The 113,048-nt window shown below is 61.2% G+C and carries 105 protein-coding genes, 2 tRNA genes and 3 pseudogenes (2 of these 110 cut by a window edge); 51 read left to right on the top strand and 59 right to left on the bottom strand.

The features are described 5' to 3' along the window. The 10 genes from radA to RYZ20_RS02855 form a co-directional block, all read right to left on the bottom strand. Nucleotides 1-1,159, bottom strand: the 5' portion of a protein-coding gene (gene radA, locus RYZ20_RS02900; RefSeq protein WP_317670364.1) for a DNA repair protein RadA. The gene continues 209 nt to the left of window position 1, outside the view; only the first 1,159 of its 1,368 coding nucleotides appear in the window; it begins with the start codon at nucleotides 1,157-1,159; its stop codon lies beyond the left edge, outside the window. A gap of 48 nt (nucleotides 1,160-1,207) precedes the next feature. Then, the gene (locus RYZ20_RS02895; RefSeq protein WP_317670363.1) at nucleotides 1,208-1,633 is read right to left on the bottom strand and encodes a paraquat-inducible protein A; all 426 of its coding nucleotides are present in this window, start codon (nucleotides 1,631-1,633) and stop codon (nucleotides 1,208-1,210) included. Nucleotides 1,634-1,660: 27 nt separating this feature from the next. Then, entirely contained in the window at nucleotides 1,661-2,407 is a 747-nt protein-coding gene (locus RYZ20_RS02890; RefSeq protein WP_317670362.1) for an ABC transporter ATP-binding protein, read from the bottom strand. After that, nucleotides 2,404-3,183 (bottom strand): MlaE family ABC transporter permease, encoded by a 780-nt coding sequence (locus RYZ20_RS02885; RefSeq protein WP_411572321.1) that lies wholly within the window; start codon nucleotides 3,181-3,183, stop codon nucleotides 2,404-2,406. Before RYZ20_RS02885 ends, RYZ20_RS02890 begins: the two co-directional genes overlap by 4 nt. 2 nt (nucleotides 3,184-3,185) lie before the next feature. Then, nucleotides 3,186-4,235 carry an alanine racemase gene (gene alr / locus RYZ20_RS02880; RefSeq protein WP_317670360.1) on the bottom strand — a complete coding sequence of 350 codons (1,050 nt, stop codon included), beginning with the start codon at nucleotides 4,233-4,235 and terminating at the stop codon, nucleotides 3,186-3,188. A 67-nt stretch (nucleotides 4,236-4,302) separates the two neighbouring features. After that, nucleotides 4,303-5,277 carry a 4-hydroxythreonine-4-phosphate dehydrogenase PdxA gene (pdxA, locus tag RYZ20_RS02875; RefSeq protein ID WP_317670359.1) on the bottom strand — a complete coding sequence of 325 codons (975 nt, stop codon included), beginning with the start codon at nucleotides 5,275-5,277 and terminating at the stop codon, nucleotides 4,303-4,305. Further along, the gene (locus RYZ20_RS02870; RefSeq protein ID WP_317670358.1) at nucleotides 5,274-6,497 is read right to left on the bottom strand and encodes a peptidylprolyl isomerase; all 1,224 of its coding nucleotides are present in this window, start codon (nucleotides 6,495-6,497) and stop codon (nucleotides 5,274-5,276) included. The genes pdxA and RYZ20_RS02870 overlap by 4 nt, the downstream gene beginning before the upstream one ends. Before the next feature lie 23 nt (nucleotides 6,498-6,520). Further along, nucleotides 6,521-8,704, bottom strand: coding sequence for an LPS-assembly protein LptD (locus RYZ20_RS02865; RefSeq protein WP_317670357.1), 2,184 nt, complete (start codon nucleotides 8,702-8,704; stop codon nucleotides 6,521-6,523). Then, a complete protein-coding gene (gene lptG, locus RYZ20_RS02860; RefSeq protein WP_317670356.1) occupies nucleotides 8,704-9,819 on the bottom strand; it encodes an LPS export ABC transporter permease LptG in 1,116 nt (371 codons plus the stop codon). The genes RYZ20_RS02865 and lptG overlap by 1 nt, the downstream gene beginning before the upstream one ends. After that, entirely contained in the window at nucleotides 9,816-10,931 is a 1,116-nt protein-coding gene (locus RYZ20_RS02855) for an LptF/LptG family permease (RefSeq protein ID WP_317670355.1), read from the bottom strand. The genes lptG and RYZ20_RS02855 overlap by 4 nt, the downstream gene beginning before the upstream one ends. Before the next feature lie 215 nt (nucleotides 10,932-11,146). Here RYZ20_RS02855 and RYZ20_RS02850 point away from each other — a divergent pair, with 215 nt between their 5' ends. The 3 genes from RYZ20_RS02850 to tgt are packed head-to-tail and all read left to right on the top strand — an operon-like array spanning nucleotide 11,147 to nucleotide 14,260. Further along, nucleotides 11,147-12,613, top strand: coding sequence for a leucyl aminopeptidase (locus tag RYZ20_RS02850; RefSeq protein ID WP_317670354.1), 1,467 nt, complete (start codon nucleotides 11,147-11,149; stop codon nucleotides 12,611-12,613). Nucleotides 12,614-12,617: 4 nt separating this feature from the next. After that, a complete protein-coding gene (locus RYZ20_RS02845; protein ID WP_317670353.1) occupies nucleotides 12,618-13,079 on the top strand; it encodes a DNA polymerase III subunit chi in 462 nt (153 codons plus the stop codon). A gap of 50 nt (nucleotides 13,080-13,129) precedes the next feature. After that, the gene (gene tgt / locus RYZ20_RS02840; protein ID WP_317670352.1) at nucleotides 13,130-14,260 is read left to right on the top strand and encodes a tRNA guanosine(34) transglycosylase Tgt; all 1,131 of its coding nucleotides are present in this window, start codon (nucleotides 13,130-13,132) and stop codon (nucleotides 14,258-14,260) included. A 3-nt stretch (nucleotides 14,261-14,263) separates the two neighbouring features. Here the strand turns inward: tgt and RYZ20_RS02835 are convergent, their stop codons facing one another. From RYZ20_RS02835 to RYZ20_RS02800, 8 genes are all read right to left on the bottom strand, one after another. Beyond that, entirely contained in the window at nucleotides 14,264-15,151 is an 888-nt protein-coding gene (locus RYZ20_RS02835) for a hypothetical protein (RefSeq protein WP_317670351.1), read from the bottom strand. 115 nt (nucleotides 15,152-15,266) lie between these two features. Then, nucleotides 15,267-17,087, bottom strand: a complete 1,821-nt coding sequence (typA, locus tag RYZ20_RS02830; RefSeq protein ID WP_317670350.1) for a translational GTPase TypA — start codon at nucleotides 17,085-17,087, stop codon at nucleotides 15,267-15,269. Between the two features lie 60 nt (nucleotides 17,088-17,147). Further along, nucleotides 17,148-17,483 (bottom strand): DMT family transporter, encoded by a 336-nt coding sequence (locus RYZ20_RS02825; RefSeq protein ID WP_317670349.1) that lies wholly within the window; start codon nucleotides 17,481-17,483, stop codon nucleotides 17,148-17,150. Between the two features lie 7 nt (nucleotides 17,484-17,490). After that, nucleotides 17,491-18,105: a YitT family protein gene (locus RYZ20_RS02820; protein ID WP_317670348.1), complete on the bottom strand. Its 615-nt coding sequence runs from the start codon at nucleotides 18,103-18,105 to the stop codon at nucleotides 17,491-17,493. Between the two features lie 104 nt (nucleotides 18,106-18,209). Then, on the bottom strand, nucleotides 18,210-19,418 hold the full coding sequence (locus RYZ20_RS02815) for an NADP-dependent isocitrate dehydrogenase (RefSeq protein WP_317670347.1): 1,209 nt from the start codon (nucleotides 19,416-19,418) through the stop codon (nucleotides 18,210-18,212). 101 nt (nucleotides 19,419-19,519) lie between these two features. Beyond that, on the bottom strand, nucleotides 19,520-20,119 hold the full coding sequence (locus RYZ20_RS02810; protein WP_317670346.1) for an HD domain-containing protein: 600 nt from the start codon (nucleotides 20,117-20,119) through the stop codon (nucleotides 19,520-19,522). Next, on the bottom strand, nucleotides 20,116-20,343 hold the full coding sequence (locus RYZ20_RS02805; protein WP_317670345.1) for a hypothetical protein: 228 nt from the start codon (nucleotides 20,341-20,343) through the stop codon (nucleotides 20,116-20,118). The genes RYZ20_RS02810 and RYZ20_RS02805 overlap by 4 nt, the downstream gene beginning before the upstream one ends. 21 nt (nucleotides 20,344-20,364) lie before the next feature. Continuing rightward, nucleotides 20,365-21,042 carry an alpha/beta hydrolase gene (locus tag RYZ20_RS02800; protein WP_317670344.1) on the bottom strand — a complete coding sequence of 226 codons (678 nt, stop codon included), beginning with the start codon at nucleotides 21,040-21,042 and terminating at the stop codon, nucleotides 20,365-20,367. A gap of 195 nt (nucleotides 21,043-21,237) precedes the next feature. Here RYZ20_RS02800 and iscR point away from each other — a divergent pair, with 195 nt between their 5' ends. The 11 genes from iscR to RYZ20_RS02745 all read left to right on the top strand — a co-directional run bounded on the left by iscR (nucleotide 21,238) and on the right by RYZ20_RS02745 (nucleotide 30,241). Further along, nucleotides 21,238-21,696, top strand: coding sequence for a Fe-S cluster assembly transcriptional regulator IscR (gene iscR, locus RYZ20_RS02795; protein WP_317670343.1), 459 nt, complete (start codon nucleotides 21,238-21,240; stop codon nucleotides 21,694-21,696). A gap of 31 nt (nucleotides 21,697-21,727) precedes the next feature. Beyond that, complete coding sequence (locus tag RYZ20_RS02790; protein ID WP_317671322.1) at nucleotides 21,728-22,804, top strand: cysteine desulfurase family protein; 1,077 nt, start codon at nucleotides 21,728-21,730, stop codon at nucleotides 22,802-22,804. A gap of 49 nt (nucleotides 22,805-22,853) precedes the next feature. Next, nucleotides 22,854-24,368: a Fe-S cluster assembly protein SufB gene (gene sufB, locus RYZ20_RS02785; RefSeq protein ID WP_317670342.1), complete on the top strand. Its 1,515-nt coding sequence runs from the start codon at nucleotides 22,854-22,856 to the stop codon at nucleotides 24,366-24,368. Between the two features lie 66 nt (nucleotides 24,369-24,434). Beyond that, nucleotides 24,435-25,025: a hypothetical protein gene (locus RYZ20_RS02780; RefSeq protein ID WP_317670341.1), complete on the top strand. Its 591-nt coding sequence runs from the start codon at nucleotides 24,435-24,437 to the stop codon at nucleotides 25,023-25,025. 28 nt (nucleotides 25,026-25,053) lie between these two features. Next, nucleotides 25,054-25,692, top strand: a complete 639-nt coding sequence (locus tag RYZ20_RS02775; RefSeq protein ID WP_317671320.1) for an O-methyltransferase — start codon at nucleotides 25,054-25,056, stop codon at nucleotides 25,690-25,692. 29 nt (nucleotides 25,693-25,721) lie between these two features. Next, nucleotides 25,722-26,492, top strand: a complete 771-nt coding sequence (gene sufC, locus RYZ20_RS02770) for a Fe-S cluster assembly ATPase SufC (RefSeq protein ID WP_317670340.1) — start codon at nucleotides 25,722-25,724, stop codon at nucleotides 26,490-26,492. Continuing rightward, the gene (locus tag RYZ20_RS02765; protein WP_411572309.1) at nucleotides 26,489-27,775 is read left to right on the top strand and encodes a SufB/SufD family protein; all 1,287 of its coding nucleotides are present in this window, start codon (nucleotides 26,489-26,491) and stop codon (nucleotides 27,773-27,775) included. Before sufC ends, RYZ20_RS02765 begins: the two co-directional genes overlap by 4 nt. 7 nt (nucleotides 27,776-27,782) lie before the next feature. Next, nucleotides 27,783-28,277 carry a YIP1 family protein gene (locus RYZ20_RS02760; protein WP_317670338.1) on the top strand — a complete coding sequence of 165 codons (495 nt, stop codon included), beginning with the start codon at nucleotides 27,783-27,785 and terminating at the stop codon, nucleotides 28,275-28,277. Then, a complete protein-coding gene (locus RYZ20_RS02755; protein ID WP_317670337.1) occupies nucleotides 28,277-28,882 on the top strand; it encodes a Yip1 family protein in 606 nt (201 codons plus the stop codon). The genes RYZ20_RS02760 and RYZ20_RS02755 overlap by 1 nt, the downstream gene beginning before the upstream one ends. Nucleotides 28,883-28,895: 13 nt before the next feature. Beyond that, nucleotides 28,896-30,116 (top strand): cysteine desulfurase, encoded by a 1,221-nt coding sequence (locus RYZ20_RS02750; protein WP_317670336.1) that lies wholly within the window; start codon nucleotides 28,896-28,898, stop codon nucleotides 30,114-30,116. Nucleotides 30,117-30,164: 48 nt separating this feature from the next. Beyond that, nucleotides 30,165-30,241: transfer RNA gene (locus tag RYZ20_RS02745), tRNA-Arg, on the top strand. A 399-nt stretch (nucleotides 30,242-30,640) separates the two neighbouring features. Here RYZ20_RS02745 and RYZ20_RS02740 read toward each other — a convergent pair. After that, entirely contained in the window at nucleotides 30,641-33,910 is a 3,270-nt protein-coding gene (locus RYZ20_RS02740; protein ID WP_317670335.1) for a beta strand repeat-containing protein, read from the bottom strand. A 637-nt stretch (nucleotides 33,911-34,547) separates the two neighbouring features. On the opposite strand from RYZ20_RS02740, the gene RYZ20_RS02735 reads away from it, so the two are divergent. Continuing rightward, complete coding sequence (locus RYZ20_RS02735) at nucleotides 34,548-35,402, top strand: helix-turn-helix transcriptional regulator (RefSeq protein WP_317670334.1); 855 nt, start codon at nucleotides 34,548-34,550, stop codon at nucleotides 35,400-35,402. Nucleotides 35,403-35,441: 39 nt separating this feature from the next. Here the strand turns inward: RYZ20_RS02735 and RYZ20_RS02730 are convergent, their stop codons facing one another. From RYZ20_RS02730 to RYZ20_RS02695, 8 genes are all read right to left on the bottom strand, one after another. Then, entirely contained in the window at nucleotides 35,442-35,612 is a 171-nt protein-coding gene (locus RYZ20_RS02730) for a hypothetical protein (protein ID WP_317670333.1), read from the bottom strand. A gap of 277 nt (nucleotides 35,613-35,889) precedes the next feature. Next, nucleotides 35,890-35,979 (bottom strand) — tRNA-Ser (locus tag RYZ20_RS02725). A 172-nt stretch (nucleotides 35,980-36,151) separates the two neighbouring features. Next, nucleotides 36,152-36,769 (bottom strand): TetR/AcrR family transcriptional regulator, encoded by a 618-nt coding sequence (locus RYZ20_RS02720; protein WP_317670332.1) that lies wholly within the window; start codon nucleotides 36,767-36,769, stop codon nucleotides 36,152-36,154. Continuing rightward, complete coding sequence (gene ppk2, locus RYZ20_RS02715) at nucleotides 36,762-37,643, bottom strand: polyphosphate kinase 2 (protein ID WP_317670331.1); 882 nt, start codon at nucleotides 37,641-37,643, stop codon at nucleotides 36,762-36,764. The genes RYZ20_RS02720 and ppk2 overlap by 8 nt, the downstream gene beginning before the upstream one ends. Before the next feature lie 76 nt (nucleotides 37,644-37,719). Next, a complete protein-coding gene (locus RYZ20_RS02710) occupies nucleotides 37,720-38,640 on the bottom strand; it encodes a homoserine O-succinyltransferase (protein WP_317670330.1) in 921 nt (306 codons plus the stop codon). Between the two features lie 39 nt (nucleotides 38,641-38,679). Further along, the gene (locus RYZ20_RS02705; protein ID WP_317670329.1) at nucleotides 38,680-39,534 is read right to left on the bottom strand and encodes an ATPase; all 855 of its coding nucleotides are present in this window, start codon (nucleotides 39,532-39,534) and stop codon (nucleotides 38,680-38,682) included. Nucleotides 39,535-39,600: 66 nt separating this feature from the next. Further along, a complete protein-coding gene (locus RYZ20_RS02700; RefSeq protein ID WP_317670328.1) occupies nucleotides 39,601-40,506 on the bottom strand; it encodes a DMT family transporter in 906 nt (301 codons plus the stop codon). A 117-nt stretch (nucleotides 40,507-40,623) separates the two neighbouring features. Further along, nucleotides 40,624-41,730, bottom strand: a complete 1,107-nt coding sequence (locus RYZ20_RS02695) for a hypothetical protein (RefSeq protein ID WP_317670327.1) — start codon at nucleotides 41,728-41,730, stop codon at nucleotides 40,624-40,626. Nucleotides 41,731-42,126: 396 nt separating this feature from the next. Between RYZ20_RS02695 and RYZ20_RS02690 the strand changes: the two genes are divergently transcribed. The 5 genes from RYZ20_RS02690 to RYZ20_RS02670 all read left to right on the top strand — a co-directional run bounded on the left by RYZ20_RS02690 (nucleotide 42,127) and on the right by RYZ20_RS02670 (nucleotide 49,280). Continuing rightward, nucleotides 42,127-43,026 carry a GNAT family N-acetyltransferase gene (locus RYZ20_RS02690; protein WP_317670326.1) on the top strand — a complete coding sequence of 300 codons (900 nt, stop codon included), beginning with the start codon at nucleotides 42,127-42,129 and terminating at the stop codon, nucleotides 43,024-43,026. Between the two features lie 74 nt (nucleotides 43,027-43,100). Next, the gene (locus RYZ20_RS02685; protein WP_317670325.1) at nucleotides 43,101-44,066 is read left to right on the top strand and encodes a TDT family transporter; all 966 of its coding nucleotides are present in this window, start codon (nucleotides 43,101-43,103) and stop codon (nucleotides 44,064-44,066) included. Between the two features lie 69 nt (nucleotides 44,067-44,135). Further along, nucleotides 44,136-45,587: an IMP dehydrogenase gene (gene guaB / locus RYZ20_RS02680; RefSeq protein ID WP_317670324.1), complete on the top strand. Its 1,452-nt coding sequence runs from the start codon at nucleotides 44,136-44,138 to the stop codon at nucleotides 45,585-45,587. A 99-nt stretch (nucleotides 45,588-45,686) separates the two neighbouring features. Continuing rightward, on the top strand, nucleotides 45,687-46,853 hold the full coding sequence (locus RYZ20_RS02675) for an RsmB/NOP family class I SAM-dependent RNA methyltransferase (protein ID WP_317670323.1): 1,167 nt from the start codon (nucleotides 45,687-45,689) through the stop codon (nucleotides 46,851-46,853). Nucleotides 46,854-47,096: 243 nt separating this feature from the next. Beyond that, nucleotides 47,097-49,280, top strand: a complete 2,184-nt coding sequence (locus tag RYZ20_RS02670; RefSeq protein ID WP_411572320.1) for an ATP-binding protein — start codon at nucleotides 47,097-47,099, stop codon at nucleotides 49,278-49,280. Here RYZ20_RS02670 and RYZ20_RS02665 read toward each other — a convergent pair. Then, complete coding sequence (locus RYZ20_RS02665) at nucleotides 49,268-49,885, bottom strand: hypothetical protein (protein WP_317670321.1); 618 nt, start codon at nucleotides 49,883-49,885, stop codon at nucleotides 49,268-49,270. The genes RYZ20_RS02670 and RYZ20_RS02665 overlap by 13 nt on opposite strands. A gap of 202 nt (nucleotides 49,886-50,087) precedes the next feature. On the opposite strand from RYZ20_RS02665, the gene recA reads away from it, so the two are divergent. The 9 genes from recA to RYZ20_RS02620 all read left to right on the top strand — a co-directional run bounded on the left by recA (nucleotide 50,088) and on the right by RYZ20_RS02620 (nucleotide 63,016). Continuing rightward, complete coding sequence (gene recA, locus RYZ20_RS02660) at nucleotides 50,088-51,155, top strand: recombinase RecA (RefSeq protein WP_317670320.1); 1,068 nt, start codon at nucleotides 50,088-50,090, stop codon at nucleotides 51,153-51,155. 160 nt (nucleotides 51,156-51,315) lie between these two features. Then, a complete protein-coding gene (gene alaS / locus RYZ20_RS02655; protein WP_317670319.1) occupies nucleotides 51,316-53,970 on the top strand; it encodes an alanine--tRNA ligase in 2,655 nt (884 codons plus the stop codon). Beyond that, complete coding sequence (locus RYZ20_RS02650; RefSeq protein WP_317670318.1) at nucleotides 53,970-54,260, top strand: DUF1330 domain-containing protein; 291 nt, start codon at nucleotides 53,970-53,972, stop codon at nucleotides 54,258-54,260. Before alaS ends, RYZ20_RS02650 begins: the two co-directional genes overlap by 1 nt. Before the next feature lie 182 nt (nucleotides 54,261-54,442). Next, complete coding sequence (cysS, locus tag RYZ20_RS02645) at nucleotides 54,443-55,840, top strand: cysteine--tRNA ligase (RefSeq protein ID WP_317670317.1); 1,398 nt, start codon at nucleotides 54,443-54,445, stop codon at nucleotides 55,838-55,840. Nucleotides 55,841-55,867: 27 nt separating this feature from the next. Beyond that, complete coding sequence (gene cimA / locus RYZ20_RS02640; RefSeq protein WP_317670316.1) at nucleotides 55,868-57,490, top strand: citramalate synthase; 1,623 nt, start codon at nucleotides 55,868-55,870, stop codon at nucleotides 57,488-57,490. Further along, nucleotides 57,487-58,236, top strand: a complete 750-nt coding sequence (locus RYZ20_RS02635) for a squalene/phytoene synthase family protein (RefSeq protein ID WP_317670315.1) — start codon at nucleotides 57,487-57,489, stop codon at nucleotides 58,234-58,236. Before cimA ends, RYZ20_RS02635 begins: the two co-directional genes overlap by 4 nt. Nucleotides 58,237-58,342: 106 nt before the next feature. Further along, nucleotides 58,343-61,417, top strand: coding sequence for a methyl-accepting chemotaxis protein (locus RYZ20_RS02630; RefSeq protein WP_317670314.1), 3,075 nt, complete (start codon nucleotides 58,343-58,345; stop codon nucleotides 61,415-61,417). A gap of 19 nt (nucleotides 61,418-61,436) precedes the next feature. After that, entirely contained in the window at nucleotides 61,437-62,489 is a 1,053-nt protein-coding gene (cheB, locus tag RYZ20_RS02625) for a chemotaxis-specific protein-glutamate methyltransferase CheB (protein WP_317670313.1), read from the top strand. Then, nucleotides 62,489-63,016 (top strand): chemotaxis protein CheD, encoded by a 528-nt coding sequence (locus RYZ20_RS02620; protein ID WP_317670312.1) that lies wholly within the window; start codon nucleotides 62,489-62,491, stop codon nucleotides 63,014-63,016. Before cheB ends, RYZ20_RS02620 begins: the two co-directional genes overlap by 1 nt. A 132-nt stretch (nucleotides 63,017-63,148) precedes the next feature. Here RYZ20_RS02620 and RYZ20_RS02615 read toward each other — a convergent pair. After that, nucleotides 63,149-63,424 (bottom strand): annotated as a pseudogene (locus tag RYZ20_RS02615) (transposase domain-containing protein); the annotation flags it as partial. Then, the gene (locus tag RYZ20_RS02610; protein ID WP_317670311.1) at nucleotides 63,406-63,570 is read right to left on the bottom strand and encodes an IS66 family transposase; all 165 of its coding nucleotides are present in this window, start codon (nucleotides 63,568-63,570) and stop codon (nucleotides 63,406-63,408) included. The gene RYZ20_RS02610 and the pseudogene RYZ20_RS02615, both read right to left, overlap by 19 nt. A gap of 44 nt (nucleotides 63,571-63,614) precedes the next feature. On the opposite strand from RYZ20_RS02610, the pseudogene RYZ20_RS02605 reads away from it, so the two are divergent. Together RYZ20_RS02605 and RYZ20_RS15845 are read left to right on the top strand one after the other, a co-directional pair. Further along, a pseudogene (locus RYZ20_RS02605) lies at nucleotides 63,615-63,860 on the top strand (IS66 family transposase); the annotation flags it as partial. A gap of 23 nt (nucleotides 63,861-63,883) precedes the next feature. Continuing rightward, a pseudogene (locus tag RYZ20_RS15845) lies at nucleotides 63,884-64,000 on the top strand (transposase domain-containing protein); the annotation flags it as partial. A 153-nt stretch (nucleotides 64,001-64,153) separates the two neighbouring features. On the opposite strand, the gene RYZ20_RS02600 reads toward RYZ20_RS15845, so the two are convergent. The 10 genes from RYZ20_RS02600 to RYZ20_RS02555 all read right to left on the bottom strand — a co-directional run bounded on the left by RYZ20_RS02600 (nucleotide 64,154) and on the right by RYZ20_RS02555 (nucleotide 72,511). Then, nucleotides 64,154-64,543 carry a hypothetical protein gene (locus RYZ20_RS02600; RefSeq protein ID WP_317670310.1) on the bottom strand — a complete coding sequence of 130 codons (390 nt, stop codon included), beginning with the start codon at nucleotides 64,541-64,543 and terminating at the stop codon, nucleotides 64,154-64,156. Beyond that, nucleotides 64,540-64,926: a response regulator gene (locus tag RYZ20_RS02595; protein ID WP_317670309.1), complete on the bottom strand. Its 387-nt coding sequence runs from the start codon at nucleotides 64,924-64,926 to the stop codon at nucleotides 64,540-64,542. The genes RYZ20_RS02600 and RYZ20_RS02595 overlap by 4 nt, the downstream gene beginning before the upstream one ends. Beyond that, nucleotides 64,917-65,795 carry a CheR family methyltransferase gene (locus RYZ20_RS02590; RefSeq protein WP_317670308.1) on the bottom strand — a complete coding sequence of 293 codons (879 nt, stop codon included), beginning with the start codon at nucleotides 65,793-65,795 and terminating at the stop codon, nucleotides 64,917-64,919. Before RYZ20_RS02590 ends, RYZ20_RS02595 begins: the two co-directional genes overlap by 10 nt. Continuing rightward, nucleotides 65,792-66,259, bottom strand: coding sequence for a chemotaxis protein CheW (locus RYZ20_RS02585; RefSeq protein ID WP_317670307.1), 468 nt, complete (start codon nucleotides 66,257-66,259; stop codon nucleotides 65,792-65,794). Before RYZ20_RS02585 ends, RYZ20_RS02590 begins: the two co-directional genes overlap by 4 nt. Nucleotides 66,260-66,263: 4 nt before the next feature. Then, entirely contained in the window at nucleotides 66,264-68,429 is a 2,166-nt protein-coding gene (locus RYZ20_RS02580) for a chemotaxis protein CheA (protein WP_317670306.1), read from the bottom strand. Between the two features lie 11 nt (nucleotides 68,430-68,440). Beyond that, on the bottom strand, nucleotides 68,441-68,806 hold the full coding sequence (locus RYZ20_RS02575) for a response regulator (RefSeq protein ID WP_317670305.1): 366 nt from the start codon (nucleotides 68,804-68,806) through the stop codon (nucleotides 68,441-68,443). Continuing rightward, a complete protein-coding gene (locus tag RYZ20_RS02570) occupies nucleotides 68,803-69,078 on the bottom strand; it encodes an STAS domain-containing protein (RefSeq protein ID WP_317670304.1) in 276 nt (91 codons plus the stop codon). The genes RYZ20_RS02575 and RYZ20_RS02570 overlap by 4 nt, the downstream gene beginning before the upstream one ends. Before the next feature lie 118 nt (nucleotides 69,079-69,196). Continuing rightward, nucleotides 69,197-70,162 (bottom strand): glucokinase, encoded by a 966-nt coding sequence (locus RYZ20_RS02565; RefSeq protein WP_317670303.1) that lies wholly within the window; start codon nucleotides 70,160-70,162, stop codon nucleotides 69,197-69,199. A gap of 8 nt (nucleotides 70,163-70,170) precedes the next feature. After that, the gene (locus RYZ20_RS02560) at nucleotides 70,171-71,478 is read right to left on the bottom strand and encodes a GH1 family beta-glucosidase (protein ID WP_317670302.1); all 1,308 of its coding nucleotides are present in this window, start codon (nucleotides 71,476-71,478) and stop codon (nucleotides 70,171-70,173) included. Between the two features lie 4 nt (nucleotides 71,479-71,482). Then, nucleotides 71,483-72,511, bottom strand: a complete 1,029-nt coding sequence (locus RYZ20_RS02555) for a substrate-binding domain-containing protein (protein WP_317670301.1) — start codon at nucleotides 72,509-72,511, stop codon at nucleotides 71,483-71,485. Nucleotides 72,512-72,781: 270 nt separating this feature from the next. Between RYZ20_RS02555 and RYZ20_RS02550 the strand changes: the two genes are divergently transcribed. From RYZ20_RS02550 to RYZ20_RS02525, 6 genes are all read left to right on the top strand, one after another. Further along, nucleotides 72,782-74,134 carry an ABC transporter substrate-binding protein gene (locus RYZ20_RS02550; protein ID WP_317670300.1) on the top strand — a complete coding sequence of 451 codons (1,353 nt, stop codon included), beginning with the start codon at nucleotides 72,782-72,784 and terminating at the stop codon, nucleotides 74,132-74,134. 64 nt (nucleotides 74,135-74,198) lie between these two features. Next, the gene (locus RYZ20_RS02545) at nucleotides 74,199-75,194 is read left to right on the top strand and encodes a carbohydrate ABC transporter permease (RefSeq protein ID WP_317670299.1); all 996 of its coding nucleotides are present in this window, start codon (nucleotides 74,199-74,201) and stop codon (nucleotides 75,192-75,194) included. Between the two features lie 7 nt (nucleotides 75,195-75,201). Then, the gene (locus RYZ20_RS02540) at nucleotides 75,202-76,335 is read left to right on the top strand and encodes a carbohydrate ABC transporter permease (protein ID WP_317670298.1); all 1,134 of its coding nucleotides are present in this window, start codon (nucleotides 75,202-75,204) and stop codon (nucleotides 76,333-76,335) included. Continuing rightward, complete coding sequence (locus RYZ20_RS02535; RefSeq protein ID WP_317670297.1) at nucleotides 76,335-77,969, top strand: alpha-amylase family glycosyl hydrolase; 1,635 nt, start codon at nucleotides 76,335-76,337, stop codon at nucleotides 77,967-77,969. Before RYZ20_RS02540 ends, RYZ20_RS02535 begins: the two co-directional genes overlap by 1 nt. After that, nucleotides 77,962-79,047 carry an ABC transporter ATP-binding protein gene (locus RYZ20_RS02530; protein ID WP_317670296.1) on the top strand — a complete coding sequence of 362 codons (1,086 nt, stop codon included), beginning with the start codon at nucleotides 77,962-77,964 and terminating at the stop codon, nucleotides 79,045-79,047. The genes RYZ20_RS02535 and RYZ20_RS02530 overlap by 8 nt, the downstream gene beginning before the upstream one ends. 74 nt (nucleotides 79,048-79,121) lie before the next feature. Next, on the top strand, nucleotides 79,122-80,666 hold the full coding sequence (locus tag RYZ20_RS02525; protein WP_317670295.1) for a trimethylamine methyltransferase family protein: 1,545 nt from the start codon (nucleotides 79,122-79,124) through the stop codon (nucleotides 80,664-80,666). A 58-nt stretch (nucleotides 80,667-80,724) separates the two neighbouring features. Here RYZ20_RS02525 and RYZ20_RS02520 read toward each other — a convergent pair whose 3' ends face one another. Genes RYZ20_RS02520 through RYZ20_RS02505 form a run of 4 tightly spaced genes read right to left on the bottom strand, consistent with a single transcriptional unit; the run spans nucleotide 80,725 to nucleotide 84,745 of the window. After that, nucleotides 80,725-82,044 (bottom strand): HlyC/CorC family transporter, encoded by a 1,320-nt coding sequence (locus tag RYZ20_RS02520; protein ID WP_317671318.1) that lies wholly within the window; start codon nucleotides 82,042-82,044, stop codon nucleotides 80,725-80,727. A gap of 31 nt (nucleotides 82,045-82,075) precedes the next feature. Continuing rightward, complete coding sequence (locus tag RYZ20_RS02515) at nucleotides 82,076-83,017, bottom strand: site-specific tyrosine recombinase XerD (RefSeq protein WP_317670294.1); 942 nt, start codon at nucleotides 83,015-83,017, stop codon at nucleotides 82,076-82,078. Beyond that, the gene (locus RYZ20_RS02510) at nucleotides 83,014-84,606 is read right to left on the bottom strand and encodes a hypothetical protein (RefSeq protein WP_317670293.1); all 1,593 of its coding nucleotides are present in this window, start codon (nucleotides 84,604-84,606) and stop codon (nucleotides 83,014-83,016) included. Before RYZ20_RS02510 ends, RYZ20_RS02515 begins: the two co-directional genes overlap by 4 nt. After that, entirely contained in the window at nucleotides 84,599-84,745 is a 147-nt protein-coding gene (locus tag RYZ20_RS02505; RefSeq protein ID WP_317670292.1) for a hypothetical protein, read from the bottom strand. Before RYZ20_RS02505 ends, RYZ20_RS02510 begins: the two co-directional genes overlap by 8 nt. A gap of 246 nt (nucleotides 84,746-84,991) precedes the next feature. On the opposite strand from RYZ20_RS02505, the gene RYZ20_RS02500 reads away from it, so the two are divergent. Continuing rightward, a complete protein-coding gene (locus tag RYZ20_RS02500) occupies nucleotides 84,992-85,501 on the top strand; it encodes a shikimate kinase (protein WP_411572319.1) in 510 nt (169 codons plus the stop codon). Continuing rightward, nucleotides 85,501-86,610: a 3-dehydroquinate synthase gene (aroB, locus tag RYZ20_RS02495; protein WP_411572308.1), complete on the top strand. Its 1,110-nt coding sequence runs from the start codon at nucleotides 85,501-85,503 to the stop codon at nucleotides 86,608-86,610. Before RYZ20_RS02500 ends, aroB begins: the two co-directional genes overlap by 1 nt. A gap of 2 nt (nucleotides 86,611-86,612) precedes the next feature. Here aroB and RYZ20_RS02490 read toward each other — a convergent pair whose 3' ends face one another. From RYZ20_RS02490 to RYZ20_RS02455, 8 genes are all read right to left on the bottom strand, one after another. Then, nucleotides 86,613-87,374: a GNAT family N-acetyltransferase gene (locus RYZ20_RS02490; RefSeq protein ID WP_317670290.1), complete on the bottom strand. Its 762-nt coding sequence runs from the start codon at nucleotides 87,372-87,374 to the stop codon at nucleotides 86,613-86,615. 199 nt (nucleotides 87,375-87,573) lie between these two features. Continuing rightward, nucleotides 87,574-89,139, bottom strand: coding sequence for a glutamine-hydrolyzing GMP synthase (gene guaA, locus RYZ20_RS02485; RefSeq protein ID WP_317670289.1), 1,566 nt, complete (start codon nucleotides 89,137-89,139; stop codon nucleotides 87,574-87,576). A gap of 96 nt (nucleotides 89,140-89,235) precedes the next feature. Beyond that, the gene (locus tag RYZ20_RS02480) at nucleotides 89,236-90,567 is read right to left on the bottom strand and encodes a branched-chain amino acid ABC transporter permease (protein WP_411572307.1); all 1,332 of its coding nucleotides are present in this window, start codon (nucleotides 90,565-90,567) and stop codon (nucleotides 89,236-89,238) included. Beyond that, nucleotides 90,564-91,568 carry a branched-chain amino acid ABC transporter permease gene (locus RYZ20_RS02475; protein WP_317670288.1) on the bottom strand — a complete coding sequence of 335 codons (1,005 nt, stop codon included), beginning with the start codon at nucleotides 91,566-91,568 and terminating at the stop codon, nucleotides 90,564-90,566. Before RYZ20_RS02475 ends, RYZ20_RS02480 begins: the two co-directional genes overlap by 4 nt. Nucleotides 91,569-91,571: 3 nt before the next feature. Further along, on the bottom strand, nucleotides 91,572-92,276 hold the full coding sequence (locus tag RYZ20_RS02470) for an ABC transporter ATP-binding protein (RefSeq protein ID WP_317670287.1): 705 nt from the start codon (nucleotides 92,274-92,276) through the stop codon (nucleotides 91,572-91,574). Then, entirely contained in the window at nucleotides 92,273-93,133 is an 861-nt protein-coding gene (locus RYZ20_RS02465; protein ID WP_317670286.1) for an ABC transporter ATP-binding protein, read from the bottom strand. Before RYZ20_RS02465 ends, RYZ20_RS02470 begins: the two co-directional genes overlap by 4 nt. Nucleotides 93,134-93,247: 114 nt before the next feature. Then, the gene (locus tag RYZ20_RS02460; RefSeq protein WP_317670285.1) at nucleotides 93,248-94,426 is read right to left on the bottom strand and encodes an ABC transporter substrate-binding protein; all 1,179 of its coding nucleotides are present in this window, start codon (nucleotides 94,424-94,426) and stop codon (nucleotides 93,248-93,250) included. Between the two features lie 168 nt (nucleotides 94,427-94,594). After that, entirely contained in the window at nucleotides 94,595-95,731 is a 1,137-nt protein-coding gene (locus RYZ20_RS02455) for a GlxA family transcriptional regulator (protein ID WP_317670284.1), read from the bottom strand. Nucleotides 95,732-95,902: 171 nt separating this feature from the next. Between RYZ20_RS02455 and RYZ20_RS02450 the strand changes: the two genes are divergently transcribed. Next, the gene (locus RYZ20_RS02450) at nucleotides 95,903-97,273 is read left to right on the top strand and encodes a class II 3-deoxy-7-phosphoheptulonate synthase (RefSeq protein WP_317670283.1); all 1,371 of its coding nucleotides are present in this window, start codon (nucleotides 95,903-95,905) and stop codon (nucleotides 97,271-97,273) included. Between the two features lie 91 nt (nucleotides 97,274-97,364). Here the strand turns inward: RYZ20_RS02450 and RYZ20_RS02445 are convergent, their stop codons facing one another. Then, on the bottom strand, nucleotides 97,365-98,102 hold the full coding sequence (locus tag RYZ20_RS02445) for a PAS domain-containing protein (protein ID WP_317670282.1): 738 nt from the start codon (nucleotides 98,100-98,102) through the stop codon (nucleotides 97,365-97,367). 163 nt (nucleotides 98,103-98,265) lie between these two features. Here RYZ20_RS02445 and RYZ20_RS02440 point away from each other — a divergent pair, with 163 nt between their 5' ends. The 4 genes from RYZ20_RS02440 to RYZ20_RS02425 are packed head-to-tail and all read left to right on the top strand — an operon-like array spanning nucleotide 98,266 to nucleotide 100,518. Beyond that, complete coding sequence (locus tag RYZ20_RS02440) at nucleotides 98,266-99,180, top strand: YicC/YloC family endoribonuclease (RefSeq protein WP_317670281.1); 915 nt, start codon at nucleotides 98,266-98,268, stop codon at nucleotides 99,178-99,180. 12 nt (nucleotides 99,181-99,192) lie between these two features. After that, entirely contained in the window at nucleotides 99,193-99,828 is a 636-nt protein-coding gene (gene gmk, locus RYZ20_RS02435) for a guanylate kinase (RefSeq protein WP_317671312.1), read from the top strand. Next, nucleotides 99,825-100,346 carry a gamma carbonic anhydrase family protein gene (locus RYZ20_RS02430; protein ID WP_317670280.1) on the top strand — a complete coding sequence of 174 codons (522 nt, stop codon included), beginning with the start codon at nucleotides 99,825-99,827 and terminating at the stop codon, nucleotides 100,344-100,346. The genes gmk and RYZ20_RS02430 overlap by 4 nt, the downstream gene beginning before the upstream one ends. A gap of 1 nt (nucleotide 100,347) precedes the next feature. Next, on the top strand, nucleotides 100,348-100,518 hold the full coding sequence (locus RYZ20_RS02425; RefSeq protein ID WP_317670279.1) for a hypothetical protein: 171 nt from the start codon (nucleotides 100,348-100,350) through the stop codon (nucleotides 100,516-100,518). 4 nt (nucleotides 100,519-100,522) lie between these two features. Here the strand turns inward: RYZ20_RS02425 and RYZ20_RS02420 are convergent, their stop codons facing one another. Then, on the bottom strand, nucleotides 100,523-100,816 hold the full coding sequence (locus tag RYZ20_RS02420; protein WP_317670278.1) for a hypothetical protein: 294 nt from the start codon (nucleotides 100,814-100,816) through the stop codon (nucleotides 100,523-100,525). Between the two features lie 319 nt (nucleotides 100,817-101,135). On the opposite strand from RYZ20_RS02420, the gene RYZ20_RS02415 reads away from it, so the two are divergent. The 4 genes from RYZ20_RS02415 to RYZ20_RS02400 all read left to right on the top strand — a co-directional run bounded on the left by RYZ20_RS02415 (nucleotide 101,136) and on the right by RYZ20_RS02400 (nucleotide 106,872). Further along, nucleotides 101,136-102,188, top strand: a complete 1,053-nt coding sequence (locus tag RYZ20_RS02415; protein ID WP_317670277.1) for a sensor histidine kinase — start codon at nucleotides 101,136-101,138, stop codon at nucleotides 102,186-102,188. 93 nt (nucleotides 102,189-102,281) lie between these two features. Continuing rightward, nucleotides 102,282-103,907: an alpha-D-glucose phosphate-specific phosphoglucomutase gene (locus RYZ20_RS02410; protein ID WP_317670276.1), complete on the top strand. Its 1,626-nt coding sequence runs from the start codon at nucleotides 102,282-102,284 to the stop codon at nucleotides 103,905-103,907. A 47-nt stretch (nucleotides 103,908-103,954) separates the two neighbouring features. Beyond that, nucleotides 103,955-106,012: a 4Fe-4S binding protein gene (locus RYZ20_RS02405; protein ID WP_317670275.1), complete on the top strand. Its 2,058-nt coding sequence runs from the start codon at nucleotides 103,955-103,957 to the stop codon at nucleotides 106,010-106,012. Further along, a complete protein-coding gene (locus tag RYZ20_RS02400) occupies nucleotides 106,009-106,872 on the top strand; it encodes an FAD:protein FMN transferase (protein WP_317670274.1) in 864 nt (287 codons plus the stop codon). The genes RYZ20_RS02405 and RYZ20_RS02400 overlap by 4 nt, the downstream gene beginning before the upstream one ends. Here the strand turns inward: RYZ20_RS02400 and RYZ20_RS02395 are convergent. Further along, the gene (locus RYZ20_RS02395) at nucleotides 106,869-107,795 is read right to left on the bottom strand and encodes a substrate-binding periplasmic protein (protein WP_317670273.1); all 927 of its coding nucleotides are present in this window, start codon (nucleotides 107,793-107,795) and stop codon (nucleotides 106,869-106,871) included. The genes RYZ20_RS02400 and RYZ20_RS02395 overlap by 4 nt on opposite strands. 4 nt (nucleotides 107,796-107,799) lie before the next feature. Further along, the gene (gene pedF / locus RYZ20_RS02390) at nucleotides 107,800-108,489 is read right to left on the bottom strand and encodes a cytochrome c-550 PedF (protein ID WP_317670272.1); all 690 of its coding nucleotides are present in this window, start codon (nucleotides 108,487-108,489) and stop codon (nucleotides 107,800-107,802) included. 194 nt (nucleotides 108,490-108,683) lie between these two features. Here pedF and RYZ20_RS02385 point away from each other — a divergent pair, with 194 nt between their 5' ends. Genes RYZ20_RS02385 through RYZ20_RS02375 form a run of 3 tightly spaced genes read left to right on the top strand, consistent with a single transcriptional unit; the run spans nucleotide 108,684 to nucleotide 111,110 of the window. After that, a complete protein-coding gene (locus tag RYZ20_RS02385) occupies nucleotides 108,684-109,652 on the top strand; it encodes an ABC transporter substrate-binding protein (protein ID WP_317670271.1) in 969 nt (322 codons plus the stop codon). Between the two features lies 1 nt (nucleotide 109,653). Continuing rightward, entirely contained in the window at nucleotides 109,654-110,493 is an 840-nt protein-coding gene (locus tag RYZ20_RS02380) for an ABC transporter permease (protein ID WP_317670270.1), read from the top strand. Then, on the top strand, nucleotides 110,490-111,110 hold the full coding sequence (locus RYZ20_RS02375; protein WP_317670269.1) for an ATP-binding cassette domain-containing protein: 621 nt from the start codon (nucleotides 110,490-110,492) through the stop codon (nucleotides 111,108-111,110). Before RYZ20_RS02380 ends, RYZ20_RS02375 begins: the two co-directional genes overlap by 4 nt. Here the strand turns inward: RYZ20_RS02375 and RYZ20_RS02370 are convergent. The 3 genes in view from RYZ20_RS02370 to RYZ20_RS02360 are tightly spaced (at most 8 nt apart) and all read right to left on the bottom strand, a layout consistent with a single transcriptional unit that may run on beyond the window. Next, complete coding sequence (locus RYZ20_RS02370; protein ID WP_317670268.1) at nucleotides 111,071-111,871, bottom strand: ABC transporter permease; 801 nt, start codon at nucleotides 111,869-111,871, stop codon at nucleotides 111,071-111,073. The two genes, RYZ20_RS02375 and RYZ20_RS02370, sit on opposite strands and share 40 nt — an antisense overlap. Continuing rightward, nucleotides 111,859-112,587: an ABC transporter ATP-binding protein gene (locus tag RYZ20_RS02365; protein ID WP_317670267.1), complete on the bottom strand. Its 729-nt coding sequence runs from the start codon at nucleotides 112,585-112,587 to the stop codon at nucleotides 111,859-111,861. Before RYZ20_RS02365 ends, RYZ20_RS02370 begins: the two co-directional genes overlap by 13 nt. Before the next feature lie 8 nt (nucleotides 112,588-112,595). After that, a protein-coding gene (locus RYZ20_RS02360) for a YVTN family beta-propeller repeat protein (protein ID WP_317670266.1) crosses the window boundary here: on the bottom strand, nucleotides 112,596-113,048 show its 3' portion. 507 nt of this gene lie beyond the right edge of the window; the window shows 453 of its 960 coding nt (coding positions 508-960); the start codon falls outside the window, past its right edge — the gene reads right to left on this strand; its stop codon occupies nucleotides 112,596-112,598.

Raw genomic sequence — 113,048 nt, 5'->3', positions numbered from 1 at the left:
CGGGCAAAGCTACATCTTCGCGGGCGCTTAGAAGCGCTGCGGCTACCGCAAGGTCAACCGCCGGTTCTTGCACCTTCATCCCGCCCGCGACGTTCAAAAACACATCAAGCCCCGCGAACGGAATGCCGCAGCGGCTTTCGAGCACCGCCAGAATGGTCGAGACGCGGCCCGCATCCAGCCCGACAACGGTGCGGCGGGGCGAGGCAAGCGAGGAGGGGGCGACCAGCGCCTGAACCTCGGTCAGAACAGGGCGCGTGCCCTCGATCCCGGCAAACACCGCCGATCCCGGCGCGGCCTGACCGCGCTCGGACAGGAACAGCGCCGAGGGGTTGGCGACTTCGGCCAGCCCTTCGCCCGTCATCTCGAACACGCCGATTTCGCCCGCCGGACCAAAGCGGTTTTTCACGGCGCGCAGGATGCGGAACTGGTGGCCGCGCTCGCCTTCGAAATAAAGCACGGTATCGACCATGTGTTCGACCACGCGGGGACCGGCGATCTGCCCCTCTTTCGTGACGTGGCCCACAATCACCACCGCCGAGCCACGCGCCTTGGCGAATGTCACCAGCTCGTGCGCCGCCGCGCGCACCTGCGAGACCGACCCCGGCGCGCTTTCGACATTGTCGGCCCACATCGTCTGGATCGAGTCGATCACAACCAGATCGGGGCGTTCGGCATCCAGCGTGGTCAGAATGTCGCGCAGGTTGGTTTCGGTCGCAAGGCTGACGGGGGCATCGGCCAGATCCAGCCGATGCGCGCGCATCCGCACCTGAGCGGACGCCTCTTCGCCCGAGATATACATCGTCTTGAGACCCGCGCGCGCGAACCGTGCCGTCGCCTGCAACAGAAGCGTGGACTTCCCGATCCCCGGATCGCCGCCCACAAGGATTGCGGACGCAGGGACCAGACCACCGCCCAGAACACGGTCGAATTCTACCATGCCCGAACAGGTGCGGGGCGGCGGCTCTTCGCGCGACGCAAGGGTGCTCAGCGGAATGACGCGCCCCTTATGCGCGCCAAGCGACTTGCCCGCCGGACCTTTCGACAAGGGCGCCTCTTCGATGATGGTGTTCCATTCGCCGCAGGCATCGCACTTGCCGCCCCACTTTTTATGAGAGGCGCCGCAGGAGTAGCAGGTGAATGCAAAAGGGGTCTTGGCCATGCCGGTATAATGCAGAACTTTTCATGAACATCAAGCGTAAATACGCGTTTAGCGCCGCTTTGACGCAAGCGAAATCAGCAAGGACGCAATCACGCAGCCGGTGAACAGATACAGCCCCCAGCCGGTCTCGACCCGCCCGATGCCGGTGCCCTTTGCCAGCACGATATAGACTGCGATCAGGAAAATATCGGCCATCGCCAGCTTGCCCAGAAAACTCAGCGCCGGCAACAGGCGCGGCGAGGCAAGGCGGAACTGCACCAGCGCAAGCCCGATGGTCTTCAGATAGGGCGCGAAGAGGGCAAAGAAGGTGACGATCAGCGCAAGAAACACATCTTTTGCCCACAGCGCCTGAAGCCCCGAAAGCACGGTGATCTCGTCCAGATCGAAGAACGGCAAAAGCCCCGCACGCAACAGGGGCGCGACCCAGGCCACGGGAAACAGCACCAGTAAAGCAAGGTTGAGATATTTCAGCATCGGCTCCTTTGTCACTTGCCCGCGAGATTACCGCAGCGCCTCAATCGGTCCTTCGGCGCGTCCGTGGATGAACTGTTGCACATAAGGGTCTGGCGTTGTGTCCAATTCCCCGATCTTCCCCGTCCAGCGCACCTTGCCCCCGTGGATCATCGCAACGCGGTCGGCAATGGCGCGGACCGAGGTCATATCGTGGGTAATGGCGATCGCGGTCGCCCCCATCTCGGTCACAATCTCACGGATCAGATCGTTGATGACACCCGCCATGATCGGATCAAGCCCCGTGGTGGGTTCGTCGAAAAAGATGATCTCGGGCTCGGCGGCGATAGCGCGGGCAAGGCCCACGCGCTTTTGCATCCCGCCCGACAATTCCGCCGGAAACAGGTCGGCCACATCGGGCGACAGCCCCACACGGCGCAGCTTTTCAATCGCGATGGCGCGGGCCTCGTCTTTCGGGCGCTTCAATGCCCCGCGCATCAGGCGAAAGGCGACGTTTTGCCAGATGGTGAGCGAGTCGAACAGCGCGCCGCCCTGAAACAGCATCCCGAAGCGCGCCAGAAACGCGTCGCGGTCGCCTTGGGTCACATCGGCACCATCCAGCGTGATCGTCCCGCCGTCGTGATGCACCAGCCCGAGGATGCACTTTAAAAGAACGGATTTCCCTGTGCCCGAGCCGCCGATCACCACCATGCTTTGCCCGCGCGGGATCGTCAGATCAACGCCGCGCAAAACGTGGTTCGAGCCGAAGGATTTGGTGACGCCCTGGAGTTCGATCATGCCGAGAAGAACACCTCCGTCAGCAGGTAGTTCGCGGCCAGAATCGCGACCGAGGCCGCGACCACGGCTGATTTCGTGGCAGCCCCCACGCCTTGCGCGCCACGCCCCGAGTTCATGCCGAAATAGCACCCCATGATCGCGACGATAAAGCCAAAGGCCGCACCCTTCACAAGGCCCGATCCCACGTCCCAAGGCTCAAGGAAATCCCATGTGTTTTTCAGATAGGTGGCCGAGTTGAAGCCAAGCCGCCCCGTGCCGACCAGCCAGCCGCCCATGATGCCGATTATGTCGCCAATGCCAACCAGTATCGGCACCGACAGCGTCGCCGCCAGCATCCGCGGAACAGTGAGGTATTTCATCGGGTTGGTGGACAGGGTCACAAGCGCGTCGATCTGCTCGGTCACTTTCATCGTGCCGATTTCGGCAGCGATGGACGAGGCCACGCGCGCCGCCACCATCAACCCTCCAAGCACGGGGCCAAGTTCGCGCACCATGCCGATGGCGGTGATCGAGGGCACCACGGCCTCGGCCGAAAACCGCGCGCCGCCAGCGTAGATTTGCAAGGCCAACGCGGCCCCCGTGAAGAGCGAGGTCAGCCCGACAACCGGCAGCGACAGCCAGCCGATTTGCAGGCACGCAATCCAGAATTCACGCAGGTAGAACGGCGGGCGGATCAGGTGCGATACGGCCTCACCCGCGAAAATCGCCACGCGCCCGATCGAGGCGAGGCTTGCAATCACCGTGCGCCCGAGGGCGGCCAGCGGTGTGGTGAGCACACTCACCTGTCGCCCCCGCTATAAACGCGCTGATAACGGTTCCCGAGGCTGGTCAGGATCTCGTAGCCGATGGTGCCCGCTACATCCGCCAGATCGTCCACGCCCTGATCGGGGCAAAGAATATCCAGCGTCTTCGGGATCTCGTGCAGATGGGTCACGTCGACGGTAATCAGGTCCATCGAGACGCGGCCGACCACAGGGCAGGGCGTGCCATCGGCCCAAAGCGTCGCCTTGCCGGACAGTGCGCGGTGCAACCCGTCCGCATAGCCCGCGGCAACGGTGGCAACGAGCGAGTCGATCTCGGCCTCCCACGAGTTGCCATAGCCCACGGTTTCGCCAGCCGCGACCTCGCGCGTCTGGATGACCGGCAGCGAGAGGCGCGCGACCGGTTGGGCCTCTTCAAACGGCAGGCCGCCATACAGGCCGATACCGGGGCGCGTGATGTCGAAATGATACTCGGGGCCAAGCAGAATACCGCCCGTCGCCGAGAGCGAGCGCGGCACAGGCAGCCCGTCGGTCATATAGTGGAACTGCGCAAGCTGCTGCGCGTTCATCGGATGATCGGGTTCGTCGGCGCAGGCAAGGTGGCTCATGATCAGGCGCGGACCGGCGGGCAGGACGATCGGGGCCACGGCCTCCCATTCGCCCGCTTCCATGCCAAGCCGGTTCATGCCGGTATCAAGCTGCACACCAAAGGGCGCGGCGGGCAGAGCCTCGAAATGGCGCGTCACCTGATCTATCGAGTTCAGCATCGGGATCAGCCCCAGATCGCCGATAATATCGGTGTCGCCCGCCATATGGCCGGAAAAGACGTGGATTTCCGCGGCATCGCCAAGCTCTTGCCGCAGGATCGCGCCTTCCGAGGCGACCGCGACAAAGAATTTACGCACCCCGTTGCGGTATAGCGCGCGCGCCACCCGTCCGGCGCCAAGCCCGTAGGAATCGGCTTTGACCACCGCGCCCGTGGTGGTCGCGGCAGAGGATTTTGCATCAAGTGCGCGCCAGTTGGCGAGCACGGCGTCAAGGTCGATACGGAGTGTTGCGTTTGCCATGCGCGAGTTCTTTCAGTGCAGGCGCGGCAAGGTCAAGAAGAAACCGCCGCAGGTGTTTGGTAAGGCGCTAACCGCCCGTGCGCGCGGCGCCCATGCGGGCAGCCATAGTGAGGGCGGCGATCAGGCTGGCGGGTGAGGCGCGCCCTGTGCCAGCAATGTCAAAGGCGGTGCCGTGATCGGGCGAGGTGCGCACGAACGGCAGCCCGAGCGTCACGTTCACCCCGTCATCAAAGGCGAGCGTCTTGATCGGGATCAGCGCTTGGTCGTGATAGGCGCAGATCGCCGCATCATAGCGGCTCCGCGCAGCGGCGTGGAACATGGTATCGGCGGGATGAGGGCCGGAAACCGCATAGCCTTCGGTCTGCAAGTCTTTGACAAGGTTGTTGATCCAGCGGGTTTCCTCGTGTCCCATCGCGCCACCTTCGCCCGCGTGCGGGTTCAGGCCGGCAATCACCAGACGCGGGTTTTCCAGCCCGAAATCGCGGCGCAGACCTTCGGCGGTGATCTCGACGGTTTCGCGCAAAAGCGCGGGTGTGAAGGCGGCGGGCACCTCTGAGAGCGCGATGTGGATGGTGGCAGGCACGACGCGAAGCTGGTCACACGCCAGCATCATCACCACGCGCGCGCCACCCGCGAGATGCGCCAGATATTCGGTATGCCCCGGAAAGGCGAAATTCGCGCCATCCTTCAGCACCTTTTTATTGATCGGCGCGGTGCAGATGGCCGAAGCCTCGCCGCGCATCACAAGGTCAACCCCGCGCGCGATCACGTCGATCACCGCATGGGCATTGGCAGGCGTCGGTTGGCCGGGAATGGCCGCCTCGGGGAAGGGGTGGGGCAGAACCGGCATCGCACGGCCCGCGATCTGCATCGCCTCGGCAGGCGAGGCGACCTCGCGGTAGGTCGTGCCTTTGGGCAGATGCGCGGGGTCGCCGATCCAGACGAAGGGCAGCGACGTGCCCAGATGCTCCCAGGCTTTGGCGGCGATTTCGGGGCCGATGCCCGAAGGGTCGCCGCAGCTCAGAACGACAGGGCGGGTCATTGGCGCGTGATGACCGCCGCTTCGAACTGGTCGGTGTAGAAGCGGTCCGCAAAGCCCGTCAGGCGCTGGTTGAGCAGCCGCTCGCGCACCGCGTCACGGCTGGGAGCTTCGGCCCCTTCGCCAAGGATCGTCTGGCGGTTGCACAGCATCACCAAAGTCTCGGTGCCCGCGCGGTTCATCAGGCGGGACTCGTTCACATCCATCGAGGCCAGTTGCACGGCAATATCTTGCGCGATCTCGGATTGCGGAGCCGAGATCATCTCAAGCTGCTCGGCCGGATAGTCCTTGGCAACGCCATACAGATCCTTGCAGCGGTCGGCGCGATCGGCGATCCGAACGGCCTCTTTCGCCACCGTTTCAGATCCCGCTGGACCCAAAACAAGCGCTGCATAATCAAGCATTTGCGGCGCGTCTTTCACCTTGGCGCCGTCATTGATGTCGCGCAGCATGAACACCGCCACCGCATTCGGAAGCGGCATCGGCTGGGTCGCCTGATTGGGGGCGAGCGACAGGATCGCCGGACGCAGCGCGGGCGGGAGATTTTCAAGCGGCATCCAGTCCAGACGCCCGCCACGGCCCTTCGACTGGCTGGCCGAGACATCGCGCGCCATCGCGGCGAAAGCGCCCGGATCGGTCATCGCCGAGGCGCGCCGCGCCAGCGCCATCGCATCGGCCTCTTGTCCGACGGGGGCGGGAATGATGATCTCGGACAGCAGAACCTGCGTGCCTTTGCCAAGCTCGGATTCAGGCATCATCGCGCGGTCGACATCGGCCTCGGAGATATTGATCTGGCCGCGGAATTTCTCGCGCACGACAGCGCGCCACAAAAGCCCCGCCGAGACGAAATCGCGGAAGGTCTGCGGTTCGATCCCCTCTTGCGCGAGCGCCTTGAGCAAATCCTCGGTCTTCATATTGGCGCGCGCGGCAAATTCGCCCATGCCTTCGTTGATCGCATCCGTGTTAAGCGAAATCCCCATCCGCTTGGCAATATCAAGGCGCAGACGATCCTCGATCAGCCCGTTTTCCGCCACCTCGCGCAAATCGCCCGGTGCGCGCAGAACCCGCATCAGTTCCATCCGCTGTGAAATCTCGAAGCCGGTAATCCCCTGACCGTTCACCGTAATCTGCGGCGCGAACTGTGAGCTTTGGGCCAGGGCCGGTTGGCCGGTGCCAAGCGTGAGGGCCAGAAGGCTCGCAAGAAGAGAGGGAAATCGCATCATTGTCGTCGTCCGTTTGTCTTGGCCTAGCGCAGGCAGGTGCGGCGTTTGGGGTTGCGCGCGGTATCCGATCCGGCCCCGAACCCCGCAAGGGCTACAGAGATACCGAAGCCGGTTTCCGCCTCCACACTAGAGGAGGAAGTGAAGCGGCGCGAGAGGGAAAGATCGACCGTCACACATTCGTTGGCATATTGCAGGCCAAGCGCAGCTTTGCGCGCGCTTTCGGCCTGCAGATCGTAATGCGTCTCGAAGGTGCCGGACCAGCCTTCGGCGAAATTCACCGCGCCGTCAAAAAGAAGCGTCGAGAAATCGGTGTTGCGCCCTTGTAGCGGATCTGCCTCAAGCCAGAGGTAGCGCGCGTTCAGCTCGTATTTGGTGTTGGCATAGGCCAGATGCAGTTCGTCGCTGGAAATCGAGAACCCGTCGTCGATCAGCGCGCGATTGGCCAGCGAGTAGCCGTTGCCGAAGCTAAGCTGCGCCGACAACAGCCAGTCCGAGCGCATCCCTTGCAGCGACGAGGCCGAAGTGAACTGGCCAAGGTCTTTTTGCCGGAACACCCGCCCGAGTGTTGCTGTGGCCGACCAGCCGTTCGCGTCGATGCGGGTCCAGCTTACGCCCAGATTGGCGCGCAGCCCGCGTTCGCGCGCGTCCAGCCCCGGAAAACGGGTCAGCGAGAACAGGTTGCCTTCGTCGAATTCGGTCAGCAGGCTGTCTTCGTTGGGGGCGGTAGTGAAGTTGTCGGGCGTCCAGACGAGCTGTGCCACGGGTTCGAGCACATAGGACGCGGTAGGCGTGGCTGCGACCCACGGCCAGCGGAACTCGGCCGCCGCATGGGGCAGGGCGCGCAGGATCGTCGGGTCATAGGCCGGATCGGAAGAAACCGAAATCGCGTCGACCCCCACACCCAGATCGGTGCGCGCCAGAATGCCGGGGCCAAACTGCCAGTTGCGCCGCCAGCTTGCGTCCATCGAGGCGCGCATACGGTCGCGGCCGTCGGGCACCAGATCGTCGTCAGCCCCGTCAGCCCAGCTTGTCGAGGCGCGCCGCGCACCCGCGATGGTCCAGTCCAGCGTGATCTCGCCGCCGATCGAGGCGGGGCGGTAGATCTGCACCCATTCGCCCGTGACGGCCTGCATCGGTTGGCTGGAGTTGCTCTCGCCTTCTCGGATCGAGTGGGTATTGCCGATGCGCGCGTGGATCATCTGGTCGCGGCGGATGCGCTCGATCTCGACGCCGGACCAGAGCCGGTCGTCATCGGTAATGCCGTAATCCAGCAGATAGCTGTCATCCGAGACCAGCCGCAAATCGGCGGTCAGTTTGAAATCGGCAGGCAGATCGGCGCTCAGATCGCCAAACAGATAGCCGCGTGTCGCGCCCGGACGGATCGAGTCATCCGACAGCGCGCCGGTCAGCTCGTAGCTGCCCCAGTTCAGCGCACGGCGATAGCGCGCCTCAAGCGTCGTCGTGCGCCCGCTGGAAAGATAGGGCGCGAGCGTCAGATCGGAGGAGGGGTCGATCGCAAAGAAATACGGGATCTTGACGCCCGTCCCGAGGTTCGAGGTCGAGCGGAACTCGGGCTGCAGGAAGCCCGACATGCGTTCGACCGTCGGGTCGGGCATCCGCAGGCGCGGCAGATACAAAAGCGGCACGCCCATCGCGCGGAACTGGGCACTCTCAAAGATGATCTGCTTGGTCTCGGTGTTATGCGTCACCTTGCGTGAGCGGATTTCCCACAAGGGATGCGGCTCGCCGACGCAGACCTCGCACGACGACGCCGTAACATTGCTCAGCTCGAGGATTTTGCCTTCGCGCCGTTCGATCCGGGCCGCAGCAAGCTGCAATTCGCGCGACAGAACCGCCCGCGCGCCGGTCAGGATGCCGTTTTGCAGGTCTTGCGACAGCTCGGCCTGATCGGCCACAAGAACGGTGCCATCTGTTGCCGGATCAACAAGCCTGAGCGGGCCTTCGATGGTCAGTTTTTCGGTCTTCGGGTCAAAGCTCACGCGCGAGGCGCTCAGGCGCTGATCCTGATAGATCACCTCGACATTGCCCTCGGCCACAAGCGTATCCGCGCCCGTCAGGATCACGCGATCCGCCAGAAGCGAGGCCGGCGCGGTGTCTTGCGCCCGAAGTGCGGGGATCCCGACCATCAGTCCGAACGCCAGCGCCGAAACCGAAAGGAGGAGGCGGGAATTGAAACGGGGCGCCATCAGCCTTCCTCCAGATGCAACACAAGCGCGAGCGGCAGGATCAGCGCGATCACCGGCGGCGCGAAGGCCGCCAGCATCACCGGCACCTGACCGCTTTCTCCAAGCACCTGCGCCACATTGCGCAGGAAAAACAACCCCAGCCCCGCACCAAAGGCCAGAAGAACCATCACCTCGGTCCGGCCCTGGCGCGCGTGGCGCATGGTGAACGCGGCCGCGATCAGCACCATCGCCGCCAGAAATGCCGGAAGCGCCAGCTCGGACAGCATCCAGACCTGATGGCGCCGCGTCGAAAATCCGGCCTCTTCCAGCGAGGCGATGAAGGCGGGCAACTGCCACAGCGGCACATCCGAGGGCTTGCCGAAGCTTTCTCGGATACGCGCGGCGGTCAGATCGGTCGGCAGGTCGAGCGTGTCATAGCGCTTGGCCGCAGTCTCGGGATTGGAGACACCGTCCAGCGGCCATTGCTTTACGCCCGTCAACTGCCACGCGCCGGGCACCAGAAGTGCCTCATCGGCGATCAGGCGCTGCACCGGGCCTTTGTCGGGCGTGGAAATCTGGAAGCTCACATCAAAAAGCTGCGTCGCCTCGCCATTGGCTTGCCGCGCATGGATCACGGCCTGTGCCAGAGGATAGTCGGGCAGGCGTGCGCTTTGCCGCATCCAGACGCCCGATTTGTTGATCGAGATCGACCCGTCGGAAGCATCGGCGCGCAGCGCGGCACGCAATTGCTCGTAACGGTTTTGGGTCGCCGCCACGATCGGGTTGCCCGCCGCGATGGCAAAGAGGCCAATCAGGAAGGCTACCAGCACCGGTGACACCAGCATCCGCAGCGCCGAGCGTCCCGATGCCCGCACGATCACCAGTTCCGACCGCCGCGACAGGCCCACAAACAGAACCACCGCCGAGAGCACCATGATCAGCGGCATGATTTCATACAGCGTCTTGGGCAGCTTCAGCAGTGAAATGACCGAAAGCATCGCGGCATTTGCCTCGCTTTGCACGAAACGCCGCGATTCCTCGGCCAGATTGACCAGAAACAGGATCGTCGTGAAGGCGAAGGTCACGATCAGATAGGCCTTCAGGAACATCCGCGCGATATAAAGCGAAAGGGTCATCCGGCGGCCCCTTCGCTGATCGGTTTTGCACGCGGACGGCGGCGCGGCGCAGAGGCCATCCAGAGCGCCCCCAACCCGACGGCCGTCAGCGCAAGGGGGGGCAGATAGTGCAGCCCCCAAAGCCCGAGGTTGCCCTGAACCACACGGCCAAACGCGTTTTGCGCCACGTTCAATAGCACCATGATAAAGGTCGCCAGCACGATCTGGCGCCACAGGCCAAAGCGCGTGAACCCGCCCAGCATCATGATGCCAACCCCCATCAGGATCGCCGCAGGTGCCAGCAGGGTTGCCGCGATCCTCTCATGGATGCGCGGCACGATCAGCGGCAGTCGCTCGGGCGGGAGTTTCTGGCTTGCGGTTTCCAGATCAAGCAGTTCCAGCGTCGTCAGATCATCGGGTTTCAGCTTGCGGTAGGCATTGGGCGCGATGCGGCTGGCCAGATCGAAGGTGAAGGTCGAGAACCGCACCACCGAAAGCCGCTGATCCGAATGGCGCAGCATCTCGGACATGCCGTTCATCAAGATCAGTTTCGGTCCGGTGTCCGAGCCGACAACAAAGGCGCGCTCGGCGGTATAGGTGACGGAATTTGCTGTCGAACGTGTATCCGAGATGAACACGTCCTCCAGCTCGCCCCGGTCCGAAATCGCGCGGATATACATCGTCAGCCCTTCGACCGGCGTCTGCAAGGCGCCCTCGACGAGAAACTGCGCCGCCAGATCGTTGGCGACCTCGGTCTCGCGGTCGGCAAGGCGCGCGCGTGAGACCGGCACCAGATGATGCACCAGCGCCGTCATCATCAGCGCGACGATCAGCCCCAGAAACATCGCCGGAACCGCAAGACGGCTGGGCGAAATGCCAAGCGCGCGCATCACCACGAATTCCGAATCCTGATTAAGGCGGTTGATCGTGGCAATCGTCGCGGCAAAAGCTGCCGCCGGAAGCACAAGCCGGATCACATTCGGCAGGGACAGCGCGGTGAATTCGATGACGACCCAGGCGGTCTGCCCGTCGGAAATCAGCCGATCGAACAACAAGACAGCCCGATTGATCCAATACACAGAGACCAGAACGAGCGCAAAAAACCCGAACAGCACCATGAATTGGGACAGCAAGTATCTGTCGAGCCGTTTCAAAACCACAAAATCCCCCCGGACTTTGTCTCTCTTTAGCGGGCTTGCGGGCAATGGGAAAGCCCCGCGCGACATCTGTGGCAAGGCAGCTTTTCATTTTTTCAGGCGGCGGCTAGTCTGGCCCCGAAATCGGTGGGAACGCGGGGCAGGGATTGCTCCGCCGCGCCAGTATGAAATTGCCTCGACCGGAGAGAAAAATGACCCATCCCGTTGCTATCCGCTTTTCTGAGACCGACATTGAAACGCTGGCCTCGCGGGCGGGGCGGATCGCGGTTCTTATCGGCGCCGAGGGCAAAATGGGCCCCGAGGCGCGCCGCCTGAACCGCCTGACCAAAGGTGCGGTTGCGCGGGCGGTGGCCTCGGAGGCTTTTGGCAAGCTGAAATCCGCCGAGGCGCTGGTGCTTGGCTGGCCCACGGGGCTTGAGGCCGAGGCGCTGCATCTGGTCAAGCTCGACCGCCGCGCGCCGCAAGAGGATCTGCGCAAGGCGGGCGCGGCCCTTGGCAAGGCCTTGGGCGAAAGCGGCGTTCTTGTGCTGGCGGGCAACCATCCGCGTGCGGACGAGCTGGCCTTCGGTCTGGCATTGCGGGCCTATCGTTTCGACTATCACACGGATGAAAAGCCCGTGTTTGGTGCTGTCGAGGTGATGGTGGGTAAACCCGAAGAGGTTGCTGCCAAGGCCGCGCCCCATGCCGCGCTGGCAGAAGGCGTGTTTTTCACCCGCGATCTGGTCAATGAACCGGCTAACATTTTGACAACAGACGATTTCGCGGCTCGTTTGGCGGCGATGCAGGAACTTGGCCTTGAGGTCGAAATCCTTGAAGAGGCCGATCTGGAAAAACTGGGGATGCGCGCGCTATTGGGCGTTGGGCAAGGCTCGACCAGCCCCTCGAAGGTTGTGGTGATGCAATGGAATGGCGGCCCCAAGGGGGAGGCTCCGTTCGCGCTGGTCGGCAAGGGCGTGTGTTTCGACACCGGCGGTATTTCGATCAAACCGGCTACTGGCATGGAAGAAATGACCATGGATATGGGCGGCGCGGGCGTGGTGTCGGGTGTGATGCGCACGCTGGCGCTGCGCAAGGCCAAGGCCAATGTCGTGGGTATCGTCGGGCTGGTGGAAAACATGCCTGACGGCAACGCACAGCGCCCCGGTGATATTGTGAAATCCATGAAGGGCGACACGATCGAGGTGATCAACACCGACGCCGAGGGGCGCCTCGTTCTGGCCGATGTGCTGTGGTATGCGCAAGAGCGGTTTGCGCCCAAGGCGATGGTCAATCTGGCGACCCTGACGGGGGCGGTCATCATCGCTCTTGGCCACGAAAACGCAGGTCTTTTTGCGAATGATGACAACCTGGTAGGCGATATTCTTAAAGCGGCTAAAGCCGAAGGCGAGGGCGCCTGGCACATGCCGCTCCAACCCGCCTATGACCCGCTCATCAAATCGCGTCTGGCCGACATCAAGAACACCGGCGGGCGGCCTGCGGGCTCGATCACGGCGGCGGCGTTCCTCAAGCGTTTCGTCAAGGATGAGGTGCCGTGGTGTCATATCGACATTGCAGGCGTGGCGCTGCCGCCCGGTGAAACCACGCTGGCCCCCAAAGGCGCGACCGGCTGGGGTGTTCTGACGCTCGACCGGCTGATCCGCGACAAGTTCGAGGGCTGATCCCTTGGGTGCTGCCAATTTCTACCACGTCACCCAGTCACCGCTGGAAAGCGTTGTCGAGAACCTGCTCGGGCGCGCGCTTGGGCAGGGGTGGCGGGTGGAAGTGCGCGGGCGCGAGGTGGGCCGGATGGACTGGTTCGACCAGAAGCTCTGGCTTGGCCGCGATGACGGGTTCTTGCCGCACGGGATCGCGGGCGGGCCGCACGACGCGCTCCAACCCGTGCTTTTGACGACCGCGCCGGCAGAGGGCCGGTTCGACGCGCTGATGGCGATTGACGGGGCCGAGGTGGCGCCCGCCGAGATCGAAGCGCGCGAGCGGGTCTGGATACTCTTTGATGGCAATGACCCGATGGCGCTTGATGTGGCGCGCGGCCAGTGGCGGGCGCTGACGGGCGCGGGCGTCGCGGCGCAATACTGGTCCGAAGAAAGCGGGCGCTGGCAGATGAAGGTCGAAAGCGGCGGCTGACTTCCCTTCGCGCGCATTTGCCCCTAGAGAGGCGCCAAAGGAGCCCGCCGATGACCCAACGCTTCCAGTTTGCCCTGCACGCCACCGATGGCAAAGCCCGCACAGGCGTCATTTCCACGCCGCGCGGCGAGATCCGCACACCCGCCTTCATGCCCGTTGGCACGGCGGCGACGGTCAAGGCGATGATGCCCGAATGCGTGGCCGCGACGGGGGCGGATATTCTGCTCGGCAACACCTACCACCTGATGCTGCGTCCGACCGCCGAGAGGATCGACCGGCTTGGCGGTCTGCACAAATTCATGAACTGGGACAAGCCGATCTTGACGGATTCGGGCGGTTTTCAGGTGATGAGCCTCGCCTCCTTGCGCAAACTGACCGAGGAGGGGGTGCGGTTTTCCTCGCATATCGACGGCTCGAAGCACATGCTGACGCCCGAACGCTCGATGGAGATCCAGCGCTTGCTTGGCTCGGACATCGTGATGGCGTTCGACGAATGCCCCGCGCTGCCCGCCACCGAAGAAGAGGTCGCGAAATCCATGCGCCTGTCGATGCGGTGGGCGTTGCGCTCGCGCGAGGCGTTCGGCGACCGTCCGGGCCACGCGCTGTTCGGCATCATGCAAGGCGGCGTGACACCTGAGCTTCGCGAGGAAAGCGCCGGAAAACTCAAGGAAATCGGGTTCGAAGGTTATGCTGTCGGCGGTCTTGCCGTGGGCGAGGGGCAAGAGGCGATGTTCGGCGTTCTGGACTATGCGCCGGGCTTTTTGCCAGAGGACAAACCGCGCTATCTGATGGGGGTTGGCAAGCCAGACGACATCGTCGGCGCGGTTGAGCGCGGCATCGACATGATGGATTGCGTGCTGCCGTCGCGCTCGGGGCGGACGGGGCAGGCGTGGACGCGCCGCGGGCAGGTCAATATCAAGAACGCCCGCCATCAGGACGACCCGCGCCCCCTGGACGAGGCCTGCACCTGCCCGGCCTGCCGCAACTATTCGCGCGCCTATCTGCACCACGTTTTCCGCGCCGGAGAGATGATCTCGGGGATGCTGCTGACATGGCATAACCTGCATTACTATCAAGAGCTTATGCAGGGGCTGCGCGACTCTATCGCGGCGGGGCGGCTGGCGCAGTTCGTGGCGGATTTCCACGCCCTGCGCGCCGAAGGTGACATAGAGCCGCTCTAACCGTTACGCGGGTAGAGGTGCCGCCGTGGCTGGTCTCTCTTGCTTGCGTATCTGCGTGCCAAGGAGCGACCAGTCGCGCGTGCCGTTCAGCCGCGCCCTGAGGCACATCGCCAGATCACGCGGCATCGAATAGAAATTCAGAAACAGCCAGTACCCGACGGGAATATTCTCGTAGCGCACGATCACGCTGAGGTCCGAGCCGTAGGGAGCAGGTTCGATCCGGTATTCGATGATCTCGGGGATATTGGTCTTGTCTGCATGAACCGGCCGCTTCTCGATGCGGATACGCCGGTTGGGGGTGATCTCGGTGCGGCGCACCAGCGAGCTGGTATCGGGATAGCCCCAACGGCGCGGGATACACAGGATGAACTCGGCATCTGTTCCGGCGGGCGCGGGCATCGTCATCGCACCGGGCTGATAATACTGGCGCACGGTCTGAGGGTCCGGCACGACGCGTTTCCAGACCTCTTCGGGGGTAAGCCGCGTGTGGATACGCGCCTTGCACGGCCCGTATTTGACCTTCGGCGCGAATCTGGACAGCGGTCCGTAAAGGATGCTCTCAAGCAGCCAGAGTATCGCAATCGCGATTACCGTTACGATAAAATCCGGCAGCATTGCCTGATGCACGACGTAGGTCACTGGGGCTGTAAGCAGCAGGGTAAGGCTGACAACCTCGATCATCGTCAGAAAGCGCGGGATGAACAGCGTCAGGAACAGCATGGGCAGCCCGACCAACACGGCAGAGGTGATCGCAATCATCACAAAGCTGGACGGGGCGATCAGAAAAAACTCTACCAGATCAAAGGCAAGTATATAGCCGAACAGACTGAGCGTCAGCGTGATCCAGCCGAACAGAAATCGGGGCCATTGGTTGAAAAATCGACGAAACATGAAACCACTCCAAATAAACCAATTCAGGAGTAGTTCACCAATAAGTTGTGGCGAGATTTTGGAAAGACTTGGGAGAAATAAAAACGGCGGCCATTTCTGACCGCCGTTTTGTCTTTTAGGCGTCCGCGCGGGCGGCGCGTTTGCGCTCGTGCGGGTCAAGGTGACGCTTGCGCAGACGCACGATCTTCGGTGTGACTTCGACCAGTTCGTCGTCGTTGATATAGGCGATGGCCTCTTCCAGCGACATCCGCACCGGCGGCGTCAGGCGCACGGCTTCATCGGTGCCCGATGCGCGCACGTTGGTCAGCTTCTTGCCCTTGAGCGGGTTGACCTCGAGATCGTTGTCGCGCGAATGCTCACCGATGATCATGCCGGTGTAGACCTGCTCTTGCGCGCCGATGAACAGCTTGCCGCGCTCTTCGAGGTTCCACAGCGCATAGGCCACCGAAACGCCGTTCTCCATCGAGATCAGAACGCCCTGACGACGTCCTTCGATGGCGCCTTTATAGGGTGCCCACGAATGGAAGATGCGGTTCAGCACGCCGTTGCCGCGCGTGTCGGTCATGAATTCGCCCTGATAGCCGATCAGCCCGCGCGAGGGGACAAGCGCCACGATGCGCGTCTTGCCGCCTTCGGCGGGGCGCATCTCGGTCAGTTCGCCCTTGCGGGTGCTGGTCAGTTTCTCGATCACGACGCCGGAGTATTCGTCATCCACGTCCACGATGACTTCTTCAATCGGCTCAACGCGTTGGCCGTCTTCCTCGCGGAAGATCACCCTCGGGCGCGAGATCGACAGTTCGAACCCTTCGCGGCGCATGTTCTCGATCAGAACGCCCATCTGAAGTTCGCCACGACCCGACACGATGAACGCGTCGCCGCCGGGGGTGTCTTCGACGCGGATGGCGACGTTGGTTTCGGCCTCTTTCATCAGGCGCTCGCGGATCACGCGCGACTGGACCTTGCTGCCGTCCTTGCCCGCCAGCGGGCTGTCGTTGATGCCGAAAGTGACCGAGATCGTCGGCGGGTCGATCGGTTGCGCGGGGATGGCAGTGTCAACGTCAAGCGCGCAGAGCGTATCCGCCACGGTCGCCTTGGTCATGCCTGCGATGGTGACGATGTCGCCTGCAACGGCTTCGTCGATCGGCTGTTGCGAAAGGCCGCGGAAAGCGAGGATCTTGGTGCAGCGGAATTGTTCAATCCGGTCGCCGTTGCGCGACAGCGCCTTGAGGGGGTCGCCGACTTTGAGCGTGCCGGCCTCGACGCGGCCCGTGAGGATGCGCCCGATGAACGGGTCGGCGCCTAGGGTGGTGGCCAGCATCTTGAACGGCTGGTCGGCCTGGAATTCCTGCTTCGGCGGCTCCACATGTTCGAGGATCAGGTCGAACAGGGCGCTCAGGTCTTTGCGCGGGCCGTCAAGTTCAAGATCAGCCCAGCCACCGATGCCCGACGCGTAGACATGCGGGAAGTCCAGTTGCTCGTCATTGGCGCCAAGGTTGGCAAACAGGTCGAACACCTCGTCCAGCGCGCGGTCCGGCTCGGCTGCGGGTTTATCGACCTTGTTCAGCACGACGATGGGCTTCAGGCCAAGGGCCAGCGCCTTTTGCGTCACGAATTTGGTTTGCGGCATCGGGCCTTCGGCGGCGTCAACCAGCAGGCAAACGCCGTCAACCATGCTCAGGATGCGCTCCACCTCGCCGCCGAAATCGGCGTGGCCGGGGGTGTCGACGATGTTGATGCGCGTGCCTTTCCATTCGACCGAGGTTGCCTTGGCCAGAATGGTGATGCCGCGCTCGCGCTCGATATCGTTGCTATCCATCGCGCGTTCCGCGACGGCCTGATTTTCCCGGAACGCGCCGGATTGCTTGAGAAGCTGGTCAACGAGGGTCGTTTTGCCGTGGTCGACGTGCGCAATAATCGCGATGTTGCGAAGGTCCATGAGTGTCCGCCTGTACGTGGTTTGAGGCGGCCATACAGGCAAACCGACCGAATGGCCAGCCTAATGAACCTGTGCTTTGGAAAAGAGATTGATGACCAGTATCCCCGAGATAATCAGGCCAAGCCCCAGAAGGGCCGGAAGATCAAGTTTTTGCCCGAACAAAAGCCGCCCCGAGATGGTAATCAGGATAATTCCGATGCCCGACCAAAGCGCATAGGTGATACCAAGGGGCAGCACCTTAAGAACCATCGTAAAGAAGTAGAACGCCCCCGCAAAGCCGATGATAACCCCGACCGACGGCCAGAACCTTGTGAATTGATGGCTGGCTTGCAGGCAGGACGAGCCGAAGGTCTCGAACATGACCGCGATCAGCAGGAACAGATAGGTTTTCGGCATGTGCCCCTCAGACGATATAGCGGTCGCGACGGTGGTTCATCGCGATCACGATGTTCAGGACAATCGCACCAAGGAAGGACCAGGCTACGACCGACGGCTCCAACATCACGGCCGCAACCGCAAAGATGCAGACGTCGAACATTAATTGCGTCATTCCGGCCCGAAAACCCGTCTTATCTTGCAGATATAATGCAAGAATGCCGACGCCGCCCAAACTGGCCCCGTGGCGGAACAGCGCCAAAAGCGCCGAGCCCGAGATCACACCGATCAGCACGGCCCCCAGTGCGGGGTGCAGGTTCTCGAAGCTGATGTAATGGGGCAGGATCATGGTGCCCACGGACAGAAGTGTCACGGAGATCAGCGTCTTGACGACGAACAGCCCGCCCATGCGTTTGTAACCCAGCCAGTAAAACGGCAGGTTCACCGCAAAGAACACCGCGCCAAAGCTCCAGCCGGTTGCATAGGAAATCAAGAGCGCAAGCCCCGCCGTCTGGCCCGTGACAAAGCCCAGATGGGTCATGATGACGATGCTCAGCGCGGCCATCAGGGCGCCGTAGCCGATGCCCTGAGCATCATCCAGCACCGAATGGCGCGCGGGGTTTTCTGCAATAATCTCGGTCATGTGAAACTTCTCTCACGGCGCGCAGGCGGCGGCAAGAGGGCAGGTGGGCCGCAAAGAAAAGCCGGGCACAAGGCCCGGCCAGTCAGGGGAATACCCGCTAGGCGTCACATCGCCTCGTTCAGATACTCGTCGACCTTTTCAAGGAAGCCCATCGTCGTCAGCCAGCGCTGATCTGGGCCAACCAGAAGCGCCAGATCCTTGGTCATATTGCCGTCTTCCACGCATTGCACGGTGACGCGCTCCAGCGTTTCGGCAAAATTCATAAGCTGTGCGTTATCGTCCAGTTTCGCGCGGTGCTTAAGCCCGCCGGTCCACGCATAGATCGACGCGATCGAGTTGGTCGAGGTCGCCTCGCCCTTCTGGTGTTGGCGGTAATGGCGCGTAACGGTGCCGTGCGCGGCCTCGGCCTCGACGATCTTGCCGTCGGGTGTCATCAACTTCGAGGCCATAAGGCCAAGCGAGCCGAACCCCTGCGCGACCGTGTCGGATTGCACGTCGCCATCGTAGTTCTTGCACGCCCAGACAAAGCCGCCGTTCCATTTCAGCGCGCAGGCGACCATATCGTCGATCAGGCGGTGCTCATACCAGATGCCGGCCTTTTTGAACTCGGCCTCGAATTCCTCTTCATAGACCTTCTGGAACAGGTCTTTGAAGCGCCCGTCATAGGCTTTGAGGATGGTGTTCTTGGTCGAAAGGTAAACCGGCCATTTGATCGACAACCCATAGTTCAGCGAGGCGCGGGCGAAATCTATGATGGAGTCGTCGAGGTTATACATCCCCTGAAATACACCGGCCGAGGGTGCGTCATAGACAAGCTTCTCGATGACGGTGCCGTCTTCGCCCTCGTATTTCATCGTCAGCTTGCCCTTGCCGGGGAAGTGGAAATCGGTGGCCTTATACTGATCGCCAAAGGCGTGACGCCCCACAACGATCGGCTTGGTCCAGCCCGGCACAAGGCGCGGCACGTTGCGGCAGATGATCGGCTGGCGGAACACGACACCGCCAAGGATGTTGCGGATCGTGCCGTTGGGCGACTTCCACATCTGTTTCAGGCCGAATTCCTCGACGCGCGCCTCATCGGGAGTGATGGTGGCGCATTTCACGCCGACGCCATGCTCTTTGATCGCAAGGGCGGAGTCGATGGTGATCTGGTCGTCGGTGCGGTCGCGCTCCTGAATGCTCAGATCGTAATATTTCAGGTCGATGTCGAGATAGGGCAGAATGAGTTTCTGCTTGATGAAATCCCAGATGATGCGGGTCATCTCGTCGCCGTCGAGCTCGACGACCGGATTTGCGACTTTGATCTTGGACATGGGGGCCCCTCCATGGCGGGAATGAGTCGATGATGACACCTTCCTTAGCCTAGGATTGGGGTGAACTCCAGCATTTGTATGCGAATGTATACCGAAAAGAGTCAGCCGCGCCCGCGCGCTTCGAACCACGGGTGGATGCGGGCCTTGACCCAATCCCAGACGTGGGGCAGGCCGCGTGCGACTTTGTTGCCCACACGCTCTTCGACCTGCGCGAAGGTGACGTCGTAGTCGTCCCACGATCCGCCGCCGCCAAGCTTGTTCAGCAGAACCGGCTGCACGCGGTCCAATGATTTTGCATAAATTGCGGTCGGGGTTTCGGCGGCTTCGAACTCGTGCCATATTGCATGAAATTCATCGCGCAAGTCACGGGGAAGAAGTCCAAAAATCCGCTCTGCCGCAGCGTGTTCGGCGGCGATGATCTCGGGCGCGCCATGCGCGGCTCCGCCTTGCGAGTGGATTGGCACATCGCCCACGTCGATTTCGACCAGATCGTGCAGAAGCAGCATCTTGATGGCGCGGATCGGGTCCACCTCGGGGGTGGCGTGATCGGCCATCACCAGCGCATAAAGCGCCAAAGACCAGCTATGCTCGCCCGAATTTTCCTGCCGCGACAGGTCATGCACCGAGGTCGCGCGGTAGACAGTTTTCAGCTTCTCTGCCTCAAGCAGAAAGGCAAATTGTTGGTCTAACCGCGCACTCACGCGGGTTTGTCCCGCAGGCGCGCGATCTTGTCCTCAAGGTATTTGCGGCCACGCCGTTCGGCCAGAAAGATCCGGCAGGCGGCGTTATAGGCTTCTTGCAGCGAAGGGGAGGATGTCCCGATATAGTTCCCGACATCGACCCAGAGCCGGTCGTCACCGTGCTCGTCCATCGCTGCCATCGTATCGGCCGCCAGTTTCTCGGCCAGATCCTCGATCAGAGACATGCGCCCCCCTTTGCAATCGTCTTAGCGCGTGCCTTCGGTCAGGCGGCGCTTCACATAGGCCTGCACCGTTTCGATCATCGGCTTCATATGGGCTTCTTCGTCCTTGAAGAAGTGGTCCGCGCCGTCAACCTCGGTGTGGGTGATGGTGATGCCCTTTTGCTCGTGCAGTTTCGACACCAGCGAGTTGGTTTCCGAAGGCTGCGCGATCCGGTCGGCTGTGCCGTTGATAATCAGCCCCGACGAGGGGCAGGGCGCCAGGAAGCTGTAATCATAGTTGCCGGGGCCGGGCGACGAGGGGCCGGGCGGCGCAACAGAAACGAAACCGGTGATCTCGGGGCGGCGCATCAAAAGCTGCATCCCGATCCACGCACCAAACGAATGGCCCGCGACCCAGCAGTGCTTGGAGTTCGGGTTCATCGCTTGCAGATAGTCCAGCGCCGATGCGGCATCCGACAATTCGCCAATGCCCTGATCGTATTCGCCCTGCGACCGGCCCACGCCACGGAAGTTGAAGCGTAGCACCGTGAAGCCAAGCTTGTGGAAGGCGTAATGCAGGTTATAGACGACGCGGTTGTTCATCGTGCCGCCGAACTGCGGATCGGGGTGCAGGATGATCGCGATCGGCGCGTCGGGCGCGGCCTGCGGATGGTAGCGGCCTTCAAGGCGACCTTCGGGGCCGGGGAAAATGACTTCGGGCATCGTCTCTCGCTTCTTACGCTGCCCCGTCGTCGGTGGCCCGGTGTCGCGCGAAACTTGACGCTTTCACTCAGAGACCGTAGGACAGGGCCGGACCCGGCACCATGCCGGAATTCGATCCGAATTGAGTTAAGCGGCCCGAGGCGCGGCGTCAATGCTTGGGCTATGGAAATGCACCCGAAACAAGGGAGTGCGGGCATGAAACTTTCGACGAAGGGGCGTTACGCGATCGTGGCGCTGGTCGATCTGGCCACCGTTGGCCCGAAAGAGCGCACCTCGCTGGCGGCTATATCCGAGCGCCAGCAGATTTCGCTGCCCTATCTCGAACAGCTTTTCGTGCGCCTGCGGCGTGCGGGGCTGGTCAATTCGGTGCGCGGTCCGGGGGGCGGCTATAAGCTCGCGCGCCAGCCCGAGGACATCCGCATCTCCGAGGTCTTCGAGGCGGTCGATGAAACCGTTTCTGCGCTGCATGTGGGGGCGGGGGCGTCGGGCGGGATTTCCGGCTCGCGCGCGCAATCCCTCGCGAACCGCCTGTGGGAGAGCTTGTCCGCGCAGGTTTTTGTTTTTCTTCATCAAACGACGCTTCAGGATGTCGTGAAAAACGGGCTGAAGCCCTGTCCGGCAGTGCCGAGCCTGTTCTCGGTTGTGGATGACTAAGGGCTGCGGCCCCGTGAGTGAAAGGCACGCGATGGAGCGGCTTTATCTTGACTGGAACGCGACGACCCCGCTGCGGCCCGAGGCCAGGGCGGCAATGGTTGCGGCCATGGATATTGTCGGCAACCCGTCCTCGGTTCATGCCGAAGGGCGCGCGGCCAAGTCCGCGCTGGAACGCGCGCGCGCCGATCTGGCCGAGGCTTTGGGCGCGGACGGGCAGGACATCGTGTTCACCTCCGGCGCGACCGAGGCGGCGGCTTTGGCGTTGTCGGGGCGCGGGATTCATGCGGCCGAAATCGAACATGATGCGGTGTCGTCATGGTGCGAAACCGATCTGGCGGTGGACGGGTTTGGCCGTGTTTCGGCGCCTGATCCGGCGCAATCGGCGCTGCAACTGGCCAATTCCGAAACCGGCGTGATTCAGGATTTGCCGCAGGGATTGTGGCTTTCGGATCTGACGCAAGCCTTCGGAAAGGTGCCTTTCGCCTTTAACTGGATGGGGGCGACCTGCGGCATAGTGTCTGCGCATAAGCTTGGCGGGCCAAAGGGTGTGGGTGCGCTGGTCCTGCGCCGCGGCACCGATATTTCGGCGCAGCTTAAGGGCGGCGGGCAGGAGATGGGGCGCCGCGCGGGCACCGAAAACCTGTTGGGCGCGGTCGGGTTTGCCGCTGCCGCCAAAGCCGCGATGCGCGATCTGGAGGCAGGGCTTTGGGAAGAAATCGCTGAAATTAGAAATATTCTAAAAACAGCACTGGAAGAGGCGGGGCAAAGGCTCTATTTTCCGGGGTGGGAGACATCGGGGATACAGGCAGGCGATGGGGGCGAAGGCCCGTCCATCCTACCCAATACGCTTTCGGTGATAGCTCCGGGATGGAAGGGCGAGACGCAGGTGATGCGGATGGATCTGATGGGATTCGCTGTGTCGGCTGGCTCTGCCTGTTCGTCGGGCAAGGTGCGCGCCAGCCGTGTGCTGCGCGCGATGGGCTGGCCCGAAGACCAGGCGGCCTGCGCGATGCGCGTGTCGCTGGGACCGGGGATCACGCGCGAGCAGGTCTTGCGGTTCGCCGAGAGCTGGGGCAAGGCCCATGCCAAGGCGCTGGCGCGCAAATGAGATTGACGTGGGGCATGGGTAACGGCCCCGAGAGATGAAGGAAGACGACGTGGCATCTGATCTGGAAGTTCGTGACGGCGTAGACCGCGAAACGGTTGAAACTGTCCAGAATATGGGCTCCTACAAATATGGCTGGGAGACCGAGATCGAGATGGAATTCGCGCCCAAGGGCGTGAACGAAGACATCGTGCGTCTGATCTCGGCCAAGAATGAAGAGCCCGAGTGGATGACTGAATGGCGTCTGGCGGCCTTTCGCCGCTGGAAAGAGCTGACCGAGCCTGACTGGGCGCTCCTGAACATCCCGCCGATCGACTATCAGGACATCTATTACTACGCGCGCCCGAAAAGCATGGAGACGAAGCCGAAGTCGCTGGACGAGGTGGACCCGAAGCTGCTGGCGACCTATGAAAAGCTGGGTATCCCGCTGAAAGAACAGCTTATTCTTGCAGGCGTCGAAGGCGCCGAGGATATGGTCGAAGGCGAGCGTCAGGTCGCGGTGGATGCGGTGTTCGATTCCGTTTCCGTCGGCACCACCTTCAAGGAAAAGCTGGCCGAGGCGGGGGTGATCTTCTGCCCGATCTCCGAGGCGATCAAGACCCACCCCGAGCTGGTGAAGAAATACCTCGGCTCGGTCGTGCCGCAGTCGGACAACTTTTTCGCGACGCTGAATTCGGCGGTGTTCTCGGATGGCTCGTTCGTTTATGTGCCACCCGGTGTGCGTTGCCCGATGGAGCTGTCGACCTATTTCCGCATCAACGCCGAAAACACCGGACAGTTCGAGCGCACGCTGATCATCTGCGATGAGCGCGCCTATGTGTCCTATCTTGAGGGCTGCACCGCGCCCAAGCGCGATACCGCACAGCTTCACGCCGCAGTGGTCGAGATCGTGATCCTTGAGGACGCCGAGGTGAAATACTCGACCGTCCAGAACTGGTTCCCGGGCGACGAGAACGGCAAGGGCGGGATCTATAACTTTGTGACCAAACGCGCCGATTGCCGTGGCGACCGCGCCAAGGTGATGTGGACGCAGGTCGAGACCGGCTCGGCGATCACCTGGAAATACCCGTCGTGCATTCTGCGCGGCGATGACAGCCAGGGCGAGTTCTACTCGATCGCGATCACCAACAACTGGCAGCAGGCAGATACCGGCACCAAGATGATCCATCTGGGCAAGAACTCGAAATCGCGGATCGTCTCGAAGGGGATCTCGGCGGGGCAGGCGCAAAATACCTATCGCGGCCTTGTCTCGATGCACCCGAAGGCCAAGAACTCGCGCAACTATACCCAATGCGACAGCTTGCTGATTGGCGACAAATGTGGCGCCCATACCGTGCCCTATATCGAGGTGAAGAATAACTCGAGCCGCGTCGAGCACGAGGCAACCACCTCGAAGGTCGATGACGATCAGCTCTTCTACTGCCGCTCGCGCGGGATGGACGAGGAAGAGGCCGTGGCGCTGGTTGTTAACGGTTTCTGCCGCGAGGTGCTGCAAGCGCTGCCGATGGAATTTGCGATGGAAGCTCAAAGCCTTGTAGCGATCTCGCTGGAGGGCTCGGTCGGCTGATGCACGCACGGGTTGCATATCGCCAATTTTCCTCGCTCTTGCCGTATTTCGGGCAAGTTTCGGGGGTTGGATCGGTTCAGTCTCAAGAACTGGACGGATTTTCCGATGGCGATTTCCAACACAAGCTTTGCCGAACGCCTGCAACGCCTCGATCAGCGCAAGGATCTGCACGAAACGCGGCTTGTCTTCCATGTGGGCAACCAAGAGGTAGACGCGGGCGCGCGCGCCCCGCGCAAGCGGATCACGCGCAGTCGCGAAATCGCGGGGAATTTTGCCTATCTGATGGGCATCGTGGGCGCCTTTGCGCTTGGCGGGATTGCGCTTGTGGTCGGGCTGTTCGTGCGCAACACGCTTGCGCCGATGGGCGCGGATGCGGAGTTCGATCTGGGCTATCTGGCGCTCAGCGGTGTGATTTCGCTGGTGATCGCCTTCGTTCTGGCCGAGATGTTCCGCATCACCAAGGGCGTGCACAAAACCGCGCAGACCATCGGGATTTTCATCGCGATTTCGCTGATCCACAACCTTGCGTGGTGGTTTCCGGTCACCTCGACCATCCTCTTCGGGGAGGGCTGGGTGCAGATGCAACTGCTCAACACCGAGCCGGACACCTTCAAGTTCCGCGAATTGGTGATTGCTCTGCCGACCCGTCAGAACTGACGCGCGCGAAAGGCGGTGCGTCGTGCTGATGGACCGCCTGCCTGTCTACGCCGCCGAAGGTGCGGGTTGGGCCGCCGCCGAGGTGCCCGAGCGCCCCGTGCTGACCATGCCCGAGGCCGAGGCGGCGCTTTTGCGCGCGCAATATACCCAAGCCACCCGTATTCTGGAATATGGCATGGGTGGCTCGACCGTGCTGGCCGCCGAGATGGCTGGGAAGACGGTGTTTTCCGTCGAAAGCGACAAGGCGTGGCACGATGCGATGGGGCGCTATTTCGTGGCGCATCCGCCGCGCGCGCGGGTGATCCTGCATCACGGAGACATCGGCCCCACGCGCGAGTGGGGGCATCCGGTGGACGAGAGCAAATTCCGCCGCTGGCCCGCCTATCCGCTGGCGATCTGGGACCGCAAGGAGTTCGTGCAGCCCGATGTCGTGCTGATCGACGGACGCTTTCGCGCGGCCTGTTTCATGGCGACCCTGTTTCGCACTCAGGCGCCCGTGCGCGTCTTGTGGGACGACTATCTGGGCCGCGACCGCTATCACGAGGTTGAAGAGTTCTGCGCCCCGACCGAGATGGTCGGGCGGATGGCTGTGTTCGACCTGAAACCAACCCCCGTGCCGCCCGAGCGGCTGGCACAGATCATCAATCTCTTCTTGCGCCCGCTGTAATGGGCAAGACCGATCCGAAGGACGAAAAGATGCTTGAAATCAAAAACCTGCACGTCAAACTTGAAGAACATGACAAGGTCATCCTCAAGGGCGTCAACCTGAGCGTCGAAACCGGCAAGGTCCATGCGATCATGGGGCCGAACGGGTCGGGGAAATCGACGCTGTCCTATGTGCTTTCGGGTCGTGATGGCTATGAGGTGACGGATGGCTCGGCCGAGCTTGATGGCGAAGAAATCCTTGAAATGGAGCCGGAAGAGCGCGCGGCGGCGGGCCTGTTCCTGGCGTTCCAGTATCCGGTCGAGATCCCGGGCGTCGGCAATATGACCTTCCTGCGGACTGCCGTGAATGCGCAACGCAAAGCGCGCGGGCAGGATGAGCTTTCGGCGGGCGAGTTCCTGAAAATCGTGCGTGAAAAGGCCAAAACGCTGAAAATCGACGCGGACATGCTGAAGCGTCCGGTCAACGTGGGCTTCTCGGGCGGCGAGAAAAAGCGCAACGAGATCCTGCAAATGGCGATGCTGGAGCCGAAGATGTGCATCCTTGATGAAACCGACTCGGGGCTGGACGTTGACGCGATGCGGCTTGTGGCCGAGGGCGTGAATGCGCTGCGCGATGCGGGGCGGTCCTTCCTTGTAATTACGCACTACCAGCGCCTTCTGGACCACATCAAACCGGACGTGGTGCATATCATGGCCGATGGCCGGATCATCAAGACCGGCGGCCCGGAACTTGCGCTTGAGGTCGAAGAGAACGGCTATGCCGACATCCTGAAAGAACACGGCATCGAGGGGGTCGCTTGATGTCCGCTCTCGAAAAGAAATCGCCGCTGGAAACGCGGCTTGAGGCGCTGGCCATTCCGGCTTCTGGCTTTGGCGCGGCGCGCAAGGATGCGCTGGCGCGGCTGTCTGCGATGGGGCTGCCGGGGCGGCGCGATGAATACTGGCGCTGGACCAATCCGGCAGAGCTGAACGCGCCCGCGCCGGTTCCGGCCAAGGCGTTCGAGATCACCGATGAGGCGCCGTTGTTCGGTGCGGTGGAGCGGCTCAAGGTGGTCTTTGTCGATGGTGTGTTCGATGCAGAGGCTTCGGACGATCTGGCATTGGCGGGGGTTGAAATCTCGCGACTGGCCGATGCGCCTGAGGTGAACTGGGCAAGCGGCCTTTATGGAGCGCTTGAGGCGGCAGGGCAGACGCCCGTCGCGCGCCCCTTTTCGGTGCTCAATACTGCGGCGGCGACGGATGGCGTTCTGATCCGTGTGACGGGTCAGGCCGCGAAGCCTGTAAATCTGGTTTATGTCCATAAATCAGAGGTTTCTGACCCGATCCTCCACCATGTTATCAAGCTGGAAGAGGGTGCCGAGATCACCATTCTGGAGAACGGGCCTGCGGGTGCGCGCTTTAACAAGGTGATGGAGGTTGATGTCGGTAAGGGCGCGCGCTTCCACCATATCCGCGCGCAGGGCCGCGACCACGAGCGCCGCGCAGTGACCGGCATTTTCGCCCGCGTCGCGGAAGGTGCGCTGTTCAAAAGCTTTACCCTGACGGTGAACGGCGCGCTGACGCGCAACGAATGCGTGATCGACATTGTGGGCGACGATGCGGTAGCCCACGTCGCAGGCGCTGCGCTTGGCGATGGCGCGACAGGTGATTTCCTTCACGACGACACGGTGTTCGTGACCCACGGGGCCGAGCGCGGCGAAAGCCGTCAGGTGTTCAAAAAGGTGCTCAAGCACGGCGCGATCGGCACCTTCCAGGGCAAGATCCTTGTGAAGCAGGGCGCGCAAAAAACCGATGGCTATCAGATCAGCCAGTCGCTTTTGCTGGATGACGACAGCCAGTTTCTTGCCAAGCCGGAACTCGAAATCTACGCCGACGACGTGAAATGCTCGCATGGTTCAACCACCGGCGCGATCGACGAAACGGCGCTGTTTTACCTGCGTTCGCGCGGGGTTCCGCTGGACGAGGCGCAGGGGCTTTTGGTGCTCTCGTTCCTTGCCGACGCGATTGAAGAGATCGAGGCCGAAGAGCTGCGCGACGAGATCGTCTCGCGGCTTGAGGCCTGGCTGAACCGGCACCGCGACTGAGGGCAGAATGGGCATTTTCCCCCGCATCCTACGCACTTGGCGCAGCCCCCGCGTGGTCATGCGCGAGATCCTTGCCGCTGGCACGCGCGAGGATCGGGCGCTGGCGACGCTCGTGGGGGCGGCGATTTTGCTGTTCATCGCGCAATGGCCGATCCATGCCCGCGCGGCGCATCTGGACCCGTCGATCCCGCTGGACGCGCGGATCGGGGGGGCGCTGATGGGGGCGGTGTTTCTCTTGATGCCGCTGGCCTACCTGCTGGCCGCGATCAGCCATTGGGTTTGCGGCAGTCTTGGCGGGCAGGGGAGCCATTACCGCGCGCGCATGGCGCTGTTCTGGGCGCTTCTGGCGGTCGGGCCGTTTATGCTTTTGAACGGGCTGGTGGGTGGTTTCGTCGATAACCCGCTATCTCAATCGTTGGTAAGCGCCATCGCGGGCGTCATGTTCGTGGTGATCTGGGGCGCCAACCTGCGCGTGGCCGAGTTCGAACCGGAGACTCTCTGATGATGCCCTTCGATCTGCGCAAACTGGTGTTTCGGACGGTTGTCGCGCCGCAAGAGGTGGCGCGCGCGCTGATTGCGTGGAACCCGCCGAACGAGGCGCGCTGGATCGGCGTTGCGCTGGTGGCTGTCGCCTCGGTCATTCTGGGCACGGTGGGTGAGGGGCTTCTGACGGTCCTTTCGCGCGGGGGGGTGCCCTTTAGCAATATGGCGTTTACGCTCGGGCCGATGCAATTTGTGATGCCGGTCGTGATCGCCTTCCTGATGGCATTCATGGGGCGACGTTTTGGCGGCACGGGGCAGTTCCGCGACGCGCTGTTGCTGAGCGCATGGATGCAGGGCGTGATGACGGTCATTCAGGCGATCCAGATCGTCGTGATGATCTTTTTCCCGATGACCGCCCTTGTCGCGCTAAGCTTCGCGATCATCGCGCTGCTGATGCATTTGCTGGTGAATTTCACCGCCGCGCTGCACGGGTTCACCAACCTCATCAGCGTTGCCGCTGGCGTCGTATTCACTGCGATTATAGTGATTTTCCTGACTGCCCTCATACTGGGCGCCTTCCTGTCATCGGCCGGATTTGTTCCGGTCGACGCCCTGCCTTCCTGAGGAGTCCCTTCGCATGTTCGATGTCGAAAAGATCCGTGCCGATTTTCCGATCCTCTCGCGCAAGGTGAACGGCAAGCCGCTGGTTTATCTCGATAACGGGGCTTCGGCGCAGAAGCCTCGGGTTGTGATCGACGCGATGACGCGCATGTATGAAGAGGAATACTCCAACGTTCACCGTGGCTTGCACTTCCTTTCTAATGTTGCGACCGAGAAATACGAAGGCGTGCGCCAGATCGTTCAGCGCTTTTTGAATGCCCCGAACGAGAGCGACATCGTCTTCACCACCGGCTCGACCGAAGGGATCAATCTGGTCTCTTACGCCTGGGCCGCGCCGCGCCTGCAACCGGGTGACGAGATCGTTCTGTCGATCCTTGAACACCACGCGAATATCGTGCCGTGGCACTTTTTGCGTGAACGTCAGGGCGTTGTGCTGAAATGGGTGGAATGCGAGGCCGACGGATCGCTGCCGCCCGAAAAGGTGATCGAGGCGATCGGCCCGAAAACCCGCCTTGTCGCGATCACGCAGATGTCGAACGTCACCGGCACCCGCGTCGATGTGAAAGCGATCACGCAAGCCGCCCATGCGCAAGGCGTGCCGGTTCTGGTTGATGGCTCGCAAGGGGCGGTGCATGGACCCGTCGATGTGGCCGACATCGGGTGCGATTTCTACGCGATTACGGGGCATAAGCTTTACGGGCCTTCGGGGTCGGGCGCGATCTATATCCGCCCCGAGCGTCAGGCCGAGATGCGCCCCTTCCTTGGCGGCGGCGATATGATCGACACGGTTACGCGCGACGCCGTGACCTATAATACGCCGCCGATGCGCTTTGAGGCCGGCACACCGGGCATTGTGCAGCAGATCGGGATGGGGGTTGCGCTCGATTACCTGATGGGGATCGGGATGGACAATATCGCAGCCCACGAGGCCGATCTGGCGGCCTATGCGCAGTCTCGGTTTGAAGGCCTGAACTGGCTGCATGTGCAAGGCACGGCCGCCGGCAAGGGGGCGATCTTTTCGCTGACGGTCGAGGGGGGCGCGCACGCCCATGACATCTCGACGATCCTTGATAAGCGTGGAATTGCGGTGCGCGCAGGCACCCATTGCGCGATGCCACTGATGCAGCACATGGGGGTTTCGGCAACCGCGCGGGCCTCGTTCGCGATGTATAACACCCGCGCCGAGGTCGATGCACTGGTCTCTGGGCTGGAACTTTGCCACGAGTTCTTTGGCTGATTTTCACCCGTTGCCCCTGCCGCCCGAGTCGGGTAAGAGCAACCTCAGGCACCCGTAGCTCAGCTGGATAGAGCGCTGCCCTCCGAAGGCAGAGGCCACAGGTTCGAATCCTGTCGGGTGCGCCAATATTTCCAATGGATAACGTTGTTTTGGGGCGGCTTGTGCAAGCGGTGTATCCGGTGCTTGTAACGCTTTGCCTCGCCTGACATGAGGTCCGGCGCATCCTTGGATAAATATCATATGCGCGACTGAGTGGTGTCCATAGACCTGCTAGATCAGCTTGATTCTGGTTGGGAAGGGGACCAGCTGTCTGCACCGCCTTGCAGCGCCCGTGTAATCGAAACGGGCGTGAGGCCAGCCTTGGCGCGGTTACGAACCTGTCACGAACGCGGCCCCGGCGGCCAAGGAATTTGCGTGGACGCAGGGCAAGCCTGTGTCGCGTTAAGGCTCCGCTCATACTGCACCGCTGCCGACGGAAAAGGGCGGCCCTGGGGCCGCCCTCGGTCGTGGTATCTGTGCGGTGCTCAGAACCTGTGCTGGAGGTTCACCGCCACGCTGGAGCGCGTGCTGCCTCCGACACGGTCCACGATCACGCGGATAGCGGCATTTCTCAGCCCGTCTGCGGAGTGGCCCGTAAGGCCAAGCTCGGCACCGGCGCCGCAATCTTGCGTGGTGGTCGTGGCCGTCGCGCGTTCGCACACAAGGCGTGGCGCGAAGCTCAGTTGTGCGTTGCTGTTGGCCACCCGCGTCGCATCCAGCGCCCAGATCACCTCGGGCCGAAGTGTCAGATTGGCGATCGTCACATTGCCCGCATCGAGGCTCAGCGTGTCATCCACCAGCCCGTAGGCCTGACCTGTAAAGCCCACGTTGCCAATCCAGGTCTTGCCATAACTGAACGCCAGTTCGGGACGGAACTCATACTTCGCAAACGTATAAACCCCCGACAAAGCGCCCCCGAGCGTGGCCGTGCGCGTGGTGTAATCGCTGGTCAGAGCCAGCACGTCATTGGCCATATCGAGGTTGTTGCGGCCCGCACCAATCGAGACAAAACCATCTGCGTAGATGTTCGCGGCCAGTTGATGCACCGCATAGCCGCCGACCGAAACGCCCACGCGGTCCTGCTCGCCCGTGAAGCTGCCATCGAGGCTGGAATGCGCCAGTTCACCACCGATGAAATAGCCCAGCATCGTCTTGTCCGAGGTCTTGCGCTCCCACGCGACCTTGCCATTCACAGTGGCCGTGGTGGAACCCGTGGCACTGTCGTGCTGGACGTCGAAGTCGCCAAAGACGAGGCGGCGCGAGCGGCCCTCGAAGTCACCCGTTTGACCAAAGAATGTGCCGCTTGTGCTGAGGCGACCAGCGCCCAGGTCAAACTTGCCCGAAATGTCGAAGGGCACAATTTGGCTCATCGACGCGGTGTCTCCGCCTGCCTGTTGCGAGATAAACCGCCCCCGCGCGCCCGTCACCATGCGGCGGTTGGAGGCCAGTGCACTGCGCAGCGAACGCGTCGCATCATCGGTGATCACTCGCTTGATTTCGGCTTTGTGCTTCTCGAATTCATCCGCAGGTGAACCCGCCAGCACGGTAAATTCGTTCGAAGCCGTATTGGGGTTGCCCCCGGAGTTCGTGACGGCTCCTGCAAGAACCTGCACGAGAACGGTTTGCCCCAACACAGGGTCAATATCCGCTGTAAACTTCGAGGAAGACCCGGCAACTGCGCTTACAGAGACCACAGAACCATTCTCAATGCGCAACTCGGACGCAATCAGATCGCTGGAAACATCCTCGTTGAACTCGATAGCAACGGAGAAACGCGTAGTTACCACCTCAGTGGGACCGCTGACCTCCACCGTCGGAATTAGGGTGTTGGCTGTATATACCGTCGCTTTGGTCGTCACCAAAAGGTTGCCCGCATCGTCATAGGCTGTGACGGAGAGTTCCAGGCTACTACTCTTCAAAGAGCCGGCGGAAAGATCGAATGTCGCGGTCCACACGCCGTTGCTTTCGGTCGCAGTCACGGAAGCTCCGCCTCCGAAATCAGAGAAATCGACCTTCACGACATCAATCGTATCGGTATTGTTTGCCGTCCATGCCACGGTGACGGTGTCGCCAGCCTTGAAAGCGTCGGATGGCCCGGTGCCACCAGTGACAGCAATATCCCCATCAACGACGGAGGGTGCGACGTTATCCACAATGGCATTCGTCGCATCGGCGGAGGAGGTTGCGTTGCCCGCTGTATCAACGGCCGTCACGCTCACATTGCGGCTGGTGGCGTCAATTGCGCCCGCTGCGATGATATAGGTCGCTGTCCATGTGCCGCTGCTGTTACTTGCCGAAACCGCAATTCCTCCACCAAACTGCGAGAAATCGACAGTTACCGAGGCGAGATCGGTATTGTTGTCGCCTCCCTCAGTGTTGTTCCACGTCGCGGTGACTGTATCGCCAATCTTGAAGGTGCCTTCGGTGCCTGTCGCGCCGCTTATGGAGATATTGGCATCTGTTACGATCGGGACGATGGCGTCGACGGTTGCGTTGCTCGTATCTGTTGTTGTCGTGGTATTGCCCGCCGCATCGGTCGCCTTGACCGAGACATTCAGGTTTGCGCCTGTGGTGCTGGTGGAGGCAATGGTGTAAGTCGCGCTCCAGGTGCTGCTGCTGAGCGAAGCCGCAACGGCAGAGCCGCCGCCAAAGGCCGAGAAGTTCACACTCACCGACCCAAGGGTTGCCGAAAGGTTGGTGTCGCCGTTGCCGCTGCTCGCGTTCCATGAGGCTTTGACCGTGTCACCCACCTTGAACACGCCGCCTGTGCCTGTGGCCCCGCTCAGCGAGATTTGCGCGTCGGTTACGACGGGGTTGGTCGTGTCGATCACGATGGCCTTGTTGGCCCCCAAAGACCCGGTCGCGCCCGGCGATGCCAGCGTCAGATCGGCGGCATAGTTGCCACTGTTCTTGATCGTTCCTGCAAGCGCCGTGGTCGCGGTATAATCCAGGTCCGCCGAGGTGTCGCCGGCCTGAACGGTATAGGTGAAGTTCAGCGTATTTGAGGTGCTGCCGCTGGTATAGCTGGCCGCACGATCCGTGGCGCCCGTTTCCAGCGTCAGCGTTGGTGTCCCGCTCACCGTCACCGCCTCGTCAAAGGTCACCTGAATACTGACCGCATCCCCCGCGTTGTAATAGCCGTTCGCCGTGCTGGAGGTGACTCCCGTCACATCAGGCGTAGATGTGGCATTGATTGTTACCGTTGGGTCGCTGGCAAGGCTTTCTGTCCCGTCCGAGGCCTGTATCGTCAGCGTCGCGTATCCATTCCCCGATCCATCGGTGGCTGTGGTGTAAGTTATATTACTTGCCGTATCGAGATATGTGTTGATATCGGCTGCCAGGCCCGTCAGCGACAGCGAAGTGCTGGCACTGCCCGACACCGTTACATTGCCGCTTGAGGTGGCGTACAGTTTGCCCAAAGTCGTTGAAATCGTCACAGTCAGGCTGTTGTCATCCGCATCCGCGAATGTTGCTGCGCTCAGATCTACGTTGCTTTGAACATCTTCCGCGACGTTCACGCTCGTCGGCACACCCGAAAGCGTCGGCGCCGAGTTCGTTGGAATATCATTTAGCTTCGTGCTGTCGCCGATGAATAGAGAGACTGCATCCGCACCGTTAACGCTATACTTAAAACCAACGACCTCGGTCGTAGCGTAGTAGCTCGTGGAGGCGTCCGGCATCGTCCCAGAAATCTTGATGGCGTCCGCCGTTACGCCAAGGCAGGTTGCCAGCCAGTCTTTGGATGCATCAGTCAAGTTTGTCACGAACGAAGCTTGCCCGTCGGAGGACCATTTGCTTCCTATGCTGCGCGGAAAGCCAGTGTCGACTATTATGTAAGTTTCCCCGTCAGAACTATCGGGAAAATTGCTGACAGGCGCCACATTGCTATATGTAACCGCGCAAGTCCCGATGCTCGAAACCGAGCTCGTGGGCGAAGATTCCGTTAGGGCAAATCCGGGCCCGCCGATCGTGGTAACTCCCGCTGCGAGAGCTACCACTCGTATCCAACTTCTCATTCTTTTAGCCCCCCCGAGGCCCGGGCGACCAAGCGCCTTTTGTAAGCCCCCCAGAATGCTCATGCGACCTGATGGGAGGCTGTGGGTGAAGATAGCTCCGCGCCGGATCATTCTCCGGTCGCGAACGCCGCCATTTGCTGAATTTTCTGAAGCTCGCGCCTCATGAGCGGCGTTTTCTAGCAACGGGGAAGTCATTGACAAGAAATAACTAAACCCGTTCACATGTCGGAACTCGTCGGCGTCTGTTGCCTAAATTCGTTCGCATTTGTGAACAAGGCGTATACCAAAGATGGGTCGATTATCCGTTCGGTCCCGTTGACTTCAAGGCCATCATGGCGCCCCTGTCTTTGCCGAATATCCCGATGAATGACTTGGCATGAAAGACAGCCTGACATCCCCTGAACATAGTTCGGGCAGCCTTAATATCTCGGTTCCCGAAGTGGCCGAGATGTTCCGGAAGGTGGTGCAAAAAGCAGCTTCGCAACTGGATCTATCGCCAGCACAGCTGGCGGAGCAGGCGGAGATTCCGAAGTCCACCCTCTCGATGATCCTGTCGGACAAGAATGACCGGCTGCCCAGCTTGATGAACTGCCTCAAGCTGGCCTATGCCTTGCATCTTGATATTGCCGACTTCTTCCCGCTTGTGAATGCCCGCACCCGGTATTTGGGCGATCTGAAGGGGGCATTTTTGCACCCCAAGCAGATTTCCACGCCGAAACTGTTCGAGATCCTGCAAGAGCTGCAACCATGGAGCAGCGCTCAGTGGTGCCCCTATAACATCCCTGACTTCTGCAAAACGCCCGAGTTTCTGGCGATCGAAAACCGGATTCCGCTCGAGGCGGCGCAGGCACAAATCGGGATATACAATCAGGCGAGCTACCTGAATGTGCCGGGCGTTATCTTGCTGCGCGCCTCGGTTCTAAGAGACCTTATCGAGCGGCGGAATGTGTTTTCTCGAGTATCAGGAATTACCGCCCTGAAAATGCTGGAGAACATTAAGAAGTTTGCACAGAATTGCCACGATCAGGCGAAGATCGTTGTTGCCGACGAAACCACGCAAAGCACAGACCCGATCCTTATTCTGAATGATCGGATTGCGATCACATATCCTTTCGGAAGTTACTTTGTTTCGACAGACCGAGGGATGATTGGCTATATGCGGGATCGTTTCACTCACTACGCCCACACATTGCCCAGCTTTGAGGACTGGTTTTCTGACGCGACGAAATAGGGCAGGTTGACCTTTGCCGTAGATGAATGCTGGCCGTGGTCAGGCGATGCCGGGGCAGAGTTTCCAGAGCGCGCGTTGCGACGTTTGATCCTGCGCGAAGTCTGCGCCGCTGCGGGTGTCGAGGATCGTAGGAACGTCAAATTCAAACTCACAAGCATAGTAGTTTGCCAAGTCTGACGTTGAAGTGTTCAGCAATTCGTCGCCGTTCATGGCCTCAATAGATGCCACTAGCTTCTGTTTCCAAGCTTCCTGCGTGGCGAACCAATCGCCTTTGTTAAAAAGGTGGTCTTCTGGCGTTGAACTGTAGCGTCGTATAATAAACTCGCATTGTGCGTGAACTCTTGCGACTAACTATATGTAGAGCGAGGCCGAATACCAACGCGCAACTTACGCTTTCAAACCGGCGAAAACACCGGCTGAGAAAGAGTAGTAGAGCGTTAGTAGGTTTTGGCGACTTGCCGAATTTCTAAATGAAATCAAAGGCAAGTGGCGGAGAGACAGGGATTCGAACCCTGGGTGGGCTCACACCCACAACGGTTTTCGAGACCGCCCCGTTCGACCGCTCCGGCACCTCTCCGCATCGGTGGTCTTCTTGGTAGAGGGGGATTTATAGTGAGGCGCGTTGGCTTGCAACCCCCGATTTGCGAAAAAATCACTCGCGCGACAGAAAGATTGGGTCACATCGGTTCGTGAGCCGCTTTGTCGGTGAAAAACAGATGAAAAACATGTAGTTAGGTGCTGGGTGTGTGCTAGTGGTCAGGAGCAATGATCCCAAGTCCGCGCAGATATACGCCGATTCCGCTTTCCAAAAGCTCTTCGGGCGGGAAAGGCGCGCGGGCGCCTGGCTCGCCTCGGGCATAAAGCTCGACCACGCCGTGACTCATCGACCAGATGTGGGCGGCGACCATCGCCGCGGGCGGACGGCGGTCTGCGGGTAGGTGGTCGGTGATCGAGGCGGTCGCGCGCTCCATCACGCCCAAGGCCCGCGCGGCAAGCGGCGCCAGCAGGGGGACGCGGTTCGGCGACAGGCCACTCTCGAACATCGCCATATAATGCCCCGGATACTTGCGTGCGAAGGCCAGATAGGCCCGCCCGGTTGCGCCAAAGGCGGCCAGCGGCGAGGGCTTGCCGTCATTCCAGGCGTGCTCCATCAGATCCGCGAAAATCGAATAGCCCTGACGCGCGCATTCGATGATCAGCGCCTCGCGCCCGTCGAAATGGCGGTAGACGGCGGCGGGGGTGACGCCTGCGGTCTTGGCGGCCTCGGAAAGGGTAAAGCCGGTCGGACCCTTTTCCTCGATCAGGTCGAGTGCCGCCTCAACCAACGCCTGACGCAGATTGCCGTGATGATAGCCGCGCTTAGACATTCAGAAGGTCAACCCCGCCGCAGATCGAAGCGTCAATTGTACCAATAGCTTGGGTGTCTTTCTTCGCGTAGTCCACGGCAGTCAGAACGGTCTGGATTGCGGCGATGCGGGCGCGTTTTTTGTCGTCCGATCGGACCACAGTCCAGGGTGCATGCTCGGTCGAAGACCGCTCAAGCGTGTCCTGAATTGCTGCCGAATAGGCGTCCCATCTCTTGAGCCCCTCGACGTCGATCCATGAGAGCTTCCACTGTTTGAGCGGGTCATTCTCGCGGTCGAGAAAGCGTTTCAACTGCTCGGCGCGCCCGACGTTAAGCCAGAGCTTGACCAGCACAATCCCCTCATCGACCAGCATTTTCTCGAAACTCGGAAGTTGCGCGAAGAAATGCTCGCGCTGTTCGGGGGTGCAAAAACCAAAGACATGCTCGACCACACCGCGGTTATACCAGCTGCGATCGAAAAGCGCGATTTCACCGGCAGCAGGCAGCCAATCGACGTAGCGCTGGAAATACCATTGGGTCGCCTCGGTCTCGGTGGGTTTTGGCAGCGCCACGACATAGGCCGAGCGTGGGTTCAGGTTCTCGCGCATCCGCTCGATCGTGCCGCCTTTTCCGGCGGCATCGCGCCCCTCGAACAGAACGACAAGGCGCTTGCCGGTCGCTTTCAGATCCCAGAGCATCTTGACCAGTTCGATCTGGAGCGCCTCCATCTGGCGTTCATAGGCTTTGGATTTCAGCTCCTCGCGGTAAGGGTAGCTTTGCGAGAGGATGTCGTCCTTGCCCGCATGTTCAATGGCTTTGCGGATCTCCTTTGGCGCCTCGTCTTTCAAAAAGCGGGTGATGTCGCCCACGAAGGGGATGTCCTGCGCTTTGCTCATGGCCTGTCTCCGTCTGCCCATCGGAAATGTTAACGGAGTTGACTATAGCGGCGGACGAATACCCCGCAAGGGGCGCCTAGCGTCCGATGTCGGCCAGATCGTAAGGCGTCCCCTGATAGACCTCGTTCACCCAGTTGCCGTAAAGCAAATGTGCGTGCGATTTCCAGCGGTTACTGGGTGTCTGCGAGGGGTCGTCATCGGGGTAGTAGTTCAGCGGCACGTTGATCGGCTTCCCGACCGAGACGTCGCGGTCATACTCTTCCTTCAGCGTGCCCGAGTCATACTCGAAATGGTTGAACACATAGAGCGCGCGGTGCGCTGCGTCCTCAACCAGACAGGGGCCGGTTTCATCTGAATCCAGAAGAATTTTCATCCCTGCCGCCTTGATCTCGTCGCCACGCATCTCGGTCCAGCGGCTGACCGGCACCAGAAGGTCGTCCGAGAACCCGCGCAGATAGGGTGAGGCGGGCGCACAATTGTGGTGACGGAAGCAGCCGAACGCCTTGTGGTCCAGCGCGTGTTTATTGACGCCGTGGAAGTGATAGGCCATCGCCATGCCGCCCCAGCACACGCCAAAGGTCGAGAACACATGGGTTTGTGTCCAGTCGAACACGCGGCGCAGCTCGTCCCAGTAGGTGACCTCCTCGAAGGGGATCTGCTCGATCGGCGCGCCGGTGATGATCAGCCCGTCAAACCGCTCGCCCGAGGCTTCGACCTCTGCGAAGGGGCGGTAGAAGGCCTCCATATGCTCGGCGGCGGTGTTCTTGGTCTGGTGCTCGCTCATGCGGATCAGTTGGAAATCAATCTGCAAGGGCGTCGCCCCGATCAGACGCGCGAACTGGTTCTCGGTCTGGATTTTCTTCGGCATCAGGTTCAAAAGACCAAAGCGCAAAGGACGAATATCCTGCGTAGCGGCACGCCCCGGCGACATCACCATCACGCCTTCCTGCGACAGAATGTCGAAGGCAGGGAGCGTTTCCGGGAGCGTGATAGGCATTGGTTTCAGTCCTCTACAAGGCGTTATTAAGGTAACTCGTTACGCAGGCAACTTGCTTTCAACAAGCGATCTAAAGTCTTTTTCGTCGCGGACAAGGGCAACCTCTTCGGCCTTGACCGTGATCCCCCAGTTTTGCGCCATCGCGCGATAGCGCGGCTGGCGGTGTTCGAGCGCCTGACGATAGGTCCAGCGCACGAAGTCATCGGGATCGACCTCGTCCTCTTTCAGCCCGCGCTGCACGCGGTATTCGACCCATTTGCGTTCCAGAAACTCGGGCTGGTAATACATCGGCTTCGGCGCGCGATCGAAACGGCGCACAAGCTCTTCGGTATGCGCGTCAGAGCCTTCGATCCAGACCATCAGCAGGTTTTTCGACAGATGCGTCATAATCGGATCGTTCGGATCGTTCGGATCGACCACCTCGCAGATCGACCCCCCCGTATCGCAGATGAAATTGCCGATCCGGTAGATCTCGTCCGCGCGGTTGATGAAATGGCCGGTATCCAGGAGCGCCGAGGTCTCGGCCACGCGGTGCTGGTTCTGGCGGTGGGTATATTCGTCAAAGGGCAGGCCGCCCCGCGCAGGCGAGCCGGGTTTGCCCAGATAGGTGGACAAAGGCGCAAGGTTCTCAAAGGTGATGTTCGACGCGATATAGACCGAATCCGTCAACAACAGCTCGCGCAGAAGCGGCACCTTCATCGCCTCGCGTTTGAAGTTGTCCGCGATATATTCGCCCATGTAGCGCGTTCCGATGCGGTAATCGATCGAGTAGTGGAACCAGGCCCGCTCACGCAGCATCGCGCTGACATAGGTCTTGCCCAGTCCGGACATGCCAAACACAAGCACACGCTTGCGCGTTGCAGCGGTCCAGTCTGCGCGGGTCTTGTAGATCATTCGCTCACCTCATGCTTGCCCAAGGACTTAGCGCAAAACCAAGGCGCCCGTCACGCAGGATTTGCGTCAGCTTTTCTCGGAGCGCAGGATCAGAAGGCCAAGGGTCAGCACCACGAAGCCCGTGATTTCGTTCATGCCCAGGCGTTCGCCATAAACAACGGCACCCGCGACGATGGCAAAGGGCGGGATGAGCAGCCCGACAAGCGAAATATTCGCCATACCCGCGACTTGCAGGATGTGGAAATACAGCAGATAGGCCAGCGCCGAGCAGACAAAGGCCAGCCAGACGACGCCGGTCAGGCTTTGGATCGGCCAATTGAAATCCGGGACACCCTCGACCATCAGCATCATCGGGATCATCCATACGGCCGCACCGGTCAGCGCGCCAGCGGCCGAAACCTCGGGGGCGAAACCCCGCATCAAAACGCGCGCGAGGGCCGCGCCAACGCCATAGGAAAACGAGGCAGCCACAATTGCCCATTGGCCTAAGGCGCTTGGGTCAATGGTGGTCAGTGATTCCCAGCCAATGGCGATGATGACCCCGGCAAAGCCAACCGCGACACCAAGGGCTTTATGGCGCGTCAGGCGCTCATCAGAAAAGACAACGGCGGCGATAACAACGCCAAAGACCGCCGCCGAGGCGTTCAGGATGGAGGCAAGGCCAGCGTTGATATGCTGCTGCCCCCAGACGATCAGCGAAAAGGGAAGGGCGTTGCCAAAGGCCCCCATCAGCAAAAAGGCAAGTACGGGGCGCAGGCCTGTTGGGCGTTTGATGCCGCGTGCGAACACATAAACCCAAAGGAAAAAGGCGCCACCCGCTACTCGAAAGGCAACAGTGGTCAGGACGCCCACGCCCTCAAGGGCCGCGCGATTGGCCAGAAACGAGCTGCCCCAGATCATTGCAAGGATCAGGAGCAAGCCCCAAGTCAGGGGCGCCATGCGGGATTGAAGGGCTGGGATCGGTTGGCTCATGCGAGGTTTTTAACGATCCAAAAGACCGCTCGCCACCCGGAACTTGTGCCCGATACAAGAACAGAAAAAACCCCGCCGTTTCCAGCGGGGTTTCGATGCTGATTTCAAGCGTCTCGCTTAGAAGCTGTAGCCGATGCGGATACCCGCGCCCCAGCCTTTGTTGTCGGTAAACGAGCTGTTGTAGACGCGAGTGGTCGCATCGCCGATATCGACGTAGCGAACACCGCCCGTGATTTTGACGTTTTCCTGGGTGTAGGTGGCCGCGATTCCGTAGGATTTGAAGCCGTCCGTCGGGCCGAGGTTGCCGGTCGGATCGCCTGCCGATTTCTCGTAACCGTACATGATCGCGCCCGACCAGTTCTCATTGAACTTGCGGCCAAGCCCGAGGCTGTAGGTGACAACATCGTTGTCATAGTAGACGAGCGGATCGCCGTAAGTCGCCGAGTAGCCTTTGGGGTCAAGCTTGAAAGCTGACCAATCCACCCAACGCACCGAACCGAAGAGCAAGGTGTTTGCGGCGATGCCAGTCTGGAAATCAAGGTTCACCGATTGCGGCACTTCGGTCTCAAACTGATCATCGGCGCCCGGAACCAGGGAGGACTCGGACAGCGCCGTGAAGTTGTGCGTGATAGCCGAGTTATAGGTCAGCGAAACGCGGGCTGCAATTTCCGGCTTTTCCCAGGCGACGCCCAGAACATAGCCAAAATCGGTCTCTTTCGTCGACTGTAGCGCATATGGGGTAGGGCCTATGCCGGGAACAAATACGTTCAAATCTGCCACACCAGATGTGCGCAGGGCCCGCACCCCGCCAATGAGCGAGACGTTCTGGGGCATTTTGTAGCGCATCAGCGCGGTCAGCGAGTCGCTTTTGATTTCGGCGGTGGAGCCTTGAATCACATAGTTCGTGCCGGCTGCGTAATTGACATCGGCTCCAAGCGGCTGATCGTAGATGATCGCCAGATCAAGCTTGTCAGTCAGGGCTTTTTTGTAGCCGAAGGACAGCGACTTGTAGTTTCCAGCCATGTCGCCCGACCCGAAGCCGCCAAGGGCCGGGATCGCCGTGCCGGACACGCTTGGGTTTACCGCGCCGAAGTTGAATTCAAGATAGTTGTCCGCATTCTCGAATAGAATTGCGGTCGATTGCGTGGAGCGTTCGATCCCCCCTGCGACGGCGGACCCGGCAGCAAAAGCCAGCACGCTTGCCGTCATGAGTACGTTTTTCATTGTTGTTCCTCTTCCCTGAAAGAATACTTTCCCTTCACGTCAACGCTACCATGACACGATTGTGAATCAATTTGCACGATGGGGTGACGTGGCGTCGATTGACAAGCTGTTGTGATGCTGCGGCGCAGCTTGTTGCGAGGGCGACACGGTTTTCGCATTTTTATCGTCATCTTGCACTGAACGGTTCATTTTGCATTGGTTTTTCAAACCCATCCAACGAGTCGCAGCATGGCGAAACTTGCAAGCCAGAGTGCCGAGAACACCGTCGCGGCGATCAGAGCCACCCATAGTGTCAGGCGGGGTTCGGGGATGGGGTTTTCGTCGCTTGCCATGTCGGCCTCGTGGTTGTTGTCCCCATTAATCGTTCATTAGGTAAATTTTGTTTTAACACCTCTCATGAAAAATATCGTTTTTCAGCATTGGACGGGGAACGGGCGCGGGTGGGACACGGCCTTGCGGGCGCTGTCGCCGCATCGGAGCACGGCGATGCAGGCCGATTTCACCTATGGCGAGATCGCGCGCGGGGCCGGTCGCGGGCTGCGGCGGATGGTTGCCCTGCTCAATGGGCGGCCTGTCGCCATGGCGCAGATCGTCGGGCGCAAGGGGGTGTGGAGCTGCGCCCGCGCGCTGGTGATCTGCGGCGCCCTTCAGCCCCCGGACCACCGCAGGGTGTTGCGCGGGCTGGCGCGCGAGGTTCCCGGCGTGCTTCTGGCGATGCCGGAGGAGCCGGTTTCGGGCAGGGGGCTGGTGCCGCTGATTACCCCGCGCCATCAGGCGATATGGGCGCTTGAGGCGGATGAACCCGCGCTTCGGGCGGGATTGCAGGGGAAATGGCGCAATCGTCTGGGGCGTGCAGAGCGCGAGATTGCGCAGGTCAGGCCGGCGCGTGACCCCGCATGGATTTTGGCGCAGGAGGCCAGCCAGCAGGTGCTGCGCGGCTATCGCAGCCTGCCGCCGGGGTTTGTCTTGGCATGGCAAGCCGTTGCGGGGTCCAAAGGGGTTCTGACGCTGGAGGCGATGGGGTGCGGGGAGGCGCCGCTGGCAGGGGTGGTGGTCCTGCTCCACGGTGACAGCGCGACCTATCACGCGGGCTGGAGCGGCCCCGAGGGGCGCGAGACCGGCGCGCATAACCTGCTGCTGTGGAGGGCGGCTTTGGCGCTGCGGGCGCGGGGGGTGCGCTGGTTCGATCTGGGGGATGTCAACTCCGAGCGCGGCGCGGGGCTGATGCATTTCAAGCTCGGGACGGGGGCGCGGGTCCGCGAACTTGGCCCGACACTCTGGAGCCTGCCGGGGTAGACAGCGGCTCTTTCCTCGGGCGCGCAAATGGTGCAGATTGCCCTCCGTATTAAGGTTGACGAGGCAGGTGTCCGATGCATTTCAAGGCTCCGAACCCCACGCCCAAGGGCTTGTGGCGGCGTGTTCCTCCGGCGGTGTTCCCGCCGATCCTTGGGCTGTTGGGGCTTTCGATGGCGTGGCGCCGCGGCGCGCCCGAGTTCGGCGTGCCGGTTGAATTTGCGCAGGTTCTGGGCGGGGCGGTGACCCTGCTGGCCGCTTTCGCATTGGTTGCTTTCGCGGGCAAGATCGTGCGCCGTCCCAAGGTTCTGGCCGAGGATCTGCGCATCCTGCCGGGGCGGGCGGGGGCGGCGGCCTCGGTGTTAAGCGTGTATCTGATCGCGGGGCTTCTGGTGCCGTTCGTGCCACAGATGGCGGCAATGGTGCTTTATGCGGGGCTGGGGCTGCACGGAGTTCTCACGCTGGTTGTGCTTTATGTGTTCGCTACGGGTCCGAAAGAGCAGCGCCGCGTCAGCCCCGTGTTCCAGCTCATCTTCTCGGGCTGGATCGTGGCTTCGGTGGTTGCTACGGGCATGGGGAAGACCTCTGTGGCCTTTCCGCTGTTTTGGGTCGCGATGGTCTCGGTCGTTGTAATCTGGACGGTGCAGATGCAGCAATTCGGAGCGGCCAGCGTGCCCGCGCCCCTTCGTCCTCTGCTGGCAATCCATCTGGCCCCCGCCGCTCTTTTGGGAACGGTTGCGCAGGGGTTTAACTCCGAAGCGATGGCAACCATCTTCGCGGTGCTTTGCGCGGCGATTTTGGTCGCGATGATTGGCGGTGTGCGCTGGCTTCTGGCGGCGGGGTTCTCGCCGATGTGGGGGGCGCTGACCTTCCCGCTGGCCTCTCTTGCAGGGTTCTGGCTGGCGATGGGCGGCATCTGGCGGGTGCCGGGCGGGCTGGTGCTGGTGCTGGCGACGCTGGTGATCCCCTGGATCGCGTTTCGCATCCTGAAAGACTGGGCCAGCGGGTCGCTTGCGATAAAAACCAACGCGGCTGCCGCCTGAGGGGTTGCTTTCCGGGGCTATGCGTGGAATGGGGACGTGCCAATCGTTCCCTGCCACGGAGTACCCCCAATGCAGATTCGTGAGGCTCTCACTTTCGACGACGTTTTGCTGGTTCCGGCGGCAAGCTCTGTGCTTCCCTCGACCGCTGAAACATCGACCTTTGTCACCCGCAAGATCAAGCTGAAGATTCCGCTGATGTCCTCGGCGATGGATACGGTGACCGAGGCGCGTATGGCGATCGCGATGGCGCAGGCGGGCGGCGTGGGCGTGATCCACAAGAACCTTGATGTTGCCGCGCAGGCCGCCGAGGTCGCCCGTGTGAAGCGTTTTGAATCCGGTATCGTTTATAACCCTGTCACGCTGACAGCCGATCAGACCATCGCGGATGCGCGCGCGCTGTGCGCGACCTATAATTTCACCGGCTTCCCCGTGGTTGATGCCGAGCGTCGCGTTGTGGGTATTGTGACCAACCGCGATATGCGCTTTGCGACCTCTGATGATACGCCGGTGTCTGCGGTGATGACCTCGGACAACCTTGCGATCCTGCGCGAGCCTGCCGACCGTGACGAGGCGATCTCGCTGATGAAGGCGCGCCGGATCGAGAAGCTGCTGGTCACCGATAACCAAGGCCACCTGACCGGCCTTCTGACGCTGAAAGATACCGAGATGGCGGTGCTGAACCCTTCGGCCTGCAAGGACGAGCTGGGGCGCCTGCGTGTGGCGGCGGCTACCGGCGTGGGTGAGGCAGGATTTGAACGCTCGGCTGCGCTGGTTGATGCGGGCGTCGACATTATCGTCATCGACACGGCGCATGGCCATAGCGCCGGTGTGCTGGAGGCCGTGAGCCGCGCCAAGAAGGAATTTGGCGATAAGGTTCAGGTGATCGCGGGCAACGTGGCGACGGCGGCAGCGACCAAAGCGCTGATCGACGCGGGCGTCGACGCGGTGAAGGTGGGGATTGGCCCCGGCTCGATCTGCACCACGCGGATGGTGGCGGGCGTTGGCGTGCCGCAGTTGACCGCGATCATGGATTGCGCAGGCGCAGCAGGCGACGTTCCGGTCATCGCGGATGGCGGCATCAAGTTCTCGGGCGATTTCTCGAAGGCGATTGCGGCGGGGGCTTCGGTTGCGATGGTCGGCTCGATGATCGCGGGGACCGATGAATCCCCGGGCGAGGTGATCCTGTATCAGGGGCGCTCGTTCAAATCCTATCGCGGGATGGGCTCGCTTGGCGCGATGGCGCGCGGCTCGGCGGATCGCTATTTCCAGAAGGATGCGGCGTCGGACAAACTCGTTCCCGAGGGGATCGAGGGGCAGGTGCCGTATAAGGGGCCGGTCTCGACCGTTCTGCACCAGATGGTGGGCGGTCTGCGCGCCTCGATGGGCTACACGGGCAACGCGACCGTGGCCGAGATGCGCAAGAACTGCAATTTCGTGCGTATTACCGGCGCGGGGCTGAAGGAAAGCCACGTTCACGACGTGCAGATCACGCGCGAAAGCCCGAACTACCGGATCGGCTGATTTCGGAACGACAGACCCCGGCCTTAGCGGTCGGGGTTTTGTTTTGCGCGCCCGCAATCTTTGTTTGCCTGCGCGCGGGCAGAGCGCTAGGAAGCGCGCATGACCCCAGCCGCCCGTATATCCGCCGCTATCGAGATTCTGGACCGCGTTCTGGCCGGTGCTCCGGCGGAACGTGAACTGACCAATTGGGGCCGCGCAAATCGGTTCGCGGGGTCCAAGGACCGCGCCGCGATCCGCGACCATGTGTTCGATGCGCTGCGCTGCCTTGGCTCGTTCGCGGCGCTTGGCGGGGCGCGCACAGGGCGTGGGGTGATGCTGGGCGCGCTGCGGGCCAGCGGGCAGGATGTGGCGGCGCTGTTCAGCGGCGAGCGCTTTGCGCCCGCAGTCGTGACCGAGAGTGAGGCTGCAGCGCTGGACGCGCCTGCTCCCGACGATCTTGCGCAGTTTGACTGGCCCGCGTGGATGCTGCCGCAATTGCGCGAGGCATTGGGGGATGATTTCGGCACGGTTTCCGAGGTCATGCGCCAACGCGCACCCGTGACGTTGCGGGTGAATATCGCGCGGGCCACCCGCCCCGAGATGATCGAGGCGTTGGCGGCTGAGGGCATACAGACGCTCCCGCACGAGACCGTCGAAACCGCACTGATCGTGACTGACGGCGCGCGCAGGGTGCAGACTTCACAGGCCTATCTGACGGGGCTGGTCGAGGTGCAGGATGCCTCGTCGCAGGCTGCGGTGGGGCTGATCCCTGTGCCGGATCGCGCGCGGGTTCTGGACTATTGCGCGGGCGGCGGGGGGAAGGCCTTGGCTTTGGCGGCGCGGTTTCCTGATTCACAGATTTTTACCCATGATATTGACGCGGGCCGGATGCGCGATATTCCGGTTCGGGCCGAACGCGCGGGGGTGAACCTGCATGTTTTACCGCCCGGAAAGCCGGAGAAGTCCTATGATGTCGTGCTGGTCGACGCGCCGTGCTCCGGGTCCGGCACTTGGCGGCGCTCTCCCGAAGCGAAATGGCGCCTGACGCCGGAACGGCTCGATGGGCTTGTGAGGATCCAGTCGCAAGTTCTTGATAATGCTTCCAAACTTGTTTCCAGTGGGGGCGCCCTTGTCTACATGACCTGCTCGGTTCTGCCCTGCGAGAACCATGACCGCATTGCCCATCTGGCTGCGGATGGTCGGTGGTCTTTGGAGGCCGCGCAACGCTGGTTGCCCGACCCGCAGGGCGACGGGTTTTACTATGCGACGCTGCGCAAGCTGGCCTAATGGATAATCTTGCCAGACGAATGCCACAGCCCTAAGTTGATAATCGGGTGGGTGTTAATCAAGATTTAAGTCTTTTCACGCGCAAATAGGGGGCCGATTCTGAAGAGGAGCGATGACTTGGCCCATCCGGACCTGCCCACTCAGCCCTTGGGGCGCACTGCTGAGTTGCTTGCTCCGGGGGTGATCTATCTGGTTCTGCTGGGGGTGATTGTCGGCGGCGCGGGATTCGCTGTGTCCGATCATATGCTTATGCTCATTCTTCTGTCCGTCGGTGGCAGCCTGCTGGTGCTCGCGGGGGCGATCCGCGCCATTTCTGCCCTTCGCGCGCGCAGCCGCCAGAAACTGCTCGATCAGATCGCGCGTTTCGTCGCCCATGATGCCTCGCCCAGCTTTACCGCCGATGCAGACGGGGCAATTCATTTCCAGAACCACGTTGCGCTTGAACGCTTTGGCTCACGCGGGGGGCAAACGATGACCCGCGCCCTGGGGGAGTTGTTCGCCAATCCGGGGTCGGTGGTGAAACGCCTTCAATCGCGCGCCGAGACATTGGGGTCCGCGCGCGATGATCTGGTGACGCGGCGCGGACATGTCCGGCTTTCGGTTCATGCGATCGGGCAGGACCGCTATCTGTGGCGGCTTGAGGATATGGTCGAACGTCCGTCGGGCGGCCGCGGGGCTGATGCTATCAGCCTGCCCATGCTGACTGCTTCGAAAAACGGGACTGTGCTCTTTATGAACGAGGCGCTGCGCCGCCTGATTGGTGAGCGCGTTCCAACGCTCGACCGGATATTCACCGAACTGCCGCTGCGCAGTGGCGAGGAGCGGGAGATTGCGACGCCTGTCGGACCGGTGCGCGCGCTGGTGGTCGAGCTGGAAGGCTCGGCGGGGCGGAGCGAGATCTACCTGCTGCCCGCAACCGACACACCGGAGCGCCCGAAAGAGTCGGCCTCGTTCGAAACCCTTCCCGTTGCGCTTTTGCGGATGACAGGCGACGGGCGCGTCATTGCCATCAACCGGGCAGGGCGCGCGATACTGGGCAAGGTCGAGCCTGAAACCATGCTCTCGGATCTGCTTGAAGGTCTGGGGCGTCCCGTGAATGACTGGGTGGCCGATGCGCTCGCCGGTCGCGCAGAACGCCGCCCCGAGGTTTTGCGTGTCCGTCGTGGTGATAGTGAGGTGTTCTTGCAAGTCACCCTGTCGCGCGTTGTCGATGGCGGACGGACGCATCTGATCGGGGTGCTTTCCGATGCAACGCAGCTCAAGACACTCGAGGCGCAGTTCGTTCAGTCGCAAAAAATGCAGGCTATCGGCCAACTTGCTGGTGGTGTGGCGCATGATTTCAACAACTTGCTGACAGCAATTTCTGGCCACTGCGACCTTTTGATGCTGCGACATGACAAGGGGGATCCGGACTATGCCGATCTCGATCAGATCAGTCAGAATACCAACCGGGCAGCCTCGCTTGTTGGGCAATTGTTGGCGTTTTCCCGCAAACAGACGCTCAAGCCGCAGACCATAGATTTGCGCGATACGCTATCCGACCTGACGCATCTGCTCAATCGGCTGGTGGGGGAAAAGGTTACGCTGTCATTCAGCCACGACCCTGCGCTGAAACCTGTCCGCGCGGACAAGCGTCAATTGGAACAGGTGATTATGAATCTCGTTGTGAATGCCCGCGATGCGATGCCGGGTGGTGGCGCGATCGAGGTCAGTACCTTCAACGAGTTTCTGGAAGAGGATTATGCCCGCGATCGCGTTTCTGTTCCGAAAGGTGCTTATGTGGTCGTTCGCGTTTCGGATGAAGGCACGGGAATTGCGGCCGACAAGATCGGCAAGATTTTCGAGCCGTTTTTCACCACCAAACGTGTAGGTGAGGGAACGGGGCTAGGGCTTTCGACGGCATACGGTATCGTCAAGCAGACGGGTGGATATATTTTCTGTGACTCCGTCGTCGGGTCGGGGACCAGTTTTTCGATCTATCTGCCCTCCTACGCGCATCTGGCCGGAGCGTCTGATCCGGTCGAAATCGCGCAAATATCCGAAGATACGCCCGCCGAACCTCGTCAGGCCACAGTTCTTCTTGTCGAGGATGAGGCGCCCGTGCGCGCTTTCGCTGCTCGTGCCCTGCAACTGCGTGGCTATACGGTCCTCGAGGCCGATTGCGGCGAGGAGGCGCTCGAGATGATCGAAGATCCCGCCGTTCATGTTGATATATTCGTGACCGATGTCATTATGCCTGGAATGGATGGACCGACCTGGGTCGCCAAGGCGCTGGAGCAACGCCCTGGAACGGCTGTCGTTTTTGTGTCGGGCTATGCCGAAGACGTTTTCTCGGAAGGTCGCGCACCGGTTCAGAACGCTGTGTTCCTGCCCAAGCCGTTTTCGCTGAGCGAGCTAACCGCAACCGTGCAAAATCAGCTATCCTGAGGCGGGTGCTCTGGTCCGATCGTCCCGTAAAGCCGGAAATCATCCGCCAGAAACTCCCGCAGACGGATTTCGGTCTCGGGGCGGAGTTTCGTCTCGACGGAGGGCGGCACATTGACCCGCGGCAGCGTGATCGCACAGTCGAGCCGGTCTTCAAGAAACCGCACCAGCGAGTCCATGTCCTCATAGCGAAATAACCGGTCGATCAGCAATCCACCGTTCTCGTCTGTCAGATAGTCGGTTTGTTTTCCGATACCGGCAAACCGGTGCGTTTGATCCGACAGACAGGTCTCGATGAACTGTTCGAAACTTTGGTTCGGACTGTCGATCTGCGTGGTATCAAGTTCATCGCGATGCATAAACCGATACCACGAGCGCAGCCAGTCAAGCGGGTGACGCATCAGTGCGACAGTCGTGAAGTGTTCGCCAGACGCCGAATGCAGATAGGGCGCGAGATGGGCTGCATAATCGCGCGCGGCCATATGTTTCAGTGGATCAGGGCGCGGCATGGAGACTGCCGCCAGCGGGTCAAGGGCCATCTCGACCGCTGTCGATCCGGCCTTCGGGGTCGCCAGGAAAACAAGTCTCTGATCCCAGAAAATCAACATTTTACGCTCGCGGCCAAAGAAAGAATACGCAGCCAATGCATCTAAACCTTTCGTTAATCAATGTCCCGCATGGTTAATCCATAGTTTTTAGTTGAAATGTTCTCTTTTTGTGCTCATAACTGCGAAGAGGAACAAAAAGCTAACACATCATGGGGCGAACCGATTGCATATCGGGCGGGCTTCGTGGAATAAGGTGGCAACCATGGCAATGACGGGCCTTTTCGAGATGAAAGACAAACAGAGTGCAGACAAGCAGCGCGCGCTGGAATCGGCGTTAGCGCAGATCGAGCGGCAATTCGGGAAAGGCTCGATCATGAAGCTTGGCGCCGACAATCCGGCGGCAGAGATCGAATCGACATCCACGGGGTCGTTGGGCCTTGATATTGCGCTCGGGATCGGCGGTTTGCCGAAAGGCCGGATTATCGAAATTTACGGGCCGGAAAGCTCGGGTAAGACCACGCTGACGCTGCATGCAATCGCGGAAGAGCAGAAAAAGGGTGGCGTTTGCGCCTTTGTGGACGCGGAACACGCGCTTGATCCAAGCTATGCGCGCAAGCTGGGTGTTAACCTTGATGAATTGCTAATTTCGCAACCCGATACGGGCGAGCAGGCGCTGGAAATCGTCGATACGCTGGTGCGTTCGGGCGCGGTTAACCTTGTCGTGGTCGACTCGGTGGCGGCCCTGACCCCGAAAGCGGAAATCGAAGGCGATATGGGAGACCATACCGTCGGCGCGCAGGCCCGTCTGATGAGCCAGGCAATGCGCAAGCTGACCGCCTCGATCGGGCGCAGCAATTGTATGGTGATCTTCATCAACCAGATTCGGATGAAGATCGGCGTGATGTTCGGTTCGCCTGAAACCACGTCTGGGGGGAACGCGCTGAAATTTTATGCCTCGGTGCGCCTGGATATTCGGCGGATTGGCGCGATTAAGGACCGCGACGAGGTTGTTGGCAACCAGACCCGCGTAAAAGTCGTGAAAAACAAGGTGGCGCCGCCCTTCAAGCAGGTCGAATTCGACATCATGTATGGCGAAGGCATCTCGAAGGTTGGTGAGCTGATCGACCTCGGCGTGAAGGCTGGAGTCGTGGATAAATCGGGCGCCTGGTATTCCTACGGGGATGAGCGCATCGGCCAGGGCCGCGAGAACGCAAAGCAGTTCCTGCGGGATAACCCTGATATGGCCTATGAAATCGAGGATAAAATCCGCGCCTCGCACGGGCTCGATTTCGGGGCAAATGAAGAGGATGACGCGCTTACCGAAGAGTAAGAACGCGACAGGCGTAAAACGCGCCGCTGGAGGGCCGGGCAAAACGCCCGGCCTTTCTGCTTTTTGCGCCGGATTGCGGTAAGTTCCGTTTGGTTTCTGGACAGGGCAGGGCGAGGGCGCTAAACGAGGGCAAACCCTGCCCAAAAAGGCCGAAAACCTCATGCCCAGCTTGAACGATATTCGCTCCACGTTCCTCAACTATTTCGAGCGCAACGGTCACCGCATCGTCGAAAGCTCGCCGCTTGTGCCGCGCAACGACCCGACGCTGATGTTTACCAACTCCGGTATGGTGCAGTTCAAGAACTGCTTTACCGGTGTCGAGAAGCGCGACTATGTCCGCGCCACCACCGCGCAGAAATGCGTCCGCGCGGGCGGCAAGCATAACGATCTTGATAACGTCGGCTATACCGCGCGCCATCACACCTTCTTCGAGATGCTCGGGAACTTCTCCTTCGGGGATTATTTCAAACACGAGGCGATCCCCTTCGCGTGGGAGCTGATCACCCGGGATTTCGACATCGATCCGAAGCGCCTTGTGACGACGGTCTATCATACCGACGACGAAGCCTTTGAAATCTGGAAAAAAGTCGGCGTGCCGGAGGATCGGATTATCCGCATCGCGACGTCGGATAACTTCTGGCAGATGGGGCCGACCGGCCCGTGCGGTCCCTGCACCGAGATTTTCTACGACCACGGCGATCATATCTGGGGTGGCCCGCCCGGCTCGGCCGAGGAAGACGGCGACCGCTTTATCGAAATCTGGAACGTCGTGTTCATGCAAAACGAGCAGTTCGAGGACGGCTCGATGAAAGCGCTCGACATGCAGTCGATCGACACCGGCATGGGGCTGGAGCGGATCGGCGCGCTGTTGCAGGGCAAGCATGACAACTACGACACCGACCTGATGCGCTCGCTGATCGAGGCGTCGGCCCATGCGACCAGCCAGGACCCGGATGGTCCGGGCAATGTGCATCACCGCGTGATCGCCGACCACCTGCGTTCGACCTCGTTCCTGATTGCGGACGGCGTGATGCCCTCGAACGACGGGCGCGGCTATGTTCTGCGCCGGATCATGCGTCGCGCGATGCGACATGCGCACCTTCTGGGGGCGAAAGATCCGGTCATGCACAAGCTGGTTCCGGCGCTCGTGCGCCAGATGGGCGCGGCTTACCCCGAACTGGGGCGTGCACAGGCGCTGATTGAAGAGACGCTGAAGCTGGAGGAAACCCGCTTCAAGGTGACGCTCGACCGCGGCTTGAAGCTGCTGGACGACGAGCTGGCAAAACTTCCCGATGGCGCGAACCTTCCGGGTGAGGCCGCGTTCAAGCTTTATGACACCTACGGCTTCCCGCTGGACCTGACCCAAGATGCGCTGCGCGAAAAGGATCGCGCGGTGGACACGGACGGCTTTGACAGCGCAATGGCCGAGCAGAAAGCCAAGGCGCGCGCGTCCTGGGCTGGCTCGGGCGAGGCGGCGGATAGCACCATCTGGTTCGAACTGGCCGAAGAGAAGGGCGTGACCGAGTTTCTGGGCTACGACACCGAGGTTGCCGAGGGCCAGATCCTTGCGCTGGTGGCCGATGGTGCCAAGGTCGAAAACGCCAAGGGCACCGTCCAGATTGTCGTTAACCAGACGCCGTTCTATGGCGAATCCGGTGGTCAGGTAGGCGACACAGGCCGCATCCGCACCGAAACCGGCGAGGCCAAAATCACCGACACCAAAAAGGTTGCGGGCGTGTTTATCCACTTCGGCGAAGTCGTCGAGGGCGAGATTTCGCGCGGCCAGCCTGCGCGTCTGGTGGTCGATCACGCACGCCGCTCGGCGATCCGCGCGAACCACTCGGCCACGCACCTGCTGCACGAGGCTCTGCGCCGCGCGCTTGGGGACCATGTGGCGCAGAAAGGCTCGCTCAATGCCGAAGACCGTCTGCGCTTCGACTTTAGTCATGCCAAGGCGATGAGCGCCGAGGAAATCACGCAGGTCGAGGCCGAGGTGAACGAGTTCATCCGCCAGAACACTGCCGTCGATACCCGCATCATGACGCCCGATGACGCCCGCGCGCTAGGGGCGCAGGCGCTGTTTGGCGAGAAATACGGCGACGAAGTGCGCGTTGTTTCGATGGGCGAACTGCTTGGCTCGGGCAAGGGCGCGGATGGCAAAACCTATTCGCTGGAGCTGTGCGGCGGCACGCATGTCAAGCGCACGGGCGATATTGGTGCCTTTGTCGCGATGGGCGATAGCGCGTCGTCCGCTGGTGTGCGCCGGTTCGAGGCGCTGACCGGTCAGGCCGCGCTGGATTATCTGAACGCGCAGAACACTAAGCTGTCCGAAATCGCGGCGTCGCTGAAAACCTCGACCAATGAGGTGGCGGATCGTGTCAAGGCGCTGGCCGAAGAGCGCAAGGCGCTGGCTAACGAAGTGGCGCAACTGCGCCGCGAACTGGCGATGGGTGGCGGTGCCTCTGGTGGTCCGGAAGCAATTGAGATCAATGGCTTGAAGTTCATTGCTCAGGTTGTTTCGGGCGTGACGGGCAAAGACCTTCCGCCCTTGGTGGACGATCTGAAAGCCAAAATCGGCTCGGGGGCTGTGCTGGTCGTGGCTGATACTGGCGGCAAGGCCGCGGTGGCTGCGGGTGTGACCGCGGACAAGACCGAGGTCATCAGCGCGGTCGATCTGGTCAAGGCAGCGGCAGCGGCGCTTGGTGGCAAGGGCGGCGGTGGCCGCCCCGATATGGCGCAGGCCGGCGGGGCCGATTTTTCGAAGGCAGACGAGGCGGTTGCCGCCGTCAAAGCCGTTATCGCAGGAGAAGCCTGATGCCCGCAGCCCTTTGGATTGCCCACGTCACCGTGACCGACCCCGAAGCCTATGGCCGCTATGCGACGCTTGCCGGTCCCGCGATTGCCGCCCACGGCGGCGCGTTTCTGGCGCGCGGCGGGCGTTTCGTGCAGCTTGAGGGCAAGGAGCGCCCGCGCAATGTCGTGGCGCGCTTCCCCTCGCTCGAGGCGGCAGAGGCCTGCTATCACAGCCCCGAGTATCAGGAGGCGCTGTCCCACGCGCGCGGTGCCTCTGAGCGCGAACTGGTGATCGTCGAACTGACGGAATAAGTCGCGCGCGGGCCTTGCCGCTTGGCACGGCCCGCGCCCCTTGCTATCAAGGCGCCATGAACACGATCCGCACCCAGATTATTTGCATTATCTGCTGACATAGGTCCGGCGGGTCGGTTCTTCGGTTTCCCAAAAATCTCGAAGCTGCTAAGCCCCGCCGGGACGATACCCGCGAGGCCATGATGACCCAGATCCGTTTGCGCAATTCGAAGTCCCGCAAAGAAGAGGATTTCACCCCGATCGACCCGCAAAACGTGCGGATTTATCTGTGCGGCCCGACGGTCTATGACCGGGCGCATCTGGGGAATGCGCGGCCTGTGGTGGTGATTGATATGCTTTACCGGCTGCTGCGCCATGTCTACGGCACGGATCATGTGACCTATGTGCGCAATTTCACCGACGTGGATGACAAGATCAACGCGACCGCGCTGGCCCGCAAAGAGACGGGTGCGGAGGGAACGCTGGAAGATCTGATCCGCCAGCGCACCGAAGAGACGATCGGCTGGTATCACGCTGATATGGATGCGCTTGGCGCGCTCCGCCCCGATCACGAGCCGCGCGCGACCGATTACATCGGCGCGATGATCGCGATGATCGAGGATCTGATCACCAAGGGCCATGCTTATGCGAAAGAGGGCCATGTGCTGTTCCGTGTGCGCTCGTATCAGGCTTACGGCGCGCTGTCTGGCCGCTCGGTCGACGATATGATCGCAGGCGCGCGGGTCGAGGTGGCGCCTTTCAAAGAAGACCCGATGGATTTTGTGCTTTGGAAACCGTCAGATGCGGGGCTTCCGGGGTGGGACAGCCCCTGGGGCAAGGGGCGTCCGGGTTGGCATATCGAATGTTCCGCGATGAGCTATGAACTCTTGGGCGCGAGCTTTGACATTCACGCGGGCGGGATCGACCTGCAATTCCCGCACCACGAAAACGAGATCGCGCAAAGCTGCTGCGCGCACCCCGAGGCGGGTTTCGCGCGTTATTGGCTGCATAACGAGATGTTGCAGGTCGAGGGTAAGAAGATGTCCAAGTCGCTTGGCAACTTCTTCACCGTGCGCGACTTGCTGGATCAGGGCATTCCGGGTGAGGTGATCCGGTTCGTGTTCTTGCAAACGCATTACGCCAAGCCGATGGACTGGACCGCCGAGAAGGCCACGCAGGCCGGGGCGACGCTGCGCAAGTGGTATAAGATCGCGGCGCAAGGCGTTGATAATGCGTCGAAACCATATGTTGCGGTCATTTCAGCCCTTGCTAATGATCTGAATACGGCTGAAGCAATCGCACAATGCCATCAGCTCGCGCATGCGGATGACGTATCTACCTTGCGTGCAACACTGCAGTTTTTGGGATTGATGGGGACAGATATTCCAGCTTGGGCCGCCACACCCGATGTCGATCTGAGCGCCTTGGCCGACAAGCTGGCGGCGTTGCGCGCCACCGCAATGGAAACCAAGGACTTTGCTCCTGTCGATGCCCTTAAATCCGCGCTTGTTGCTGCGGGCGTCGAGGTGCGCATGTCGAAGGCGGGGGTCGAGCTTGTCCCCGGTTCCGGGTTCGACGCTGCCAAGCTGGAGGGGCTGTGACCTAAGGGTCGCGGGAGGAAATTCAAAATGACCAAAGACCGCCTTTACCTTTACGACACCACGCTGCGCGACGGGCAGCAGACGCAGGGCGTGCAGTTCTCGGTTCCGGAAAAGATCGCAATCGCCAAGGGGCTGGATGCGATTGGCATTGATTATATCGAGGGCGGCTGGCCGGGCGCAAACCCGACGGACAGCGATTTTTTCGAGGCCCGCCCCGATACCCGCGCGACCTTCACCGCCTTTGGCATGACCAAGCGGGCAGGGCGCTCGGCCGCGAATGACGAGGTGCTGGCTGGCGTGATGAACGCAGGCACGCCCGCCGTCTGTCTGGTCGGCAAGACGCATGATTACCATGTGACCACCGCGCTTGGGATCACGCTTGAGGAAAACCTTGAGAATATCCGCGCCTCGGTCGCGCATATCGTGGCGGAGGGGCGTGAGGCGCTGTTCGATGCCGAGCATTTCTTTGACGGCTATAAGGCCAATGCGCCCTATGCTTTGGAGGCAGTTCTGGCGGCTTACCGTGCCGGCGCGCGGTGGGTGGTGCTGTGCGACACGAACGGCGGCACGCTGCCTGCCGAGGTGGCCGAGATCACCCGCGCGGTGATTGATGCGGGTCTCCCTGGCGACCGTCTGGGCATCCATTGCCACGATGACACGGGCAATGCGGTTGCGGCGTCTTTGGCGGCGATCGAGGCGGGGGTGCGCCATGTGCAGGGCACGCTGAACGGTCTGGGCGAGCGGTGTGGCAATGCGAACCTCACGACGCTGATCCCGACGCTTTTGCTGAAAGAGCCGTTCCGCTCGACGCTGGAAACAGGGGTGCCGCCCGAGGCGCTGTCGGGGATGACGAAACTCTCGCGCAGGCTGGACGATATTCTGAACCGCGTGCCGCTGCGCTCGGCCCCCTATGTCGGCGCGTCGGCCTTTGCGCATAAGGCGGGGCTGCACGCCAGCGCCATTCTGAAGGACCCCTCCACCTACGAACACATCGACCCGAGCGTGGTAGGCAATACGCGGCTGATCCCGATGTCCAATCAGGCAGGGCAGTCCAATCTGCGCGCGCGTCTGGCCGATATGGGGATCGAGGTTGACCCGAAAGACCCGCGCCTTGGCCGCATTCTTGAGGTTATCAAGGAGCGCGAGGATCAGGGATATGCCTATGACGGCGCGCAAGCCTCGTTCGAGCTGGTGGCGCGGCGTGAGCTGGGGCTGTTGCCGCGTTTCTTCGAGGTCAAGCGCTACCGTGTGACCGTGGAGCGCCGCAAGAACCGCTATGACCAGATGGTGAACTCCTCCGAGGCGGTGGTGGTGGTGAAGATCGGCGGGCAAAAGACGCTCTCGGTCTCGGAAAGCTTTGACGAGCAGGGCTGTGACCGGGGGCCGGTGAACGCGCTCTCCAAAGCGCTGGCCAAGGATCTGGGGCCGTATCAGCGCTATATCGACGATGTGAAGCTGGTCGATTTCCGCGTGCGGATCACTCAAGGCGGGACCGAGGCCGTGACGCGGGTGATTATCGACAGCGAAGACGGCGCGGGGCAGCGCTGGTCGACGGTGGGGGTGTCGGCCAATATAGTCGATGCCTCCTTCGAGGCGCTGCTTGAGGCGGTCCAGTGGAAGCTGGTGAGTGAAGGGGTCCAGCCGGTATGAGCGCGGCGCTGATTGCAGCGCAGATGGTTGAACGCGGCGATCCCGAAAGGTTTGCCGCCGTTATGGCCGCACCCGCCGCGCTGCGCCCGCAACTTTGGCCGCTTTATGCCGTGAACCTTGAGATTGCACGCGCGCCCTGGGCCTCGACCGAGCCGATGGTTGCGGAAATGCGCCTGCAATGGTGGGTCGATGCGCTGGACAATCTTGCGCAGGCCGGGGTCGAGGTGCCGCATGAGCTGGGGCCGGCACTGGCCCCCTTACGCGCGCAGGCGGGGCTTTTGGCAGGCATTGCCGAGGCACGTCGCTGGGATTGCTGGCGCGAGCCGTTTGCGGACGAAGCCGCGCTGTGGGCCTATCTTGATGCGACAGCGGGGAACCTCTATTGGGCGGCGGCGCGGGTGCTCGGCGCGGATGATGCCGACGAGGCAGGCTTGCGCGACTTCGGTGTGGCGGCGGGGTTGGCAAACTATTTGCGCGCGATCCCTGCCTTGGAGGAGCGCGGGTGCGTGCCCTTGCCCGATGGCCGCCCCGAGGCTGTGCGGAAACTGGCCGCAGCGGGGCTTGCGCGGCTCTCTCGTGCACGCGTTCGCGCAGGGCTGAAGCCTGCGCTTCTGGCGGGCTGGCAGGCGCGCCACGTTCTGCGGTTGGCGCAGCTGGATCCGGCTCGCGTTGCGGCAGGTGCGCTAGAAGGTTCCGAGCTGCGAAAGCGTCTGTCGCTGTTGCTCGCGGCTTTCGGGCGTATCTGAACAATTTTCGATTTAAAAGAATCTTCAAGACTTCCGGCCAAGGTTCCCCCTTGAAGGCGGTCTGGTGCATTTCCGGCCGCGCGTGATTCTTGCACCGGAGGCCGGTATGAAGTGGTTCAACAACCTCAACCTTTCGATCAAACTGCCCATCATGCTTGTTGCTATCGCAATGGTGGCGCTGTCGATCATGGGGGTGTCGGCCTATCGGTCGGCAAAAGTTCTGCTGGAAGAAAGCGGCTCGCAACAGCTTGAGCTAACGCTGGCTAACCGTTTGACAGATATAGATGATTGGGCGAACCAGATCGACGCGAACATGCGCACGCTGGCAACGAACCAGACGACTGTCAGGGCATTGCAGGATTTCCGCATCGCGTTGCATGTGATGGGGGATAGCGCGGCCGATCAGGTGCGTAATCTCTACCCGACGGAAAACCCGTTTAGCGAGGAGGCGCGGGCAAAGACGGAATCTCCGAATTTTCTGATGGAATACTCGGTCCATCACGCGCGCCTGCACAAAGGGTTCGTTATTCAGGCGGAGCAATGGGACTTCAACGATCTGTATCTGGTGGATGCTTCGGGGCAGGTTCTGTATTCGCTCTGGAAAGGGCCGGAGTTCGCAGCAAATCTCAACACGCCCGAATTCGCAGACACGCAACTGGCACGGGTTGCCGGTGCGGTGCTCGAGACGGGGGGGACAGATCTCGCAGTTTCACCGTTCATCGCATCGGCTGATGGACGTTCGGCGGAATACTATGTGGCCTCGGCGGTGATGGACCGCAAACAAGAGCCGATTGGCGCGGTGGTCGCGAAAGTTCCGACGCATAAACTCAATATGATCCTGTCGCGCGAGGGGGGGCTTGGGGAAACCGGCATGGCATATCTCGTCGACGAAGCCGGAACCATTCTCAATCAGCTGCGCGGCTTCGATGAGCCGACAGTCATGAGCCTGAAGGCAAATAGCACCACGACTGAAATGGCGCTAGACGATGAAAGCGGCACGATCGAGTCGATCGGGGTTTCAGGGAAGCAGGCTGTGATAGCCTATCAGCCGTTTATGCTCTACGGGCGGTTCTGGGCGGTTCAGGCCGAGCAGACTGCGGAAGAGATGTATGCTCCTGCGGCTGTTCTGGCTGGATCAATGCTGTTTCACGCAAGCTGGAATATTGCGGTTCTGGCCGTTATGGCGTGGTTGATGGCGCGGTCTGTTGCCCGGCCTCTGTCCGGGCTGGGGGCTGCGATCGACCGCCTGGCCAAAGGGGATCGGGAAACAGATATTCCGCTAGCCGGTCGTAAGGACGAGGTCGGTCAGATCGCCGGTGCGCTTGAACAGTTGCGTTTCGAACTGGCAACGGCCGATGCCGCGCAGTTCCACGCCCTTTTGCAAGGCGCGGCTTTTGACGCATCCTCGGCGTCGATGATGATGGTCGACAAGGATTTCAATATCCTGCACTGCAACCCCGCACAGACCAGCCTGATCAGCAAGAACCTTGCAGATTTCCGCGCGATCAATCCCGAGCAGGATTTCACCAACCTGATCGGCACGAGCATGGATGTGTTCCACCATAACCCGGAACGTATCCGAGGAGTTCTGTCTGAACCGGCGAACCTGCCGTTCCATGCGGATATTGTGATCGGGCTTGGGAGATACGGGATAGATGTAAGTGCCATCCACGACCAGGCAGGCGAGCAGGTCGGCTATGTTGTCGAATGGCGCGATGTAACCGAACTGCGTCTGCAGCGTGCGCTTCTTGACGCGATCGACGAAGCGCAGGTGGTCTGTGAGGTGGATCCCGATATGCATGTGTTGCGCGCGAACAGTAATTTCTGCGATGCGCTTGACTGCGCGACGGATGCACTGCGCGGTGCTGATCTGATGGAGTTCATGACGATTGACGATTTTGGCGATGATATTTGCCAGGTTTTGCGCGCGGGAACGCCTATTCAGGGTGTGATGCGTTTTGTCGGAAAGAATGGCGCGATCCTTCTTGCCGAGGGGTCTTTGACCCCGGTGCCAGATCGCAATGGTCACGTCTTCAAAATTCTGCTGATCGGCAACAATGTTACCAAAGCACGCCAGACGCTGATGGAGGCGCAGGAACGCAATCGCATTATGATGGAAAGCCAGAATGCTGTTGTCGAGGCGCTGAAGACCGGTCTGGACCTGCTGTCCGATGGTGATCTGTCCTCCAGCATCGAAACCGCGTTCCCGGATGAATACGAGGGGCTGCGTTACAATTTCAACGCCGCCGTGACCAAACTCGGATCTGCGATGCAGGTTGTGATCGACAATGCGACCTCGATTGATGGTGAGGCGCAGGAAATCACCAATGCAGCAGAAGACCTGAGCCGCCGGACAGAGCAGCAGGCTGCCACGCTTGAAGAAACCGCTGCAGCTCTTGATGAATTGACGGCATCCGTGAAATCCGCGACCGAGGGGGTGACAGAGGCCGACCGCGTTGTAAAAGAAGCGCGCGACAGTGCAGAGGCCTCTGGCGAGATCGTGGCCCAAGCCGTTTCGGCCATGAGCGAGATTGAAGAATCGTCGTCTCAGATTTCGAAGATCATCGGCGTCATAGACGAGATCGCTTTCCAGACCAATCTATTGGCGCTGAACGCGGGCGTCGAAGCCGCGCGCGCTGGCGATGCCGGGCGTGGTTTCGCTGTCGTCGCTTCCGAAGTGCGTGCTCTTGCGCAGAGATCGTCCGAGGCAGCGCGGGAAATTGACGGATTGATTACGGCCTCGTCCGGGCATGTGAAGCGTGGGGTAGAGCTTGTCGGGGAGACGGGGCAGGCGCTTAAGGGAATTTTGCACTCTGTTCTGGATGTAGCCTCGCGTGTTTCGGAAATCGCTGCAAGTTCGCGTGAGCAAGCGGCGGGACTGACCGAAATCAACAGTGCGATGAACCAGTTGGATCAGGGGACGCAGCAAAACGCAGCCATGTTCGAAGAGACAACAGCCGCCAGCCATTCGTTAAGCCGTGGAGCAGAGACATTGCGGGCGATAACGCGTCAGTTCAAGACCTCTGACGTGGAGGGAAGTTTGGTGGAAATACGTTCGGATGACTCTCCGTCCGGGGATACAATGAGTTTCGGGAGCGCAAGTTTCTCCCAATCGTCAACGATCACGGGGAACCTTGCCTTAAGTGCCGCCCGCGATGTTGACGAATGGGAAGATTTTTGACTTTTGGAGGTCTCCTGAGATGATGGCGCAAGTTCCCAAACGCGTTCTGATTGTTGATGACTCGGCGACACTAAGAAGAATTATCCGCGCCCGATTGGCACGAGATCCGCGGCTTGTTGTCGTCGGAGAAGCTTCGGACGCCTTTGAAGCCAGGGCACAGATCAAGGCTTTGAAGCCTGATGTTCTGACGCTTGATGTCGAAATGCCCAGAATGAGCGGTCTTGACTTTCTTGAACGCCTAATGCGCCTGCACCCCCTTCCTGTCATCATGATCTCGACCGAGACACAGAAAGGATCGGCGGCGGCGTTGGAAGCTTTGTCGCTGGGGGCAGTTGATTGTGTGGGCAAGCCGTCAAACGGTGACCTGATCAGTGCGTTTGAGGAACTGGCCGATCTACTGGTCGCGGCGGCAGACGCCCATATCCATAATGGACGCGGAATCTCGCATTTAACGCCCTCAACCGATTTCACTTGGAACGGTCGCTATGTTCTCATCGGGTCGTCGACTGGCGGGGTCACTGCACTGGAGCATATTCTGAAGTCCTATCCAGAGAACTGCCCACCAACGCTTATCGCCCAGCATATGCCAGAGAGCTTTCTCGCGAGTTTTGCCCGCCGCCTGAATGGAAAAATCGGACCGACCATCCAGGTCGCTCAAGACGGCCAGCCTTTGCAGCAGGGTAATATATATGTCGCCCCGGGGGGAGAACATCATTTGGCAATTTCAACGGGGGATACATTGCGCTGTCGTCTGATTGATGGCGCAAAAGTCTCCGGCCACCGACCGTCCGTCGATGTGTTGTTCAAGTCTGCGGTCCCGGTTGCACAAGATACCTGCGCATTCATCCTGACGGGCATGGGCCGAGACGGGGCAGCCGGAATGGGAGTGTTGCGTAAGGCGGGGGCGCGGTGTTTCGCACAAGACGCGGAGTCTTCTGTTGTATTCGGCATGCCAAGAGTGGCCCTTGAGGAGGGCGCTGCCGAAGCGGCCTTAGCTCTGTCGGATATTCCGAAAGTTATCCTGGATTTGTGCGGGGCCAGCGGATCTCGGCGCATGATGGGGAGTAGATAATGTCGTATCAATCGACAGCGGAGCAAAGACCGCGCCATATTTCACAAGGTGAGTACGCGTTTGGAGGACTTGGGGAAAGGTCAATTACCACAATTCTCGGGTCATGCATTGCGACATGTCTTTACGATGAAGACGCAAAAATTGGAGGTATGAACCATTTTCTACTTCCGGAAAGCTCGAATACGACAATTCAAGCCGCCAGCTTTGGTGTTAACGCGATGGAGTTATTGATCAACGACCTGATAAAACATGGTGCGCACCGGAACAGACTGAAAGCCAAAGTGTTCGGAGGGGCTCGAATGATAGCGGGGCTTTCAGATATAGGCCAAAAGAACTCGGAATTTGTCCTTGGCTTTTTGCAGCGTGAAATGATCGAGTGTACTGGCCAGAGTTTGGGCGGCACCCAGGCGCGCCGCGTCGAGTTTTGGCCAGATACTGGACGCGCGCGCCAGAAAATGGTCGGTCAGGCGGAACTGTTCGAACGCCCGATCAAAGAGGCCTCAGGAAATGGCGTGGAGCTATTTTGACAGATTGAACTTGCTCGTGCATTCTGATCGGTCTGCACATTGTGGGGGCTGTTTTCATCGAAGAGAGTTATTCCCCAATGTTTGGACAGTTTCCTGCGTGATCTAAACGTAAACATCCGGCGAAGGCCACGGTCAGGGTGCGTTGAGGGCGTCCTGTTGTGTTTTCCAGTGCCATGGCAGCAATTCGGGGAGGCGCGAGACGGGCAAGTCCGGCAGCCGCGCCAGGACGTCTGCCATCCATGCTTGCGGGTCGATGTCGTTCATCTTTGCCGGGACGATGAGGGTATACATGAAGGCCGCCCTGTCGCCGCCGCGCTCAGACCCTGCAAACAGCCACGCCTTTCTGCCCAATGCGATGCCGCGCAGAGCGCGCTCGGCGGCATTATTCGTCAGGCAAAACCGCCCATCGGGGCCAGCGCCACACAGGCATGACCGATCAGATCAGCCAGAGTGGACAGGCTGAGCTCGATCCCCTCCCGCGCGATGCGCTCTGCCTGCCTGTTCAACGGTTGATGCTGCCCGTTCGCGGGTTCTCTCGGACGCGTCGCGGTCACCCGCTCACTTGTCAAAGGCCACCATGGCGATCAGCTGTGGCCCCGCTCATCCACGCGTGAGGATCCACGCCATTCCGCGCGGTAGGGTGGAGCCGCGGCTGTTCGCCATGATAGCTTTAGACAAGTATGGGCCGCACCAACCACTGAACCGCCAGGCCGAGCGCATTGCACGAGAAGGCATTGATCTCAGCCTTTCTACGCTTGCCCCGATCCATCCACTAATCGAACGCTATATGCTGGACGACGGGTGTCTGCATGGTGATGACACGACCGTGCCGCTTCTGGCGCGTGAGCGCGGCGGCGACAGGGCGGCACCCTCATCATCTCGGCAAAGATGAACGAAATCGACCCGCAGCCATGGATGGCAGATGTCCTGGTGCGGTTGCCGGACTTGCCCGTCTCACGTCTCCCAGAATTGCTGCCGTGGCATTGGAAGACACAACAGGGCGCCGTCAACTTTGAACCGCCGCCTTATCACACGTCACCAACTTTCGACCATAACTCGGCGATTACAGCGATGAGGGCGTCCGCTTGCGATAATTCCGAAGCATGTAGCATGGCGGGGCAGTTCCGCGAAGGAACGCTAGAACCAGCAAACCTCTCCGTCGTCATCTCGAGAGGCGACCTCTCGTTCGTGGCTCGGATCCAGATTGATGATCAGCTCATGCAACCGTAGACGAGACAGAAGCGGGACGGAATGTAGCTTTACATCGGTTGAAATCTCACCTGAAACTGCTGACATAAGGCGGCCAAGATCTTCGAGTGCCTGAGTGATGCGATCGATCCCCTGCAATCCTCTGATTGCGTTGGCATCAGTGTGTTGTGCGAATTCGCACAGCGATAAAGCCTTCTGCACGTCCGCTGACAAGCGGGCTAGAGTTTCCAGCTCTTCTCCGATCCGTGATGCTAGGGCATCAAGAGGAAGGTCGCGTCGCTCCGGTTCGGCTGCGTGGTGTGAATATTGGATGGTCATAGGCGCCCCACCACTGCCTCGATACAAGTGCGTAACTCCTGCGGGGTGAACGGTTTTTTTATAAAATTATTCATGCCGAGTTTGCGACCGGTATCAATAATGTTCTTATCTGCGCGACCGGTGATCAAAATGAAGCCCAAACCGCGCGTTCTTTGGTTGGTGCGCAGCGCATGGAGCAGTTGCAACCCGTCCATGCCAGGCATGTTGTAATCAGAGATCACAAGATGGACCGGCGTTTTCTCTAGAGTTTTCAATGCCCCGGGGCCGTCTGTTGCGTAACCGATTTGCCGGATCCCCATTGCATCCAATGCCTGCATGATAAGGCCGCGGCTGGTTGACATGTCATCGACGACCAATACTCGAAGTTGGTCTCTTAGTGCCATTCGTGGCCTCCTTTTGTGTGGCCTTGCGGGGGAAGCCGATAGGTCGTGACGCCGCTGGCCTTGAGATTGCTTCCATCTTCGATAGGAACCCGCTCGGAGTGGCCGACGAATAACCAGCCTTCAGGTGTGAGGATGTTCTCAAAACGCTTCCAGAGCTTCATCTGATCCGCCGGCGAAAAATAGATTACGACGTTCCGGCAGAAAATGATGTCGAAGTGTCCGTGCATCGGCCAGGGATCGTGAAGGTTGAGTTCACGGAAGGTGACGAGTTGTCGTATGGTCGGGATCACCTGAAGATCCGCACCCGACGGCTGTAGGTATTTTTTTCGCAGATGCTCGGGCACCGCCTCTACGCTCAGCGCGTTGTAAACTCCGCTACTTCCGCGTTGAATCATCATCGGATCAATATCGGTTGCGAGTATCCTGATGTCGAGGCGTGCGATGTCAGGGACCATCTCCGCCAGCGTAATGGCAATTGAATAAGCCTCCTGTCCGGTGGAACATCCTGCTGACCAAATCCGTACACGTCGGCCATTTCGCGCGGCCTGAAGTAATGGAGGGAGCGCCTGCGTCCTGAGGGTTTCGAAGTGATGGTTCTCGCGGAAGAAATGCGTCACGTTTGTCGTTAGTGCCGAAACCATCTGACGCATTTCGCCTTCCCCGTCCCCGGAGGCGAGATGAGCTATATATTCTGCGAAAGACGACATCCCCAGGGCGCGCAACCGCTTGCCCAAGCGGGACTGTACCATCGACCCTTTTGTTGGCGCGATGACAATGCCGGCGTGGGCATAGAGTATGTCGGCAATTGCCTTGAGCTCGGTGCTCGTCAACGCCGAAAACCCTTGGACATGGAATGCAGCTTGGTTCATGCGGCCTCGGAGGACTCATCGGGCAGGACGGCAGCAAGATCGAGAACGCGGATCATACGCTCTTCGACAATGGTGAGCGCCGAGATATAGCTATGCGCTGTATCGGCGGCGAGGTCCGGCGGGGGTTGAAGTTCGGTCAGCGGAAGCGCCAGGATGTCGGAAACAGCGTCGACGAGCAGCCCGGCAGTCTGTTGGCCTAGCTGAACCACGATGATAACATTTCGGGCATCCCCCTTGACGGGCGGCATGCCGAGGCGAACCGAAAGGTCGACCACGGGCAAAACGGTGCCGCGCAGATTGATAACGCCTCGGACATAGGGCGGGGCGTGCGGCAGAGGGGTTGCGCGCGTCCAGCCACGGATTTCGCGGACGGACATGATGTCGACACTGTATTCTTCGCCGCCAAGGCGGAAAGAGAGAAGCTCGACTTCGGTATTAGTGCTTTTCAGTGTGTCTTCGGTCATCTTGTTATCCTGCAAGTGAGAAGTCGGTTACGCGTGTCCTGCCCGACGCAGTGCTGACCAGGTCGGCGGGATCAAGGATCAGGGCGATCTGACCGTCGCCAAGGATTGTCGCGGCCGCGACGCCGGGGATGTGCCCATAGCTGCGTTGCAGGCCTTTGATGACGACCTGACGCTGCTCCATGATCGAATCGACCACCAAGGCACTGCGCGCGCCATTCTCATGGGCGGTCAGAAGAACAATATCTCCCTCGTAGCAGGCCTTCGGAGAACGATAGCCAAGTTCCGCGCCAAGGTCATACAAAGGCACGAAGGCGCCACGGACATGCACGACATTGGTCTCCGGCCCGAGAGACCGAATATCCTCTTTGGTGAGAGTTGCCGTTTCGAGAATCGAGGAGAGAGGAACCACCATTGTCTCGTCGGCGACCGAGATGACCATGCCGTCCAGAACTGCCAGTGTGAGTGGAAGCGAGATCGAGAAGATCGTGCCTTTGCCCGGAGTGGAGGCAATGCTGATCCGTCCTCCGAGAGCCTGAATTGCCTGACGGACAACATCCATGCCAACACCGCGACCGGAAAGCGCCGATACCTCTGTCGCCGTTGAAAAGCCGGGCAAAAAGAGTAAATTGTCGATTTCGCTGTCGCTGAGATTGGCGTCCCCCGGAATTAGCCCCTTGTTGACCGCGATCTCACGCACTTTCGGCCGGTTGATGCCGGCGCCGTCATCCGTAATCTCTATGACGACGCGCCCCGAGCGATGCTGGGCGGAAAGGGTGATGGTGCCTTCCGACGTTTTGCCGTTTCCAGTGCGTTTGTCCGGAGTTTCAAGCCCGTGATCGACTGCGTTTCGGATCATATGGGTCAAAGGGTCGGCCAGGCGCTCGATGACGGTTTTGTCAACCTCGGTCGTTTCGCCTTCGGTTTTGAACCGGACCTCTTTGCCGGTTGCCGCCGCAGCCTCGCGCACGATCCGCGCCATACGCTGGAACAACGGTTTGACTGGTTGGGCGCGGATCATCATGACGCTGTCCTGTATGTCGCGCGTCAACATCATGAAGGCTTCGAGTCCCGTCATCACGGCAGAATTCGGAGGGAGCCCCGCTTCGGCAACGCTTTGCGCAAGCATCGCCTGATTGATCACAAGCTCGCCGACCAAGTTCACAAGGCGGTCGATCCGATCGAGATCTACGCGCACGGTGGGAGAGACCTCATTGCCTGCCGACGAATTCGCATCACGCGGGACGGCTGCGCCCAAAGAGATATTTGTCTGCACCGACGGGGTGACTGGCTCGGGTGGCGTGCCGGTATCTTCCGCGCCTATTGCCGGTTCCGAGTCGAGCGTGGCATCCGCGCCGATATCTGTGAGTGGGGGCAGGTCTGTGCCGAAGTCACCAGGAGTGAAGCTGTCGACTTCGGGCCGGGTCGAAATATCAATCTCGCAAACGTCCTCGACGAAATCGAAAACCTCGCGGATCTCGTCTTCCGAAGTGTCTCCGGTCAAGACGATGTTCCAGCTAAGATAAGATGTCTCGGGTTTCAGCGCAGCGAAATCGGGAATGGTGTCAATATCACAACGCGTCTCGACTGAGCCCAGGCCGGACAAGGCGCGCAAGAGATGCAAGGGTTCATTGCCGGAGGCGTATAGCGCATCCGTCGGCTTGATACGGATGTCAAAGACCGTTGCTGCTTCGACCTCGGGGGGGGGGGCGAAGTCGTCGAAATCGAAGGCGAGACCCATCGGCTGGAAATCGGCTTCCTCTTCTTCGACGACCGCGCCCGGATCCAGCCCCATAAGCGCCTCAAGCTCTTGCAGGCAGCTTTCGGCTTCTGCCGGCTCATCGGTGCCGTCTCGCGCGGCGCGCACCTCGTCAGAAAGCAGATCCGCCGCATGGTAAAAGAGTTTGAGCGCGTCAGGGGAAATGTCCAGACGCCCCGAGCGCACCTCGTCCATCACGGTCTCGAAACGATGCGCAAACGCGACCAACGCATCAAGCCCGAACGCGCCGGCGCCGCCTTTGATCGAGTGCACCGCACGGAAGACGACGTTGATCGTCTCGTTGTCGTGCTCACCCGCATCCATGATGCCAAGCGCGTCATGAAGGCTTTCCAGAAGCTCCTCGCATTCGACAAAGAACGAGGCGCGGATTTCGGCCATTGGATCGTTGGTCATCGCTGCCTCCTTTAGCCTGTAACCATCTGAAGAGCTTTGACAAGTTTTGGCGGATCGAACGGTTTTACGATCCAGCCGGTCGCCCCGGCGGCACGCGCGCGCGCCTTCAGTTCGGGGGCGGATTCGGTTGTGAGAACAAGGATTGGCGTCGCCCGATGCCGGTCTTGTCCACGCACCGCCTCGATGAAGCCGAAGCCGTCGAGCCGGGGCATGTTGATGTCGGAAATGATCGCGTCAGGCTCGATCCCGTCGAGCACTTCGAGCCCGTGGACCCCGTCTTCGGCGAGATAGAGTTCGATGCCTGCCTCGCTCAGAGCAAGTTTGAGCATGTCGCGAATGGTACGGCTGTCGTCGACAGCAAGGACTTTGAGGGTCATGCGGATTCCCCGGATTGCACATCGGTCAAGGAGACGCCGAAAACGGTTAACGCCTCGTCAAAAGAATCGGATCGTGGTGAGATGATAAGATCGAAACCAGCCTCGCCCCAATTGCGGGCGGCAGAGACAAGCACCTGAAGAGCCAGTGCCCCCAGATGTGTCACCCGACTGGCATCAATTGCCAGATCCTGCCCGGAATTGGCGCGGATTGAACTGGTAAGCTCGGCGACGTGGCTCAGGTCGAGCTTGGCTGCGAGGGTCAGATCCGCCATGGGACGACCTCGCAAAAAGCAGGATGGATAATCGGCACGGGCGCTTCCCTTTCATGGTTCGATGAAAGAGCTTTAGCGCGAAGCCGTTAAGATAGTTTTGACGCCGGACGGACCGTTATCAGTGGCTCATGCCGTGTAAAAAGCGGGCCGATCCGGTGAGCGCGGCATAGTCGTCCTCGATGGTTGCCACCGAGAATTGCTCCATGAAGCCTGCAAAACGCCCCTTATCGGTAAAGGCCGAGCGGAAGCCCAACCCTTCAAGCCACGGCGCGAAAGCGCGCGCGACACCGCCGCACAGGAAGATGCCGCCGAAGGGTAGGTGGGTCAGTGCGAGATCGCCGACGACCATCCCCAGAACGCGGGCAAAAATCCGGCCCGTGCGGCGCGCGCTCGCGTCGCCCGCCTCAAGCGCGGCCATGATCGTGGCGGCGTCTTCCTCGATTTCGGTTTTATCGGTGACATAGGCGTGGATGCGCTCGAAGCCGCGTCCCGAGAGCGCGTGTTCAACGCTGGCAAAGACATGCTTTTCCTCGATATGGCGCAGAAGGGCGATGTCATCCTCGGTCACGGCGGGCAGGGTGACGTGGCCACATTCCGAGGGCAGGACGATGCGCCCATGCGCCGTTTCATGCACTGGGGCCGCGTTAAAGCCGGTGCCAACGCCCACCACCAGCGCCGATGCACGCGCGGGCGCGGGCCGCCCCTGAAACAGCACCCTGACCGAGCCTTCGGGCAAATGGCCAATTGCATGGCCCTGCGCCTGTAGGTCATTGAGCAGCGCAACGCGGGCCGCGCCTGTTGCCGCGCGGATCGTTTCGGTCTCGATCGCCCATGCCAGATTGGTCATTGCCGCGCTGGTGCCATCAACCGCCACCGGCCCCGCAACTGCGACGCAAGCCCCGTTGACCGCGACGTCGCCCGATTGCGCCAGATAGTCGCGCAGCACAAGGTCCAGCCCCGCGTGATCGGCGTTGCGGTAGCGCTTGATCGAGGCGTCGATGATCTGCCCCTCGTGCGCCAAAGCAACGCGCGTATTGGTGCCGCCAATATCGACGACCAGATCATATGTCTCGGGGTTTGCCATGTTAGCGCTCACAATGCCAGTTTCCACGCCTCATAAGAGGCTTTGGGCTGACGTTCAAGCGTTTCGAACTCCACCCCGACCAGCCCGAAGCGTTTGCCATAGCCAAGCGCCCATTCATAATTGTCCAGAAGCGACCACGCGATGTAGCCCCTCAGCGGCACACCCGCCTTGATCGCGCGAAGGGCGGCCTCTAGATGCGCGCGGAAATAGGTGATGCGGTCGGTGTCGCGCTGCCCGCTCTCCGAGGCCATGCCGTTTTCGGTAACATATAGCGGCAGATCGCCGGTGATGTCGCGCGCGAGCCAGAGCAGGAATTTCTCCAGCCCCTCGGGGTAAATCTCCCAGCCCATCACGGTTTTCGGCAAGGGGCCGGGAACCTCGTGATGGGCGGGCCAGGGGCCGCCGCAGGGCGCTATCCGCTTGCAGGTGTAGTAATTCACCCCAAGCCAGTCGAGAGGCGCCTGTATTGTCGTGAAATCGTCCTGCCAAGCCTCGGGCAGATGCGGCGCGAAAGCCTCAAGCACCTCTGCCGGATAGCGGCCCTTGAAGATCGCCTCGACGAAGAAGCGGTTGTAATAGGCGTCATAAAGGGCAGCGGCCTGCGCGGCCTGAGGCGTCTCATCGGCGGGCAGGGCGTATTCGAGGTTACACACCGCGCCAAGGTTGCCCATCCCCTCGGCCCGCATCGCATTGATCGCGGTGCCATGCGCCAGAAGAATATGATGCATCGCGCGCGCGGTCGCGCGGATGTCGCGCAGCCCCGGCGCGTGCTGGCCCAGAAAATGCGACAGCCACCCCACGCACCACGGCTCGTTAATGGGGGCTGCGGAAAAAATCCGGTCGCCCAGGCGGCGCGCGACGATCTGGGTATAGTCGCCAAACCAGCCCGCAATATCGCGGTTGCGCCAGCCGCCCAGATCGGCGAGCGGTGAGGGCAGTTCCCAATGGTAAAGCGTGAGCGCCGGCCTCAGCCCGCGCTCCAGCATCCCGTCGATCAGCCGGTCGTAGAAATCCAGCCCCTCAGGGTTCACCGCCCCACGCCCCTCGGGCAAAACCCGCGCCCACGAGGTCGAAAAGCGATACAGGTCGAACCCCGCCTCGGCCATCAGATCAAGGTCTTCCGCCCATCGGTGATAATGATCGCAGGCGATGGCGCCATTCTCCGCGCGGGTCACATTGCCGGGCGTTGCGGCAAAACTGTCCCAATGCGTGCTGCCTGCGCCACCAAAGGCGTGCCCCTCGATCTGATAGGCCGATGTCGCGGCGCCGAACAGAAAGCCGTCGGGAAACTCTGCGCGCGAGGGAAGACTGGTCATAAGATCACCGGAAGGGGGCGGGGCCGGTGGAGTGGCCGACGACAAGCACGGCCTCCAGCAGCGTGGTTTCGGGCGGCAGATCCGGCTCTTTGATCCGGTTCAGAAGGGTGCGCGCGCAAAGCCGCCCCGCCTCACGCACCGAAGACCGCGCGGCCGTGAAGATCGGCTCGTCGCCGCCGTTGCTCAGATAGCCCAACTCGTCGTCGAAGGTCAGAACCGAGATGTCGCGCCCCATCTGAAGCCCTTTATCCTCGATCGCGCGCCGCGCCCCCATAGCCCCCAGCAAAGACGAGGTCAGAACCGCGCTTGGCGGGACGGGCAGGGCAAGCATCCGGTTCATTGCGGCATAGCCCTGACCCTCGGTCATCTCGCCCGAATAGATCAGGTCGTCGCGCACGGGGGTGTTGCGTAGCACCATCGCGCGCTCGAACCCTTTGCGGCGGCGATAGGCGAAATCCATCGTCTCGATCCCGTTGATCAGCGCAATGTCGCGATGGCCAAGGTCCAGAAGGAACGTCGTCGCGCGCTCAAAGGCGCGCGCATTGTTCACGTCGACCCAGGAATAGGGGTCGAGTATCCCCGACGAGCGCCCGTGCACCACATAGGGCAACCCAAGAGAATCAAGCAGTTTCAGTCGGTTATCCTTGAGTTTGGGGCCGTGAATGATCACCCCGTCGATATTGCGCTTGGAATGGAAGGCGCGATAGGCGGCCTCTTCCTCGTCATCGGGGACGATCGTCAGAACCATATCATAGCCCGAGCGTGAATAGATCTCGCCCGCACCGGCGATGAAATCGGCAAAAACCGGGTTCACGATCTCATGCTGGGTCGAGATCGGGATCACATGGCCGATTGCCATCGCGCGCCCGGTGGCCAGGCGTTTGGCCTGTGTATTCGGGTGGTAGTTATGCGCGCGGGCGGCCTCGGCCACGCGCCGCCGCGTCGCCTCGGACACTTCGGGGTATCCGTTCAGCGCGCGGGAGACTGTCGTTTGCGACAGGCCAAGAATATCCGAGAGTTCTTTCAGGTTCATCCGTTCAAACCGCTTTAAATCCAGGGCAGGTTATGGAGATAGGCCGCCCGCGTCAAGAAGGCCATTCGGAGCCGTGCGCATGGTTCGCAGGCGCAGAAAATTTCCGCATTTGCGTAATGATTAGAGCAATTCACTGAAATTGCTCGGATTCAGAATGATTGACAAATTGCGCGACTCTTGCGAGTGTTTGGGAGCCAAAGCGCTTTGAAAGCCGCTCGCTGGCTAAAGTTGCTAGACTTTGGGGCAGATACCCCGTTCGGGAGGAATGAAATGAAACATATGCTTTATATCAGCGCGGCGACGCTGGCGCTGAGCGCCGGGCTGGCTTCCGCGCAAGAGCTGAAATTCGCGCCGGGCGAGGATGCCCGCTTCAACTGGGCCTCCTATGAGGCGCTCAAGTCGATGGACCTGAACGGACAGAAGCTGACCGTTTCGGGGCCGTGGCTTTCGGCAGACAAGGATCTGGTCGAGAGCGTGATCGCCTATTTCGAAGCCGCTACTGGCGCTGATGTGCAATATGCAGGCTCTGACAGCTTTGAACAGCAGATCGTGATCGACGCCGAAGCAGGCTCGCCGCCCGATGTTGCTGTCTTCCCGCAGCCGGGTCTGGCCGCTGATCTTGCCAAAAAAGGGCTGCTCAAGCCGCTCGCCGCTGGCACCGATGCCTGGTTGGCCGAGAACTACGCCGCCGGTCAAAGCTGGGCCGATCTGGGCACCTATACCGGCCCCGATGGCGCCAAGCATCACTACGCATTCCCCTTCAAGGCAGACGTGAAATCGCTGGTCTGGTTCGTGCCCGAGAACTTCGAGGATGCAGGCTATGAAGTGCCGGCCTCGATGGAGGATCTCAAGGCTCTGACCGAGCAGATCGTCGCGGATGGCGGCACGCCGTGGTGTATCGGTCTGGGGTCGGGCGGTGCGACGGGCTGGCCCGCGACCGACTGGGTCGAAGACATGATGCTGCGCACCCAGTCGCCCGAGGACTATGACAAATGGGTCTCGAACGCGATGGCCTTCGACGATCCGAAAGTTGTCGGCGCGATCGAGGAATTCGGCTGGTTCGCCCGCAACGACGCCTTCGTTCAGGGCGGCGCTGGTGCGGTTGCAACGATCGACTTCCGTGAAAGCCCGCTGGGTCTCTTTGCCTCGCCGCCGCAGTGCTACATGCACCGTCAGGCCTCGTTCATCCCGTCCTTCTTCCCCGAAGGCACTGTGATCGGGCAGGATGCCGACTTCTTCTACTTCCCCGCCTACGCCGGGAAAGACCTTGGCCAGCCGGTTCTGGGCGCGGGCACGATGTTTGCCAAACTCACCGACAATCCGGCGGGCGATGCGTTCATCAGCTTCCTCCAATCGCCCATCGCGCATGAAATCTGGATGGCGCAGACCGGCTTTATCACCCCGTTCAAAGGCGTGAACACCGATGTCTACGGCGACCCGACGCTGAAGAAAATGGGCGACATCCTGCTGGGTGCCTCGACCTTCCGCTTTGACGGGTCCGACCTGATGCCGGGCGCAATTGGCGCAGGCGCCTTCTGGACCGGCATGGTTGATTACGCTGGCGGCAAGCCTGCCGCAGATGTGGCCGCGTCGATCCAGTCGACCTGGAACACGCTGAAGTAATCGCAACATTCGCCCGCCCGTGAGATGTCTTGCGGGCGGGTTTTCTTATCTTCGGGGGGAGGCAATGGAGCAACTCGGGTTTGCTGGCGCGACGATTGTTGCCGGAGTATTCGGCTGTGTCGCGTGGTTCTGGGGGTCGAACTGGCTCCTGGATACGATCTACCCGCCGCGGGGCGAGAATGCGGGGCGCAACATCCTGCGCACCAATATGATCCGCCCGTGGCTGTTTCTGGCACCAGCCGTGCTGTGCCTTGCAGCCTATCTGGTCTATCCGGTGTTCAACTCGATCTGGCGCTCGCTGCATGACGCGGCGGGGCAGAACTGGGTGGGCCTCGATAACTTCCGCTGGCTGGTGGGCGACCCGAAATTCCGCGAGTCGATCTTCAATAACCTGCTTTGGCTCCTTGTCGTTCCGGCGCTGTCGACGCTGTTCGGCCTTCTGGCCGCGCAGGTGACCGACCGCATCCGCTGGGGCAATCTGGCAAAATCGCTGATTTTCATGCCGATGGCGATTTCCTTCGTTGGCGCGGGCGTCATCTGGAAATTCATCTATGATTACCGCGATGCCAGTCAGGACCAGATCGGCCTTCTGAACGCGATCAACGTGTTTTTCGGAGGCGAGCCGCAGACATGGCTGACGATCCCGTTCTGGAACAGTTTTCTGCTGATGGCGGTGTTGATCTGGATCCAGACCGGCTTTGCGATGGTGATCCTGTCGGCGGCGCTGCGCGGTATCCCCGAAGAGACCATCGAGGCCGCGATCATCGACGGCGCTAATCCGTGGCAGTTGTTCTTTAAAATCAAGGTTCCGCAAATCTGGGGAACGATTGCCGTCGTCTGGACCACGATCACGATCACCGTGCTCAAGGTCTTTGACATCGTGTTCGTCATGTCTAACGGGCAATGGGGCACGCAGGTTCTGGCGAACTTTATGTATGACTGGATGTTCCGTGGCGCGCCCGATTACGGGCGGGGTTCGGCGATTGCGCTGGTGATTATGGCGCTGGTGACGCCGATCATGGTCTGGAACATCCGTAACGTTCGCCGCGAGATGAGGTAATAAACCAATGACCAATATCGCAGGAACCAAGGCCCGCCTTGTCTGGGCCGTAAATATCGCAGCACTTTTGCTGGTTCTGCTTTGGACGATCCCGACACTCGGGCTTTTGGTGTCGTCCTTCCGCGACCGAGATCAGATTTCGACCTCGGGCTGGTGGCGCTCGGCGTTCTCGTCGGAAAGCTCGGGCTTTGTGCGCGCGGGGACGGCTGAGGATCAGGTGTTCATCGACGGGCTTTATGTCATCGAGGGCGATGTTACGGAGGCCGGGCAGGGGATTAGCGCGTGGGGCGTTTCCTCGAAAGACCCTGCCGCCTTTGCGCCCGGTGATGTGGCCGAGCTGAAAGACGGTCAGCGCCTGAGCGTGGCGGCGGACGGCCAGTATCGCCTGACCTCTCCCTCTGAGTTTACCCAGACGCGCGGGATGCGGATTTTCACGACTGTGCTTAGCCCGCCAGCCTTTACGACCGACAACTACGCGCGGGTTATGGGGGCCGAGGGGCTGGGGCAGGCGTTCCTGAACACATTCACCGTCACGATCCCCGCGACGGTTATCCCGATCCTGATCGCGGCTTTCGCGGCCTATGCGCTGGCGTGGATGGAGTTTCCGGGGCGCGCGCTTCTGGTGGCGGCTGTGGTGGGGCTTTTGGTTGTGCCCTTGCAGCTTGCGCTGATCCCTCTGCTAAAGCTGCATAACGACATCGGGCTTGGGAAGGGCTATATGGGGATTTGGCTGGCGCATACGGGTTTTGGCCTGCCGCTCGCGATTTACCTTTTGCGCAACTATATGGTGGGTCTGCCGCGCGAGATCATCGAAAGCGCGCGCGTCGATGGCGCGACCGAGTTCCAGATCTTCCGCCGGATCATCCTGCCGCTGTCATTCCCCGCGCTCGCCAGCTTTGCGATCTTTCAGTTCCTCTGGGTCTGGAATGACCTTCTGGTTGCGACCGTGTTCCTTGGCAACGCGCCCGATCAACTGGTGATGACCGGCGTCTTGCGCGAACTACTTGGCTCGCGCGGTGGCGATTGGGAAATCCTTGCGGCCTCGGCCTTTGTGTCGATCGCGGTGCCGCTCCTTGTCTTCTTCTCGATGCAGAAATTCCTCGTCCGCGGGCTTCTCGCGGGTTCCGTCAAAGGTGGCTAATGAAACTTCTCGATAAAAATCCCGATTGGTGGCGTGGTGCGGTGATCTATCAGATTTACCCGCGCAGCTATCAGGACAGCAACGGCGACGGGATCGGTGATCTGGCCGGTATCACGCGGCGCTTGCCCTATATCGCCTCGCTTGGCGTGGATGCGATCTGGATTTCGCCCTTCTTCACCTCGCCGATGAAGGACTTTGGCTATGACGTCAGCAATTATTGCGACGTTGATCCGATGTTCGGCTCGCTTGGCGATTTCGATGCGATGATCTCGGCGGCGCATGGGCTGGGGCTGAAGGTGATGATCGACCTTGTGCTGTCGCATACCTCTGATCAGCATCCGTGGTTTGCTGAAAGCCGCCATAGCCGCACGAATGATAAATCGGACTGGTATGTCTGGGCCGATCCAAAGCCCGATGGCACGCCGCCCAACAACTGGCTGTCGATTTTCGGTGGTCCGGCGTGGCATTGGGATGCGCGGCGCGAGCAGTATTACCTGCACAACTTCCTTGTTTCGCAACCCGATCTGAATTTCCACAACGCGGATGTTCAGCAAGAGTTGCTGGGCGTGAGCAAGTTCTGGCTGGAGCGCGGGGTGGACGGGTTCCGCCTTGATACGATCAACTTCTACATGCACGACGCCGAGCTGCGCGATAACCCGCCGCTGCCGGTCGAAGAGCGCAATGACTCGATCGCGCCGAAGGTGAACCCCTATAATCACCAGCACCATCTTTACGATAAAAATCATCCGCAAAACATTGAGTTTCTTAAGAAACTCCGTGCGCTGATGGATGGCTATAACGCCGCTGCCGTGGGCGAAATCGGTGATAGCCAGCGCGGGCTGGAAATTCTGGGCGAATACACCTCGGGCACCGACAAGATGCAGATGTCCTATGCGTTCGAGCTGTTGTCGGGGCACGAGCCTTTGCCTGCAAGCTATTTCGTCGAGGTTTTCGACCGGCTGCAACAGGCCGCGCCGAACGGTTGGGCCTGTTGGGCCTATTCAAACCACGATGTCGTGCGCCATATCTCGCGGTGGGGTCTTTCAGATGCATCAGCAAGGACTTACATTGCGTTGTTGATGTGCCTCAAAGGGTCTGTCTGCATCTATCAGGGCGAGGAATTGGGCTTGGCCGAGTCCGAGATCGCCTATGAGGATTTGCAAGACCCCTATGGCATCGAGTTCTGGCCCGAGTTCAAGGGCCGCGATGGCTGCCGCACGCCGATGGCGTGGGAGAATGCGCCGAACGGCGGGTTTACAGACGGGCCGAAGGCGTGGCTTCCGGTTGCGCCTGCGCATCTGCCCCTAAGCGTTGCCGAGGCCGAAAAAGACGAAGGCTCTTTGCTGCACGCTTACCGCCGCGCAATTGCGCTGCGTCAAAACCAGCCCGCGCTTCGGGGCGGTGATCTTGCCGCGATGAAGGCTGATGGCGGGGTGCTGTCTTTCCAGCGTGTCGGAGCCGAAGGGGCGGTGCTTTGCGTGTTCAACCTCTCGGACGCGCCTGCGTCGTTCTCCGCTGATGGCGCAACGCCGCTTGAGGCGGGGCTTTCTGCGCCGGATGCCGCGGGCATGATCGTGCTGGCGCCTTGGCAGTTCACCCTGCTGGCACTTGATAAAGGAGGCCAAAATGGCTGATCTCAAGCTTGAAAATGTCGCCAAGAGCTACGGCAAGGTCGATGTTCTTAAGGGCATCAACCTTGACATCAAGGCGGGTGAACTGATTGTTTTCGTTGGGCCTTCTGGCTGCGGCAAGTCCACGCTCCTGCGCATGATCGCGGGGCTGGAGCAGATCACGGGCGGCACGTTGACCATCGACGGACAGCAGATGAACGACGTGCCGCCCGCGCAGCGCGGCATTGCGATGGTGTTCCAGTCCTACGCGCTTTATCCGCATATGACGGTGCGCGAGAACATGGCCTTTGCGCTGAAAATTGCGCGCAAATCGGCTGACGAGATCGAAGCGGCGGTGCAGAACGCCGCGCGTATCCTGCAGCTTGAGCCATACCTCGACCGTTTGCCCAAGGCGCTTTCGGGCGGTCAGCGTCAGCGGGTGGCTATCGGGCGCGCGATTGTGCGTGACCCGAAGGTCTATCTGTTCGACGAGCCGCTTTCGAACCTTGATGCGGCGTTGCGCGTTGCAACCCGGATCGAGATTGCGCAACTGAAAGAGGCGATGCCCGAGCGCACGATGATCTATGTGACCCACGATCAGGTCGAGGCGATGACGCTGGCCTCGCGCATTGTGGTTCTGGCGAACAAGGGGATTGCGCAGGTCGGCACGCCGCTTGAGCTTTATGAACGTCCCGAAAATGAGTTTGTCGCGCAGTTCATCGGCTCGCCTGCGATGAACCTGCTGAAGGGCGAGGTGATCGCGACAGGCGCACAAACGACGGTGCGACTGGCGGGTGGCGGCGTAGCGGTTTCGACCGTTCCGACGACCGAAGCCGACCTTGGGCTTCAGGTCAACGTGGGCGTTCGCCCCGAGGATCTGGTGCCGACCGACGCCGAGGCGCTGTTCACCGGAGAGGTCGAGATTACCGAAGCGCTTGGCGAGGTGACGCTGCTTTACTTCAAGCCGCAGGGCGACGATGCGGCGGTGATCGGCAAACTGCCCGGCATCCATGCGACACTACGCCACAAGAGCGTGGGGCTAAGCGCTGCGCCCGAAAAGGTGCATCTCTTCGCGAATGGCCGGTCGCTTCTTTACCGGTAAGGTCGCAAAACGCGCACGAACTCGCTCTGGCCCGGTTTAAAAACAGAATCGAGCCAGAATATGCGGAGGGCGCTATGGAAGAAGTGGCAGAGCGTCGGGGTCGGCGCGGTGGTGGTGGTTCGGCCCGTCGGGCCGAGCGGACCGCACCGAAGATCGAGTTCGAGCGGTTTATCGAGCGTAAAATTCCCAACCTTGAGATCCTCAATGAAGAGGCGCTCGAGATCATCGAGTATAACGCCGAGACCGTTCTCGAAGAAATCGGCGTCAATTTCGTTGAAAATCCGGCAGCGTTGCAGCGGTGGCGCGACGCGGGGGCCGATGTCACCGGAGAGCGCGTGCGCATCCCGCGTGGCCTTGCGCGCGAGCTGTGCAAGACCGCGCCGTCAAGCTTTACCCAGCACGCCCGCAACCCCGATCGCAACGTGGTCATCGGCGGGAAAAACCTTGTGCTGGCGCCGGTTTACGGCCCTCCCTTCGTGCGCGACATCAACGGCGGTCGCCGCTACGCCACGATCGAGGATTTCCGCAACTTCGTGAAGCTCGGCTATATGTCGAAGTGGCTGCACCACTCGGGCGGCACGGTTTGCGAACCGACCGACGTGCCGGTGAACAAGCGTCACCTCGACATGCTGCACGCCCATATGACGCTTTCGGACAAGCCCTACATGGGGTCTGTGACCGAGCCGTCGCGCGCCGCAGACAGCGTCGAGATGTCGAAAATCCTGTTTGGCGACAAGTTCGTGGACGAGAACACGGTGATGACCTCGCTGGTCAACATCAACTCGCCGCTGACCTTTGACGCCACCATGATGGGCGCGCTGGAGGTTTACGCCGCCGCAAATCAGGCCTGCATCATCTCGCCCTTTATCGTGGGCGGCGCAATGGCGCCGGTTTCGGTGGCAGGGACGCTCACGCAGGTTCTGGCCGAGGTTCTGGCCGGTGTCGCCTATAGCCAGCTGATCCGTAAGGGCGCGCCGGTGATTTTCGGCGCCTTCGTGACCTCGATCGACATGAACTCGGGCGCGCCGACCTTCGGCACCCCCGAAGCCTCGCAGATCACCGCGGGCGCAGGGCAGCTGGCCCGCCGTCTGAACCTGCCGTATCGCTCGGCCGGGTCGTTCAACGGCTCCAAACTTCCCGATGCGCAGGCGGCCTATGAGACCGCGAACTCGCTCAATAACGGCCTTCTGTCGGGTGTGAACTTCATGCTTCACTCCTGCGGCTGGCTTGAGGGTGGGCTTGTGTCCTCTTACGAGAAATTCGTGATGGACGCGGACCAGCTTGGCGTGCTGCATCGCTTTGCAGCGGGCGTCGACATGAGCGCGAACGGTCAGGCGATGGAGGCTATCCGCGAGGTTGGCCCGGGCGGTCACTACCTTGGGTGCGATCACACGCAGGCGAACTTCAAATCGGCGTTCTGGAAGACCGAAGTGCTTGACTACAAGCCCTACGAGACCTGGGAAGAAGAGGGCGCGCGCGACACCGTGCAGCTTGCCCATGCCCGTGTGCAAAAGATGCTGGCCGAGTATCAGGCTCCCGCGATGGACCCCGGCATTGCCGAGGCTCTGGCGGACTATGTCGCCCGCAAAAAGGCGGCAGAGCCTGACAGCTTCATGTAAGACAGACGGCGCGAGAGACCCTCGCGCCGTTTTTTTATCTGCCGATGGTTTCGCACGATTAATCGCTGGCCTTCAGGGGGCGGATTTTCAGCTTGGTGATACGGTTTTCCTTGCGCTGCATCACCTCGAACCGGAACCCGTGGAACGAGAAGACCTGTCCCTCGCTCGGGATCGACTGCGCCTCGTGGATCACGAGGCCCGCGATTGTGTTCGCCTCGTCATCGGGCAGGGTCCAGTCGGCCTCGCGGTTCAGGTCGCGGATCGTCATCGCGCCTTCAACGATATAATCGCCCTGATCAGTGGGCCGGAGGCGGATTTCGGCTTTGGGGTCGAACTCGTCGGCAATTTCGCCCACGATTTCCTCAAGGATGTCTTCCAGCGTCAGAAGCCCGCGCAGATCGCCGTATTCGTCTACCACCAGCGCGAAATGCGTCTGGCGTTTGAGGAACTCGCGCATCTGTTCGTCCAGAGGCGTGGTCTCGGGGATGAAATAGGGCTTCATCGCCACTTTCATCACATCCAGATCGCTGATGCTTTCCAGCGTGCCATCCCCGCGACGGACGAATTTTTCAACCGCTCGCAGCAGGTCTTTGGCGTGAACGATACCGACGACATTCTCGCGCTCGCCCTTATACAGCGGCAGGCGGGTGTGCGACGAGGCCAGAACCGTGCTGAGGATCTGGTCGGGTTCCGCCTCGGCGTCGATCATCTCGATCTGGCTGCGGTGGAGCATGATCTCTTCGACCGTGCGTTCACCCAGATCAAGCGCGCCAAGCAGGCGGTTGCGGTCTTCCTTGTCGATATTGCCCTCGGAGGCGCCGATTGCCAGCGCGCCCGCGATTTCCTCGTGGATCGAGAACATATGCTGGTCGGCCTGCGTGCGCACCCCAAAGGCAAAGAGGATGCCGCGCACGATCTGGCGCACGATGCTGACGATGGGGGCAAGGATGAAGGTCACCATACGGATCGGGCGCGCGACGCGGGTCGCCACCGTTTCGGGGCTGGTGATCGCGTAGGTCTTGGGCAGAACCTCGGCAAAGATCAGGACCAGCGCAGTCATGCCAAGCGTTGCAAACGCCACGCCTGAATCCCCGAAAATCCGCGTCAGCAGCGCCGTCGCCAGCGAGGCCGAGAGGATATTCACCACGTTATTGCCCAGAAGGATCGCGCCGATCAGGCGTTCGCTGTCCTCGGTCACTTGCAGCGCCTTGTCGGCACCCGGATCGCCCTTGTCGGCGCGCGCGCGCAGCTTCGCGCGGCTTGCCGCCGTCAGCGCGGTTTCCGACCCCGAGAAGAAGGCGGACAGAACCAGAAGGGCGGCGATGGCCGCAGCCGTCAGCCAGAAGGCGGTATCAAGGGAAACAGGATCAGCGGTCATGATGTCGTTATGGGTGCGTGAGGGCGCGCGTTCAAGAGCGCTTGGCCAAAGGATGATGCTCAAGCACCAGCGATTTCAAGCGCTCATCCAGAACATGGGTGTAAATTTCGGTCGTTGAAAGGTCCGCGTGCCCCAGAAGCGTCTGGATCGCACGCAGATCCGCGCCGCCTTGCAGAAGATGCGTCGCGAAGGCGTGGCGCAGGACGTGGGGGGTGACGCGGGCGGGAGAGACGCCCGCCTGCACGGCAATATCCTTGAGCAACCGGTGAAATGCCTGCCGCGTGAAATGGCCTTCTTTCGCGTTCGAGGGGAACAGAAAGCGCGAGGGCGGGGTTTTGCGCTTGATCCGCGCATCCTCTTCGGCGGCGTCGCGCACGCTCAGCCACGCCGCCAGCGCCTCGCGCGCAGGCGGCGACAGCGGCACCATCCGTTCCTTGCCGCCCTTGCCGCGGATCAAAAGCATCGCCGGATTGCCCCGCGCGGAGGCCACGGGCAGCGAGACGAGTTCCGTCACACGCATCCCTGTGGCATAAAGCAGTTCGATCAGACAGCGGTTGCGGACCTGTTCAGTGACCGATTGCCCCTGATCGCAGGCGGCCTCTAGCAGGCGTTCGACCTCGGGGATTTCAAGGGTTTTCGGCAGCGATTGCGACTTGCCCGGGCCAGAAATCCGCGTGGCCGGATTATCCTCGCGCCAGCCTTCCTCATAGGCGAAACGGTAAAGCTGTTTGATCGCCGAGAGCCTGCGCGCGCGGGTGGATTTGGCCAGCCCCTCGGCCTCGCAGCGGATCAGATAGGTCTCGATTTCGGATTGTTGCAGCGTCGCGAAGGAGAGGGTTTTAGCTTCAAGAAACACGAGGAAGTCATTGAGATCACGTCCATATCCAAGGATCGTGTTCTTTGCGGCCCCCGCTTCGGCGGCCTTGGCCTCAAGAAATGTCTCGATCCAGCGCAGGTTTGGGGGGGCATTCATCCGCGCCGCTCCAACACCACCAGTTCCAGCGCGGTGCGACGCGCGTCATCCTCCAACCCCACAAGCCGCAATAACCGCAAGCCAGACGCGACGCGGGTGTAATCGCCCTTGGCACCTTCGGTAATATCGTCGATCGCTGTCAGGATCGCGAGGCCAAGCTGGTCGGGCAAAAGCGGCGCATAGGCGGGCGGCACCTCTTGCGGCGGCGCATCGAAGGCCTGTTTCAGCATCAGCCCGAGCTGGTCTTGCGCGGGGATGCCCGCGGTGCTGCCTGTCGCAATGCCGATCAGCAGGCGTTCATCGGGGTCGCCGGTCTGGCGGGCGCGGGCGATTGGCTCGTAAGCGGGCGAGCTCATCCCGATACGGAAGGCGAGCGTGGCGGCCTCGGGGGGCAGCGCCATCTTCGCCAGTTCCGCGCCCCAAAGCGCCCCCAGAACATATTCGAGTTCCACACCTTGCATGGCGGCATAGGCATCGGGCAGCAGACCGGAAACCCCGTCCGCATCCCCTGCCGCAATCGCGCGGTCCAGTGCCCCGATCAGCCGCACACGGTCCCACAAAGCGCCCGCGGGTGCGCGCGCGTTCTCGGTATAAAGCCCGAGCAGGCGGTTCGGATCGACGATACTGACACGGGCCAGACGCTCTCCGGCCTCGACCCGTGCCTTCCAGCCGGTGTTCGAGCGCAGGTCGGCCTGCGCAAAGGCCAGCGGCAGGGTCGTGGTGGGCAGGGGTTGCCCGATCGCCTCCATCAGGCGGAATATCAAAGGCGAGGGGTGCGACGGCGGCGCCATATCATCGGCCCCGTCGGCATATTCAGCATCCAGAAACCGTTCGAGTAGCTCTTGCATTTCGGGGTTCATTTGCTCAAGCGCGCGCCCCGAGCCGAAGGTCAGAACCGCATTCTCCCAATCCCCCGTGCGGGCCAGACAAAACACCCGCGCAGGCAATGAGGGGGAAATCAGCGGCATGTCGCGCAGCGTGTCGCAGGCGCGCTCTTCCTCGCCCAGCAGAAGCGCCACATCGAAACGACGGCGGAACACCTCGGACGAGGCGACAGGCGCAGCCTCAAGCATCACCAGCGCGGGGTCGAGCGCGCCAATGGTCAAAAGCGCGTCGATCCGCGCCAGAAACAGCGCGTCACGCGGGGTGACGGAGGCGAATTTCGGCGGGTCCAGCTCGGTCAGGATGATCTTGAGCAAAAGCCCCTGCATTGCGGGCAGGGTATCGAAACGCTCTTTGCCGATTGCGCGCGCCAGCTCGGTCTCGGGGGTCGCCCCCCAAAGATCCGCAGGCAACCCCGTGCGCGAAGACGGCAACAGCCCCAGCGAATTGGTGCTTGGCGCATCAAGCGAGTGGATTGCCACATCGCCAAGTGAAACACCGTTGCTGACAGGCGGTTCGTTCGCCAGCGGCGGCAGGATCGGGCGCGACGCATCGGGCTGGGCACGGTAGGTCGCCTCGCTCAGCGTCGAGCGGGACAGCCAGTCGATCGCAGACAGCGGCCGCTCCTGCGCCTGTGCCACAGCACCAAGCACCCCGAAAACCACCGTTGCGGAAACGATCCGCGCTATCGCACTGGTTTCAGCCACCATTCCCCGCAGCGTTCAGATTGATCTCGATGCGCTGTTCGCCGCGTTCGGCGTCCATGTCACCGAAATAGGCATAGCCTACTACGGCAAGCGCTGCGAGGATCAAAAGAAGGAAGAGTGCTTTGAAGATACGCCCCATGGTCTCTCTTTCGTTATCTGCTCTGTTTGGCCCGTCAGGGGTCTTATGTGGTTTTAGATGTAGTGTTCGCGATTATATATGGCAATTCCCCGAAGTTCACGCCATTGAAGACGCCGGAGTTCACGATTGCGCAAGCGTCCGCCAATCTGGCAAAAGGGGCGCAAGAGCAGGGGAGCGAGGCAAGGCCGGGTGACAGGCAAGACAGGCAATAGCGCGCGATTGGGTAAGACCGTCGTTCTTGTTGGTATGATGGGGTCGGGAAAGACCGCCGTCGGAACTGCGCTTGCCCATCAGCTTGGCGTGCCGTTTGTCGATAGCGACGAAGAGATCGAACGCGCCGCCCAGATGACCGTCGCCGAGATTTTCGCCCGCGATGGCGAACCGTTCTTTCGTGCCCGCGAATCAGAGGTGATCGAGCGGCTGTTGTCCGGCCCGCCTGGCATCGTTTCGACGGGGGGCGGTGCGTTTGTCTCCGAGACCAACCGGGAGATGATCGCGCGGCTTGGGGTGTCGGTCTGGCTCAAGGTCGATCTGGAGCTTTTGTGGAACCGCGTGCGTCACAAAAATACGCGGCCCCTGCTGCGCACGGCCGACCCGAAGAAAACGCTCGCGACGCTGCTGGAGGGCCGGGTGCCCGCCTATTCGAAGGCGCAAATTGCGGTCGAGGCGGAAGAGGGGCTTTCGGTGCAGGAAATGGCGGCCAAGGTCGCCCGTGCGTTGCACGAGGTGCCAGAGCTATTCAAGGAGAACGTCTGATGCGCAATACGGTCCGGGTGGAGCTTGGCGAACGGGCCTATGAGGTGCGCATCGGCACGGGGTTGATTGGCGATGCTGGCGCGCAGATCGCGCCCTTGCTGCGCCGCCCGCGTGTCGCTGTCGTGACCGATGAAACGGTCGGCGCGCATCATCTGGCGGCGCTGAAAGCGGGTCTTGGCGAGATCGAGATGGTGTCTTTGTCGCTGCCCGCAGGCGAGGCGACGAAAGGCTGGCCGCAGTTCACCCGCACGGTCGAATGGCTCTTGGAGCAAAAGGTCGAGCGCAAGGATATTGTGGTTGCCTTTGGGGGCGGGGTGATTGGCGATCTGGTGGGGTTTGCGGCGGCTGTTCTGCGTCGTGGCGTCCGCTTCGTGCAGATCCCGACCTCGCTTCTGGCGCAGGTTGACAGCTCGGTCGGCGGCAAGACGGGGATCAATGCGCCGCAGGGCAAGAACCTGATCGGCGCCTTCCACCAGCCCGCGCTGGTGCTTGCTGACATCGGCATTCTTTCTAGCCTGCCCGAGCGCGATTTTCTGGCAGGCTATGGCGAAGTGGTGAAATACGGGCTTCTGGGGGACGTGGCGTTTTTTGACTGGCTTGAGGCCAATGGTCCTGCGCTGAAATCGGGTGATATGGATGCGCGGCTTTATGCGGTGACGCGCTCGGTTCAGATGAAGGCCGAGATTGTTGCCCGCGACGAAACAGAAGAGGGCGATCGCGCGCTTCTGAACCTTGGCCATACCTTCTGCCACGCGCTCGAATCCGCGACGGGCTATTCCGCGCGGCTGTTGCATGGGGAGGGCGTGGCGATCGGCTGCGCGCTGGCGTTTGAACTCTCGCAGCGGTTGGGGCTGTGTTCGCAAGAGGCGCCAAGCCGCGTGCGGGCGCATCTTGCGCAGATGGGGATGAAGGTCAGTCTGCGTGATATTCCGGGAGATCTCCCCGATGCGGATGCGCTGATCGAGCTGATGGCGCAGGATAAAAAGGTGCTCGACGGCAAGCTGCGCTTTATCCTGGCGCGCGGGATCGGTGAGGCGTTTGTTACCTCGGATGTGCCGCGCGATGTGTTGAAAACTGTTTTGGTAGAGGCGCTTGCAGAGCGAAGCTGATCTTACGCGAGCTTCTCGAACGCCCCGTGCCATTTCAATGCGCGACCGTCCATTGGTGCGGCGCGCAAGTTCAGCCCGATCAAGCCGGTCTTCTGCGACGGGCTGGTAAAGCTGGCCGCGTCCTCACGGGTAAAGCCGAAACGCTTGAAAAACGGCTGTTCCGAGGGGCAGATGATCCCGTCGACGCCCTTTTCACGCACGATTTCCAGCGCGGCTTTCACAAGCGCAGTGCCGATCCCCTGATTGCGGCAGGGTTTGCGCACGACAACCGGCGCCAGCGCCCAGATTTTCGGATTTCCGATCATCGGCGCAAAGGCGACATGACCCAGATAGGCGCGCTCCAGCTTGGCCACGACCGAAAGCGCCAAAGCCCCATCCGCCCGCAGATCGTCAATGAATTGCGCTTCATCTTCGCGCTCGAAGTTATCGCGATTTAACAGAAAAATCGCCTTGGCGTCATCTGGGAACTCGGGGCGGATTTCGGGCAATGCCTCGCGCAACTGATACTCGCGCCGGATGCGGCGGGTTGCGGCCATCCATTTCGACCGTGCGGTGCGGGTTTGATGGAAATCGAACGCTTGCTGGCTGGCAAAGCCTTCGGAAACCGTCCAGACCATCGGGTCCGGTGTCTGGCCAACATGGAAATAGAGACACCCCGGTTCACGCACCGTGCGGCGGATATGCTCGGGCAAATGGGTCAGGATCACCCGCCGCTCCTCAGCGGTCCGGCAGATCAGTTGACCTGTCAGCTGCATCAATGCCATGCGAGACGACCTCTCCCTACCGATAACAAACAAAACTCATACGCCAGAGCCAATCCTCACGCGGCCCATAATAGCCCACATATCGAAATCTGGTCGAAGGTTCAATTCTAACGGTTTCCGTGCTGGAAACAGTTAGCCTGGATTGGAGCGTTTACCCGGAAAAGAAAAACCCGCGACGGGCGCGGGTTTTCCAAAGATCTTATTCCCACTCGATCGTGCCTGGCGGCTTCGAGGTGATGTCGTAGGTGACGCGGTTGATGCCCTTGACCTCGTTGATGATCCGCGTGGCGGTTTCGCCAAGAAATTCATGGGTAAAGGGGTAATAGTCGGCGGTCATGCCGTCTACGCTCGTCACCGCGCGCAGCGCACAGGCGTAATCATAGGTCCGCCCGTCGCCCATCACACCAACCGTGCGCACCGGCAGGATCGCGACGAAGGCTTGCCAGATTTCATCATAGAGCCCGTGCTTGCGAATCTGGTCGATATAGACCGCATCTGCTTTGCGCAGGATCGCCAGCTTTTCGCGGGTGATCTCGCCGGGGCAGCGGATCGCAAGACCCGGCCCCGGGAAGGGGTGGCGGCCGATGAAGCTGTCGGGCAGGCCAAGCTCGCGGCCAAGGGCGCGGACCTCGTCTTTGAACAGCTCGCGCAGCGGCTCGACCAGCTTGAGACCCATCTTTTCGGGCAGCCCGCCAACGTTATGGTGCGATTTGATCGTCACCGAAGGACCGCCCGAGAAGCTGACGCTTTCGATCACATCAGGATACAGCGTGCCCTGGGCTAGGAACTCGGCATCCTCGATCTCATTGGCGTATTTCTGGAACACGTCGATGAACAGCTTGCCGATTGTCTTGCGCTTGACCTCGGGGTCCGAGACGCCCTCAAGCTCGCCCAGGAAGAGGTCGCTCTCATCCGCGGCAATCAGCTTGATGTTGTAATTGTCGCGGAACATGGCGACGACCTGCTCGGCCTCGCCCTGACGCAGAAGGCCGTGGTCAACGAAAACGCAGGTCAGCTGATCGCCGATGGCCTCGTGCAAAAGGATCGCCGTGACCGAGCTGTCAACGCCGCCCGAAAGCCCGCAGATCACATGGCTGGAGCCGACCTGCGCGCGGATCTGTTCGATCGCCTGCGCGCGGTAGCCCGCCATCGTCCAGTCGCCGGTGAAACCGGCAAGGCGGACGAAGTTTTCATAAAGCTTGGCGCCGTTCGGGGTGTGGTGCACCTCGGGGTGGAACTGCACCGCGTAGAAGTTGCGCGCGACATCCGCCGTGATCGCAAAGGGCGCGCCGGGCGATGTGCCGAAGACCTCAAACCCGGGAGCGATTTTGCTGACGTGGTCGCCGTGGCTCATCCAGACCTGCTCGCGGCCCGCTTCGCCTGCAAACCAGCCCTCAAGGATCGAGAGCTTGGCATCAGCCGGCGTCACATAGGCGCGGCCGAACTCGGCCGTGTGGCTTTGGCCCGCTTCGACAAGGCCGCCGAGGTCATGCATCATGACCTGCTGGCCATAGCAGATGCCAAGGATCGGAACGCCTAGCGTATAGGCCGATTTCGGCGGGCGGGGAGAGCCCTCACGGGTGACGCTGTCCGGGCCGCCCGAGAAGATGATCGCTTGAGGGGCGAAATCGGCCAGGAACGCGTCGGTCACGTTCTGATAGGGATGGATTTCGCAATAGACGTTCAACTCCCGCAGACGACGCGCGATAAGCTGCGTAACCTGCGAGCCGAAGTCGATGATGAGAAGGCGTTGATGCTGGGTCATGTGCGGGGAATAGGCGGGCAGGGGCTTTAATGCAAGAGGTCCGGCGGGGGTTGCCTGCCGGACCTTGTGTTTTTTGCGCGCGCGGATCGGGGTGCGTTATGTCTCGGGCAGAAGGCCGCGCGGAGAGAAGCGCAGCACCAGCACGAGGATCAGCCCCATCACGAACAGCCGCATATGCGCCGCCGAATCGATCAGGTGGGTTTTCAGCCCGCCATCAGCCATTTGCGAGGTCACGAGGTCCATCATGTCCGGTCCCCAGATCTCGGCCTTGATCCAGAGATACCAGATCAGAACGCCGCCCACGACCGAGCCCCAGTTGTTGCCCGAGCCGCCCACGATCACCATCACCCAGATCAGGAAGGTATAGCGCAAAGGGTTATAGCCCGAGGGGATCATCTGGCCGTCCAGCGTAATCATCATCGCGCCGGCAAGCCCGCAGATGGCCGAGCCGAGGATGAAGATTTGCAGGTGACGCCGGGTGACATCCTTGCCCATCGCGGCGGCGGAGACCTCGTTATCGCGGATCGCGCGCATCATCCGGCCCCACGGGCTGTTGAGCGCCTTTTGCGACAGCCAGATCAGCGCCAGCAACACGGCGGCAAAAAGCGCCGTGTAGAGCAGCTTTACAAGGATCGTCGAGGCCGTCACCGGATCAAGCCCAAGGCTGGCTGCGCGCTCGACGAAGGCTGCGCTTTCCTGCAGGTCGATCTCGTAGGGGACGGGCCAGGCGCGGGGGATGCCGTTCACGTTCATCACGCCGCGCGAGAGCCATTCCTCGTTCTTCAGGACCGCGACGATGATCTCGCCAATGCCAAGCGTCGCAATCGCCAGATAGTCCGAGCGAAGCCCGAGCGCGGTCTTGCCAATCGCCCAGGCCGCCGCCGCCGCCATCACCGCGCCCACAGGCCAGGCAACCAGCGTCGGCAGGCCAAGCCCGCCAAGATAGCCCGCAGCGGACGGGTTGATCGCCTCGATCGCGGCAACGGCAGGGTCAAAGATCGCGCGGAACAGGAAGAAGCCCACCACCAGCACCGCCGGAATAGCGATCATCCGTGTCTTTCGGCTTTGGGTTTTATGCAGCCAGATCGCCGCCAGAATACCCATCACGGCCACGGCAAGGGCCGCCAGAATTTGCAACCCGCCCGCGCCGAACGCGCCCTCGGTCGCGGGCATCGAGATCAGCACCGGCGCCAGACCGCCAAGCGCCACGAAGCCCACGATACCGACGTTGAACAGCCCCGCGTAGCCCCATTGCAGGTTCACGCCAAGCGCCAGCACCGCCGAGATCAGCCCCATATTCAGGATACCAAGCGAGGCGTTCCAGCCGCTGGTAAAGCCCTCGAACAAAAACAGCGCGGGCAGGATCAGCGTCAGCGCCATCCGACGCAGCGCCATGTTTTCGGGTGCCGAAGTTCTGTTCCCGCTCATACCGATTTCCCCTTGAACAGCCCCGTCGGTTTGAACAGGAGCACGACGATCAGAATGATAAAGCTGACCGCGAATTTATATTCGGTCGACAGCAGTTGCAGCAGGCCGTCCGGCTCGATCGGCAGGACATAGGTCGCAACCTTTTTCCACGCATAGGTGACACCGACCTCGGAAAAAGCAATGACAAACCCGCCCGCAATCGCGCCAAGCGGGTTGCCAAGACCGCCCAGAATGGCCGAGGCAAAGATCGGCAGAAGCAGATGGAAGTAGTTGAAAGCCTTGAAAGATTTATCAAGACCATAGAGCACACCCGCCGTCGTCGCCAGCGCACCCGCGATGATCCACGTCACCGCGACCACACGGTTCGGGTTGATCCCCGACAGAAGCGCCAGATCCTCGTTATCCGAGAACGCGCGCATCGACTTGCCCGTGCGGGTGTTGTTCAGGAACCAGAACAGCGCCGCCACGATCAGTGCCGCCATCACCAGCGTCAGAACCTGCGTCGTGCGCAGCGCCAAAGGTTCCGCCAGGCCCGTGAACTCTTTGAAGCCGCGCGCGGTGATGACGAACCGCTCGCCATCGGTGAACTTGATGTCATCGACACCGATCAGGAAGCGCGTGACCGCGTTCATCATAAACATCACCCCGACCGAAACCATGACCAGCGTCACGGGCTTGGCCTTCACCTTGCGGTAATAGGCGTAGATCACACGGTCCGTGCCCAGCATCAGCAAGGCGGTTGCCAGAATGCCGAAGGGCAGGGCCAGAAGCGCGGTCGGCAGCGGCCCGAGCGAGACGCCCCCCGCCTGCAGCGCCCATGTCACCATGATGGTGATCGCGGTGCCAAAGGCCATCGTGTCGCCATGCGCAAAGTTCGAGAACCGCAAGATGCCGTAGATCAGCGTCACCCCAAGCGCGCCAAGCGCAAGCTGCGCGCCATAGGTCGAGGCGGGGATGATGATATAGTTGGTGATCGCCACAAGGGCGTTGAGAAGATCCATGTCTCAGCCCCCAAGGAAGGTGCGGCGGACGTCCGGATCGGCCAGAAGGGCCGCGCCGGTGTCGGTGTAACGGTTGGCACCCTGCACCAGAACATAGCCCTGATCGGCAATCTCCAGCGCCTGACGGGCGTTTTGTTCGACCATCAGGATCGAGATCCCCGTGCGGGCGACCTCGATGATGCGGTCGAACAGCTCGTCCATGACGATCGGGGACACGCCCGCGGTCGGCTCGTCCAGCATCAGAAGCTTGGGCTGGGTCATCAGCGCGCGGCCCACGGCGACCTGCTGACGCTGGCCGCCCGACAACTCGCCCGCGTTCTGGTGGCGCTTGTCGCGCAGGATCGGGAAGAGGGTGTAGACCTGCTCCATCGTATCGCGGAAATCGTCGGTGCGGATGAAGGCGCCCATTTCGAGGTTTTCTTCAACCGACATCGTCGGGAAGACGTTATTCACCTGCGGCACAAAGCCCATGCCCTTGCGCACACGCTCTTGCGGCGAAAGGGCGGTGATGTCCTCACCATCCAGCGTGACCGAACCTTCGCGCAGGTTCAGCATCCCGAACACCGCCTTCATCGCGGTCGATTTGCCCGCGCCATTGGGGCCGACAATCACGGCGATTTCGCCCTTGGCGACCTTCAGCGTGCAGCCGTGCAGAATATCCGCGCCGCCATAGCCGCCGGTCATATCGGATGCGTCGAGAAAGCTCATGCGTCACCCCCGTGGCCTGCTTCGTCGCCCAGTCCCGGCTGCGCGCCGTGGGTCTCGTGATGAGAGGTCTCGGCGGCCATCTCGGCCTTGACCTTGTTCTTGAGACCGGTGCCGAGATAAGCCTCGATCACCGCCTCGTTGGCCATCACCTCTTCGGGAGAGCCTTCGGCCAGAACCTTGCCCTCGGCCATCACGATCACCGGATTGCACAGGCGTCCGATGAAATCCATGTCGTGTTCGATCACGCAAAACGTATAGCCGCGCTCTTTGTTCAGGCGCACGATCGCGTCGCCAATGGTATTAAGAAGCGTGCGGTTCACGCCGGCGCCGACCTCGTCCAGAAACACGATCTTGGCGTCAACCATCATCGTGCGGCCAAGCTCCAAGAGCTTCTTCTGGCCGCCAGACAGGTTGCCCGCCTTTTCATCGGCAAGATGCGAAATCGTCAGGAAATCAAGCACATCGTCGGCTTTCTGGCGCAGGTCTTCTTCCTCGCGCGCGATGGCTGCACGGTTCACCCAGGCGTTCCACAGCGTCTCGCCCGACTGCTTGCCCGGAACCATCATCAGGTTCTCGCGCACCGTCATCGAGGGGAACTCATGCGCGATCTGGAAGGTGCGCAGCAGTCCCTTGTGAAACAGCGCGTGCGGTGGCAGCCCCGTGATGTCCTCGCCATCCATCGTCACCTTGCCCGCAGACGGCGTATGGACCCCGGCAATGACGTTGAACAATGTTGATTTTCCGGCCCCGTTCGGGCCGATCAGCCCGGTAATGGAGCCAGTCGCTATCTCAAGCGAAGCCCCATCAACAGCCCGAAAGCCGCCGAAGAGCTTGTGCAGATTCTCGACCCGGATCATGCAGTCCCCAAGTGTTATATGCTCACGCAGTTGCGTGAAGTTTGCCGTTTACGGCTTTGTTATAATTAAAGAACAGCCCGAGTTTCCCCGGGCTGTTCTTATTGTCATTTCCGATTAACGGTAGCCGACCGTGGTGACTTTGCCGTCTTTCATGACGATCTCGCGGAAGGTGCCGGCGGATTCACCTGCGCCGATCAGCTCAACCGAAGAGGCGCCCTGATAGTCGATGTCCTGGCCTGCCGCGAGCAGTTCCATCGCTTTGCCCAGTTCACCCGGCAGGATCGGCTCGCCCGGAGCGTTCGCAACGTCCATGATCTTTTCTTTGTAGACCGAGGCATCGGTCGAACCGGCTGCCTGCATTGCCAGCATGATCAGAGCGGCCGCGTCATAAGCCTCGCCCGAATAGGCGCCGGTCGGATCGAAGCCGTCTGCCATTTCGGTAAAGCGGGCCTTGCCGTCGCCTTGCGAATCCGGAAGCTGGCCGTAGGAGCCGTCGATTTCCGAACCGAAGTTCGCTTCGATGGCCGAACCGACCATGCCGTCGGGCAGGACGAACGAGTCGAACGCGCCCTGGTCGATCGCGCCACGGATGATGGCCGAGCCGCCCTGGTCAACGTAGCCTGCAACGACGAGCGCGTCGCCACCGGCCGAAGCCAGTGCGCCAACCTCGGCTGCGTAGTCAGCCTTGCCGTCTTCGTGCGGTGCGTTGATGGTTACGGTGCCGCCCTTGGCCTTGAAGGCAGCCTCGAACGCATCGGCCAGACCTTTGCCGTAGTCGTTATTGGTGTAGGTCACAGCAACCGACTTCGCGCCATGCTCGAGGATGATGTCGGCCATGACTTCCGACTGACGTGCATCCGAAGGTGCGGTGCGGAAGAACAGGCCGTTGTCTTCGACGGTCGAAAGTGCCGGCGAGGTGGCCGAGGGCGAGATCATAACGATACCGTTCGGCACGCCGACGTTGGTCAGCGAGGCGGTGGTTTCGCCCGAGCACATGCCGCCGACGATTCCTTTCACGCCCTCAACGGTGATCAGGCGCTCGACGGTCGCGGTAGCTGCGGCTGCGTCGATGCAGGTCGAGTCGCCGCGCACAGCGGTCACTTTCGCGCCGCCCATGAACTTGCCCGAGTCCGAGACCTCTTTCATCGCCAGCTCGGCGCCGCCAGCCATATTGGGCGACATCGATTCCAGCGGGCCGGTAAAGCCAAGCGAAATGCCCAGTTTCACGTCTTCCGCAGAGGCCACGCCCGCGAACAGAGCGGCGGCAGCGGTGGCAAGCATCAGTTTTTTCATAGGTTCACTCCCGTGTTGGATCATTGTCCTGACGCGCAAGACTAGTGTGAGGCTATCCAAAAGAAAAGATCACACTCTTGCAAGATTTCGATGGTTTACGCGTTCACTTGCAACAGAATTGCACAGATTGCTTCATACGCCGAAGTTTCTGCCGGAAACAGGTTGACGTTACGCCGCACCGTCCGGTTCATCCTCGAAGCCCGGCATTTCCGCGGGAAAGCCGATTTCGAAGTCCTCGGCCATTTCCTCGATCAATGCCTGCGGGTCGATTTCACCCTCGCGGCTGCCCGAGGTTCCGCGCTCGCGGTAAGGCGTCGTGTGATAATGCGCGCGGTAGCATTTCGAGAAATGCGACGGGCTGGAAAAGCCGCAGGCCAGCGCCACGTTGATCACGCTCATCTCGGTCTGCATCAAGAGGTTGCGCGCCTTTTGCAGCCGGATTTCCATATAATAGCGCTTGGGAGAGCGGTTCAGATAACGGCGGAACAGGCGCTCAAGCTGACGCGTGGACATGCCCGCATCTTCGGCCAGTTTCGAGGGGCTGATCGGCTCTTCGATATTGGCTTCCATCCGGCTGATGACTTGGGCCAGCTTGGGGTGGCGCACGCCGATGCGGGTGGGAATAGACAGACGCTGCGTATCTTGGTCGGTGCGGATCGAGTTATAGATCAACTGATCTGCGACCGTATTCGCCAGCGCCTCGCCATGATCGCGCGCGACAAGCCGCAGCATCAGGTCAAGCGCCGCCGTGCCACCCGCCGTGGTCAGGCGATTTCCGTCGATCACAAAGACCGATTTGGTCAGCAGAACCTCGTCGAATTCCTCGGTGAAGCTGTCCTGGTTTTCCCAGTGGATCGTCGCGCGCTTACCATCCAGAAGCCCGGCCTTCGCGACCGCCCATGCGCCCGTGCACAGCCCGCCGATGCCAGCGCCGCGCCGCGCCTCGCGCCGAAGCCAGTTCAGAATCGGTTTCGTCGTTGCTTCGGTCACATCAATGCCGCCGCACACCAGAACCGTGTCGTCGCGCGCGACCTCGTCCAGCCCCATATCAACCTGAAGCGTCACCCCGTTCGAAGCCATCGCAGGCCCGCCGGTTTCCGAGGCGAGTTTCCAGTCATAAAGTTTTTGCCCCGAGACCTGATTGGCCAGACGCAAAGGTTCAATGGCACTTGTGAACGCCATCATCGTAAACCGTTCGAGCAGCAAGAACACAAAGCGGCGCGTGCGCTCGGTCGCGGGCAAACGAACGGACCCCAGCGAAGGCGCGGGGCGGGGGGATTTTCGGGCTGGTTGTGCGGAGCGCATTTGCGACACTCTTCTGACGTTTTTTATTGACGTAGTCACGGATTTAGCGCCGCCGCAAGAGGAATGATTTTTGCTGCACCTGCATCGGCAAGACCAATTTCGGGTTTGTTATCGCTCGCACTCGCGCGTATAAGCGCAGCCTGATGCATCAAACGGCTCTCGGAGGGGACTATGGCTAAGGGTTGGAATAAGTCGGACTGGCGCGCAAAACCGCGGGTGCAGATGCCGGACTATCCCGATCAGGGCGCGCTGAATGCCGTCGAGGCGACGCTTGCGAAAATGCCGCCGCTGGTCTTTGCGGGCGAGGCACGCCGCCTTAAGGCCGAACTGGCGAAAGCGGGGCGCGGCGAGGCGTTCTTGCTGCAAGGCGGTGACTGCGCCGAGAGCTTTGCCGAGTTTTCCGCCGATAACATTCGCGACACCTTCAAGGTGATGCTGCAAATGGCGATCGTGCTGACCTGGGGCGCGAAAGTGCCGGTTATCAAGGTTGGCCGGATGGCGGGGCAGTTTGCAAAGCCGCGCTCGGCCGGCACCGAAACCATTGGCGGCGTTGAGCTGCCGAGCTATCGCGGCGACATCATCAACGGGTTTGATTTCACCGCTGATGCGCGCGTGCCCGATCCGTCGCGCATGTTGCAGGCATACACGCAAGCGGCGGCGTCGCTGAACCTTCTGCGGGCGTTCTCGACCGGCGGTTATGCCGATATTCACCATGTCCAGTCGTGGATCGCAAACTTCACCGATGTCGAAGAGGCACAGCGCTATCGTGCGATTGCCGAGCAGATCTCGGATGCGATGGATTTCATGGCCGCCGCGGGCGTGACCTCAAGCACCGCGCATGAACTGGCAACGGTTGATTTCTACACCTCGCACGAAGCGCTGCTGCTGGAATACGAAGAGGCAATGTGCCGCACCGATACCACCTCGGGTCTTCCGGTCGCGGGGTCGGGCCACATGATCTGGATCGGCGACCGCACGCGCCAGCCCGACGGCGCGCATGTGGAATTCTGCCGCGGTGTGCAAAACCCGATCGGCCTGAAATGCGGGCCGAGCACGACTGCCGACGACCTCAAGGTGCTGATGGCGAAACTGAACCCCGACAACGAGGCGGGGCGGCTTACACTGATCGCGCGCTTCGGGGCGGGCAAGGTGAGCGAGCACCTTCCGCGCCTGATCAAGGCGGTCAAGGAAGAGGGCGCGAATGTCGTCTGGTCCTGCGATCCTATGCACGGCAACGTCATCAAATCTTCGACCGGCTACAAAACCCGCCAGTTCGATTCAATCCTGCAAGAGGTGCGCGAATTCTTCGGCGTCCATAAAGCCGAAGGCACCGTTCCGGCGGGCGTGCATTTCGAGATGACCGGCAAGGATGTGACCGAATGCACCGGCGGCGTGCGCGCCGTGACGGACGAGGATCTGTCCTCGCGGTATCACACTGCCTGCGACCCGCGCCTCAATGCCTCGCAGTCGCTGGAACTGGCCTTCCTTGTGGCTGAAGAGCTGCGCGACCGTCGCCAGATGCAGAAAGTCGCCAATCTGTAAGGCGTTCTACAGTCAAAACGAAAAGGCCCGGACGTTCTGTCACGGGCCTTTTTTTAACAGACATGTCCACTCACTACCCCACCTCACATAGTCACTCGTCACAAACGGCGGGGACCACCCGGAACATCGCGCGACGCTCCTCTGGGGTCATTTCCTTGGATACGCGCGGCACGGCCATTTCCGGCGCGGGCGCGCGTTTTTTCGGTATAAAGGGCGTCCAGCCGTCGATCAGGTTCAGCGCTTCGGGACGGACGGGCGCGGGCTCTTCTCGCGGCGTCGGGGTGCCCTGAATGATCGGGGTGACGGTGGATGCGACCACTTCAAAGCGGCGCGGCGTGCGCCCGATGTCGCCTTCTGCCACAAGGCAGCCAAGCGCGCGCGTCACATCGCCCAGATCGGATTTCAGCGGCAGGATCAACAGCTTGGCTTTCAGCTCCGGCTTGCCGATGGCGGTTTCCGCACGCAGGTCGATCTCGACGATCGCGGGTTGCTGGAACATCGCTTCGATGATTTCCGCAATCTGCTTGCGACCGACGGGGGCAAAGAATGCCGTCAGCGGCATACCGCGCACTTCCATCCCCATCAGATCGTTCAGATGCATCCCCGCCAGACGGAAGCGGCCCATGCCCGGCGCCACACGCTCAAGAATAAAGGCGCATTCAAGCGCCCGGTCGATCCCGCGCGGATCGACATCGGCACGCGAGGGCACCAGACGCCCGCCGCGCAGCGCCTCCCAATAGGCGCGCATCTCATTTGCTACGCGAGCGCCGGTTGTTGCCGGCTGCCCAAGCGCGATAACATTTCCCTGCTGTTCCGTGTCGCGTTCCATACTCTCACCTGTTCGATCCGATGCGGCCCCTGCGCCGCGATGTGCCAAAAAGCGCTCCTCCTGCTTTCTGCGGATCCGGGTCTTTCTGTTGACCCCGGGAGCGAAATGCTTACTGAACTCTTAATACGCCTTTTTTCTGCCAAAGTGAGAACTAAAGTCTTAAATGGTTAAAGCCGCCCCCCCAATCCGCACGGTCTCGATGACCGGTTTCGCCTCTGGCCAGGGTGCCGGAGAAGGCCACCAATGGAGCTGGGACATCCGCTCGGTCAATGGCAAGAACCTTGACCTGCGGTTGCGCCTGCCAGAGTTGGCTGGGCTGGAGCAAGCGGTGCGAAAAGCCGTTGGCGAGGTCGCGTCACGTGGAAATATCACTTTGAATGTAAGGCTTTCGCGGGATGCTGCCGAAAACTGTTTCCGGGTGAACGCCGTAGGTCTGCAAACTGCGCTGGCAGCGCTGGCTCAGGTGCAGAACTCTGCTTTGGCGAGTGGTCTTGAGATTGCGAAAACCTCGGCCGCCGAGGTGCTGGCGATGCGTGGAGTGGTTGATCAAACCTTACCAGAAGCCGAGAATCCGGAGGGGCTTGTTAAGCATATCCTGGGCGATCTTGTGGCGGGGCTGACCGATTTTTCCGCGATGCGGCGGGCAGAAGGTGGCGAAATTGGGGCAACTCTGGCCGCGCAAATCGACAGAATCGAGTCGCTGACAGCCTCGGCGGCCGAAACCGCCGAGGCGCGCCGCCCCGAAGTTGCCGATGCTTTGAAAGCGGCGCTTGCTCGGGTGATGGAAGCCGCACCGGGGGCCGACGCGGCCCGTGTGGCGCAGGAACTGGCTCTGCTTGCGGTGAAAGCGGATGTCACCGAAGAGCTTGACCGCCTACGCGCCCATATCAAGGCCGCGCGCGCGCTTTTGTCGGACGAGGGCGCGGTCGGGCGCAAGTTCGAGTTTCTGGCGCAGGAGTTTGTGCGCGAGGCCAATACGCTGTGCTCGAAATCGGGCAATGCGGCGCTGACCGCCATTGGCCTTGACCTCAAACACGTCATCGACCAGATGCGCGAACAAATTATGAATGTGGAGTAAGCCATGACCGAGCTGAACCGCCGCGGCCTCTTGATAATTCTGTCCTCGCCTTCGGGGGCGGGCAAATCGACGCTGGCAAAGCGTCTGATGGCATGGGACCCGACGCTGAAATTCTCGGTCTCTGCCACCACGCGCGCGCCGCGCCCTGGCGAAGCCGATGGGGTGGAATACTACTTCAAGACCCGCGCCGAGTTTGAGGCGATGGTCGCCGCGGGCGAGATGCTGGAACATGCCGAGGTGTTTGGCAACTTCTACGGCACGCCCCAAGGTCCGGTCGAGGCGGCAATGCACGCGGGCCGCGACACGCTTTTCGACATCGACTGGCAGGGCGGCCAGCAGATCCGCCGTTCGGCGCTTGGCAAGGATGTGGTCTCGATTTTCATCCTGCCGCCCTCGATTGCCGATCTTGAAAGCCGCCTGACAGGCCGCGCGCAGGACAGCGCCGAGGTGATCGCGGGGCGGATGGCCAAATCACGCGATGAAATCAGCCATTGGGGCGAGTATGATTATGTTATCATCAACCGCGATCTGGACACGGCCGAGACCGAGCTGAAAACAATCCTGCAGGCCGAGCGCGCCCGCGCCGACCGCCAACCCGGCCTCAATGAGTTCGTGCGCGGCCTGAACAAGGAGTTTGACGAGAGATGATCTACGAACTGGATGGTGCCGCGCCGCAGGTTGCGCCGACGGCATGGGTCGCCCCCGATGCCAATCTGATTGGTAAGGTGGTGCTGGAGGATGAGGCTTCGGTCTGGTTCGGCTGCACCCTGCGCGGCGACAACGAAGAAATCCGCGTCGGTCGTGGCTCGAACGTGCAGGAGAATGTGATCTGCCACACCGATATGGGCTATCCGCTGGTGATCGGCGCGAATTGCACGATCGGGCACAAGGCGATGCTGCACGGCTGCACGATCGGGGAGGGCTCTCTGATCGGGATGGGGGCAACCGTTCTGAACGGTGCCAAAATCGGCAAGGGCTGCCTGATCGGGGCGGGGGCGCTGATTACCGAAGGCAAGGAGATTCCCGATGGCTCGCTGGTGATGGGTGCGCCGGGAAAGGTCGTGCGTGTGCTGGACGAAGCCGCGCGGGCCAAGCTTCTGGCTTCGGCGGCGCATTACCGTGAAAACGCCGCGCGGTTCGCGCGTGGCCTGGTAAAGGTGGGCTGAGATGCTACTTGATCCGCAAAACCCGCGCCTGAAACCCTTGTGGGTGCGCATCCTGATTGTGGCGGTGCCGCTGGTTCTCGCGGCAGCGGGGTTCGATCAGGGATCGGTCACCGTGGGCGTTGTCTTCGGGCTGCTGGGTGGTTTTGCCTTCAGCCGTCTGTTCCTGCCATAAGCCGTTAGTGTCGCACCGGTGGCACAGAGGGCACGACAAACAGATCGAAATCGCACCGCGGCCAGATCTGCGCGACCTCGGCGTGGACCAGCTTGAGATCGGGCAGGGGGTGGCAATAGGCCCGCACCGCGCCTTCGTAGCCCAGATCCTGCAAGTGCCGGATCAGATCGAGAATATCATAATGGGCCGAGACCAGCGGCGCCAGAATCACGTCTGGATTTTCATGGTTAAGCGTATCGGCATCAAGCTCTGCAAAACGCCTTACCGAAATAGAAACGCCGCCAACGCCTTGAAGCACCTGCGGAATTGTCTGGGTCGGATCCAGAACAAGAATATGTCGCCCCTCAAGGCTCGTGCGTATGGCCTGCCTTGCAGTGGCCTTGCTGAATGGCGATGGAGGTTTCGACATCTCGTGCTCGGTAGAAGTTTGTCATTGCACTAAAGGTTATACAGCTACACTAAAGATACACGTTCCGGTTTAGCCGCAGGCAAGCGTCCTCTCAAGGGATAATCGCGACTTTTATCTATTTGGTTCTATTGGCTGTTCAGGAGATTGGCGGGTTTACTCGATTGCGTATCTGGGCGAGTGTGGCGCGCAACGTTCAGGAGCCCCGCCCATGCTGTCCCAGATGACCCGAGATCTGATCGGAGCGATGCCCCTGCCGGTCATGTTGATCGACAGGAACGAGCGGATCGAGGCGGCCAATGCCGCGATGATGCTCCTCTTGGGGGAGGATGCCGAAGGGCGTGCGCTGGTCACGAAATTGCGCCAGCCCGCGATCGGCGCTGCGGTCGATGCGGCGCTGCGGGGCGACGTGCCAGACCCCGTGACGGTGACTATCACCGGCCAGACGCGCGAGATTACCGCCATCGTGCATGTAACGCCGACCTCACCGCATCTGGCCGCGTCAGGGGGCGCGATGGTTTCGATCGAGGATATTACCGCCAAGGTTGCGGCCGACGAAATGCGGCGTGATTTCGTCGCCAATGTCAGCCATGAATTGCGCACGCCGCTGACCGCGCTGATCGGTTTTATCGAGACCCTGCGCGCCTCGGCCAAGGATGACCCTGTCGCGCGCGAGCGGTTCCTCTCGATCATGGGCCGCGAGGCCAACCGGATGAACCGGCTTGTCGCGGACCTGCTGTCACTAAGCCGCGTCGAGGTGAACGAGCGTCGTCGTCCGTCTGGGTCGGTTGATGCCGCGCGGATGATTGCAGGGGTGTTTCAGGCGCTCTCCAGCGTGGCCGAGGCCAATAATGTTGAGCTGCGCAAAACCTGTTCCGCCGATCCTGCAACAGTGCAGGGGGAGCTGGACGAGCTGACTCAGGTTTTCACAAACCTCGTTGAAAACGCTATAAAATATGGCGGTTCCGGCGGGCTTGTCGAGGTGGACATTTCGGGCGTTGCGCATGAGCCTGCCCTGCGTGGCCCCGCGATCCGCATAGCTGTGCGCGACCACGGAGAAGGGATCGACCCGATCCATATTCCGCGCCTGACCGAGCGCTTTTACCGGATCGACACGCATCGCTCGCGCGAGCAAGGCGGCACGGGGTTGGGGCTGGCGATTGTGAAGCATATTATCAACCGTCATCGCGGGCGGTTGAAGATCGAAAGCGGCATCGGCAAGGGGTCGTGCTTTACCGTCAGCCTGCCTGCGGCGACCCGCTGACGGATTGTTGAGCGTGTGCCCCTTGTGTAACTTATTGAAGTATCGGCATATCAGCCCGAACCAGTATCGCGCCAACATCGCGCAGGAGTCCCTATGGCAAGTATTGTAACCGCCCCGATCCAAGGCCAGAAACCCGGCACTTCGGGGTTGCGCAAGAAAACCCGAGAGTTCATGGCCCCCGCTTTCCTTGAGAATTTCGTGCAGTCGATCCTTGATGCTATCGGTGGCGCTGCGGGCAAAACCCTTGTTCTGGGCGGAGACGGGCGCTTTTTCGGCGAAGAGGCTGCGCAGGTAATCCTGAAGATGGCGGCTGCAAATGGCGCCGCACGGGTGATCGTCGGGCAGGGCGCGTGGCTGTCCACGCCGGCGGCCTCGCATCTGATCCGCACGCGCGGCACGGATGGCGGGATCATTCTCTCGGCAAGCCATAATCCGGGTGGCCCTGACGGCGATTTCGGTGTCAAGTTCAACGCGGCCAATGGCGGCCCCGCGCCCGAGGTGCTGACCGATGCAATCTATGCGAAAACGCTGGAACTGACGCGCTATCTTAAACTCGAAGCGCCCGATGTGAACCTGACCGCCATCGGTGAAAGCCATCTGGGCGAGATGGTCGTCGAGGTTGTCGATCCCGTCATGGCCTATGCGGACATGATCGAAAGCCTGTTTGATTTCAAATCATTGCGCGGCCTTTTTCATGAAGGTTTCACGATGCGCATGGATGCAATGTGCGCGATCACCGGCCCCTATGCGGTCGAGATTTTCGAGAACCGCCTCGGGGCGCCGAAAGGCACGGTGACCCATAAAACCCCGTTGCCCGATTTCGGCGGTATGCACCCGGACCCGAACCCGACCTGGGCGCATGAGCTGATGGCCGAAATGATCGGCGAGAGCGGTCCTGATTTTGGCGCGGCCTCGGATGGGGACGGGGATCGGAACATGATTGTGGGGCGGCAGTGCTATGTCTCGCCTTCGGATAGCCTTGCGGTGATTGCCGCGAATGCGCATCTGGTGCCGGGCTATGCTGCGGGGCTGAAAGGTGTGGCGCGCTCGATGCCGACTTCGGCGGCGGTGGACCGTGTGGCCGCAAGCCTCGGGATCGACTACTATGAGACGCCCACCGGCTGGAAGTTCTTTGGCAATCTGATGGATGCGGGGCGGGTGAACCTCTGCGGTGAAGAGAGCTTCGGCACCGGATCGGACCATGTGCGCGAGAAAGACGGGCTTTGGGCCATTCTGATGTGGCTCAATATCATTACTGTTCGCGGGCAAGGTGTCGCCGAGATTTTGGCCGACCACTGGGCGCGCTTTGGTCGCAACTATTACTCGCGCCACGATTACGAGGCGTTGCCGAAAGATCAGGCGGAGGCGCTGTTGCGCGATCTTGTTGACCGGCTCGATGGCCTGAATGGGCAGTCGTTCCAAGGGCTTACGGTGTCCGGCGCGGACGAGTTTTCGTATTCGGATCCGGTAGATGGGTCGGTCTCGGCGCATCAGGGTGTGCGTATTTTGTTCGAGGGTGGCTCGCGCGTGGTGCTGCGGCTGTCGGGGACAGGGACCGAGGGCGCGACGCTGCGGGTCTATCTTGAGCGTTACGTTGCAGGGCCGGACGGGCTTGACGCCGATCCGCAAGAGGCGCTGGCCCCGATCATTGCCGCGACCGAAGAGATCACCGGTCTCAAGGCGCGCACCGGACGGGCCAGACCGGATGTCATCACCTAAGACTTAGGTCGAATTTCCAAACCAGGACGCGCGGATAGGCTGGCCCTATGATCCGCGCGTTTTTTCTTTGGGTGCTTTTGTCGGCGCCGCTTTTCGCGGCCCCTTTGTCGCGCGCGGATCTGTCGGACCTGATTATCGCGCCCTATGCGCTTGGCGAGCAGATCAATGACAAGGGCGTCTGGGGGCTGCTCAATTCCGGCGGGGGGGATGCGGGCTTTGTGTTCGAGACCGGCGCGCTGGCGCCTTTGCCCGGCTTTTCGGGGCAGCCGATCAATATTCTCGTGGTGCTGGATCTTGAGGGGCGGTTCATCGACACGCGCCTGATTTCACAGCGCGAGCCGATCTTTGTCTCGGGTCTGGGCGAGGCGCCTTTGCGGGATTTCCTTGGTCAGTATCAGGGACGCTCGATCAACGAGCCGATGGTGGTTGGCACACCTTATGGTGGTGGGGGCGGAGCCTCGGATCTGGTCTATCTTGACGGCGTAACCAAGGCGACGGCAAGCGTGCGGATCGCACATGAAAGCATTCTGGCGGCGGCTTTGGCGGTGGCACGCGAAAAGATGCAGGGCGTGCAGGCGGGGCCGCCGCCGCGCCCGGACCTTGACCATGACGAGGCGCTGGACTGGGAAACGGCTCTGGATCAAGGGCTTGTCCGGCATCTGCGCGTAAGCAACGGCGCGCTGGATGCGGCGTTTGCTGGCACGAAATGGGCGAGCGACGACCCGCTCGCGCAGGCCGCGCCCGATGACGCCTATATCGACCTTTACGCTATCGACATCGGCCCGCCTGCCATCGCACGGGCCGTATTGGCGTCCGGCACTCTGGCCGAGGTAGCCGCTGTCCGCGCCCGCGCGCCCGATGACGAGTTGATCTTGCTGATCGAGGCGGGGCGGCACGGGCTGGTCTCGGATGATTTCGTGCGCAACACCGCGCCCGACCGGATCGCGGCCACGCAAGACGCTCTGCCGCTGGCGCTGCGCGATGCGGATATTCTGCCCGAGTTGCACGCGGACCTGCCCGACGCCTTGCAGGATGCGACGCTGATGGTGCTGCGCCTCGACCGGCGGCTTGGCTTTGATCCGGCGCGCGAATGGGAGCTGTCGCTTCAGGCTTTGCGTCTGCATGGCAATTTCCAGCCCGAGGCCCGCTCCGCGCATTTCAACCTGACGATGGGTCTGCCCGAGCGGTTCTTTCTGCGCCCCGATCTGCCCGCGCCGCGCCCGCCGTGGCTGGATGCGCTGATCGCGCGCAAGTGGGAACTGATGGCTCTGGGGGGAGGGCTGGTGATCCTGTTTGGCGTGCTCTGGCAGCAGGACTGGCTGGTGCGTCGCGCCGTGTTCACCCCGATACGTCTGGGGTTTCTGGCTGCGATGGTCGCGTTTGTCGGCTTCTGGGGGCAGGGGCAATTGTCGATCGTCACCCCCTTGGCGGTTTTGCGCGGCATCACGCAAGGCGGCGGGCTTGAGGTGCTGCTTTACGATCCGTTTTCGCTGATGATCTGGGGGGCGGCGATTGTTGGGTTCGTGCTTTGGGGGCGGGGGCTGTTTTGCGGCTGGCTCTGCCCGTTTGGCGCGCTGCAAGAGTTCGCCCATCACCTAGGGCGCTGGCTGCACTTGCCGGAATGGGAACCGCCCCGAACCTATGCCACGGCACTGGCCGCGACGGGACCACTGGCGCTTGCGGGTGTTCTGACCGTGGCGGTGATTGCGCCGGACCACGCGGAAACCGTGGCCGAGATCGAACCCTTCAAGACCGCGATCACCATGCAGTTTGCGCGCCCCTTGCCCTATGTGCTGTGGGCGGGTGGCTGGCTGGTTCTGGCGATGGTCTGGTTCAAGGGGTTTTGCCGCACGATCTGCCCGCTTGGGGCTTTGATGCGGATCGGCGGATATCTGCGGCTGCGCGACTGGATCGCGCGGCGCGAGGACTGCGGGCGCCCGTGCCAGCTTTGTCGCGTCAAATGCCGCTATGGCGCAATTTCGCGTGAGGGTGCAATCGACTATCCCGCCTGTTTTCAATGTCTTGACTGCGTCGTGATCCATGACGACCCGAGCCAGTGCGTGCCGCTTGTGCTGGCCGCAAAACGCGAGAGGAATCCTAAATGAGCCTGACCCGACGCCGTTTTCTGACGATCTCGGCCAGTGCGGCTTTCGCGGGAAGTTCGGCGCGCGCGGCCCTTTGGCAGGGGCAGGCGCTTGGCGCGGATGTCAGCCTGAGCTTGCGCGGACAAAGCGCGACACGGCCCCTGATAAACGCGCTTCGCACCGAGCTTGACCGGATCGAGGGGTGCTTTTCGCTGCATCGCGCCTCCGAACTGACCGAACTGAACCGGACGGGCAGGGTGACAGGCTCGAGGATGATGCGCGAGGTGCTTGGCCTGTCGCGCAGGGTCAACCGCGTGACCGATGGCCTGTTCGATCCCTGCGTCCAAAGCCTTTGGGCCGCGCGGATCGCAGGGCGCGGGGGTAAACTGGCCTCGGGTGTGCAGGACATCGAAATCCGCAGGGAAATTCACCTGCCCGAGGGCGCGCGGCTTACGTTCAACGGTATCGCGCAGGGCTATGCGACCGACCGGATTGCGGCGCTTTTGCAGGCGGCGGGGTTTTCCGATGTGCTGATCGACATGGGCGAGATGCGTGCCTTGGGGGGCGATTTCCGTGTCGGGATCGGTGATCCGGCGGCGGGGGTCGTGGGGCAGGTGACGCTGAAAGCCGGGCGCGCGCTGGCGACGTCTTCACCCGCCGCGCTGAGGTTCGCGGATGGCTCAAGCCATATCATCGGGCCGCAAGGGCAACCGCCCGTCTGGTCCAGCGTCACCGTCGAAGCCGATAGCGCCGCAATTGCCGATGCCGCCTCGACGGCTTTCGTGCTGATGGAGCGCGCGCGGATCGAGGTGGCGGCGCGCCGTCTTGGGCTGCACCGGATTTTTCTGACCGACCAGACAGGTGACCTGAGCCGGATCTAGCGCAGGGGCGGGGTGAAACTCAGCCCATACTCCGCGAAAATTGCGGCGATCCGGCCGTCCGCCAAGGCTTCGGCAATAGCGTCATCGACTGCATAGCCAAGCGGACGATGCTGGAACGACAGCGCCAGTCCCAGCGTCCATTTCGAGCGCTGCAGCCCCAGAAGCGGCGGCTCATGCAGGCCGATCCCTTCGGTCGCTCCAGCCTCAAGCTCGGCGCGCGGACCCATGACGGCCATCACCTCGCCTGTGCGCAGCCCCTCCATCGCCTCAAGCGTGGTTTTGTAGCGATGCACCTTGTCCGCCCCCGCGCCATGCGCGACCGACCCCAGATAGAAATCGGAAATCGAGTCATTCTCGACGCCCACCGTATCAAAGCGGAAGAACGCGGGCGTCGGTTTATCCTCGGGGTAGGCGGCTTCGGAATAGGCAATCGCCAGATGCTCTTCGCCATAAAGACCGGTGAACACGACCTGATCGAAGCGGCAGGCATAATCCACATCATAGGGCACATGCATGAACAGGTCCGACACATGCCCGCCCACGACCGCGCCTTTATAGACATAGTTGCGCAAATCCGCGTCCAGAGTTTCATCCGCCTGCACAAAGCGGATCGTCGCCTTCACCCCAAGGGTTTCAGCGACCAGCTTTGCTATCTCGACATCGACGCCTCTGGCCTTGCCGTTCTCCTGCCATGACCAGGGCGCGTAATCCTCGTAGACCGCGATCTCGATCCAGCCATCCTCGCGGATCCGGTCGAGCGTCCGCCCGATGTCCTGCGCAAAAGTGTTTTGCATCTTCTGTTCGGGTGCCAGCCCCTCGCAAGCGGCAAAGGCTGGCAGGGCGCCAAACCCTGCCAGCCCGCCCGCGCCCAGAACAGTCGCGGTGACAATCGCCCGAACACCCTTTGCCGTTGCTCCGGGCATGGGCTTATTCCGCCGCAGAAAGGCCGATAGTCAGCAATTCGGCCGCGTGTTTCTGCGTTGCCGGATCGTCGCCAAGCGCATGAGCCGCGCGCGAAACCGCGCTATCGGCCACTGGCGCACCAGAGGCGGTCACAACCTTTGCGCCGATCTCGAGGAGTTCCGCCTTGACCGCAGCACCATCCGCCGTGCCTGCCATCATCTCGTCGCGGATCTGCTTGAGCCGGACCGAATAGTCGTCCAGCGCGCCATCTTCGGGGCGGGTCTCGATATAGGTGCGGATCGCCCACGCCGCCTTTTGCCCCAGCACTTCGCCAAAGGCGGGCATCTTGGTAATCCCGTTCTGTGTCATGCCGAACTGGAAGCGCTCGACAAACCATTCGTCGCCCGCTTCTTCGGCCTCGAGATAGCGCAGATCAGGCGCAAGCCCGCCCGAAACCGCACCAAGCCCGTGACAGCGCGCGCAGTTCTGGTTGAAACCGGAATCTCCGATCTGAACCGCCTGCGCCCAGACCTCGTCGCCCGCAGCCGAGGCGCGATAGGGGTTTTCGGTCAGCCATTCCTCGCCCACCTCGGGCAGGACATCGGTGTTGATCGGTTGCGGCGACACATCGCCATGTGCGAGCGCCTGAAGCGGTGCAACAGCGCCCGCCAGAACAAGCGCGGCGATAAACGTGCGGGGGTGGTCCTTGAGCATGATCTCCTCCCATTCGATCGTAGCTTTTATTCTGGATTACCGATGAAGGTTTGATGCTTCCATTCGACCTTGGTCTTGATCGGGGGGGCGCGGGTATTGGCCTTTGGTCGAATAGGCGGGGTCAAGGGGTCGGTCGTAGGCTGTCTTTAGCGGCGGCGGGGACACCCGCGCCATCTCGTGTTGGGGAGGATACGATGAAACACACGAAATTCGGTCTTTGGGTCGGGGCGGCGGTTCTGGCTCTTTCGGCGGGGATTGCTGCGGCCGAGCCTGCGCTGAAGCTGGCGACGCTTGAAGGCGGCACGGTCAGCTGGGAGCTGGACACCATCACCCATTACGGGCTGGATGAGGCCCATGGGTTCAGCCTTGAGGTGATGCCGGTCGCGGGCAAGGATGCCTCGGCAGTCGCCCTTCTTGCGGGCGAGGTCGACGGTATCGTCACCGATTGGTTCTGGGTTGCGCGGATGCGGGCCGAGGGGCAGGACTTTCGCTTCATCCCCTATTCCAAGGCCGTTGGCGGGCTGATGGTGCACCCCGAAAGCGGGATTATCTCGCTCGCCGATCTTAAGGGCAAGAAGATCGGCATTGCGGGCGGGCCGCTGGATAAAAGCTGGCTGATCCTTCGCGCATGGGCCGCGCAGCAGGGCGGCTTCGATCTCGCCGCAGAGACCGAGCAGGTTTTCGGCGCGCCGCCCCTGATCATGCAGGCGGGGCTGTCGGGGGATGTCGATGCTGCGATCAACTTCTGGCACTTCATGGCCAAGATGGAAGCGGGCGGGATGACGACGCTTCTGCCCGTCGCACAGGCCGCCAAGGATCTTGGACTTGATCCCGAAACGCCGCTTCTGGGCTATGTCCTGCGGGGTGAAACGGTGGATGAACACCCCGAGATCGCGAAAGGTCTGGCCGATGCGTCGCGTGCCGCGAAAGATAAGCTTAGCGCCGACCCCGAGGCATTCGCGCGCCTGCGCCCGGTCATGAATGCCAAATCGGACGCGCAATTCGAGGCGCTGAAGAAAGGCTTCGTCGAGGGGATTCCGGCAAATGCGCCCGTTGATGCCGAGGCTGCGGGGCGGATGCTGGAATTGATGGCGAAACTTGGTGGCGAAAAGCTGGTCGGGCCGGTTACAGAGTTGCCCGCCGGAACCTTCCTGTCGTTCTGAGATGGGGCTGAGCGGGTTGGGACAGGGCCGACGGCGGATCACGCGCTCGCGCGTGACCCTGCCGCCCGGTGGGCCGCCCGCGAGAGGGCTGCTTTCTGCTGGGCTGTGGCGCGGTGTCGGCTCGGTTCTGGCTCTTGGTTCGGTCTGGGCCGCGCTCAGCCTGATCCTGGCCGACCCGCTGCGCGCGCCCGCGCCTTGGGTCGTTCTGCCCGAGATGTGGCATCTGCTGGTGCAGGGCGATCTGCGCGCCGATCTGGCGGTCACGCTGCGGCGCGTCGGGCTGACTTTCGCGATCTCGATGGCAGGAGGGCTGGCGATTGGCCTTGCCCTGGGCCGCTGGTCACGCGCCGATCTCTGGTTCGGGCCGTGGCTGACGATGGCGCTGAATATTCCCGCGCTGGTGACGATTGTGCTGTGCTACCTCTGGATCGGCCTGAACGAATGGGCGGCGGTGATGGCGGTCGCGCTGAACAAGATTCCGCTGGTTGCGGTGATGCTGCGCGAAGGCGTGCGTGTTCTCGACCCCGATCTAATGGCGATGGCGCGGCTGCATGGCATGTCGCGCACCGAGCGCCTGCGCCATATCATCCTGCCGCAGCTTGCGCCGCATCTTCTGGCGGCAGCACGGGCAGGGATCGCTTTGATTTGGAAAATCGTTCTTGTGGTTGAATTTTTAGGCCGTCCCAATGGGATAGGGTTCAGAATTCATCTGGATTTCCAGATGTTTGATATAGCGGGAGTGCTGGCCAATGCGCTGGCCTTCGCGCTGATTATGCTGGCCGTCGAATTGGGGATTTTCGCCCCGCTTTCCGCGCGCGTTTCCCGTTGGAGAGGCCCATGATTTCCGTTGATATAACCTCCAAGAGCTTCGGCCCTCAACCCGTTTTAGGGCCGATCCGGTTTCGGATCGGGGCGGGCGATGTGCTGGGAATATCCGGCAGCTCGGGGGTTGGAAAAAGCACGTTGTTGCGCTTGTTGGCGGGGCTTGACCAGCGGTTCGAGGGCCGGATCGACGCGCCGCAATCACGCGCGATGGTGTTCCAGTCGCCGACCCTGATGCCGTGGCGCAAGGTGATCGACAATATCACCATCCCGACCCATTGCCGCCGCGATGAGGCGCTTGCGATGCTGGAGCGCGTGGGGCTTGGCGACAAGGCCGAAAGCTGGCCGGGACAGCTCTCGCTCGGGCAGGCACGTCGTGTGGCGATTGCCCGGGCCTTTGTCGGGCGCCCGGCGATGCTGCTGCTGGACGAACCATTCGCCTCGCTTGATACCGCGCGGGTCGGGGATCTGCTGGAGCTGACCAAAGCGCTGATCACAGAATTCCGGCCGGCAGTGGTTCTGGCCTCGCATTCCGAGACCGAGCTGGAAGCGCTTGCGACCGAACGCATGGTGATGCAAGGAACACCCGCGCAGCTTTATCCTTTGGCAGGCACGCGGGTCTGCGCGGGTTCGTAGCCACGGATGGCGAGTGCGAAAAACACCCCGAACGAGCCAAGACACCAGAGCAGCGCGGGCAGGCTCGACTGGCCGTAAAGCGCAAACCGCACCAATTCGACTGCGTGAGTGAAGGGGTTCAGGCGGCAGATCTGCGCCAGAAGCGGCGAGCTTTCCTGCATTTTCCAGATCGGATAAAGCGCCGATGAGCAGAAAAACATCGGGAAGATGACGAAATTCATCACGCCGGCAAAGTTTTCGAGCCGCCGCACACTGGCCGAAAGAAACAACCCGAGCGCGCCAAGCATCAGCGCGGCCAAAATCAGTGCCGGCAGAGCAAGCGCATATCCTGAGATCTTTAGCTTTATCCCGTAAGTGTATGCTATAGCGAGGAAAACAAAAACTTGCAAAATACCGACCAGCGCGCTTGCCGCTAGTTTCGCCATCAGTAGAAACCAGCGCGGCAAAGGCGCGGTAAGCATCAGGCGCATCGCACCGTTCTCACGCTCATGCACCAGAGAGAGCGAGCTTTGCATCCCCGAGAAGAGCAAAATCATGCCGCACAGGCCGGGAAGAATGTAGGTCTCGTAGCTGATATAGGTCTGATAAGGCGGAATGATCGACAGCCCAAGCGCCGCGCGAAAACCGGACGCAAAGACAAAAAGCCAGACCAAAGGGCGCACAAGAGCGGCCAGAAACCGCTCGCGCTGGAGCAAGAACCGCATCAGTTCACGCCAGAGGATCGCGCGGCTTGCGCGGGCAAGGTGGCTCAGGCCGGACATAAGCTTCCCCCTGTAACACGCTTGAACCAAACTGGAATATCCTCGAGGCCAGAAAGGGTTCTGGCCTCTCCGTCGGCGCGGATCCGGCCTTTATCCAGCAAGATGACCGCATCGTCAGGCCGGATTTCGTCGCTCAGATGCGTTGCCCAAAGCACCGAAAGTCCCGTTTTTGTCAGCGCATGGACGTGCTCGGTGATCGCCGCGCGAGTGCCGGCATCCAGCCCGACGGTCGGTTCGTCAAGGATCAGCAGATCGGGGCGATGCAGCAGCGCGCGCGCAATCTCCATCCGGCGCCGGTGCCCGCCATTGAGCGACCGCAACCGCTCGTGTCCGCGCTCGGCCATTCCCAGCCGTCCAAGCGCCTCGACAATCCGGTCGTCCGCGATCCTCCGTGGAATCCCGTGGAGCGCCGCGAAATAGCGCAGGTTCGCCTGGACGCTCAGATCAAGGTCTAGTGTAGGCTGTTGAAAAACCACGCCAATCTTGCCCAAAGCTGCCGTCGGCGCGCGCGCCATATCGTGCCCCGCCACATGGACCGCACCGCGTGGCGGGCGGATCAGCCCCGTCAGCACCGAGATAAGGGTTGATTTCCCGGCGCCGTTTTGACCCAGAAGCGCGCAAAAGCTCCCGCGCGGAAGCGTAAATGTCACCTCATCGAGGGCGCGTTTTGCGCCCCAGCTATGCGACAGGTTCTTGACGCAAAGCGCTTCCGTCATGGCAGGTATCAAGGCGTCGGGCGCGCGGCTGCGCCCCATGGGAAGCGGCCGACCTTGATCGTCTTGAGCGGCGTCAGGCTTGCCACATCAATCACTGTAACATCGCCGGATACCCCATTGGTTGTAAACAGCTTTGTATGATCAGGTGAGAACTCCATATGCCAGACACGCCGCCCGACAAGGATATAGTCGCTGACCTCGAAACTCCGCCGGTCGATCACCGCAATATGGTTTGACGGACCAAGCGCCACAAAAATCCGCTCACCATCGGGGGAAAACCGCATGCCCACGGGCTGGATTTTCTCGGGGCGGATATTGGGCAGCGCGAAGCGGACCTTTGCAACCTCGGCCTTGGTGGCGGTGTCGAAGATTGTAACCGTGCCGCCGATCTCGGAGCTGACCCACAGCTCACGCCCGTCAGGGCTGAACTCTGCATGGCGCGGGCGCGCATCCACCAGCGA

The sequence above is a fragment of the Pseudothioclava alba genome (assembly GCF_033100795.1).
GTDB lineage: Bacteria > Pseudomonadota > Alphaproteobacteria > Rhodobacterales > Rhodobacteraceae > Pseudothioclava.
Note: the sequence above shows the minus strand (reverse complement) of the source record. Positions and strands in the feature narration are given on the sequence as shown.

Coding starts and splice junctions, on each gene's coding strand:
- RYZ20_RS02695 (WP_317670327.1), bottom strand. CDS start 41,730: ATGAAAAACGTACTCATGACGGCAAGCGTGCTGGCTTTTGCTGCCGGG.
- pedF (WP_317670272.1), bottom strand. CDS start 108,489: ATGCTCAAGGACCACCCCCGCACGTTTATCGCCGCGCTTGTTCTGGCG.
- RYZ20_RS02430 (WP_317670280.1), top strand. CDS start 99,825: ATGATCTACGAACTGGATGGTGCCGCGCCGCAGGTTGCGCCGACGGCA.
- RYZ20_RS02635 (WP_317670315.1), top strand. CDS start 57,487: ATGAGCGCGGCGCTGATTGCAGCGCAGATGGTTGAACGCGGCGATCCC.
- sufC (WP_317670340.1), top strand. CDS start 25,722: ATGCTTGAAATCAAAAACCTGCACGTCAAACTTGAAGAACATGACAAG.
- RYZ20_RS02370 (WP_317670268.1), bottom strand. CDS start 111,871: ATGTCCGGCCTGAGCCACCTTGCCCGCGCAAGCCGCGCGATCCTCTGG.
- RYZ20_RS02735 (WP_317670334.1), top strand. CDS start 34,548: ATGAAAGACAGCCTGACATCCCCTGAACATAGTTCGGGCAGCCTTAAT.
- RYZ20_RS02815 (WP_317670347.1), bottom strand. CDS start 19,418: ATGTCCAAGATCAAAGTCGCAAATCCGGTCGTCGAGCTCGACGGCGAC.
- RYZ20_RS02460 (WP_317670285.1), bottom strand. CDS start 94,426: ATGAAAAAACTGATGCTTGCCACCGCTGCCGCCGCTCTGTTCGCGGGC.
- RYZ20_RS02805 (WP_317670345.1), bottom strand. CDS start 20,343: ATGTCTCTGATCGAGGATCTGGCCGAGAAACTGGCGGCCGATACGATG.
- RYZ20_RS02450 (WP_317670283.1), top strand. CDS start 95,903: ATGGCTAAGGGTTGGAATAAGTCGGACTGGCGCGCAAAACCGCGGGTG.
- RYZ20_RS02820 (WP_317670348.1), bottom strand. CDS start 18,105: ATGACCGAGATTATTGCAGAAAACCCCGCGCGCCATTCGGTGCTGGAT.
- RYZ20_RS02580 (WP_317670306.1), bottom strand. CDS start 68,429: ATGACCAACGATCCAATGGCCGAAATCCGCGCCTCGTTCTTTGTCGAA.
- pdxA (WP_317670359.1), bottom strand. CDS start 5,277: ATGACCCGCCCTGTCGTTCTGAGCTGCGGCGACCCTTCGGGCATCGGC.
- RYZ20_RS02515 (WP_317670294.1), bottom strand. CDS start 83,017: ATGAATGCCCCCCCAAACCTGCGCTGGATCGAGACATTTCTTGAGGCC.
- RYZ20_RS02870 (WP_317670358.1), bottom strand. CDS start 6,497: ATGATGCGATTTCCCTCTCTTCTTGCGAGCCTTCTGGCCCTCACGCTT.
- RYZ20_RS02445 (WP_317670282.1), bottom strand. CDS start 98,102: ATGGAACGCGACACGGAACAGCAGGGAAATGTTATCGCGCTTGGGCAG.
- RYZ20_RS02750 (WP_317670336.1), top strand. CDS start 28,896: ATGTTCGATGTCGAAAAGATCCGTGCCGATTTTCCGATCCTCTCGCGC.
- RYZ20_RS02465 (WP_317670286.1), bottom strand. CDS start 93,133: ATGATCCGGGTCGAGAATCTGCACAAGCTCTTCGGCGGCTTTCGGGCT.
- RYZ20_RS02590 (WP_317670308.1), bottom strand. CDS start 65,795: ATGAACCAAGCTGCATTCCATGTCCAAGGGTTTTCGGCGTTGACGAGC.
- RYZ20_RS02675 (WP_317670323.1), top strand. CDS start 45,687: ATGACCCCAGCCGCCCGTATATCCGCCGCTATCGAGATTCTGGACCGC.
- RYZ20_RS02385 (WP_317670271.1), top strand. CDS start 108,684: ATGAAACACACGAAATTCGGTCTTTGGGTCGGGGCGGCGGTTCTGGCT.
- RYZ20_RS02595 (WP_317670309.1), bottom strand. CDS start 64,926: ATGGCACTAAGAGACCAACTTCGAGTATTGGTCGTCGATGACATGTCA.
- cheB (WP_317670313.1), top strand. CDS start 61,437: ATGATGGCGCAAGTTCCCAAACGCGTTCTGATTGTTGATGACTCGGCG.
- cysS (WP_317670317.1), top strand. CDS start 54,443: ATGACCCAGATCCGTTTGCGCAATTCGAAGTCCCGCAAAGAAGAGGAT.
- lptG (WP_317670356.1), bottom strand. CDS start 9,819: ATGACCCTTTCGCTTTATATCGCGCGGATGTTCCTGAAGGCCTATCTG.
- RYZ20_RS02440 (WP_317670281.1), top strand. CDS start 98,266: ATGGTTAAAGCCGCCCCCCCAATCCGCACGGTCTCGATGACCGGTTTC.
- guaB (WP_317670324.1), top strand. CDS start 44,136: ATGCAGATTCGTGAGGCTCTCACTTTCGACGACGTTTTGCTGGTTCCG.
- RYZ20_RS02705 (WP_317670329.1), bottom strand. CDS start 39,534: ATGATCTACAAGACCCGCGCAGACTGGACCGCTGCAACGCGCAAGCGT.
- iscR (WP_317670343.1), top strand. CDS start 21,238: ATGAAACTTTCGACGAAGGGGCGTTACGCGATCGTGGCGCTGGTCGAT.
- RYZ20_RS02535 (WP_317670297.1), top strand. CDS start 76,335: ATGAAACTTCTCGATAAAAATCCCGATTGGTGGCGTGGTGCGGTGATC.
- RYZ20_RS02455 (WP_317670284.1), bottom strand. CDS start 95,731: ATGCGCTCCGCACAACCAGCCCGAAAATCCCCCCGCCCCGCGCCTTCG.
- RYZ20_RS02365 (WP_317670267.1), bottom strand. CDS start 112,587: ATGACGGAAGCGCTTTGCGTCAAGAACCTGTCGCATAGCTGGGGCGCA.
- RYZ20_RS02505 (WP_317670292.1), bottom strand. CDS start 84,745: ATGGGGCGTATCTTCAAAGCACTCTTCCTTCTTTTGATCCTCGCAGCG.
- RYZ20_RS02405 (WP_317670275.1), top strand. CDS start 103,955: ATGATCCGCGCGTTTTTTCTTTGGGTGCTTTTGTCGGCGCCGCTTTTC.
- RYZ20_RS02710 (WP_317670330.1), bottom strand. CDS start 38,640: ATGCCTATCACGCTCCCGGAAACGCTCCCTGCCTTCGACATTCTGTCG.
- RYZ20_RS02790 (WP_317671322.1), top strand. CDS start 21,728: ATGGAGCGGCTTTATCTTGACTGGAACGCGACGACCCCGCTGCGGCCC.
- RYZ20_RS02890 (WP_317670362.1), bottom strand. CDS start 2,407: ATGATCGAACTCCAGGGCGTCACCAAATCCTTCGGCTCGAACCACGTT.
- RYZ20_RS02620 (WP_317670312.1), top strand. CDS start 62,489: ATGTCGTATCAATCGACAGCGGAGCAAAGACCGCGCCATATTTCACAA.
- RYZ20_RS02545 (WP_317670299.1), top strand. CDS start 74,199: ATGGAGCAACTCGGGTTTGCTGGCGCGACGATTGTTGCCGGAGTATTC.
- RYZ20_RS02670 (WP_411572320.1), top strand. CDS start 47,097: ATGCTTATGCTCATTCTTCTGTCCGTCGGTGGCAGCCTGCTGGTGCTC.
- RYZ20_RS02690 (WP_317670326.1), top strand. CDS start 42,127: ATGAAAAATATCGTTTTTCAGCATTGGACGGGGAACGGGCGCGGGTGG.
- RYZ20_RS02395 (WP_317670273.1), bottom strand. CDS start 107,795: ATGCCCGGAGCAACGGCAAAGGGTGTTCGGGCGATTGTCACCGCGACT.
- RYZ20_RS02540 (WP_317670298.1), top strand. CDS start 75,202: ATGACCAATATCGCAGGAACCAAGGCCCGCCTTGTCTGGGCCGTAAAT.
- RYZ20_RS02525 (WP_317670295.1), top strand. CDS start 79,122: ATGGAAGAAGTGGCAGAGCGTCGGGGTCGGCGCGGTGGTGGTGGTTCG.
- RYZ20_RS02480 (WP_411572307.1), bottom strand. CDS start 90,567: ATGAGCGGGAACAGAACTTCGGCACCCGAAAACATGGCGCTGCGTCGG.
- RYZ20_RS02375 (WP_317670269.1), top strand. CDS start 110,490: ATGATTTCCGTTGATATAACCTCCAAGAGCTTCGGCCCTCAACCCGTT.
- RYZ20_RS02865 (WP_317670357.1), bottom strand. CDS start 8,704: ATGGCGCCCCGTTTCAATTCCCGCCTCCTCCTTTCGGTTTCGGCGCTG.
- RYZ20_RS02380 (WP_317670270.1), top strand. CDS start 109,654: ATGGGGCTGAGCGGGTTGGGACAGGGCCGACGGCGGATCACGCGCTCG.
- RYZ20_RS02700 (WP_317670328.1), bottom strand. CDS start 40,506: ATGAGCCAACCGATCCCAGCCCTTCAATCCCGCATGGCGCCCCTGACT.
- RYZ20_RS02835 (WP_317670351.1), bottom strand. CDS start 15,151: ATGTTTCGTCGATTTTTCAACCAATGGCCCCGATTTCTGTTCGGCTGG.
- RYZ20_RS02585 (WP_317670307.1), bottom strand. CDS start 66,259: ATGACCGAAGACACACTGAAAAGCACTAATACCGAAGTCGAGCTTCTC.
- RYZ20_RS02630 (WP_317670314.1), top strand. CDS start 58,343: ATGAAGTGGTTCAACAACCTCAACCTTTCGATCAAACTGCCCATCATG.
- RYZ20_RS02400 (WP_317670274.1), top strand. CDS start 106,009: ATGAGCCTGACCCGACGCCGTTTTCTGACGATCTCGGCCAGTGCGGCT.
- RYZ20_RS02530 (WP_317670296.1), top strand. CDS start 77,962: ATGGCTGATCTCAAGCTTGAAAATGTCGCCAAGAGCTACGGCAAGGTC.
- RYZ20_RS02575 (WP_317670305.1), bottom strand. CDS start 68,806: ATGACCCTCAAAGTCCTTGCTGTCGACGACAGCCGTACCATTCGCGAC.
- recA (WP_317670320.1), top strand. CDS start 50,088: ATGGCAATGACGGGCCTTTTCGAGATGAAAGACAAACAGAGTGCAGAC.
- RYZ20_RS02775 (WP_317671320.1), top strand. CDS start 25,054: ATGGACCGCCTGCCTGTCTACGCCGCCGAAGGTGCGGGTTGGGCCGCC.
- RYZ20_RS02425 (WP_317670279.1), top strand. CDS start 100,348: ATGCTACTTGATCCGCAAAACCCGCGCCTGAAACCCTTGTGGGTGCGC.
- RYZ20_RS02800 (WP_317670344.1), bottom strand. CDS start 21,042: ATGCCCGAAGTCATTTTCCCCGGCCCCGAAGGTCGCCTTGAAGGCCGC.
- RYZ20_RS02500 (WP_411572319.1), top strand. CDS start 84,992: ATGATGGGGTCGGGAAAGACCGCCGTCGGAACTGCGCTTGCCCATCAG.
- RYZ20_RS02475 (WP_317670288.1), bottom strand. CDS start 91,568: ATGGATCTTCTCAACGCCCTTGTGGCGATCACCAACTATATCATCATC.
- RYZ20_RS02895 (WP_317670363.1), bottom strand. CDS start 1,633: ATGCTGAAATATCTCAACCTTGCTTTACTGGTGCTGTTTCCCGTGGCC.
- RYZ20_RS02600 (WP_317670310.1), bottom strand. CDS start 64,543: ATGACCATCCAATATTCACACCACGCAGCCGAACCGGAGCGACGCGAC.
- alaS (WP_317670319.1), top strand. CDS start 51,316: ATGCCCAGCTTGAACGATATTCGCTCCACGTTCCTCAACTATTTCGAG.
- typA (WP_317670350.1), bottom strand. CDS start 17,087: ATGGACCTTCGCAACATCGCGATTATTGCGCACGTCGACCACGGCAAA.
- RYZ20_RS02720 (WP_317670332.1), bottom strand. CDS start 36,769: ATGTCTAAGCGCGGCTATCATCACGGCAATCTGCGTCAGGCGTTGGTT.
- RYZ20_RS02760 (WP_317670338.1), top strand. CDS start 27,783: ATGGGCATTTTCCCCCGCATCCTACGCACTTGGCGCAGCCCCCGCGTG.
- RYZ20_RS02755 (WP_317670337.1), top strand. CDS start 28,277: ATGATGCCCTTCGATCTGCGCAAACTGGTGTTTCGGACGGTTGTCGCG.
- RYZ20_RS02410 (WP_317670276.1), top strand. CDS start 102,282: ATGGCAAGTATTGTAACCGCCCCGATCCAAGGCCAGAAACCCGGCACT.
- RYZ20_RS02665 (WP_317670321.1), bottom strand. CDS start 49,885: ATGTTGATTTTCTGGGATCAGAGACTTGTTTTCCTGGCGACCCCGAAG.
- RYZ20_RS02650 (WP_317670318.1), top strand. CDS start 53,970: ATGCCCGCAGCCCTTTGGATTGCCCACGTCACCGTGACCGACCCCGAA.
- tgt (WP_317670352.1), top strand. CDS start 13,130: ATGACCCAACGCTTCCAGTTTGCCCTGCACGCCACCGATGGCAAAGCC.
- aroB (WP_411572308.1), top strand. CDS start 85,501: ATGCGCAATACGGTCCGGGTGGAGCTTGGCGAACGGGCCTATGAGGTG.
- RYZ20_RS02730 (WP_317670333.1), bottom strand. CDS start 35,612: ATGAACGGCGACGAATTGCTGAACACTTCAACGTCAGACTTGGCAAAC.
- RYZ20_RS02850 (WP_317670354.1), top strand. CDS start 11,147: ATGACCCATCCCGTTGCTATCCGCTTTTCTGAGACCGACATTGAAACG.
- cimA (WP_317670316.1), top strand. CDS start 55,868: ATGACCAAAGACCGCCTTTACCTTTACGACACCACGCTGCGCGACGGG.
- RYZ20_RS02825 (WP_317670349.1), bottom strand. CDS start 17,483: ATGCCGAAAACCTATCTGTTCCTGCTGATCGCGGTCATGTTCGAGACC.
- RYZ20_RS02490 (WP_317670290.1), bottom strand. CDS start 87,374: ATGGCATTGATGCAGCTGACAGGTCAACTGATCTGCCGGACCGCTGAG.
- RYZ20_RS02555 (WP_317670301.1), bottom strand. CDS start 72,511: ATGAACCTGAAAGAACTCTCGGATATTCTTGGCCTGTCGCAAACGACA.
- guaA (WP_317670289.1), bottom strand. CDS start 89,139: ATGACCCAGCATCAACGCCTTCTCATCATCGACTTCGGCTCGCAGGTT.
- RYZ20_RS02560 (WP_317670302.1), bottom strand. CDS start 71,478: ATGACCAGTCTTCCCTCGCGCGCAGAGTTTCCCGACGGCTTTCTGTTC.
- RYZ20_RS02415 (WP_317670277.1), top strand. CDS start 101,136: ATGCTGTCCCAGATGACCCGAGATCTGATCGGAGCGATGCCCCTGCCG.
- RYZ20_RS02570 (WP_317670304.1), bottom strand. CDS start 69,078: ATGGCGGATCTGACCCTCGCAGCCAAGCTCGACCTGAGCCACGTCGCC.
- RYZ20_RS02685 (WP_317670325.1), top strand. CDS start 43,101: ATGCATTTCAAGGCTCCGAACCCCACGCCCAAGGGCTTGTGGCGGCGT.
- ppk2 (WP_317670331.1), bottom strand. CDS start 37,643: ATGAGCAAAGCGCAGGACATCCCCTTCGTGGGCGACATCACCCGCTTT.
- RYZ20_RS02520 (WP_317671318.1), bottom strand. CDS start 82,044: ATGACCGCTGATCCTGTTTCCCTTGATACCGCCTTCTGGCTGACGGCT.
- RYZ20_RS02470 (WP_317670287.1), bottom strand. CDS start 92,276: ATGAGCTTTCTCGACGCATCCGATATGACCGGCGGCTATGGCGGCGCG.
- RYZ20_RS02565 (WP_317670303.1), bottom strand. CDS start 70,162: ATGGCAAACCCCGAGACATATGATCTGGTCGTCGATATTGGCGGCACC.
- alr (WP_317670360.1), bottom strand. CDS start 4,235: ATGGCAAACGCAACACTCCGTATCGACCTTGACGCCGTGCTCGCCAAC.
- RYZ20_RS02550 (WP_317670300.1), top strand. CDS start 72,782: ATGAAACATATGCTTTATATCAGCGCGGCGACGCTGGCGCTGAGCGCC.